We start from the raw sequence: 115,343 nt of genomic DNA, 5'->3' as shown, positions 1-115,343 counted from the left end.
CTCAATCGCCATGCACGTAAATTATCACTGACAGAAGCAGGAGAACGCTTTTTCCGTGAATGCTCTCCTTTACTGCAAAGACTCACAAACACAGCCGAAGAAATTACCGATGAATGTCGTGGTGCGTCTGGCAAAATCAAGATTTCAACGCCCTACAATCTCACCAAGCGCATGATGATGCCAATGTTGAACGGTTTTATGAGTCAGTATCCAGAAATCAACATTGAACTCACTACAGAGAGTAACGCTGATCAACTTGACCCAACCGAATGGGATGTCATTTTCCGCGTAGGACCACAAAGAGATTCAAGCCTTATCGCGCGTAAAATTGGTTCAGTGAAAGATATTTTGGTGGCTAGCCCTGAGTACGTAAACGCTCACCCAATGCCAACTCATGCTGAAGATCTGCACGACCATTTCCTGCTCAAAGGCCACCCGCTGTTAAAGTGGACATTAATCAACAGCAAAGGCGAAACCGTGGTTAACGTTGATCGTGGTCGCTTCCAAGCCAATGCACTGAATGTGGTACGTAGCGCGTGTTCAGAAGGGCTAGGCATCACCCTCATGCCAGATGTGATGATAAAAGAGTACATCGCCGATGGCAGCCTAGTACGTATTCTGCCTGACTGGAGCGCAAACCCGCGCGATATTTACATGCTCTACAATCACAAAGATCACTTACCCGAAAAAGTGCGTTTGTTTATCGACTACGTGATTGCCTATAACATCCACTAACAATTTAGCGTGTAACCATAGAGGTTATTTCGAGCACAAAAAAACCAGAGCAGAAACGCTCTGGTTTTTATTTGTCTTATCTTAACCCTGAACTCCGGTGTCGATTACGCACCTTCGTTATGCAATTCTAGGTTAGCCAGATCTTGTTGAATCTCACGCTGAACCTTTGCATCATCGTTACGCATCGAATCAAGGAAATCGAGGTATTGCTGATCAATATCACCCGTCACGTATTCGCCGTTAAACACCGAAGTATCAAACTTAGTAATATCAAGGTTACCTAAGCCCACCGCATCCACTAAATCTTCCAGTTTTTGGAAAATCAGAGCATCGGCACCAATCAGCTTACAGATCGTCTCGTTATCTCGTCCATGCGCAATAAGCTCAGTCGCGCTTGGCATATCAATGCCGTAAACGTTCGGGAAACGCACCTCTGGTGCAGCAGAGACAATAAATACTTTCTTCGCACCCGAGTCTCTCGCCATTTCGATGATTTGCTCAGAAGTGGTGCCACGTACAATCGAATCGTCTACTAACAGCACATTCTTATCTTTGAATTCAGAGCGAATGGCATTGAGCTTGCGACGTACCGATTTTTTACGCAATTGTTGGCCCGGCATGATAAAAGTACGGCCGACATAGCGGTTTTTAACAAACCCTTGGCGATATGGCTTATCAATCGCTTGAGCAATTTGCAGTGCGATATCACAAGAGGTCTCTGGAATGGGAATGACAACGTCAATATCAAGATCGGCGTACTCTTCTTTAATACGCTCTCCCAGCTTTTTACCCATTTCGACGCGTGCACTGTAAACCGAGATCTTATCGATAAACGAATCAGGACGTGCAAAGTAAACGAACTCAAAAATGCACGGGTTGAGTTTTGGATTGTCAGCGCACTGCTTGGTAAAGAGTTCACCGTCAAAAGTCGCGTAAATCGCTTCACCTGGTGCGACGTCACGCACAAAATCAAAGCCAACTGCATCCAGCGCTACTGATTCTGACGCCACCATGTATTCCGTTTGTCCGTTCTCTTCACGCTTACCTAAGCAAAGTGGACGAATACCATGTGGGTCACGAAAGGCAATCATACCGTGACCGATGATCATCGCTGTAACGGCGTAAGCACCACGAATGGTACGATGGACATTGGCGATGGCTCGGAAAACATCATCGGCAGTGACGTTGCCTTTTACTGTATCAATTTCGTGAGCAAGTACGTTGAGAAGAACTTCGGAGTCTGAGGTGGTATTCACATGGCGGCGATCTTTTTCGAACAATTTCTGACGAACTTCATGCGCGTTAGTCAAGTTGCCGTTGTGCGCTAAGCTAATGCCAAATGGCGAGTTAACGTAAAAAGGCTGCGCTTCGGAAGCGCTGGAACTACCCGCCGTTGGATAGCGTACATGACCAATGCCGACGTTTCCTTGAAGACGTTGCATGTGTTTTGCTTCAAACACATCTTTTACCAGACCGTTTGCTTTACGCAGACGAAAACGATTGCTTTCTATTGTACAAATACCAGCGGCATCTTGGCCACGATGCTGTAACACTGTTAACGCGTCATAAATTGACTGGTTTACAGGGGTTGTGCCCACGATTCCAACAATACCACACATGTCCTAATCCTCGATTTGCGACAGTAGCTGGCACTGCTAGAGAGTGCCAGACAAAAAACTCGATGTTGCTTGTAAATGCTCGAAGAATGGGGCAATGATTCGACTGAACTCAGGGACCAGTTGCGAACTCTTCCACCACTCCGAACTTGGGAATGCCGTAAAAGCATCCATAAAAAACAGCACCGCAGAGACAATTAGCACCCCACGTAGACCGCCAAACACCACACCCAAAATTCGGTCTGTGCCTGAAAGCCCTGTTTTTTGTACTAGTTGAGCAATGACATAATTGACCACTGCACCAACTACCAAGGTCGCGACAAACAATGCCGCGATTGCGGCTCCGTTTCGAAACATGTCGTCTTCGATATTGGTGAAATACACCGCGAGTTTGGTGTAATAGTTACTGGAGATAAAAAACGCTCCAAACCAAATCACCAATGACAATGCTTCTTTCGCAAAACCGCGAACTAAACTGATCAGAGCTGAAAATCCGATCACACCTAAAATGACAAAATCTAACCAATTCATGTTTTCTTCATCTTAAGTTGGCGCGCATTTTAACAGAAAAAATGCTGACGCAAACGTTTTCTTATGGGTTTAGTGGTTTAAATTTGAGCAATTGACCTTTGGAACCAGTAATTTTTTCCAATTCCACGACTTGTCTTTCAAGTTTACTTTTTGACACATCAGGACCAATTACAACTCGAGTAAATCCATTTTCTTTGATGGTATGCGCTTGATAACCGCGTTTCTGCAAATCCTTCGCCATGTTCTGCGCATTCTCTTCATTACGCAGTGCCATTAACTGAATGATCCATGCTGAATCTTCGTAGTTATTCTTCTCTGGCACGTCATTAATCTTCACCTCGACCTTGTCAGTTTTGGTTGAAGCAGAGCGTTGGCTTGAAGTCGATGACTGCCCCACCGTCGCGACCACAGGAGACTCTGGTAGCTTGATGTCGTCTTCTACGGGCTCAAGAATTTCGAAACTCTCCACTTCATTGCTCAATTCCGGTTTGATCGGAATGGTGGCAAACTCTTCTTTATAGTGAAGCTTCTGGCCATCGAGGACATCAGGAAGCACTATCACGCCGATAGCGACCAAGATAATGGTCCCCACCAGACGGCTTTGGAACTTACTTGCCATTTAATTACCTTTGTTTTGTTGCCAATGCTCCAACACTTCACCCACGGTGTGGAAAGAGCCAACCACTAACACTATCTCATCAGATTGTGCTTGTGACAGTGCTTGGTCAAAAGCGTGTGCTGGATCGGTATAACTTTGTGTGCCTTGCGGCAAATATTGAATCAATTCTTCGGCTGTCGCGGCTCTTGGTCCTGTCAGCGAGGCTGGGTACCAATGGCGAGTAACGGGCGCTAAAACTTCTAGCGTCGATTTGATGTCTTTATCCTTCAACATGCCAATCACCGCATGGATGGTTTTACCATGGTAGCGAGACTGAAGCTGAGTCACTAAATACTCCGCGGAATGAGGATTATGCGCCACATCCAAAAGAACTAATGGCGCTGTCTGCAACACCTGCATTCGACCTGCTAACTTCGCATTTTTTAGTCCGTTGACGATGTTGATATCGCTCAGTTCAAGATCAGAGGCACCTAGCGCCATTAACGCGGTTGCGGCATTTGGCAAAGGCAAGCCTGGGAGAGGCAAATCTTCCAATGCGAAAGCACCATGCTGCCAGCGCCAACCTTCACCCGAAAGCTGATAGTCAAACTGAATACCGACTTGGTAAAACTCTGCACCGATATCGTCTGCATGTGCAGCAACCGTTGACGGAGGCGTTGGCTGGCCACAAATAGCTGGCTTACCACTACGATAAATGCCCGCTTTCTCAAAGCCGATAACGTTAATGTCATCTCCAAGCCAATCTACGTGATCCAGTGCCAAGCTAGTGATCACTGAGACATCGTGATCCACCACGTTGGTGGCGTCCAATCGCCCACCTAGGCCAACTTCCAATAGAACCACATCGACCTTTTCCGTTTGGAACAAGCGTAATGCCGCCAGCGTCCCATACTCAAACAAGCTTAAGCTGATATCACCGCGTTGTTGCTCAATGAAATCAAACGCTTCACAGTGCTTTTCATCCGCAAGATCTTGACCGTTAATGCGGACTCGCTCGTTATATCGAATTAAGTGTGGCGAGCTGTACACGCCAACGGAATATCCAGCATCGAGTAAGATCGCTTCCATTAACGCACAGGTTGAACCCTTGCCGTTCGTGCCAGCAACAGTGATCACAGTGGGTGCAGGTTTGGTGAGGTTTGCTTTGAGAGCAACAGCTTGAACTCGGTCTAGGCCAAGATCAATGGCAGAAGTGTGTATATTGGCTAAATAATCAAGCCACACCGCCATAGGGGATGTGGCTTGTGGAATAGAGTTTTGTTTCATCTAACGATAACCATCAAAGACTTGGTTGTTTGTTAGAGGCTACTTTACCCTTTTTCGTTCGCTTCTGGTACAGAATATGCCGCTTCATTTGGTGAATCGTTCACAGAAACAACGAGAGGCGACTTGTGATTGGTCAGCTTGGCGATCAAACCACCAACGCGCTGACGCATTTCACGGCGATCAACGATCATATCAATGGCACCGTGCTCAAGTAGGAACTCACTGCGCTGGAAGCCTTCAGGCAGATCTTCACGCACGGTTTGCTCGATAACGCGACGACCAGCAAAACCGATCAGCGCTTTCGGCTCACCGATATTAATGTCACCAAGCATCGCCAAACTCGCTGAAACCCCACCCATGGTTGGGTCGGTCATCACAGAGATAAACGGCAGACCTTTCGCAGATAGACGCTCTAACGCCGCACTGGTTTTCGCCATTTGCATGAGAGACATCAAAGCCTCTTGCATGCGCGCACCACCACTTGCAGAGAAACAAACGAGTGCACAATTGTTTTCCATTGCCGCTTCAACAGCACGTACGAAACGCGCGCCGACAACAGAACCCATTGAACCACCCATAAATGAGAACTCAAACGCACAAGCGACAATAGGCATGCCTAGCAATTCACCTTTCATCGCAACAAGGGCGTCTTTCTCACCGCTGCTCTTCTGCGCTGCTGCGATACGCTCTTTATAACGCTTAGAGTCTTTAAACTTCAGTTTATCTTGCGGTTCAAGTTCACCACCTAGCTCTACGCGATTGCCTTCGTCCAAAAATGTTTCTAGACGACGACGCGCTTTCATACGCATGTGGTGATTACACTTAGGACACACTTCAAGGTTACGCTCAAGCTCCGCGTGATACAGAACTTGCTCACATGAAGTACATTTCGTCCACACACCCTCAGGGATAGACGCTTTACGTGAGCTTACGATGTTGCTTTTTTCTAAAATCTTTTCAAGCCAACTCATGGAAGACCTTTTCTCTCTACGCTTCCGCTCCATAGCGAAAGACAAAAATTCGAATTTACGCGTGTGGATTAAACCACATATAACGACAACTGTAGATAAAAAACTGGTTGTACCTATTTTTTCAGTCAAAGTCGCACGCTAAGTTACTCATTTTTTTGAATCTGAATCTCTCGATTAGTTCAAATTATCGGGCAAAAACAACGGGCCGATCGACTCGCGAGGTAAATCGAACTCTTCAGGGTAGTCCACATCAACGAGATACAAACCTTCGGCTTTGGCCGTCGGACCGGCGAGCTTACGATCTTTCGCTTCGAGCAACCATTTGATCCACTCTGGATCTTGCTCCCCACGACCAACCATAATTAAACTGCCGGTAATGTTGCGCACCATGTGGTGCACAAAGGCATTGGCTTTGATGTCGATCACCACATAGTGGCCGTGACGTGTCACATTCAAATGCATCATGTTACGAAACGGGCTTAATGATTGGCATTGAACTGCGCGGAACGAAGTAAAGTCGTTCTCCCCCAACAAATATTGCCCCGCCTCATGCATTTTTTTCTCATCAAGGTCGCCATGATAATGGCTTACCCCTGAGCCCAGAATACCAGGACGCAATGCATGGTTAAAAATGATATAGCGATAGCGGCGTGCGGTTGCTGAAAAACGCGCATGGAACTCATCTGGTACTTCTTTCGCCCAACGTACTGCGATATCTTTGGGTAAGTTCGCATTGGCCCCCATGGTCCAAGCAACCATTTTACGCTCAACATTGGTATCGAAGTGAACCACTTGCCCAGTACCGTGAACCCCTGCATCGGTGCGACCTGCACATTGTACTTCTACTGGATGGTTCGCCACTTTCGATAACGCCTTCTCCAGCTTTTCTTGAACACTGTCGACTTCACGTTGACGCTGCCAACCGAAATAGTCAGTGCCATTGTATTCGATGCCTAATGCAATTCTCATGATAACCTTCGATTTGAATTTGGGGCGGGAAGTATAAACGGTTGTGGCTTGAATTTCTAATCCTCAAACCTCGAGCGATAAAACAAGGGGCAGCGAAAGCTGCCCCTGTGACTTAAGAATAAAATTAACGGCCGTTAATCATATCAATGAGATTTTTCGCTTCACGACGAACCACATCATCACCATAAACAATCGCTTCTTCGAGCAGTTTGATTGCCCCTTCCGCATCGTTCATTTCGATGTAAATCTTCGCCAAATCAAGCTTACCCGCCGCTTCTGCGTTTTCATCCACATCCACGTTGCTAATATCCCCAATCACATCAGGAAATTCATCGAGACCGACATCCAGTTTGAGATCTTCCTCTTCGAACTCCACTTCATCACCATCCACTTGAGCCATGAGCTCGTCAATCGTCATGTATTGGTTTTTCTTCGGATCAAAGTCGTCTTGTTCGGCCCAGTTTTCCTCATCAATATTGGGTTGTCTGAGGGCTTCTTCTGAGCTCCAGATTTCACGCTCGTCAGCTGGTACATCACTCGTTACTTCCGCTGATGGGGTATCCGGTAGTTTAAAGCCATTCCAGTCATCGCCGCCGACTTCCAACATCGCTTCAATGTCCATACCAGCACTGGCAGCCATTTCATCATCGGGCGATTCTGGGAAGAAGTTATCATCCAAAGCCTCTTCCGAAAGCAGATCCGCCATCGCTGCTTCATCAAATTCAGAATGAAGTACCTCTTCTTCTGCGATATTGAAGCCCGCTTCCTGAGCAAAAACATCAAATAGGGCATCTTGTTCTTCATAAGAAGAAGGATTGATATGCGGTTTGTTAACCGTATTTAACTCGCCACTCTCTTCTATCGATGGTAATTCTAAAGAGTCAAAATGATAATCTTGCTCTTCTGGCTCGGAGGTAATTGGCGCTTCGTCGAGCTCCTCTGCAACCGAAACAATGGCATCTTCTTCGCCAAATTCTGGCAGTTCGATATCATCAATTTCAAAGTCATCTGATTCTGCTTCAGGCTCAGCGTCAGGTTCGATATTTGGCTCACTGGCAACCGCTTCTGCTGCCTCATCTTCGCCAAACTCAGGCAGCTCTAGTTCGTCAACGTCGAACGCATCGTCCGTTGTTTCGACTTGAGCTTGCTCTTTTGCACTTTCTACGTTGTCAGTTGCCGCTTCGCTTGGCTCAAGCTCTTCACCTAACGCGGACTCTTCGCTTGTCACTTCAGATTCAACGGCTGGCTCTTCAGCTGCAAACGCTTCCTCTTCCACAACCGGAGCATCGTAAGAAGGCTCGTCTACCATCGCGGCCAGTGCTTCGTCTTCACCAAACTCTGGCAGTTCTAGCTCGTCAACGTCGAACGCATCGTCCGTTGTTTCGACTTGAGCTTGCTCTTTTGCACTTTCTACGTTGTCAGTTGCCGCTTTGCTTGGCTCAAGCACGTCATCTAGCGTGGACTCGTCACTTGTGGTTTCGGATTCAACGGCTGGCTCTTCAGCTGCAAACGCGTCCTCTTCCACCACCGGAGCATCGTAAGAAGGCTCATCTGCCATCGCGGCCAGTGCTTCGTCTTCACCAAACTCTGGCAGTTCTAGCTCGTCAACGTCGAACGCATCGTCCGTTGTTTCGACTTGAGCTTGCTCTTCTGCACTTTCTACGTTGTCAGTTGCCGCTTTGCTTGGCTCAAGCATGTCATCTAACGCGGACTCGTCACTTGTGATTTCGGATTCAACGGCTGGCTCTTCCACAACCGGAGCATCGTAAGAAGGCTCATCTGCCATCGCGGCCAGTGCTTCGTCTTCGCCAAACTCTGGCAGTTCTAGCTCGTCAAAGTCGAACGCATCGTCCGTTGTTTCGGCTTGAACTTGCTCTTCTGCACTTTTTGCATTGTCAGTTGCCGCTTCGCTTGGCTCAAGCACGTCATCTAGCGTGGACTCGTCACTTGTGGTTTCGGATTCAACGGCTGGCTCTTCAGCTGCAAACGCGTCCTCTTCCACCACCGGAGCATCGTAAGAAGGCTCGTCTGCCATCGCGGCCAGTGCTTCGTCTTCGCCAAACTCTGGCAGTTCTAGTTCGTCAAAGTCAACCTCATCAGCAAGGTCGATTTCACCCTCTGCAACAGGCTCATCTAATTCAAAGTCTGCGAGTGATGGTTCATCTGCCATTGCAGACAGTGCGTCTTCTTCACCGAATTCCGGTAGTTCATTCTCATCAAACTCAATGTCGTCGAGATCGGTCACCGCGCTTTCAGCTTGCTCTAGTAACTCTGTTTCGTCGATTGGTGGCGTCGCCAAATCCGACTCAGACAATTCGACCTCAGAAAGCATCGGCTCCTCTTCAAGAGATGCTAACGCTTCTTCTTCGCCAAACTCAGGGAAATCAAGTTCGTCAAGATCAATGTCTTCAAGCTCACTCTCAAGAGAAGGTTCTGCAAAACCAGGCTCATCGGCTAGCACAGACAACTCGTCATCTTCGCCAAATTCGGTGAGCGCTAACTCATCCAAGCCGATCGCATCTTCACCGAGAACCGCATTGGCTTCTTGTACTGACTCATCAGCTAAGGCTTCCAAAGCATCGTCTTCATCGAACTCCAACAGTTCTAAGTCATTAAGACTGTCGTCCTGTTCCGCCGTCGATTCAGCCTCTGTCAATCCTGCTAGCGATTCTTCTTGTTGTGTTTGTGGCAGTTCGCTGTCGGTTGCTAGACCATCAAAAAGAGTCTCTGCCTCTGCCCAATCTTCTTCAATAGGAGTGCCAAACTCATTTGGCACTGCATTTGGTGTCGGTGTTTCAAGAACGGGCTCTTCTAAAGGCATCTCCGCAGAAGGAGCCTCGAGTGCTTGAGCATCCTCAATATCCTGTGCCAACAGCGCTTCTGCGTCAGTTGAAACAGGCTCTGCGATGTCATCAACAAGATCCACAAGCTCATCGTCTTGAGCTGGTGTGTCATCGAGCTCTGAAAGCATGGCATCATCAGGATGCTCATCTAACGCTTCTTCAGTGACCTCTGTAGCCAAAGGAGTCGATGCTAAGTGCTCATCTGAATCGACCTCATGCTGCTCTAAATCAATGTGTGGTGATTCAACTTCATCAATCGCACTTTGTAGCCAGTCTTCTTCCTGCGGCTCTTGTGATTCCTCAACATCAAGCTCAGGTGTCGTTGTCGCTATCTCATGGTCGGAAAGCAGTTCTTGCTCTGAAGTTTCCGTCTGCGTTGTAGACTGATACTCATCAATTGAATCAAGTGGGCTTTCTACCTCATCAATGGCGGCTTGCAACCAATCATCATCTTGGTCATCTTGATCATCGATGTCATCGGCATCACCACTTTCCCCCTCTTCCAATGGCAGATCGGCAAGCGGGTCTGAAGAAGGTAAGACAGGTTCAGACGGAGCCGCTTCTTCAAGCAGTGCTTCTGATGAATCATCAAGCGACTCTTGCAAGGGCTGAGGATCAGTATCCAGTTCTGCTTCAGCGTTGCTGCCTTCTTCAATATCCTCTGGGAATGCATCTAGCAGTGGATCAAGCGTCGGCGCAACGTTAGCCAAATCTTCAACAAAATGGCTACTATTGAATTCTGTTGGTTCAAATTCATCGCCGGCCATTGAACTATCGATGGCCTCTACAAGTTCTTCGACCTCTGCAGCCTGTTCATCTTGCTTAGGCGACGCTTCCTCGAGAGGGAGAACGTCATCCAATAGATCATCAATGGCAGAGTTGTCTACCAAGTCACCTTCTGCATTCCCCTCTTCAATCGCAGGTTCAGAAACGGACAGTTCAACAAAATCTTCTGATGAATCCAATGCCGCATCCAGTTCTGCTGCAAAATCGAACGGCTCTGCGGCATCGTCCTTTTGAGCTTTGTCGCTCTCATCTAAGCCAATCAGTTCGTCAAAGAGATCGCTTTCCTCTGCCGTTACCAGCTCTTCTTCTGGCCATTCCAGCGACTCATCACTCTCTGGCGCGCTTTCAAGTAACTCATCGAGCAAATCGGTGCTGTTTTCATCCAGCTCAGGCACAACCTCATCTTGACCAAAGGCCGCGAGCTCCTCTAACTCACTGAGTGGATCAAATTCATCAAGTGATTCTTCTTCGTCCGCTTCGAGTAACTCATCAAGCAGCTCGGTGTCAGTTAACGATACCTCAATCTCATCGTCACTTAGACCCGCCAGAGCTTCGAGCTCATCAAGAGGATCGAGGCTCACTTCATCATCTGAAGCCTGTTCCAGCATCTCATCTAACAATGAGGTGGATAAGTCGTCTTGCGTGTCGTCAGCGCCAGACTCCAATAGCGACTCTAATTCGTCTAGGCTGCTTTGCGTGTCCAGTTCTGATTCATCAATGACTGGCTCATCAAACTGAGCCAGCAGCTGATCAATATCTTCATCTGACGCCATCGTTCCAGACATTGCATCAGACATCTGTTTGTTTTCAGTTGGTGCAGCCGCGCTATCTTCATCTAAACCTAAATCAAATTCGTCGGCTTCATCATCGTCACCCAAGTTGGAGAACAGATCATCAAGCATTGACTGGTCAAGGGCTGAATCACCTAGGTCTTCCGTCGGTTCATCGGACGCCAGCAACTCCGCTAAGTCATCTTCTGACATGCCGACGTTTTCACCAGAAAGGTCAAAGTCACTCTCTTCGTCGTCAGTGATTTCCAGCTCTGGACTGACTTCATCCAGCGCACGCTCCATCTCTTCAAGACCAAGCGCTTTGTCAGAACCTTTAACACTGATGCCGTTGTTTGATGAGTCAAAGTCGTCGAAGTCAGTATCCAAATCGCCGTCATCACCGATGCTAGCAAATGGGTCTTCACCATCTTCGCCTTCAAGATTGAAATCGAGATCACTGTCGTCAAGATCACCAAAGACGTCGTTTTCGTCTTCTCCCATAGAGTCATCAAACAGCAACTCGCTATTGTCATCGCTGTCGCTGAAGAGGTCATCATCGAGGGTGAGATCATCGGTCAGATCGTCCAGATCCGAATCTGACATTGGCGGTGGTGTTAATGGCGCTTCAGTTTGTGTTTCACTTGCGCTTGGTTCCGCTTCTTTGCGGCGCCCTAGCAACATCACAATCAAAAGGCCGATCAATGCCCCAGGAATCAGGGCAGCGGCAGCCACCATCCAGCCATTTGATAAGAATTGATCAAACGCCGACGGTTGCATGCGTTGCTGTTCTTCAAGCTTCGCCTTTTCTTCCGCGAGTAACTTCTCGACTTCAGAACGAATACGGTTTTCATCACCCAGCTCGGTTTTCAATCCATCCACTTCGGACTGAACTTCCGCCAACATCAAACGCAAATTGTGGTTCTTTTCTTCCAGAGCGGTTAGTTCGCTTTCGGACATCTCGAGCTGTTTCTCAAGCGTTTTCACTTGAGGAACCTCTGGTGTTTTCACTGGCGTGGTGTCGATTTGGGGCTCCACCTTCACCGTTTCGCTCACTGCCTGGGCTGGTGTCGCTGGCGTCACTTTGACTGGGCGAGTAACTGGCGTTGGCGCAATAGGACGAGGAGTCGCATTGAGCTTATCCTGATGTGCTTTCATCACCGTGACCGCTTGCTCGGTTGAGGCGCTGCGCACTTGTGCGAGCGACGGTACACGTAAGGTACTACCTGGCACTAAGCTGTGAATATTTTGGTTTTCAAACGCCTGCGGGTTTAATCGGTAAATGGCTAAGAGAGTTTGTTGTACCGAGACGTTATTTGCGGGGCGTAATTTACTGGCGATTGACCACAAGGTTTCGTTTGCACTTGTTGGGCCATAGAAACGAGAGGGTTCGTCGGAAACAGGCAGTGGCGAGTTGGCACGCTCAACTTGTTCTGAAAAACTTGGCGATGATTGCACTTCACCAGTAGGACCGACTAATCGAATGCCGTCCGCTTGTGAAACTGATGTCGGTAGCGCAGTCATTAGCAGTAAAGGGGCTAACAGGCGCTTAAAAATTTGACGCATAGAAGGCTCAGCTCTGTGCTTAGTTATAATTTAAATCATGATCTGTTAAATATATCGGATAACCACGGCAAAACTATAGGAATTAAGCCAAAAAATGTGGGTCTGACATGATATTCGTACTAATCTCACACAATTGCTCTTCAATCGAACAAAAAAGCCTCGCACATGGCGAGGCTTTGAGTTTAAACGCTTTGACTAATTCTCTTGCGATTAGTAGTAGTCGCGAATCAACACTTCTGCGATTTGAACAGCATTGGTTGCGGCACCTTTACGCACGTTATCCGCCACGACCCACAAGTTCACGCCACTATGATGGCTGATGTCGTTACGGATGCGACCTACCATCACATGGTTTTTGCCACCCGCATCGCGAACTTGGGTTGGGAAGTCTTCGCCATGGAACACTTCAACGCCCTCGGTTTCTTCCAGCAGGCGAACCACTTCTTCTGCATCAATCGGTGAACCCGTTTCGATATGAACCGCTTCAGCGTGACCATAGAAAACCGGTACACGCACGCACGTAGGGTTAACGGTAATCGACGCATCATTAAAGATTTTCTGCGTTTCCCACACCATTTTCATCTCTTCTTTGGTGTAGCCGTTATCCATAAATTTGTCGATTTGTGGAATACAGTTAAATGCAATTTGCTGAGCAAACTGTTTGTTTTCCGCCGGAATGCCGTTTAAGAGTTTCGCGGTTTGTCCCGCTAGCTCATCAATACCTGCTTTGCCCGCACCAGACACCGACTGATAAGTACAAACGTTAATGCGCTCAATACCCACGGCATCGTAAATTGGTTTTAACGCCACCAGCATCTGGATGGTTGAACAGTTAGGATTGGCAATGATGTTGCGGTTACGGAATTCAGCAATGGCTTCTGGGTTAACTTCTGGAACCACCAATGGAATATCGTACTCATAACGGAAATGTGATGTGTTGTCGATCACGACCACGCCTGTCTCTGCTGCGATAGGCGCCCATTTCGCAGAAAGATCACCGCCAGCAGAGAACAGACCGATGTGCGCTTGCGACCAGTCAAACTCTTCGACATTTTGCACGTAAATTGTTTTACCGTTGAAACGGTAAGTCTTACCTTCACTGCGCTCACTGGCTAGCAAGTACAACTCACCGACAGGAAATTTGCGCTCTTGAAGCACTTCAAGAATGGTTTCACCGACCGCTCCGGTCGCCCCTAAAATGGCAACATTGTATTGTTGGCTCATTGACTTACCTCAACTTGAAAACCTAGTTTTGCTAGTGGTTTTAGACGACATTGCGCGCTTCCCACTAGCGTGACGGCACTGTATTCACGACGATCCCAATACTCTTTGCGCATTAGGTCAAATGCACCTGGCGCACCGATTTCACGTCGGAATTGTGCGTCATCTCTACGCACATCGTAGACCAATTGCGTCAGGGTATGGAGCGTTGCTTCATCCCACTTGCGATCCAGTACCACTTTTGGCACGGGCGCAGTTGGCAAGAGGTCGCTGGCATGCGCACGAAGTTCATTACCGATAAACTCACAATAACTATTGAAGATCATTGTGGTTCCGCGAGCTTTCCCCTCAAGACCGTAACCAGCTACGTGAGGGGTGGCGAATGCTAACAGAGGCAGTAGCTCCATATCAACCTCTGGCTCAAATTCAAACACATCAAGTGCCGCCGTAAAGCCGTCAGCTTGTTGCAGACGTCGCTTAAGCGCTTGATTATCGACCACAGGACCACGAGCAGCGTTAATCAAAATTTGATCCGCACGCAATGAGTTTAGAATGTCTTCGTTGATCAGGTGATGTGTCGGATATTGACCGTCGCGTGTGATTGGCGTGTGTAAGGTGATAACATCCGCTTCTTGCAACAAACGATCAAGCGAGGTGAACTCTCGCTCGTCCCCTTCTTCTTGCTTAAAAGGGTCATTGATCAGCACTTTAATACCGATGCCTTCCAAACATTGCTGTAAGTAACTGCCAACTTGCCCAGCACCAATAATGCCAACGGTTTGTTCAAAAACCGAAAAACCTTGCTGCTGCGCCAGTACCATCATGACACTAAAAACATACTCAGCGACACCCACTTTGTTGCAACCTGGAGCCGCAGTAAAGTAAATGCCCTTTTCTTTCAATAGCGCTTGGTCAACGTGATCCATACCCGCTGTCGCGGTACCGACAAACTTCAGTTTGTTGGCTTTGCTGATCAATTCAGCGTTCACTTTCGTCACTGAGCGAATCATCAGTGCATCAATATCCACCAAGTCGTCAGCCTTCAAACTGCGGCCTGGCTTCAAAATCACTTCACCAAGCTGGCTAAATAGCGTCTCGGCGTAAGGCATGTTTTCATCAACAAGAATTTTCATTGCGGCAAATCCCAGATCCATATTGGAAAGTTGCAGTGATTGTGCCCTTTTTCATAAAAATCTCAACACATTCACCGACAAACAAAAAGAAAAAACCCGGCACAAGACCGGGTAAAATTCCAGAACAAAAGGATCCCGTCCCGCTCTCCATGGGACAGAGTCTGCGTCTGTTCGATCAGTGGTACTGATCAAGCTCTGGAAACTGGTGACCGTGCTGCAATGCAACACGGCTGAGCTTTGCCATTAACCTTGGTATTTTTTAATCACCAAAGTTGCATTGGTACCACCGAAACCAAAGCTGTTCGACATCACTGTATTCAATTCTGCTTCACGCATTTCAGTCACAATATCAAGGCCTTCAGCCGCAGCGTCTAGGTTTTCGATATTGATGCTTGGCGCAATAAAGTTGTGGTGTAGCATCAGCGTTGAGTAAATTGCTTCGTGAACACCAGCTGCACCCAATGCGTGACCTGTCATCGCTTTGGTTGCTGAAATGGCTGGGCTGTTACCCGCGAAGACTTCTTGAATCGCACCCAATTCTTTCACATCGCCTACTGGCGTTGAAGTACCATGCGTGTTGATGTAGTCGATTTTCTCTACGTCTTGCATCGCCATCTTCATACAACGCACAGCGCCTTCACCTGATGGTGCCACCATGTCGTAGCCATCGGATGTCGCACCATAGCCGACGATCTCACCGTAGATTTTCGCGCCACGCGCTAAAGCGTGCTCAAGCTCTTCGATCACCAGCATGCCGCCGCCGCCAGAGATAACAAAACCATCACGGTCTGCATCGTAAGTACGAGACGCTTTTTCTGGCGTCTCATTGTATTTGGTTGATAGTGCGCCCATCGCATCGAACATCATGGTTAATGTCCAATCGAGCTCTTCACCACCACCGGCAAACACGATATCTTGTTTGCCAAGTTGAATAAGTTCCGCTGCGTGACCAATACAGTGTGCTGAAGTCGCACACGCTGAACTCATGGTGTAATTCACACCGCGAATTTTAAATGGTGTTGCCAAACACGCAGAAACGGTTGATGACATGGTACGAGGCACCATGTAAGGACCGATACGCTTCACGCCTTTTTCACGCAGCGTGTCGACTGCCGCCGCTTGGTTTAGTGATGACGCACCACCAGAACCCGCAACGATACCTGTACGGTCGTTTGAAACTTGATCTTCTGTCAGGCCCGCATCCGCGATTGCCTGTTCCATCGATAGGTATGCATACGCAGCCGCATCGCCCATAAAGCGCATTTGTTTGCGATCGATATGATCGGCAGGAGTAATTTTCAGATCGCCCCACACCTGAGAACGCAGGCCTTTCTCTTTGAATTGCTCAGACGAAGTGATACCTGATTTACCTGCTTTTAGAGAAGCAAGCACTTCTTCGACGTTGTTACCGATACTTGAAACAATACCCATACCGGTGATTACGACTCGTTTCATGTGACATTCCTATAATTCAAAATCCGCTAGATAATAACTAAGAAGCATAACAAAAGTGGTCAGCTTTCCCAGAAATTCGTACAATCGCTCTATTCTAACCGCGCTACATCACAGATTTACATCCTACTATGACATCCATTACCCATGCAGAACTCGGCTGGAATGAAGTCGGCACACCGGTTTCTGACCAATTTGATGACGTTTACTTCTCCAATGTGAACGGCCTAGAAGAAACGCGCTATGTGTTTCTTAAACAAAATCTTATTCCTGAAAGATGGCAAGAATTTGACCGCCGTCGTTTTGTGATTGGCGAAACGGGTTTTGGCACAGGATTGAATTTCCTCGCGGTTTGGCAAGCGTTCAATGACTTTCGCAGTGCAAACCCTGACGCAGCACTCAAAGAGTTACATTTTGTCAGCTTTGAAAAGTTTCCCCTTAGCAAACAAGATTTGATCAAAGCGCATCAAGCTTGGCCTGAGTTGGCGGAGCTCGCGGAAAAACTTCATCGTCATTATCCACCTGCCGTTCCAGAATGTCATCGCATTGTGCTGGACAATGGCGCCGTCACGCTTGATCTGTGGCTTGGCGACATTAAAGACTGCCTACCCTCGGTGCCTTACGGTGAAGAAGGCATTATCGACACTTGGTTCCTCGATGGGTTTGCCCCAAGTAAAAATCCCGAGATGTGGAATCAGGATCTTTTCAATGGCATGGCAAAACTGGCGAGAGCTGAGTGTCGTGTGGCGACGTTTACCTCTGCGGGTTTTGTAAGACGAGGTTTGATTGACGCTGGCTTTGCCATGAAAAAAGTCAAAGGCTTTGGCACCAAGCGAGAAATGATCGCAGGCTGCATGGAAACAAGACAACAACAAAGTCGCCACGCGCCTTACTTCAATCGCACCTCTGCATCTCATCTCGACTCTATTGCCATCATTGGCGGAGGGATTGCTAGCGCAGCCCTCGCAAAAGCCTTGGTTCAACGTGGGCAAAAAGTGACCCTCTATTGTAAACACGCCCAAGCTGCAGAAGGCGCATCGGGTAACCGACAAGGCGCAGTTTACCCTTTGCTCAATGGCAATCATGATGGCGTTTCGCGCGTATTTGCCCCCGCGTTTTTGTTTGCTCGCCAGTTTGTAGAGCAAGCTGCACAAGCGCTCACCTTCGATCATGACTGGTGTGGCGTGACCCAGTTGATGTGGGATGAAAAATCAACCAACAAGTTGGACAAGATGCTCGCTGGGAACTTTGCACCCGAGTTGATTCAAAAGCTCTCCGTAGAAGAAACCGCAGCAAAAATTGGTTTGCCGATCGACCTGGCATCGGTTCATTATCCACTTGGCGGCTGGCTATGCCCTGCAGAGCTAACCCAAGCCCTCTTTGCACAATTGGGCACCCTCGACAACTTCACAGCCAAGTTCGAGCAGAGTGTTGAACAACTCATCTGGGACGAAAGGTCACAGCAATGGCAAGTCCATATTCAGGGCCAACACGATACTTATAGCGCTGTGGTTATTGCAAATGGTCATGAGTTTCAAACCTTCAGCCAAACCGCTGACATTCCGCTTGGCCAAGTCAAAGGTCAAGTCAGCCATGCCCCGGCTACTGAGACGCTTTCTAAGCTAAAAAGTGTGCTGTGTTACGACGGCTACATGACTCCCGTCAACCCAAACAATCAACATCTTTGCATTGGCGCAAGTTACGATCGCCGCCATTTGGATACTGAGTTTGATGCCAATGCGCAACGAGAGAATGCCGAGAAACTGACGCAATGTGTACCAAACCAAGCGTGGGCAAAAGAAGTGGATACCTCTGGCAATTTATCTCGCCAAGGGGTCCGCTGTGTGAGCCGAGATCATCTGCCGTTTGTTGGCAATGTCGGCGACTTCTCGGCTATTAAGCGTCAATACGCCGATTTGCCGCACACTCAAGCAGAAGAGATTGAGGTAATTTCTCAGTTTCCGAACTTATTCTGCCTCCTTGGCCTTGGCTCTCGGGGCTTAAGCTCTGCACCACTGATGGCGGAACTGCTCGCCTCGCAAATCTGTAACGATCCACTGCCTTTGCCAGTTGACGTGCTTGAAGAGTTACACCCAAGCCGCATGTGGGTAAGGAAACTGCGCAAAGGCAAAGCCATTACCGAGCTGTAAGTAGAAGATGCGCACAAACAAAAACGCCTCGTTGTATTGACGAGGCGTTTTTATTGAAACAGAGGTTAAGCTTGCGCTTGGAGCTCTTGCCACAAGTCGCTGACGATGATGCGATCTGCTGGCGCAAGTTCTGAGCGAGCATTCTCTAAACTCTGCTCAATGCGCGATTTTAGTTCCGTCACATCGTTTACGCCATCGTCTTCGCAAGACGCAGCAGAGAGCGAAATATGGCCACGCAAATAACCACCTGCAAACAGTTCATCTTCTGATGCCGTTTCAATACGTGCATCAATCAGTTCCAACAGTTTTTCTTCAAATTCAATAATCATGGATAATCTCGTGGTTACTTAACGATGAAATCGCCTACTTCTAAGTGCTTTACTTGATAAAAATTCCGCAATGCATCGGAAAGCATCTGCACACGAGGGGGGAACCCCGTCTCAAATATCGACATAACTTCCTGATGCACTTTCTGCATAAAGCCCAAACGGTCAGGCTCGAAATCGCCGTGTAGGTTGTCACAACTTACATTAAAAGGAAAGCCTGCGCTGAGTGCCAAAATCCATTCGTACGCTTGTGGGCGAATTTCAACTTTTTCAAACTCAGCTTGCACCTCAGCCGTTCTTCCATCGGGTTCATACCAATAACCAAAGTCTTCAAGGAGTCGGCGCTCTGGCCCAGCCACGCACCAATGGGCTATTTCGTGTAATGCAGAGGCATAAAAACCACGAGCAAAAATAATTCGATGATAAGGAACTGTGGTATCCGCAGGTAAATAAATTGGCTCATCGCCACCCAACTCCAATTGGGTATTGAATGAATCAGAAAAGGTCTGATTAAAAATGGTGATGAGGTCTTGATAATGGTGACTCATGGTTCGATCTGTACTTCTTTTGACTTGCGCTGCGCATTGTCGCTCTTTTTTAGAATGAGGTAAACGATTGTTCCAAAACACAGCGCAATTTGAATTAGCTCACCTTATTTGAAAGCGCGCTTTCCCCTACTATTTCTCATTCGTCAACCCAATCATTTGTGACTAAACTCACGCCTTATTTGTTATTCCACCCTTTGTATATATGACGCAAAGGAAGTGTTACTAGAGCGTTTCAACATGTTGTTAAGTGTTTTGTATGTCATTGGCATCACGGCAGAAGCCATGACAGGTGCGCTAAGCGCCGGACGCAGAAAAATGGATTGGTTTGGTGTAATGTTGGTGGCCAGTGCAACAGCCATTGGCGGCGGTACGGTACGAGACATCCTACTAGGGCACTACCCGCTTGGTTGGGTAAAGAATCCTGAGTTTCTTGCTATCACTTGTGTGGCGGGCATCTTAACAACGGGGCTTGCTAAATGGGTGATCAAACTCAAAGGCTTGTTTATTCGCCTTGATGCCCTCGGCCTCATCGTATTTAGCATTATTGGTACTAAAATTGCGTTGCAGATGGGCTTGCATCCGGGCATTTGTATGGTTTCCGCTCTAGTGACTGGTGTTTTTGGTGGTTTACTGCGCGACCTCATCTGTCGTCAAACACCATTGGTATTGCATGAAGAACTTTACGCATCCATTGCGCTTTTGGCATCGGGTCTTTACCTGACATTGTTGGCATTTGAAATCCCAGACGTCACGGCCACTATCGTCACACTCGTGGTGGGTTATGTACTGCGCATGGCGGCAGTCCGATTTAAATGGCGCTTACCGTCATTCCATTTGGACTCTGAAGAAGCCGTGCATTAAGAGACAAAATCTCCTATCAATCCATATCAAAAGGGTGACCAAGATGGCCACCCTTTTTGTTTATATTTCAATAGCTTTAAACTAGATAACTAGATTTTTGGCGTTTGCGTGCTGACGCCATGATTTTGTCCACGATGACGCAGTAAGTGGTCCATTACCACAATCGCCAACATGGCTTCAGCGATGGGCACTGCGCGAATACCAACACAAGGATCATGACGACCTTTAGTAATGAGCTGTGTCGATTCTCCATCCACATTGATGGTGTCTCCCGGCACTGTGATGCTTGAGGTTGGTTTTAACGCAATATTGGCAACGATGTCTTGTCCGGTTGAGATACCACCTAAGATACCACCAGCATGGTTGCTGCCAAAACCCTGAGGAGAAAGCGTGTCGCGGTGCTGACTGCCTTTTTGGCTCACGACATCAAAGCCATCACCAATCTCCACACCTTTCACCGCATTAATGCTCATCAAAGCATGAGCAATATCCGCATCAAGACGGTCAAACACGGGCTCACCTAAACCAACAGGAACATTCGTCGCCACCACTTGAATCTTGGCACCGATCGAGTCGCCTTCTTTTTTCAAGTCTCGGATCAGTTGATCAAAAGCCTCAACTTTGTCGACGTCAGGGCAGAAGAATGGGTTGTTCTCAATTTCGTTCCAGTCCACTTTATCAATCGCGACATCACCCATTTGCGAAAGATAAGCGCGGATCTCAACACCAAATGCTTGCTTGAGGTATTTCTTCGCAATCGCTCCAGCAGCCACTCGCATGGCGGTTTCGCGCGCCGAAGAACGACCACCACCGCGGTAATCACGAATCCCATATTTTTGGTGATAAGTGTAATCAGCATGACCCGGACGAAATTTATCTTTGATGTCTGAGTAATCTTTCGAGCGCTGGTCGGTATTTTCAATCAACAAACCAATCGATGTGCCTGTTGTTTTCCCTTCAAACACCCCTGAAAGAATTTTCACTTCATCCGGCTCGCGGCGTTGGGTGGTGTAACGTGATGTACCTGGGCGTCGGCGATCCAGATCGGTCTGCAGATCTGCTTCACTAATTTCAAGCCCTGGAGGACATCCATCCACAATACATCCCAGTGCGATACCGTGACTTTCTCCGAACGTGGTTACTCGGAAATGTTGTCCGATACTGTTTCCTGCCATTACTACCTCAAATATTGTTAGCGCTGTAAACCAGGCTATACATTTCAATTCTTCGTGATTTCATAGTGGCGCTATTGTGTTTTGATGTAAACCCCTAAAACGATCAATTTTGTCTTTTTCGGTCATCTCGAAAAAAAACGCCCGCTTAAATCATTAAAGCGGGCGTTTTCTCAAAAAGTGTCAGCAAAGGGGTTAATGCTTAGTCTTTGTATAGACGGAAATCCTCAGCACACGCCAACAACTGCTCGCGCGTGAGCAAGAAGACGCCGTGGCCGCCATTTTCAAACTCAAGCCAAGTGAATGGAATATGTGGATATTGCTCCATCATGTGTACCATTGAGTTGCCCACCTCACAGACCAAAATACCTTTCTCTGTTAGGTAATCCGGTGCATTCGCCAAAATACGACGCACGAGTTTAAGACCATCAGTTCCAGCAGCAAGGCCCAAGGCAGGCTCATGAGTGAACTCCGTTGGTAGGCTATTCATGTCTTCTTCATCCACGTATGGTGGATTGGTCACGATGATGTTGTATTGCTCTTTTGGCAAATCACGGAATAAATCGGAACGAATAGGGAAAACTTGTTGCTCCATGCCGTGGTCTTGAATGTTTTGCTCGGCTACTGCAAGTGCATCCACCGAGATATCAATGGCATCCACTTCAGCTTCAGGGAAAGCATGAGCACAGGCAATTGCAATACAGCCACTGCCCGTACACAGATCCATAATGCGTACTGGCTCTTCGATTAACCATGGTTCAAATTGCGCTTGGATAAGTTCACCAATTGGTGAACGTGGCACAAGTACGCGCTCGTCAACGAAGAACTCTAAGCCACAGAACCAAGCTTTGTTGGTCAGGTAAGCGGTTGGCGTACGTTCATTGATACGCTTAACCACACGCTCAACAACGCGCAAACGCTCGCTACTGGTCAAACGTGAGTTCAATACATGCGGAGGCACATCAATCGGTAAATAGAGCGTAGGAAGGATTAGCTGAACCGCTTCATCCCAAGCATTATCAGTGCCGTGACCGTAAAACAAATTGGCGGCATTAAAGCGGCTCACTGTCCAACGAATCATATCTTGAAGAGAATGAAGCTCAGAAACTGCCTCTTCTACAAAAATCTTATCCAAAATTGCCTCCGAAAAGCGCTACAATACTGCCAATGATGTAAATATTTAGTGTTAAACCCATGAGTAACAAAGACAACGACCTTGACGACGATTTCTCATTATTCCGGGAAGCAGTACAGGGCATAAAAAAGTTGCCTCAGGATACCATAGTCCAGCAACCAAACAGAAATACTAAACAAAAAGAAATCAAGCGTATTAGCCGTGAAGCCAGTGACTCTGAATTCTATTTCTCAGACGAGTTTGTGCCTCTTTTAAGCGAAGAAGGGCCGACCCGTTACGCACGTGACGACGTGTCCACCTATGAAGTCAAACGCCTGCGACGCGGGGTGTATGTCCCCGATGTGTTTCTTGATATGCACGGGATGACACAACAAGAAGCGAAGCGTGAACTTGGCGCAATGATCGCGTACTGTGTGAAAAATGAAGTGCATTGTGCTTGCGTGCAACACGGTATCGGGAAGCACATTCTCAAGCAAAAAACGCCACTGTGGCTCGCGCAGCATCCTGATGTGCTGGCCTTCCACCAAGCACCACTTGAATTTGGCGGAGATGGCGCCCTGCTTGTTCTGCTCTCAATCCCTGAGAAATAAAACCGCTCACACGTCTGCAGGTGACTCTCTCCTGCAGCGTCCTTCTTTTCGTTATTGCGCTCTAACCACTATTAGGCTCTAGCTACGGTCTTAAACTAAAACGGATTTCGCCACGATGCTGGCTCGGTTCAAACTCCACACACACCATGCCGGATGTCGGGAACATCGGCGCAGACATGTCTTTGACAAACTCCGCTGTCAAATACCCTACCAAAGGAAGGTGTGAAACCAGCAGAATCTGCTCTGGTTGCTCAACTTCAATCAGCGCGCACAAGTAATCATAAACTTGCTCAGACTGCCCATAAGGGGTGATGTCTTCACAGGTTTCCACTGCGTCGGCTTGAAAATAACCACTGATTTCTTGCCAAGTTTGTTGCGCTCGTAGGTAAGGGCTAACAAGAACCTTATCAAAATGTGTGATGCCATGTTCGGCACACGCTTTCGCTACGGTCTCCGATTCTAGACGACCACGAGTGGTTAAGGCTCGTTGCGCATCACTGTCGGCGAAATGTTCCGCTTCACCGTGACGCATAATTAGTACTTTCATGTAATATCCTTGGACTCAATTCGGATCATTATCATTTGACGCGTTTAGGCGCTTGCATTCTTCTTTGCATTTTTCGATCCGCTTTGCGCTGCCATCACAGCACAATGACGAGTATTTATTTGATGATCTTATTCGACTCAGCCGCGACAATTATATCAATTCACTTGCTAAAGACTTCGACTTTCTTAACAATCTGTTAAAGAGAGGTACGCAAAGCGTTATCAATCTCAATATTCGCCATGGAAATACCACAGAGAATTTGCACCCGCTCTTTTCAGGTTCATAATAACAATATTGACATTTTCGGAGACGCAACGTGCACTTAAGTCCAAATGACACTCATCACTATCGTTACTTGACGCTCGATAACCAGTTGAGAGTTTTGCTGATCAGCTCCGAAGACGCCACCAAATCAGCTGCGGCTCTTGCGGTCAATGTCGGGCATTTTGATGATCCTATCGAACGAGAAGGCCTTGCCCATTATCTTGAACACATGCTGTTTTTGGGGACGGAAAAATACCCTAAAGTAGGCGATTTTCAAAGTTATATTAACCAGCATGGCGGCAGCAATAATGCTTGGACGGGGACTGAACATACTTGTTTCTTTTTTGACGTCAGCGCCAATGTTTTTGAAAAAGCGCTAGACCGATTTAGTCAGTTTTTTGTCGCGCCTTTGTTTAACGAAGAGGCTCTGGATAAAGAACGCCAAGCGGTCGAATCTGAATATCGTCTGAAATTGAACGACGACTCAAGACGCTTCTATCAAGTTAATAAGGAAGTGGTTAATCCGAATCATCCTTTTGCAAAATTTTCCGTCGGTAACTTGGAAACGCTCAACGACAGAGATGGCATTTCCATTCGCCAAGAGATCGTAGACTTCTATCGCACTCATTATTCATCCGATTTAATGACCTTGACTATCTATGGGCCACAAAGTCTTGATCAACTGCAAACATGGGCAGAAGAAAAATTCGGATCCATTACCAACAACCATTTAGCGGGTAAATCGATAGCCGTACCCATCAGTGATGAAAACAGCACAGGCATTTTGGTGAACATTGAGCCGCTCAAAGAGATACGTAAGCTCATTATGACATTTCCTCTGCCAGGCATGGATCATCACTACTCAACCAAACCGCTTTCCTACTTTGCCCATCTGCTTGGTTATGAGGGAGAAGGCAGTTTGATGCTCAAGCTGAAAAACAAAAACTGGGTGACCTCTCTCTCTGCTGGCGGTGGCGCTGCTGGCAGTAATTACCGTGATTTCACCGTCAGTTGTACTTTGACGAAAGACGGGCTCGCCCATACCGATGAGATTATTCAAGCCGTTTTCCAGTATATTCGTTTGATCAAAGCAGAAGGGCTTGAAGAGTGGCGATACAAAGAAAAACAAGCGGTACTTGAGTCTGCGTTTCGCTTCCAAGAGCCCTCTCGACCGTTCGACATGGTCAGTCATTTGGTGATTAACATGCAGCATTACGCTGCGGAAGACACCATCTATGGCGATTATAAAATGGCGAAGTACGATGAGGCGCTGCTGCGCTCTTTGTTTGACTATTTTACTGTTGAAAATCTGCGCGTAACGTTGATAGCAAAAGGCTTTGAGGCAGACAAAGAAGCGGCATGGTACTTCACCCCATACCGTGTTACGCCTTTTAGTGGAGAGCAAAAACAAAACTACGCGCAAATTAACCCAGGTTGGGGGTTTGAGCTTCCAGCGCGAAACCCATTTATCTGTTACGAACTGGATCCCAATCCGCTCGAAGCGGATGAAACCCTGCCACAGTTGATTGAAGATCTTGAAGGGTTCCGCCTCTGGCACTTACAGGACACCGAATTTAAAGTACCTAAAGGGGTGCTTTACGTGGCGATAGACAGCCCACACGCGGTTTCTTCGGCGAAGAATATTGTCAAAACCCGACTGTGTGTTGAGATGTTCCTCGACTCGTTGGCCAAAGAAACTTATCAAGCCGAAATTGCCGGAATGGGGTACAACATGTACGCTCATCAAGGCGGCGTCACCCTAACGCTCTCGGGTTTCTCACAAAAACTGCCACAGTTGCTTGAGATGATCCTCAAGCGCTTTGCAACGCGAGATTTCAGCCCGATTCGATTTGACAACATCAAAAAACAGTTGCTCCGCAGTTGGCGAAATTCGGCGCAAGATCGTCCTATTTCTCAACTATTTAATGCAATGACAGGCATTTTACAGCCAAACAACCCTCCCTTTTCCAAGCTCATTGAAGCCTTACAGGAGATTGAAGTGGAAGAGTTGGCCGAGTTCGTCGATGAAATATTGGCAGAGCTTCACGTGGAAATGTTTGTCTATGGTGATTGGCAACGACAACAAGCTCATGATATGGCAACAACTCTCAAAAATGCGCTGCGTGTTAAAGAACAACGCTACGAAGAAGCCTTGCGTCCACTGATTATGCTTGGTGCAAATGGCAGCTTCCAACGAGAAGTGGAATGTGGCCAACAGGACTCTGCGGTGGTGATTTATCATCAATGTGAAGACACCTCACCGCACAGCATCGCACTTTACTCTCTTGCCAACCACTTGATGTCTGCAACCTTTTTCCACGAAATTCGCACTAAACAGCAACTTGGTTACATGGTGGGAACCGGCAACATGCCATTAAACAAACACCCCGGAATCGTGCTGTATGTGCAATCGCCAAACTCAGCACCAGCGGAATTAGTGCGCTCGATTGATGAATTTTTGAATGCGTTTTACATGGTGTTGCTAGAGCTCAATGAATATCAATGGCACAGCAGTAAGCGCGGACTCTGGAATCAAATCTCCGCACCAGACACCACCTTACGCAGCAGAGCGCAACGTTTGTGGGTTGCCATCGGCAATAAAGACATTGAGTTCAATCAGCGCGAGAAAGTGCTCGAGGAGCTGAAAAACTTAACTCGTGCCGACATGATCCGCTTTGTGGTAAATGAACTCAAACCAAGAACAGCGAATCGTTTAGTGATGCATACACAAGGTATCGCCCACGCCGATGCACCGAAAATTCACCTTGGTCAGGAAATTGGCTCGATTGAAGAGTTTCAGCTAAGGCCAAAAGATGTCGGCCTCGGTTAGCATTCAATCTGGTTTAGATATTGAGCAAAGAAACAAGCAGGCAAGCAAAGAAGCAAACAAAACAGGCTACCCGAGAGTAGCCTGTTTTACTTTTTTGCACTAAGCCATTGGCTGGTTTAGAAACTAGTTGTCATAGAAACGACGTCCTTCTCCCGCACGCGTGAGTAAGCCATCACACGGCGCAAAGCGATCGCCATATTTCTCTGCGAATTGGTTCATTTTCTCTACCAACTCCTTCAAACCAAATTGGTCCATATAACGGAACGGGCCACCGAGGAAAGGAGGGAAACCGATACCAAAAATAGCCCCAATGTCACCATCACGAGGAGAACGAATAATGCCATCATCCAAGCAGCGTACCGCTTCGTTGAGCATTGGTAGCACACAACGAAGCGCAATGTCATTGTCGCTCAGCTTCGACTCTGGGGTGAGTTTCAGCAGTTTGTATACGGACTTATCCACCTCTTTCTTCTTGCCTTTATAGGTGTAGAAGCCTTTTCCACTCTTGCGACCTTTGCGGCCATCATTGAGAAGCACATCAAACACATCTGGCCCTTTAAAGCGAGCACCCAACTCAGCAACAAGGATAGGCATGATCTTCGCACCAATATCCACACCCACTTCATCCAGCAAAGTAATTGGGCCTACCGGGAAGCCAAAATCCAACAACGCGGTGTCGATCTTATCGATCGGCTCATTTGCTAGCAAAATGTGCGCAGATTCGTTCATGTACGGCGCAAGAATTCGGTTCACATAGAAACCCGCTTGGTCTTTCACCACAATCGGCGTTTTGCCTTGTTTCTTCGCCAAAGCGACCACTGTGGCAATGGTTTCTTCCGACGTTGATTCATGCGGAATGACTTCCACCAATGGCATTTTCTCTACCGGACTAAAGTAGTGCAAACCCACAATGTTCTCAGGCCTCTGTGCCTTCTCGGCAATTTTATGGATTGGCAAAGAAGAGGTATTGGTCGCGAAGATAGTCTCCGACTTCGCATTTGCTTCAATATCCGCCACCATTTGTTGCTTGAGCGACAGATCTTCAAAGACCGCCTCAATCACCACATCGGTGCGATTAAAGCTGGTGAAATCGGTTCCTCCGCTCAATTGCAGCATTTTGCTCTGCAGTTGTGCTTTGGAGAGAATGCGGCGTTTGCGCTGCTTATCAAACAACTTGTAGTTGTATTTCAAGGCGTTCAGAACGCCGTCATCGCTGACGTCTTTAATGCGTACTCGCACTTTGGCTTTCGCCACACTGACGTGACTGATACCCGCGCCCATCAAGCCACCACCAAGCACGCCGACCATTCCGACTTTACTTGGTTTTGCTTCACTGCCCGTTTCTTTTTTCATTTCCGTAGTGGCAAAGAAAATCGAACGTAAAGCCTTCGACTCGTTGCTCATGACCAACTCACCAAAGCGCTTCGCTTCCAGCTCCAAGCCCTGCTTCATCCCTTTTTCAAGGCCATGCTGGATGACTTGCAAGATGGCGACAGTCGCTGGGTAGTTACCACGTGTTTTTTCGTGCGTTTTTTTCGCCGCTTGTTCAAACACAAACTTACGCCCTAGCCCACTCCCAGAGAGCAATTTCTCTTTTGTCGTCACCTTTTGTTTTGCGCGCTTCTTGCCTTTTTCAACAAACTGCTTTGCCACATCCAACAAAATAGTTTGTGGCACACAAGCGTCAACAACGCCCAATTTTTTGGCTTTATTGGCTCGAAGCTGTTTACCCGTCAGGATAAGATCCAATGAAGGAAGAAGACCAATCAAACGAGGGAGACGCTGAGTACCACCAGAACCCGGTAATAGACCAAGCTGGACTTCTGGCAAACCAAGACGAGTGGCGTCGTCGTCACTACACACACGAAAATCACACGCTAACGCCAATTCCAAACCGCCACCCAGACACGGGCCGTGGATTGCAGCCACCACTGGATAAGGCAAATCAGAAAGTTGTTGAAATAACTCTTGTCCTTGGCGTGCAAGGGCTTCTGCTTCAGGAGCCGTTTTGCACGCTTCTAGCATTCGCACATCCGCGCCTGCAACAAAGTTGTCAGGTTTCAACGAATGAACGATCAACCCTTTTAGGCCACTGCTGTCTTTCAGTTGAGCAAAAATCGCCTTCATTTCATCGGCAAAAGCCGCTTGAAGGGTATTCATTTTTTCGTTTGGAACATCAATGCCAAGCCATGCAATGTTCTGCTCATCAATCTTTAGATTAAACGCTTTTTGCTCACTCATTATTCAACCTCCAGAATCATCGCAGCACCCAAACCACCAGCCGCACAAGCCGTGTTCAGCGCTAAACCACCGCCACGACGTTTCAACTCACGCAACGTTTGCGTCATCATGCGTGCGCCCGTTGCCGCAAAAGGGTGACCATAAGCAATGGAACCGCCGAGCACATTAAACTTGTCCATATCAATCTCACCCATCGCTTTTGAGCGGCCAAGATTCTCTTGAGCAAATTTATCTGAAGCAAACATTTTCACGTTCGCCAGCGCCTGCGCTGCAAACGCTTCATGCATGTCAATCAGAGTGAGATCAGAAAGCGCTAGACCTGTATTTTGTAGAACTTTCGACGTGGCGTAAGAGGGTCCCATCAACATATCGCTCTCAACGCCGATCGCTGAGAAAGCATAACCTCGGATGTAACCAAGGATCTCCATACCCAATTCTTTGGCACGGCCTTCACGCATCAATAACACCGCTGCAGCACCATCGGTTAACGGTGTACTGTTTGCCGCGGTCACACTGCCATATTGACGGTCAAACGCTGGACGAAGTTTGGCATAGCCTTCTAAGGTAGAGTCATGACGAATATTATTGTCTTCCGCTATCCACTTCTTATACGGCTCTGGGAATGCCGTCATCACCTCACCGGCGATCTTACCGTCACGCCACGCTTGCGACGCTAACGTGTGAGAACGATGCGCCAGCGCATCTTGCTCCGCACGCGTGATGCCATGCGTTTTTGCCATTTGCTCTGCGGTTTGGCCCATAGAGAGCCCTGTAGAATACTCCGCAACAGCAGGGGGTATCGGCATGAGATCTTTCAGTCCCAAACCAGAAAGTACTTTCAGTTTTTGGCCCAACGTCTTGGTTTTGCTTAACGCCAACAAACTCGCAGCAAGCTTTTTCGAGACACCGATAGGCAAGACAGAAGAAGAATCCGCACCACCGGCAATACCAATATCAATCGCTCCAGCCATAATGCTTTCTGCCACGTTCACCGCCGATTGGAAACTGGTGGCACACGCTCTGGTGACACTGTAGGCATCCGTATGAATGTTCATGCCCGTCCCCAACACGATTTCACGGGCAATGTTTGGCGCTTCCGGCATTTGAACTACTTGACCAAACACCACTTGTTCAATCAGCTTCGGATCAATATCAGTACGCGCTAACAAATCGCTAACAACCATTTTTCCTAGGTCGACAGCTGGCACCTGACTAAATTCTGTACTTTGACGAGCGAAGGGAGTTCTTAACCCCGCGACGATAGCAACACGCTCGCCCTGACGTGTTTTCACTTCCTGCTTGCCCATTGTTTCTCCTTAATAACAAGAGGTCTGACCTGATGCATTGTAATCAGTTTGTTAAATTTATCAAACATGCGTTTAAATAAACGTGAGGTTAGTAGATCTATTATTCTAATCTCTCTGCATGCTTATTTTTATTTCAATAACTTACAGACAATTATCAACCAGAATGTCAACGGCAGGTAGTTGAGAGGCAAAAAAAAACCACACAGTACTGTGTGGTTGGAATTGGTATAAAACAATTAACTTACGCCAATTGAAAATAATCAGTTTCCTGATTAGGAGAAAGTAAAGTCAGCCTTCAAAAGGAAGTGTCATCTTGCTCAACACGCTAACCCAAAGGGTTAACTAGATGACAGGGTTTACTATAGCCAGTTTGTCGCTACAGATTTTGAATTAGATCAATTTTATGGTGATTTAGCGCTAACTGGTGCGTATACAAAGCGTTATTCCTGACTTTCCCTGATCTTTATCATCTAAATTGCACTTTATTTCTATTCTTCTTAGCTTACGAACTGGGTTACGAACGAGTGCTCGCAACACTTTTCGCCAGGTTTCGTCCCATTTAGGTGTAAAATTATCGATATGCTAAATAGAACTCTTCTCCAACAATAAGGTCCAATGGGACTCCGACGTTAAAGCGGAATCAAAATCTTGTTTGTTATACAACAGATAATTGTAATATTTCTTTTATCAATATTTACGTTAGACTAGGTGTCGGGCTCGCTTGATTGATAAAACAGATAGGAATCATACGATTAAAAATGCATTCCTATTCCCACACAGAGCAGGTATGGAGGCTTCTGTGGCAATATTTGAATTATTCCGAAAGAAAACGTCTGACGCTCCGGTCAATACGGAAATGGACAGACAAAGAAAATACGAAGCACTTGTACGAGCCTATCATCGAGATTTGTACCGTTACGCTTACTGGCTTTGCAAAGATCAATCCATTGCCGAAGATCTTGTGCAAGAGACCTGCCTTAGAGCGTGGAAATCTTTAGATAGCCTACAAGATGAAAAAGCCGCAAAATCTTGGCTCATTACGATTTTGAGACGAGAGAATGCACGTCGTTTTGAAAGAAAACAGTTCGATCTCGTGGATATTGATGACTATGGCAACGATGCTAAAGTCACTGATGATGAACACCACCAGCAAGAATGGTTGCAAGCGCAAATTATGAAGTTAGACGTGGAATATCGTGAGCCACTGTTTCTCCAAGTTGTGGGGGGATTTAGCGGTGAAGAGATTGGAGATATCCTTGATCTCAATAAAAATACGGTAATGACGCGTCTGTTTCGCGCAAGAAATCAGTTGAAAGAACTGTTAGACTCAGACCAAACTCAAAGGGGGCAAAAAAATGGATGATTTAGAATTTCGTCGCCGTATTTTGTCGGACCCGAAAAGCCGTGACGAAGAAGTTTTGCAAGCGCTCAACAGCAGCGATTCCAATGCAAAATTTGCTGAAGATGTGCTGGATTTGGATGCACAAATCAAACAAGCAATGAAAGTGGATGTGCCTGAAGAGCTTGTTGACAAAATCTTGTTTAAACAAACTTCTTACGCGAGTGATGATAAAATTGTCAGGCCGAATTTCGTCCGTAAAGCAATGGCGCTAGCCGCTTCATTTGCCTTCACGGCAGGCTTATTGGTCGGTCAAATTAACTGGGGTAACCTCATTGTGACACCTGCGCAAGCGAGCTTGGCAGATACAGCGATGAAACACGTGGTCGCAGAAAGTGGCTTTGTGCGACACATCGATGAGCAAGTGACCTCCGTACAGATCAACGCTAAGTTATCGCCACTGGATTACTACTTTGATGCAAACTTCCCATACCACGTTTATTACCTGAATCACTGTGGTTTTGGTCATGCCAATGCATTGCATATGATTTTCCAGGGAGATAAAGGCAAGATCACGCTGTTTATCGCGCCAATTAAGAGCCCAGCAGAAGCGGATTTCGCCAAAGACGGGATGAATGGCATTATCATTCCTATTGGCGATACCAGCTTGATCTTGGTAGGAGAAAATGGCGAAGACACCAAAAAATTTGCTGAAAAACTCGCACCTATGATTAAACCTCTTGTTTAGTCAGTATTTCGCCGACAAAAGCCGCAAGTTACTGCTAACTTGCGGCTTTTTGCATTATTAATCCACACGAAACCATTCACCAAACCCATATCGCTAGAGTTAAAACTCTATTTTGTGCGTTTTAGACGCCATTTCCTGCCAGATAACCGCCAGTTTTGCAATTTTCACCCATTTTAGGTCAATGGTCGGATTTGTATCTGCTACTCTTACGACTAGGATCAGCCACCACTGAGCAATTGCTCAAAAACAACGCCCATTTAGAGGCGGCAACAAAAAGGAATAATCAAATGACTCAGAACATGCGTCTGTTTAAAAAGTCTCTCCTAGCAGTGACTGTTGCATTGGCTTCAGGCCAAACAATGGCAGCAGGTTTCCAAATTAACGCGCAATCTGCAACAGGTATCGGCCGCGCATTCGCCGGCGATGCAGTCATTGCAGATAACGCCGCCGTAATGGCACGTAACCCAGCCGCTATGGCGCTTTTTGATGAAAAAGCCCTATCGCTTGGTTTTGAAAGCATTACTTCAATGATTGAAGTGAAGGATGCAAAATATAGTGTAATTACCCAACCTGGCAACTCATTTGATTCCAACTATGATGATGCTGGCGATACCTCTATCGCACCAAATATTCATTTTATTATGCCAGTAAACGATAAGTTTGCTTGGGGTGTTAACGCTTATTCAAACTTTGGTACTAAAACAGAGTTTGATGACAGTTTTGTTGCTCGCGAGTATGGCGGCCTGACGGATGTGAAAAGCGCCAACTTTGGTTTATCAGGCTCATATCGCCTTAACGAGCAATGGAGCTTCGGTGCTGGTTTAGACATCATCTACGGCCAAGGCACAATGAAACGCGAAATGTCAGGATCTACTACACCACTTTTAGACGTAGATAAAGCGGATGGTTGGGCTGTTGGTTTCAACGTAGGGACAGTATACGAGCTAGATGAAAACAACCGTTTTGGTTTCTCTTACCGCTATAGCCCAGAAATGGAAGCGGAAGATGACAAAGGCCAAAAGATCACTCTACCACTACCAGATATGGCGGAGTTTTCGGGTTACCACAAAATTACCGACACCAAGTTTGCGGTTCACTACTCCATCCAATACATTGGCTGGGGTGCATTTGATAAAATTGAATTCCGCAATTTAAAAGACTCGACACTTACCGGAAGCTACGACAAAGCTTATGAATGGCAAGATGGTTGGCACTACGCTATTGGTGGTACTTACTACCTAAACAACGACTGGACGCTACGTGCTGGTTACATGTATGACACCAGTGCACAAGATTCACTAACATCGGTTTCAGTGCCTGACTCAGATCGTCAATGGCTATCCACTGGCTTTACTTATCACATTGATACTAAGTCTAACATTGACTTTGGTTTTACCTACCTAATGGGTAAAGATGTTGAAGTAAACGAATCAACTCCACATCCGACGTTACCTGTAAATGTGTCTTCGATTTCAGCGACTACGCACGCAGACGCCATCTTGTTCGGCTTACAATATAGCCGTACTTTCTAATAGAAAATTAGAAAAAACCTCTGTGCTAAAGGGCTGGTCTACCAGCCCTTTTTCTTTATTTTCCCTTCTATATCTCACTATTTCAGAGCACAACTGTTTGCTGGATTGGCCATTTCATTACACGCGTGTACGCTCAAATTTCAAAACAAGCCGATAACAAATAGCATATTCAATCATCCAGTCTCGTTTTTATAGGTAATTAGTCTGAATACACTGTTTTATTGGCATTTGGTTTTTAAAGCTTTTGCTCTAGATCTACAATTCGTCCCCACATATTCACTAATATCAGCGAACAACATAATGAAAACCAACAAGACTCTCCTATCAACAGCAGTGGCTTTTGGCCTACTTTCTAGTGCAAACCTTGCAAATGCAGCAGGCTTCCAGCTAGCAGAATACTCGGCAACAGGCCTTGGCCGCGCATACGCTGGTGAAGCAGCGATGGCAGACAACGCAAGCGCACAATGGCGCAACCCGGCGATGCTGACCTACCTAGAGGGTACACAAGTCTCTGTTGGTGCGATTTATGTAAACCCAAATATTGATGTGGAAGGCGAAATGCATGTTGGTAACGGGATTAGTTTACCTGCGAGTGCAAAAGACTTTGCCCATGATGCAATTATTCCTAACCTTTACATCGCACATCGTTACAATGACCAACTTGCGATTGGCTTTGCACTAGGCACCAACTACGGTATGGAAACGGATTTGGGCAAAGAATTTGCGGGTTCAAACTTTGGTAATGAAGCCAGTGTGATCAGTAAGGAAGCAAACTTAAATATTGGTTACCAGCTTAACGAGCAGATTGCTGTAGGTGGTGGCGTACGCTACATCGTTGCCGAAGGAAGCTTCGGAGCATCGATTCCTCCACAAGGTGGAAACCTAGGTGGAACAACTCTCAAATATATGGAAGGAGACGATACTGCTTGGGGTTGGCAAATAGGTTCATCATGGCAGATTGACGACAATCATCGCCTCGGATTTACCTACAAATCCGCAGTCGACTTGAAACTAGAAGGATATGCTAAAGGCTTGGGCTTCAACAAGACCGCACCAAACTCTCATAAAAATGGCTCCATGGCTCTAACTCTTCCAGCAACAGCTGAGTTAGCTAGCTTTCATAAATTGAGTGATAAATTTTCAGTTCACGCTAGCGTCAACTGGACCGATTGGAGTAGTTTTGAAGAACTTGTAGCCGATTTTCCAAATGAACAATCAGATTTGATTAAAAAAGAAAACTGGAAAGACAACTATCGCTTTGCCATCGGCTCAACTTACCAAATGAACCCCAAATGGACTTTGCGCACTGGTGTTGCGTACGACACATCTGCAGTGAGTGAAGAAAACCGTACAGCAACAATTCCCGAAACCGATCGCTTGTGGCTAAGTATCGGAACTAGCTATGAGTTGGGCCAGCAACTTACAATCGATACAGGCTTTACTTATATTTTTGCAAAAGATGCAAAAATGTATGAGTCAAGAGATCCTAACGCCGATCCATTTAACGACCCTGCTGATTTCGGTGGTGAATTCTCAGGCGAAGTAACCGGTAACGTGTGGCTAATTGGTGTTCAAGCGAACTACCGCTTCTAATCTCGTTCATACGCAGATCCAAAAGGGCTTAGTGTTGACTAAGCCCTTTTTCATTTTCGCTATCTGCGGATTTTTTAGTCGCTCATTGGGTTTGAGAGGACTAAGAACACCATCTTTAGTCGACGACTAATACTCGTCTAAATACTCATCAAGCAGCGCTTCTTCCTCTACATCCACTTCCTCTTTTTTGATCTCCGCTTTGAATGCTTGTCGCTGGAGATACACTTCACGAGTTAACGCGTAAGGATCCGGAGAGGCCTCTAACTGCCCTTCTTGATTCACGAGTAAGGCGCGTTTTTCCATTCCTTCTAGCGCCCATTTACCCAGCCCAGCCCAAAAATTGAGGTACACCAGAGGAACATACATACCATCAACGGTATCTGTCACTTCCCTTACGGTGTAAGGACCATAGCCAGGGATCATCAAATAGGGACCATTACCAACGCCATAGTGGCCGACGGCGTCGCTAAACGCTTTTTCATCATGCTTGGTGATGCCAGCTGCAGAAGCAATGTCGATCAAACCGAGCAAGCCAAAAGTCGAGTTAATCCAGAAACGGTTAAAGTGGTCCACGGCTCGCTGCCCATTTCCCATAATGATGTTATTCACCATGCTGGAAGGCTCATCGAGGTTAGAGAGGAAATTGGCGACGCCGACTCTTACTGGCCCAGGCGTGTACTCAACGTAAGCTAAAGAGACAGGACGCACGATATAAGGGTCAAGATAATCGTAGTTGATGGTCCACATTGAGCGGTTAAACGACTCAAACGGATCGCCTTCATAGTGGTGTTGTGCTGATGCCTCATCGTTCTGCTCTTGTTGCTCGTCTGGCACACTTGAACATCCAGCCAAGCCAAACAAGAGTAGTAATAGTGTCGCGAGAGACTTCCCCTTGTAATGCATTTTTATTTCCATTTCGTTGGCAACTATTTTGCCGATAGATAAAAATCAAGGCCAGTATTCACTGACCTTGATGATTCTACTTGATAGCCAACAAGATTAATATTGATTATTAATACTGACTGTCACTGGTGTTCCTAACGCAACGGGTTTGCTTTCGCCATACCAGTCACCGTCACGAGTTGCCACGTTACCATCACTATCGATACGGGCACGAACCATCAGCTCACTTAAGCTAGAAAGCTTTTGCCCTTGCATCATGCTATTGCCATCATCCAATACCACGGTACGAGGGAATGTCCCCAGTGGGTAACGAGCTGCAGCAACGGGCATCGGTGAGCCATCCGCGTTATGTATAGAGACGATCAGCACTGAGTTCGGATCCGCCTGCACTTGCGGGCTAAGCTCGATGGTAACGGCAACGCTCTTACCTGTGGCGACATTCTCGCCCATACGCTGCTTGGCACTTTCAATACTGCGCGCCAACATTTCGTATCGGCTGTCTTCTGGACCAATCATTTGTTGCATGATGCTCCAGTACTTAATGGCTGCAGCAAAGTCTTGACGTTCAAATGCATCAAATGCCAGCAAAGAGAATACGCGTAAGTCAACATAGTCTTCGCGAACCAACTGGCTCAAAATCGAACGTGCCGTATTTTGGTCCATTTCGTCTTGTGACAGCATCAGTGCCTGTGCGTAACCCAGTTTGATGTCAGCATCTTCTGGTTGCAGATCAAACGCTTTTTGCATCGCATCAATCGCAGTGTTGACGTCACGATTCGCTAAAGCAATGCGACCTAGTAACAACCACCCTGTCGCATCATCAGGCTGATAATGCAAGCGAGTACGCAATGCTAAAGTCAGGTCTTCCATTTCATCGTCGCTTAAAGGCTCTGCGCTGGAAGACATCAATTTTTTCGAAAGCTCAGGCAAGTTCGCATTCACTTCTTGCCATTTCACCACATCTTGATAGGCACCAAACTTGATGTATAGACCATAGCTTAGCGCGACAGTCAAAATCACCGATGGGATCAAGACCGCCATGGGCGAAATTTTGCTTTCTGCTTGTTTCTTTTCTCCCGGTACATCATCGAGCAGCGATTGTTTCAGGTCAGCAATCAAATCTTGCTGATCTTCAACCAATCCTTCTGATGTTTCTTCCTCAAGTTCAGAGAGGCGATCTTTATAGAAAGCTTTATTCAGCTCGTCGCGTAATATGTCGTCATTATTGGCTTTTTGCTTTAACAACGGCATTGCAATCAATGCACACGCCACCAAAGTAAGCGCGACAGTGGATAACCAAAAAAGAGTCATTATTGTTTGTCTCCGTTGTTCTCTTCGTCTAATAACGCTTTAAGACGAGCTTCTTTTTCAGCATCCCATGCCTCATCCTCGGCTTGGTTGGCTGTTTTGCGCTTACGGCTTCTCAAAACAATCAAAGTAAAACCAATGACAATCACTCCAATGGGCCCTAGCCACAAAATGGATGTTGCTGGTGTCAGTGGTGGGTTGTAAGTCACGAAGTTTCCGTAGCGCGCAATCATGTAATCAACGATTTCTTGCTTAGACTTGCCTTCTTTGGTCATCTCATACACTTTCTGGCGCAAATCTTGAGCCAACTCGGCATTGGAGTCAGAAATGGTGTTGTTCTGACACTTCGGACAGCGCAAGGTATGCCCTAACTCTTTGAACTGTTGTTCTTGCTGAAGATTATCAAACTCATACACCTCAATCGCTGCGTGTGCCGCAAGCGAGAAGGTAATAGCAGCCAAAAAGGCCAAAAGAAGCTTTTTCATTGTTTCGCCTCCTCGACCAATTTGTTGTAGAGCGGCTCCAGCGTTTCAGCCCAGTTACGCGGGTTGACATCCCCAACATGACGGTAACGAATCACGCCATTCGCATCGATAATGAAGGTCTCCGGTGCACCGTAAACACCAAGATCGAGACCAAGCATGCCATTGCCATCAAACAAACTAATGAGGTATGGATTGCCTAAGTCATTCAACCAACCCACCGCTTTGGTGCGATCATCTTTGTAGTTCATACCGATGATCTTGACGCCTTTGCCAGCAAGTTCGTTTAGGTATTGGTGCTCGGCGTAACACGTCGGGCACCAAGTCGCCCAAACATTCAGCAGCAGCGGTTCACCTTTGAAAACCGACTGATCGTAGAGTTTGCCTGGCTCAGCCAGATCTTCTAGCTTAAAAGTTGGGACTGGCTTGCCCACCAAAACCGATTCCAACTTGGTTGGATCATCACCTTGTTGGTTTTTAACCAACTGAGTGGCAAAAACCACAGCCAGTGCCATAAAGGCAAACAACGGTATAAACAGAATTTTCTTGTTCATCTTATGCCTCTTGCTCATTTAGCTTGGTTTTCGTCTCGGCTTTGTTGCTTTTACGGAAACGGTAACGCCTGTCTGACATGGCCAACAAGCCACCAAACGACATAATCAGAGAACCTGCCCAGATCCAACGTACAAACGGTTTGTAGTAAATACGAACAGCCCAAGAACGGTTGTCTTCCAAGCGCTCACCCATAGCAATATAGAGATCTCGCGTGATGCCACGGTCAATTGCTGCCTCGGTCATCATTGATTTTGCAGTGCGATAAAAACGCTTTTCTGCATGCAATGTATTGACGTACTGACCGTTATGACTGATTTCAAAGTCTGCGATATAGCCGTCGTAGTTCGGACCATCTTTGTCACGAAGACCTGAGAAATAGAAATCGTAACCCTGAATTTGGAAATGCTCGCCAGGCGCCAAACGCACGTCGCGTTCAATACTGTAGTTTTGCACCATCGCAATACCAATCACCGTCACTGCGAGGCCAACATGGCCGAGCATCATTGCCCAGTGACTGCGTTGTAGCTTACGTACGCCAGTCAAGAATGGATGACGATGCGTTGCACGTTCATAAAGCTCGAAGCCGTGCATTGCGATGATCCAGATGGCCATCACCCAGCCGATGTATGCCATCACATCGAAGAAATCCGCCAACAGATAAACGCACAGGTAGCCCAATGCAAACGCCAGCACACCAGAAATGGCCATTGGTTTAATCAGGTGTGAAAGTTGGTCACGCTTCCAACGAATCAGAGGACCAATACCCAATAAGAACGCAAAAGGCATCATCAGCCATGCAAATAGCATGTCGAAGAAAGGTGCGCCGATAGAAACCGAGCCTAAACCAATTTGCTTGTGCACTAATGGTAAAAGCGTACCCACCAACACAACCACTAAGGCGGCAATCAATAGTACGTTGTTTGCCAGTAGCGCATTTTCTCGAGAAACCAAGTCAAAATTACCACGCACGCGCACCGCTGCACCTTTAACAGCAAACAGCAGCAACGAACCACCAATCACAAAGACGAGGAAACCAAGAATAAACATGCCGCGAGAAGGATCGGACGCAAACGCGTGTACCGAAACCAAGATGCCTGAACGGACTAAGAAAGTACCCAACAAGCTTAATGAGAACGCAGAGATCGCCAGTAGCACTGTCCACGCTTTAAACGTGCCGCGTTTTTCGGTAACCGCAAGTGAATGCATTAGCGCGGTACCCGCAAGCCAAGGCATGAAAGAGGCGTTTTCTACTGGATCCCAGAACCACCAGCCACCCCAGCCAAGCTCGTAGTATGCCCACCAAGAGCCAAGTGCAATACCTAATGTTAGGAAAACCCATGCAGCGGTTGTCCACGGGCGAGACCAACGAGCCCACGCAGTATCAAGACGACCAGTCATCAGCGAGGCAATCGCAAAAGAGAATGCCACAGAGAAGCCAACGTAACCCATGTAGAGCATAGGTGGGTGAACAATCAAACCCGGGTCTTGCAACAGTGGGTTTAGATCACGACCATCGACTGGGAAGAATGGCAACGTACGCAAGAATGGATTTGAAGTAACGATAATAAACAGAAGGAAGCCAACTGAAATCATCCCCATCACAGCAAGTACTCGCGCCACAGATTCTTGTGGCATACCGCGGCTGAACGTGGCCACGGCGACCGTCCATGCGGCTTGGATAAGTACCCATAGCAACAATGAACCTTCATGCGCACCCCACACCGCGGTAAGGCGATAATACCAAGGTAACTGACTATTTGAGTTACTTGCGACGTATTGTAACGTGAAGTCATTGGCATAGAAGCCGTAGCTCAGCACGATGAAAGAGATAAACAGCATGATGAACATTGCCCAAGAGAGCGGACGTGCACTGTTCATTAGCATGGTGTTGTTGTTTGAGGCTCCCCACAGGGGCAGCAAGCTCAATAATACCGCCATCGCCAGTGAGACGATGAGGGCAAAGTGACCGATTTCAGCAATCATTGGCCGCTTCCTTGTTTTTGTTCTTCAGAGTATTGAAGCGGTGCATGCGTTTTTTTCATCGCTTCTGCGATTTCTGGTGGCATGTACTCTTCATCATGTTTTGCTAAAACTTCAAACGCTTCAACCGTTGTGGCGTCTTTTAATACACCTTGAGCAACGATGCCTTGCCCTTCACGGAACAAATCGGGCAGGATGCCTTCGTACTCGATGGTCACTTTAGGACCCACATCCGCAAGATCAAAGCGTACTTTGAGAGATTCTGGATCGCGTCTCACAGACCCCATCACCACCATTCCACCAATACGTAGGCGCTGACCAACTTCTGGCTTAGTGCCATCATCTTTGCCATTCACCAATTCGGTTGGGGTATAGAAAAGATCCATGTTTTGGTTCAAGGCGTAGATCATCAAACCGATAGTGGCACTGACACCGATTAAAATCGCTAAAATAATCCCCAGTCTCTTTTGACGTCTTGGATTCATAGGGTGTTCTCCATATTCTTCGCGGCATCGATACGTGCCTGACGATCTATCTTCGCTTTTACTTCTTTAAGAAGTGCATCGCTACGACGTAAGCTACTGATCAATAGAATCAGCATGGACAAAAAGGTAATACCAAAAGCGCCCCATACGTAAGAAGCGTACCCACCCATAGCAAAAAATTCGCTCAGAGATTCAAAATGCATGATCTAAAACCCTCACTGAGTCTTGCCAAGCGCCAGCTGGCGCACCCAAGGACGATGACTTTCTTTACTGATAATTTCGTTACGGAAACGCACCATCGTCACCGCAGCAAAGAAAAACGCAAAGCCCAAAATATTCGTTAGCAGCGGCCATAACATGGTTGAAGCAATGGAAGGCTTAGCAAATTTGGTAATGGTGGCGCCTTGGTGCAAGGTGTTCCACCACTCTACGGAGAAGTGAATAATTGGCAGGTTAATCACACCAACAATAGCCAAGATGCCCGCCGCTTTTGCCGCTGTTTTCTGGTCATCAAATGCGTGATAAAGCGCAATCACACCCAAGTAGAGAAATAGAAGAATTAATTCGGAGGTCAAGCGAGCATCCCATACCCACCAAGTGCCCCACATCGGCTTGCCCCATACGGCCCCCGTTACCAACGCAATAAAGGTGTAAACAGCACCGATTGGCGCCATCGCCAACGCCGCCATTTCAGAAAGACGGACTTGCCAAACTAGGCCGATAAATGCGGCTATGGCCATCGACATGTACACACCCATCGACCAAATCGCCGAAGGTACATGAATGTAGATGATTCTAAAACTGTCACCTTGTTGATAGTCGGAGGGTGCGAATGCAAGTCCCCACACTGTACCTACCGTCAAAAAGATCAGGGCTAAAACGGAAAACCAAGGTAACAACTTACCACTAAGCTGGTAGGCTGTTTCTGGCTTTGCATAAGGATGGAGCCATTTCCACATGTTTAGTTCTCACTCTTACTTCACTCAGGCACAAACTTAGCGTGTTACACTAGCAGTGCTTTAATAATAATTCTTTGATCCGATCTTGTATCAACATCAGTTAATCATTCTCGGTATAGTTAGTTAACGCTAACTCTCAGGGCAGCGCTAATAGCAAATGGTGTCAGTGTCATACCGCCAACCAACATCGCTCCCAATATGGCTAACTGGCCGTTATACGTCATACCTAACGCTGCTGCATCAATCGCTGACGTCGCAAAAATCAAAATTGGGATATACAAAGGCAAGATTAACAGGCTGAGTAATACACCGCCTTTTTGTAATCCAACCGTTAACGCCACACCAATTGCACCGATAAAACTCAGCGTTGGTGTTCCAACAAGAAGCGTCAGAACCACCGAAAGCCACGTATTAAAATCCAATGAGAGCAAAATCGCCAACAACGGACTGATCAGTATCAATGGCAGTCCCGTTAATAACCAATGAGCTATGACCTTTGAAATCACCACAAGTTGCAACGGGATCGGCATCAACATCATTTGTTCAAGCGCACCATCTTGAAAATCATCGCGAAACAGACGTTCTAAAGATAATAGAGCAGATAGTAATGCCGCTACCCAAACAATGCCTGCTGCAATACGTGCTAACAAATTTGGCTCAGGACCAATACTGAGGGGAAACAACGTAATGACAATGATAAAGAACCACAGTGGGTTCAAAATGTCAGCTTGGCGGCGAAAGGCAATAAGCAGCTCACGGCGAATAATGGTTGTCATTGCAGCAATCATCTCAATCACCCAATTTAATTTTTCTGAGTTTCGGGCTATCTGCAAACATATCTTGGTGTGTCGTCAAGATTACGATGCCCCCATTATCGACATGGTTGGAAAACAGTGACTCAAGCACTTTGACACCCTGTTTGTCGATAGCAGTTAGCGGTTCATCAAGAATCCAAAGAATCTGATGACTTAACCAAAGGCGAGCCAACGCCACGCGTCTCTGCTGCCCAGCAGACAGTTGTGCAACGGGCACATCTTCTCGACCTGCCAATCCAACTTGAGTCAGGGCATGAAAAATCCGTTCTGAAGAGGAATCTGAATTATGAATCGATTGATAAAAGCGTAAATTTTCAAACGCAGTGAGCTCTCTTTTTACTCCGGTTTGATGGCCTAAAAAAAGCAAGTCTTGATGGAACTGGTCGCGGCTTTTTTCGATCGCCTCTCCTTTCCATTTGATGGAGCCTTCATCTCTATCGCCAAGCCCAGTCACGATTCGAAGTAGCGTTGTTTTACCCGTACCGTTTCGACCTTCAATCTGCACCAACTCACCGGGTTTGATTTCAAACTGAAGATTTTCAAAAAGGACGCGTTCATCGCGAATAGCAGTTAAATTGGATACTTCTAGCATAAGGCTTCATAGCGACACAAATTAGAGGGGTATATTAGCACACCTAATAAGTGACAAGACAGGATAACAAAGCCTCTATGTTTGTCAGTTGGTGAGAATTTGTTAACCTGTTATCACATTTATTTAAATTTACCTCTATAGAGTGATAAGTCTCTCAATATTATTGAGTTCCTTGAACTTTCCACCTCTATTCCTTCAGATGCATGAATCATTGAGAAATGGCCATTTTTGGCCAAATACAAAAAAAAGAAGCCGAAGCTTCTTTTTATCTCTCTAACTCTTGAAATCACACTATCGACGACGCGTCGGTGCTTTTTTTGCCGCCGTTTCGTCTAAGTCCGACAATTGGCTGCTTAGCGGTGGAATTTTCTCTTTACCTGCAATTTTCTTTTGCAGAGAAAGCATCAACTCGGCTTCTGCTTTTGGCAGTTCGCACTCTTTGATCAGCTCGTTTACGTCTGCGCCAAGTTGAACCATTTTGCTGGCGCGAGTATACAAACGCCCATCGGTATCCGCTTGTTCAAGCTCAACCACGCGCTCTGTTAAGTGTTGAATGATCTCTTGCTGTTCACTGACCCGTTGGCCTAAACCGATAACAACCGATCTCACTTCCAATAGCTGCTTGTTCGCTTTTTGTAACTCTTTCTCGCTGCTACGTAGCTTCTGCCCTTGGCTATCCAAACGGGTTTGCAACGTCGCTTTTATCCGTAGCTGAAGTACAACCAACAACAGTAAGACGAAAAGTCCAGCACCAACAAGCAACGCTGGACTATTAGAAAACATCTCAACCATTATAGATGAGCCATGTCATCCCATTCTTCATCCGTCAACAACTTGTTCAGGTCTACCAAGATCAGCAACTTACCATCGCGGTTGCTCACACCTTGGATAAACTTAGCACTCTCATCCGTACCAACAGATGGGGTTGAATCGATTTCTGAAGAACGTAGGTAAACCACTTCAGCAACACTGTCGACAAGAATACCAATCACTTGATGCTCAGATTCAATCACGATGATACGGGTGTTGTCTGTCACTTCACCTTCCATCAAACCAAAACGAGAACGTGTATCGATAACCGTTACGACGTTGCCACGTAGGTTGATGATACCTAAAACGTAATCTGGCGCGCCCGGAACTGGTGCAATTTCTGTATAACGAAGCACTTCACGAACTTGCATTACGTTAATGCCGTAAGTTTCTTCTTCCAGCTGGAACGTCACCCACTGAAGTACTTCATCATTTGTGTGATCTTTTTTAACTTCTACTTCGTTAGAATGAGACATGGCTAATCCTCGTTAATGTCGTTCCCGACTTCTCAAAATTCTGAATTTAATGATTTTACATCCAGTCCGGCATTTAGCATGGAAATTAATGCGTCTACATGAATTAAAGCACACATTTTCTCTTTCACCATGCCAGCAAGCCAAGGACGCTTACCCGATTGCTCGCGCCAACGCACTTTTTCTGGATAAAGAAGCTCAGTGCCCAGCAACTTATTGCTGGCTAAACCCCACATGCTATTACCTAGCATGACAATATATTGATAGTTCGACTTGTATTCTTCATCAGCCAGTTTGTCTGGCATGACCCAACGTGCCGTATCAACCACATCCAGTTGCTGATCCCGATTGGTTTGCAAACCAAGGTACCAACCCGGTCTGCCGATTAAGTGGTTCAACTGTGTCAGTTGATGGATGCCACCTAACTCATCCAACGGAACAGCAAAAGTGACGCTGTTGACATCAAAATAGAGCACTTGGAAAGCGATATCTCGTTGAGTCGAGGTCCAATCTTTCTTTTCACTAGCAGACGTTTGCGTTTCTAACTCAACCTGAACGTCTTCAGCGATTTGCTCTACTTTAGCTTCAATGGTTTCAATTTCAGGTTCGAGCTCGACGGGCGCAATTTCTGGCTCCTCGACATCGACTTGCCAATCCTGAATCTCTTCAACCACTTCGGTTTCTACTGTCCAATCTTGGATTTCCTCTTCCAAGATGGCGACCGGTTCTTCTTCGATGACAGCGACGTCTTCGACAACCTGACTGGTTTCTTGCTGAAGCTCAGCGATGGACGCGGTGTTTTGCGCCAAAATATCGTCGATGCCCAATTCGTCAACGACATTGGTTGACTCAAGTTGACTGAGTAGGCGTTCAACATCTTCCAGATTCGGTGCTTCAAATTCTTTTAGCTCTGTTTCGGCATAGCTATAAGACTCTGGCTCTGAATACTTGATTTGCAGTTCTGGTTCGTAAGGTACCCCAGACCAATCGGCAGCGTGCTCATCCTCTTCAACAATAAGCTCCAGCTCTTGCTCTTCGTCTAAAAGTGCGCTGAAGTAATCATCTAACGCTTTTTCACTGGATAACACCGCTTCTTTGCTACTCATCAATCGCTAACCTCTCTAAGTAAATCAGCAATTGTTTGTAGGCAAATACCCCGCGGCTTCCTTCTGCAAAGTGCGAAGCAGGTAAACGTTTTAAACTCGCGTCTCTGAACTTGGTGTCAATTGGCACCGCCGATGTCCAAACTTGATTTGGGTAATCTTTCTTAAGCTGCGTTAACGTTTGTAACGACGCCTTAGTGCGTTTGTCGTACATCGTTGGCACAATGGTAACCTTAAAGGGATCTCGACGCGATTTTTGCATAATCGCGAGCGTACGAATCATTCGCTCTAAGCCTTTCATGGCTAAGAATTCCGTTTGAACTGGAATTAAGATTCGGTCACTGGCCGCCAGAGCATTGACCATCATGACACCAAGAATTGGCGGACAATCAATCAGCACATAGTCATAATCTTTGGACAACGCGATTAACGCACGCTTTAAGATTAAGCCCATTCCACTACGGTTGCCCATCACTCGGTCTAAGGTCGCCAAAGACATATGCGCGGGTATGATATCGATCCCTTCTACATCTGTTTTCAACAACAACGGTTTAACCGCTTCACGCGTAAACTCTTTAAGTTGAAAAAGATCAAATAGACTGCTGGTGACCGCATCGGGGTCGAAGCCTAAATAGGTCGTTAGTGATGCATGCGGATCGGTGTCAACCAAAAGAACACGATGGCCTTTTTTGCTCAGTAGCCCAGCTAGAGTGACGGTGGTGGTGGTTTTACCAACACCACCTTTTTGGTTTGCAACACTCCAAACTATCATATCTGTCCTTATGCTAGTCCCACTTCAACTAGCATACGTTCGGCGATACGTTCCAAAGGCAGGTCTTCAGTTGACAATCCTGCTTTGGCCACAGCCTGTGGCATGCCATAAACAACACAGCTATCTTCATCCTGAGCCCAGATAGTCGCCCCTGCCGATTTCAGCATGCGCGCACCTTCACGGCCATCCGCACCCATCCCGGTCAAAACCATAGAGAGAACTTTGTCGGCGTAAATTTTCGCTGCAGATCCAAAAGTGACGTCCACGCAAGGCTTGTAGTTCATGCGTTCACCACCATCGATAATGCGCAATCTTGCTGCACCAGGGCGGCCATCTATCATCATCTGCTTGCCACCTGGCGCCAAATAAGCGACGCCCGCTTGTAGCACGTCGCCATCTTCCGCTTCTTTCACTTGAATCTTACACAGTGAGTTTAGGCGGCTAGCAAAAGCGGCTGTAAATGTCGCCGGCATGTGCTGGATAAGTACAATGGGATGAGGGTAATTTGCTGGTAGCTTGGTCAGAATTTTCTGCAATGCGACAGGCCCGCCGGTTGAGGTACCAATCGCGGTGAGCTGATATTTTTTTCCTGAAGCTCTGAATTTAGCCGCCACAGGCGCACGAGAAACAGGGGCTTGTGCAGGCGCCTCACGGCGTAACCCTGTCGTTGGGCGATTTAACGTACTTTGTGGTCTTTCTTGAACTGACGCAGAAGAGGCCACGGGACGACGCATAAATGCACGCTTTGAAGCAATCTGAATGACGCGCTGTTGCAGTAGCGAAACGGCTTCATCTCGGTTACGAGCAATATCTTCAAATTTCTTCGGTAAGAAATCCAAAGCACCGGCATCCAGTGCATCTAGCGTTGCTTTTGCACCATCATGAGTAAGCGAAGAAAACATCAAAATAGGCGTCGGTACCGACGCCATGATTTCACGAACAGCTGAAATGCCGTCCATGACAGGCATTTCAATGTCCATAGTGATGACGTCCGGCTTGAGGCGTTTGGCTTTTTCAACCGCCTCTTTACCATTTACCGCCACATCAATCACTTCTAGGCGCGATTCTGCATTGATGATCTCACTCACCCGACGTCGGAAAAAACTGGAGTCATCAACTACTAATACTTTTATCGCCATTTGAATCCTTATTGTAATACTAAGCCCTGATTACAGACGCGATGCCGCTGCGTACTGTTTTAGCAAATCAGGAACATCCAGAATCAGAGCAATATGCCCATCACTGGTGATCGTTGCACCCGCCATACCCGGTGTACCTTGCAGTAAGTTGTCTAATGGCTTGATAACCACTTCTTCTTGACCAATCAAGGTATCCACAACAAAACCGACGCGTTGACTACCGATTTGTACGATAACGACGTGACCATGTCCTTTACGCAGTTGCGCTTTACCAGACTTCGGTGCGAGCCAGTTTTGTAGATAGAACAGCGGAATCGCTTTTTCACGTACGATGATGGTTAACTGACCATCAACAACGTTGGTACGGCTAAGATCTAAATGGAAGATTTCATTCACAGAAGCCAATGGCAACGCAAACGGATGGCCAGCCACACCAACCATAAGTGTTGGTAGAATCGCCAAGGTCAACGGAACTTTGATGGTGATCTTGGTTCCTTTGCCCAATTCTGAATCGATATCAATCGAACCATTTAGGGTATTGATCGCGGTTTTCACCACGTCCATACCTACACCACGTCCAGAAATGTCTGAAATTTTCTCTTTACTGGAGAATCCTGGTGCAAAGATCAAGTTGAAACATTCTTTGTCGGACAAACGGCCAGCAGCATCTTCATCCATCATGCCGCGTTTCACTGCGATGCCACGAAGTTTATCTGGGTCCATACCGCCGCCATCATCGATGATCGCTAGCTCAATATGGTCGCCCTCTTGAGATGCAGAGAGGATGACTTTACCCGTGCGAGACTTACCTGCTTTCGCACGGTCATCGGGCATCTCAATACCATGGTCAACCGAGTTACGCACCAAGTGGATCAAAGGATCCGCAAGCGCCTCAACAAGGTTTTTATCGAGATCCGTTTCTTCACCGCGCATTTCCAGCACGATGTCTTTTTGTAGGTTACGCGCCAAGTCACGAACAACGCGAGGGAAACGGCCAAAAACTTTCTTAATTGGCTGCATGCGCGTTTTCATTACTGCGCCTTGCAGGTCCGCAGTCACCACATCTAGGTTAGCTACCGCTTTCGCCATCTCTTCATCGTTACTGTTCAGACCGAGACTCAAAAGACGATTTCGAACCAGTACAAGCTCACCAACCATGTTCATAATGGTATCCAGCGTCGACGTATCAACACGCACCGTCGCTTCTGCCTGTGGTTTCTTCGCTGCTTGTTGCGTCGCTGGGGCTTTCGCTTCTTGTACCGCCGGTGCTTTTACTTCTGCGCGAGCTGGTGCAGGCGCCGCCGCTGGCTTCGACGCAACTGGTGCTGCTGGTTTCGCTGGCTCTGGCGCAGGAGCCACATTTGCTGATGCAGGCTTGGTTGCGAAATCCAACTCCTCAAGGGTCGGACCTTTGCCTGAACCATGCAGCTCGTCCAATAGCTTTTCGAACTCTTCGTCGGTCATCAAGTCGCTATCACCAGCACTTGGTGCTTTTGCCGCTGGTTTAGCTGGCTCTGGCGGTGGCGCTGCTTGGAAGTCAGACGCCGATGGGCTTTTGCCCGCACCGTGTAATTCGTCTAACAGTTTTTCAAATTCGTCGTCCGTGATGTCACCGCTATCTACCGATGCGCTCACTGGTGGTGGCGTCGGTGCTGCTGGCGCAGCTGCTTGTGCACTCGGTGCAGCCCCTTTACCATGCAGCTCATCAAGCAGTTTTTCAAACTCATCTTGAGTGATTTCATCCACTGAAGAAATCGCGGAGCTGGCTGGCGCAGGCGCTTCGGCTACAGGTTCTGGAATAATTTCAGGTTCAGGCTCTGCTACAACGACTTCTTCTGCGACTGGGGCAGCCACTTCATCTTCCGATTCAGGGCGGCACAAACGATGCAGCTCGTCGAGCAATTCAGGATCCGCAGCTTCGAGAGGCTCTCGATCTTGAACCGCTTTAAACTGATGGTTTACCGTGTCTAAGGAACGCAGCATTGTATCCATTAGGCTTGGAGAAACGGAACGTTGGCCATTGCGCAATACGTCGAACACGTTTTCCGCACCATGACAAGTTTCAACCAACTCGGTGAGCGACAAAAATCCAGCGCCACCTTTAACGGTATGGAATCCACGGAAAATAGCATTGAGAAGATCCCTGTCTTCTGGGTTATTTTCCAATTCTACTAACTGCTCAGAAAGCAGTTCCAGAATTTCCCCGGCTTCTATTAGAAAGTCCTGAAGGATATCTTCGTCTAAATCGTAGCTCATACGTTACCTTTAAAATCCAAGACTGGATAACAAATCATCGACTTCATCCTGCGATGCAACTGCGTCTTCACGCAACTCGGGGTGCAAAATCGGACCCTCTGGCTCGCTGCCACTTTTTTCTTTTTCGGCAAGATTCTGTGTTTCTTGAGTTTTGTCCTTCGGCGGTTTATTTCCAGCAAACACCGTTAGGATATCAACCAATCGCCCTTCCACTTCGTTTACGAGAGTGATGACACGACGGATAATCTGCCCAGTTAAGTCTTGGAAATCTTGTGCCATCAAAATTTCTGTTAACTGGCCGCGTAATTCTGTGCTATCGCCTTCGACTTGAACTAAAAGATCTTCGATACGATGGCAAAGGGCCTTGAATTCACTCAATTCGATGCGACCGTGCATCAGTTCATTCCACTGAGGACGGACTTGTAGCAAGCATTCGTGAAGATTATCGGCTATTGGGAGACAGAGCTCGACAGCATCCATGGTCTTGTTTGCTGCGAGTTCGGTTTTTTCGATGACATATTGAAGGCGATCCCTTGCATCTGGGATTTCATCGTTTGTAATTTCTGTCATCCGTTGATCTAAGCTGAAATTCTTCAGAGAAGTGTGTAGATCTCGAGTAAGCGAACCAATCTCTTGCAGCATTGGATTGCCTTTTTCCTCATAGATCGACGCAACCAGCTCATCGGCGGCTGCCTGCTCTCCCTGTTCCAGTAATTCAACTAGAGACTTTGCTTGCTCTAATGAGATCATTCTGAATAGACCCTTTTCGTTTATGCTTCGGAAGCATGCTGCGTTTATGAGCTGCCAATATAATGGTTGGCATTGAATAAATGCTTATAGCAGCTCTGACGAAGTAATCTTCAAACGAGGTTTATAAACGTTCAAAAATTTTATCTAGTTTTTCTTTCAGGGTTGCTGCGGTGAATGGCTTAACAATGTAACCATTAACGCCTGCTTGAGCCGCTTCGATGATTTGCTCACGCTTCGCTTCTGCGGTGATCATCAGCACTGGTAGATGCTTCAGCTCAGCGTCTGCGCGAATGTTTTTCAGCAGATCGATACCCTGCATGCCAGGCATATTCCAATCCGTAACGACGAAATCGAAATCACCTTTTTTCAGCATAGGTAACGCTGTCAGACCATCATCAGCTTCTTGAGTGTTATTGAAACCCAAATCACGAAGCAGGTTCTTTACAATACGGCGCATTGTTGAGAAATCGTCAACAATAAGGATCTTCATGTTTTTATTCAAAATTGCCTCCACTGAATGTCAAAATCAGTGTTTTAATCATTTTGTGTCCAAGCACTAAGCTTAGTGCGCAAACGTTGCATTGACTGGCTCAATATCTGACTGACGCGAGACTCGCTAACACTCAGAATTTCCCCAATTTCTTTTAAGTTTAGCTCTTCATCATAATAGAGCGAAAGTACCAAAGCTTCACGTTCTGGTAATTGTTTTATTGATTCAACCAGCGCTTTTCTGAAATATTCATCAGCAACGCCCTTAAACGGAGTATTGTTGTCTGAATCTTCCACCGATGTGATCACATCATCCGACACACCAAGATCTTCAATACCAATCAAACGAGAACAATTGATATCTGTCAAAGCACTGTGATACTGCTCTAAAGACAATCCCATGTGCTTTGCTACTTCGGCATCAGTAGGATCTCGGTTTAGCAATCCCTCAAGTTCGGCTATCGCTTGGCTGATCTCTCGATTGCTTTTGTGTACCGAGCGAGGCACCCAATCACCACGCCTGATATCATCAAGCATAGCACCACGGATACGAATGCCAGCATAAGTTTCAAAACTTGCGCCTTTTGAGGCGTCATAATTTTGTTGAGCTTCTATCAGGCCAATCATACCCGCTTGGATCAGATCCTCGACCTGAACACTAGGAGGCAATCGCCCTAACAAATGGTGAGCAATGCGTTTGACCAGCACAGAATACCTTTCTATGAACAGTTTTTGACTGTTCACATTTGCATGCTGATCATAAGTGAGCGCTTTATTCACCAAAAGGTTCCTCTATAAATGCATTTCGTGTCAGCAATCGTTCGACGAAGAATTCCAAATGACCACTTGGGCTCTTTGGAATTGGCCAGGTCAGCGCTTTATTTGCTAACGAGCTGATGGCCAAGGCGGCTGGAGAACGCGGGAAAGCGTCCACAACAATTTTTTGTTTTTTAACCGCTTGTCGAACTTTATCATCTAACGGAATACATGCTACGAGTTCGAGGCTCACATTCAAGAATCGCTCTGTGACCAACGTCAATTTTGCAAACAATTCTCGACCTTCTCGGTAGCTTCTGACCATATTTGCAACAATCTTGAAGCGTTGAACCTGATGCTCTTTACTCAATAGCTTAATTAAAGCATATGCATCGGTAATTGAGGTAGGTTCATCACACACTACGACAATCACATCCTGAGCTGCACGTGAAAAACTGATTACCATATCAGAAATGCCGGCTGCTGTATCTATCAGCAACACATCCATATCGTCTTCTAGGCTACCAAAAGCACGAATCAGACCCACATGTTGTGCATGTGAAAGCTCTGTCATACTCTGTGTTCCAGAAGTGGCTGGTATTATTTTAATACCATATGGTCCTTCAACAATAGCATCTTTTAGCTCACATTCACCTGCTAATACATGTCCTAAGTTACGTTTTGAACGAATTCCGAGCATAACGTCGACATTAGCCAGACCTAGGTCAGCATCCAGTACCATTACTTTCTTCCCTTGGCGAGCCATCGCAATGGCCAAACCTAGGGTCACATTTGATTTACCCACGCCACCTTTACCGCCAGTAACTGCAATCACTTTGGTCAATGATGGTTGTGTTAAGCGACGGAGGCCGCTAGCTTGATCGTGTATCATATTCTCAGTCATAGTAGTCCGCCGCCTAGAATCCTTCGTTGTCACTGTTCCAGTAGTGAGGTTCATTCTCTGTCGACTTCTCAAGCAGTTCATTCGCTTTCGCGATCAAATATTTTGGTTGTGCTATCACGATGTCTTCGGGAACTCGTTGCCCATTGGCGATATACGCCACAGGTAGCGCGTTTTGAATCACAACACTGACAAATTCGCCCAAACTGAGTGACTCATCCAGTTTGGTCAGGATGCAACCTGAAAGTGGAATTCTTCGAAAATGATCAATGGTCTCTTGCAGCACTCGTCTTTGAGCTGTAGCGGGAAGTACCAGATAGCTGTGTATTACTTCCCCACTCTCTTGCATGAGTGTATCGAGCTGCTCTGATAAACGTACATCGCGCTGCCCCATACCTGCGGTATCAACTAAAATCAGTTTTCTGTTTCTAAGCTGATAGATTACATCGGCTAACTCACTAGAATCTTTAGCAACTTTTACAGGACATCCCATAATTCTGCCGTAGATCGAAAGCTGTTCGTGAGCGCCAATACGATAGGTGTCTGTGGTGACAAGCGCGACATTGTTCGCGCCATACTCCATAGCCGCTCTCGCTGCTAATTTTGCGATGGTGGTGGTTTTGCCAACACCGGTTGGCCCTAACAACGCCACAACCCCACCACGCTTTAGAATATCTTGCTTGGTGACATTAATTTGGTCTGAGACCAAAGCGAGCAAAGCCTTCCACGCGCGGGCAGGCTTGGTATCTTCTGGAATGTAACACGCCATCTGATCCGCCAATTCAGGCGACACACCCATACGCTCGAGACGTTTGATAAGCATGGCACGCAGCGGTTCTCTTCTTTCCACTTCCTGCCACAATAAACCCGATACCTGATGCTCAAGCAAACGACGAATCGATGTCATCTCTTCGCGCATGTTCTCTAGCTCGTTAGAACCTTCTTCCTGCTCAGTTTGAGGCTTACGGCGGTCGTAACGCGTTGGGTCAAGACGAGGCTCTGGGCGTGGAATGCGACGGTCTTCCGCAATCAGCTTCGCCAAAGGCGAGTTTTCGCGAATACGGACATTGCCATTTTGCTCTTCACGATGCTTATTTTGTCTTTCCAGCAATGAGTTCAGAGAGTCGGCCGATTCGTCTCGGTAGCTGCTCTCTTCGCTTGTATTGCTGTACTGCTTAAGCATATTGGCAAAGCGTTTGGTCATGGATCCGCCATCGGTCTTCTCGCTCTGCAAACTGACGCGATCGTCTTGAAGATCGCGAGTCGCTTTACGTGCGGGAGGCGCAGTGTATTGCCCTGCTGTCGACGGGGTTGCTGTCGCTTGTCGGCGACTTAAATTAGGCATGCTGCCAAAAGTGGAGGATTGATTGTCACCATCAATCGCAGCGACAATTTCAACGCCACCGGCCACTTTTTTATTCGACATGATGACAGCATCAACGCCAAGTTCTTCTTTTACTTGGAGTAATGCAGTTCGCATGTCTTTGGCAAAAAATCGTTTTATTTTCAAACCATTCGTCCATTAAACAGGGCTTAACCATCAGTTATTAATTAATAGATCAGTTACCCACAGCCTGTACAATTCGAATTTGTTTTTCGTCAGGAATTTCCTGATACGAAAGCACTCTGAGGTTAGGAATCGTGTTCTTAACAAATTTCGCCAGAGTGGACCGCAGCACGCCAGAGGTGAGCAAGACTGCTGGTTCGCCTTTGAGCTCTTGCTCCTGAGTCGCCATCATCAACGATGATTGCAATCTTTCAGCCAAACCTGGTTCGATGCCCGCAGACTCGCCACCTGACGCTTGCATGGTCTGATGCAATATTTGTTCCAGCTCTGGAATCAGGGTAATAACTGGCAGCTCTGGTTCTATTCCATTGATTTCCTGAACGATTAGTCGCTTCAATGAAATGCGTACCGCCGCCGTCAGGATGTCGGGTTCTTGACTCTTTGAGGAATATTCAGCCAAGGTTTGTACAATAGTACGAATGTCCCGAATTGGAATCGCTTCATTCAGTAGGTTTTGCAACACTTTCACCACAGAGCCCAACGCCAATTGGTCAGGAACAAAATTCTCGACCAACTTCGGTGCACTTCGGCCCAGCATTTCCAGCAAGTTCTGTACTTCTTCGTGGCCTAAGAGCTGAGAGGCATTGTTGGTTAGAAGCTGGCTCATGTGGGTAGCCAGTACGGTCGAAGAGTCCACCACGGTGTAGCCCAATGCTTGAGCATGTTCTCTTTGGTCTGGTCGAATCCAAACCGCTTCCAGCCCAAATGCTGGGTCGATAGTCGGTTCACCATCGATCATGCCATACACTTGACCTGGGTTAATGGCCAGTTCTTGATCGGGGCGAATTTCGGCTTCACCCACAGCCACACCCATCAAGGTGATTCGATAACTGTTCGGAGTGAGTTCTAAGTTGTCACGAATGTGCACTGGCGGGATCAGAAAGCCAAAATCTTGCGAAAGCTTCTTACGAACCCCTTTCACGCGTTCAAGCAGTTCGCCACCTTGGTCTCTATCTACCAATGGGATCAAGCGATAACCCACTTCCAAGCCAATGATGTCGACCGGCTGTACGTCATCCCATGAGAGTTCACGTACAGAGGGGGCATTGCTGCTGTCTGCCACCACAGGCACTTTCGGTTCTTTGGCCTTTTGCTTCTGCTTCTTATCAATGAAGTAAGCGCCCGCTCCGGCGATCGCCGCTAACGTCAGGAAAGCGAAATGAGGCATACCGGGTACAATCCCCATAATGCCAAGAATCGCCGCGGTGATCGTCAGTGCTTTTGGATTATCAAACATTTGGAAGAGCATCTGCTCACCCATGTCTTCATCGGTATTCTGACGAGTCACCATCATCGCCGCTGCGATAGAAAGTAACAGGGATGGGATCTGCGCCACCAGACCATCACCAATGGTTAGCAATGTATAGATTTTGATGGCGTCGGAGAAACCAAGGTCATACTGCGCCATACCAATGCTCAAGCCACCAATGATGTTGATGAACAAGATCAAAATACCAGCGATGGCGTCACCTTTAACGAACTTCGATGCACCATCCATCGAGCCGTAGAAATCGGCTTCTTTGGTCACTTCAAAACGGCGTAAACGCGCTTGTTCTTGGTCTATCAAGCCTGCGTTCAAATCAGCATCGATCGCCATCTGTTTACCAGGCAAAGCGTCCAAGGTGAAGCGAGCACTTACCTCAGAAATACGACCCGCACCCTTGGTGACAACCATAAAGTTAATGATCATTAAGATCAGGAACACCACAAGACCAACGGCGTAGTTACCGCCGATTACCACGTTACCGAACGCTTCGATAACGTTACCCGCTGCGTCTCCCCCTTCGTGACCCTTCAGGAGAACCACACGCGTTGAGGCAACGTTCAAGGCCAATCTAAGCAAGGTCGCAATCAGTAGAACGGTAGGAAAGGCAGCGAAGTCGAGTGGTCTTCGGGTATAAACCGTCACCAATAGCACCACCATGGCTAAGGCGATGTTAAAGGTAAAAAACATATCCAGTAGAAACGGAGGAATTGGCAATACCACCATGGCCAAGGTGGCCAACACCATAATCGGTGCGCCAATGGCTGGTACTGAACGTTGGGGGATTTTAGGCAACTTATCTGCAAACGGCAGAGTAAATTTCTTAGCCATTACTTCGTCTCAATGGATAGCTTTAAGTTATTGATATGGAAGACAACAACTGTCGTCATCTGTATTTATCATCCGAACTAGGTGCTAGCTAGCAATCTCTATACCAGCTCATGCGCCAAAATAATGACAAGACACTTAGGACCAAAAGAATCGCCGACTATCAATGTCTTAGATCGGGTGGAATCGGTAGATCATAGTCTTTCAATTTCGGTCGATGGCCACCCCGCTTCCGGTACTGCTTCAACTGGAACACGTAAGCCAGTATTTGCGCAACCGCGGTAAATAGACCATCAGGGATTTGCTGTTCAAGCTCGGTGGAATAATAGAGCGCACGCGCCAATGGCGGCGCTGGTACAATAGAAATGTCGTGCTCGCGTGCCACTTCACGTATTTTCATCGCCATGTGGTCCGTCCCTTTCGCCACTACCACTGGCGCTCTGTCGCTGTTCTGCTTATAACGCAGTGCAACAGAAAAGTGCTCCGGGTTGGTCACTATCACATCCGCGGTCGGAACATCCGCCATCATACGTCGCTGAGCGGCTTCACGTTGCAACATACGGATACGGCCTTTCACCTCAGGTTTACCTTCGGTGTCTTTGTATTCGTCTTTCACTTCTTGCTTGGTCATTTTCAGTTGGTCAGCGTGTTGCCAAATCTGAAAAGGAATGTCGATCGCCACCACAATCAACAACGAGCAACTGATCAGCAAAACGAAGTTCAACAATATGTCCAAAGCGTGGAAAATATTCTGCGGATACACATCCAAACTGAGTTGGATTAAGTCTTCCTGTGAAGCTTGAATTAGGTAGATCGCTACGCCTGTGACCAATGCGACTTTCAAAATTGATTTGATGAGCTCAACCCAACTTTGCAAGCCAAACATACGTTTGATGCCACTCAGTGGGTTCATTTTCGATAATTTTGGCGTCGCCGCTTCCACTGAAAAACTGATGCCACCAACGCCGGCAGAACCAATCGCAGCAGCGACAAAAAGCGCAAACAAAATGAGCAGCAGAGGAAGGAGCAAAGCGCTTAATGCGCCGCTGGCAATATCAAACAGCTTACTGGGGTCAAAAATTTCTTCACGAGAAAGGCTAAACAAACGCCCCATCGCTTTGAACAACGCCCTTGCGAGGCTTTCGCCGAACCACATCAGGGAAACGGCACCAATCACCAATACAGACACAGAAGCCAGCTCTTTTGAGCGGGCAACTTGGCCTTTTTCCCGTGCTTGTTGTAACCGTCGGGGCGTGGCTTCTTCGGTACGTTCTTGACCGTCTGACTCTGCCAAACCAGCCTCCTAGCAATTCAAACGAATAAATCGGCAAACCTGCTGTTCGCCTTGCAACCAGTACAGCTCATAGTGACTGTATAAGCCAGCCAAGATGTACCAACAAATCAGTAACCCCACCAACAAGGCGAAAGCAAAACCGAGGGAGAAAATGTTCAGCTGCGGTGCAGCTCGGGTCATCACCCCGAAGGAGAGGTTGATGGTCAGCAGCGCAATGATGCCCGAGAGTGACATACTCAGCGCCGTTTTGAACATGATGCCCAGCCACAACGCCAGTTCACGAAAATCAACCGCATTCAATGAACCACTGCCTATGGGCAAGGTTTTGAAGCTAAACAGCACCAATTGCAGCATTTTCAGGTGACCATCGGTGGCGAGGAAAAACATGGTCGACAGGAACATAAACAACTGACCAAGCAACGGCGTGTTCTGACCATTGGCAGGGTCCACCATGGATGCGAAACCCAAACTCGATTGCATACCCAAAATCTGACCCAGCAGGACAAAGGTCTGGATGATAAACTGCGTCACCATCCCCATTGCCACACCGATAACAATTTGCTCAAAGGTCGTCAAAAAGCCTTGGAACGAGAGCAGTTGGAGCTCTTCTGGCACCGCCGGAATCGCTGGCATTAAGGCCAAGGTGATGGCAAGGCTAAGGTAGAGACGAATTCGAGGAGAAACAAAACGCGCACCCGTCACCGTCATCACCATCAACATAGAGGAGATACGGGTGAAAGGCCAAAAATAGTTGGCTATCCAGTCCAGAATAATGGTGGTTGGATATTCCATCGCTCCTCCCGCCTAGTACAGAACTTGCGGAAAACGTTCCACTAGCGCGAAAAAGTACTCCATCAACATCTGTGTCATCCAATGGCCAAAGAGCATTAGCGCTAATAAAGTCACAATCAGACGTGGCAAAAAGCTCAGGGTTTGCTCGTTGATCGAGGTCGCCGCCTGAAAAATTGCCACAATCAAACCCACCAACAAACTGGGAATAATGATGGCACACACCATGATGAGAACCATCCACAGTGCTTCACGAAACAGCTCAACAAAAACTTCAGGTGTCATTGCGTCTCCTTACCGCTATAAGGCAAAACTGCCTGCGAGAGTGGAAAGGATCAGGTTCCAGCCATCAACTAACACGAACAACATTAGCTTAAATGGCAGCGAGACGATCATCGGTGACAACATCATCATACCCATCGCCATCAGTACCGAAGCCACGACAAGGTCAATGATAAGGAACGGCAAAAACAGCATGAATCCGATTTGGAATGCGGTTTTTAGCTCAGAGGTGATAAACGCGGGAATCAGCACCGCCATAGAAACGTCTTCTGGATTGGTGGCCTGCTCTCCTGACATATTGACGAATGTCTCGAGATCTTTCACGCGTGTTTGCTTGAGCATAAACGCTTTCATTGGCCCTTGTGCGGCATCAAACGCTTCACGGGCGGTGAGCTGCTCATTAAGGTACGGTTGAACCGCTTGTTCATTCACTTCGTTAATCACGGGCGACATGATAAAAAAGGTTAAGAAGAGTGCAATGCCAATAATGACCTGGTTTGACGGCGTTTGTTGCAGACCCATTGCCTGCCGCAAAATCGACATCACCACCACAATCCGGGTGAATGATGTCATCAGAATCACCATCGCTGGCAAGAAGCCAAGCATGGTCATTAACGCTAAAATCTGCAACGTGACCGAGTAGTCTTCGCTACCGTCAGGGTTGGTGGTCATGGTGAAAGCAGGGATACCGCCTCCGCTACCCACACTCATAAATTCACTCTTACTGGTGTCACTCTGCATTTGTGAAACCGTCACGCTACCGCCCGGTGCAAGATTGGCTGGCAACGCGGTCTCTTCCGCTTGTGCCCAAGCCGAAAAGGAAAATAGGGATGCCATCAGTAAGCTGAGTGATAGCCAAAACGTGGTCAGAAGTTGCTTATTGTTCATTCTTTTTCAGTAGCTGGCTAAATTGTTGTGCAAATGCCGTTTTAGCCAACTCCTCCTGTTTTAACGGATGCTCTAATTTTGCAAGCAGTTGGATAGACTGACTGGTGATGCCCACTAAAAATTGTTCTTCCCCCGCCTGAACAACGGCGATGCGCTCTCGTGTCCCCACCGCAATTTGACTCACCACCTTTAAGCCGTGTTTCTGGCCGAATGCTGGCGTTTGGATGCGCTTCATCAGCCAAGCTAAAAAGAGAATAAAAGCGATAACGAGGAGAAGAGAAGCAAACGTGGTGGCAAGGTCAAGCTCCGGCGCTTGGGGCGCGGCCCAAACACGAGGAGCACTCGTCATGGCGACCAGTGCTCCTGTAAGACCAAATAAGCGATGGCGATAACGGCTTGGTCTCATAAGCATTAACGCAGTTTTTTGATACGTTCAGTTTGGCTGATCACATCGGTGAGACGGATACCAAACTTATCGTTGACCACAACAACCTCTCCGTGGGCGATCAACGTACCGTTGACCAATACGTCGAGCGACTCACCAGCCAGACGATCCAGTTCGACTACCGAACCTTGGTTAAGCTGAAGTAAGTTACGAATGCTGATTTGTGAGCGGCCCACTTCCATCGAAATCGTCACTGGAATATCCATAATGGTATCCAGTTTGCGGCGCTCATCGGCGGTGATCGGCGCAGAGGTATCTTTCAACTCTTCTAATGGCGCCGCCAATACTTCGTCAACATCAATTTCAGGCGCTGCGGGATCTTCACCCAAAGCTGCTGCCCATTCTGCCGCTAGCCTTTCATCTTCACTTGATGCCATTTTACTATCCTGTTTTTACTTACTATTTAACTCAATACTAGACGAACATTTTGCTCTCAGTCGCGAGCATTAATCATCATCGTCGTCACTTTCTAGTTCAGACATGATGTCTTTCCCTAAGAAAGTTAAATCGGTTTTCACCACATGAGGGCGTTCAATTTCTTCGGAAATTTGCACCGCCAGTTTCTCGTTAGACTGCCCCATTTTCACGCGGTAAGTGGGTAATTCTTCTACAAACATCACGGCGTGCTTAGGCATTTCAATCGGAATCACATCCCCAGGTCGAAGTTCCATCAAATCGCGCAGCGAGATATCTTTCTCCAGCAAATTGACACGGAAATTCACAGGGCAATCCATGATTTCTTCACGCAGAGCAGAGCTCCAACGTACGTCCGTTTCCATTTTGTCCGATTGCACACCCGCATCAAGCAACTCCCGGATCGGCTCGACCATGGAATACGGCATGACCACATGGAAGTCACCGCCGCCGCCGTCCACTTCGATATGGAACGAACTCACGACAATCACTTCCGTTGGGCTAACAATGTTCGCCATACTCGGGTTCACTTCCGAGTCGAGATACTCAAATTCAACCCCCATCACAGGCGACCAAGCTTCTTTGTAATCTTCAAATACGATTTTCAGTAGAAGCTGTATGATACGTCGCTCTGTTGGGGTAAATTCGCGACCTTCAATTTTGGCGTGGAAGCGACCATCGCCACCAAAAAAGTTCTCTACCAGAATAAACACCAAACGCGCTTCCATGGTGATCAACGCGGTGCCTTTTAATGGCCTGAAGCGAACCATGTTCAAACTGGTGGGCACGTATAGCGTATTTTGGTATTCACCAAACTTCATCATTTGCACGCCGTTGATCGAGACTTCGGCGGTTTTTCTCAACATGTTGAACAAACTGATGCGCATATGACGAGCAAAACGTTCATTGATCAGTTCCAAGGTCGGCATGCGACCACGAACAATCCTGTCTTGTGAGGAGAAATCGAAATTGACGGCGCTGCCTAGATCATCCTCTATCGGCTCGTCTATCTCATCGACATCATCCACCCCATGAAGGAGCGCATCAATCTCGTCTTGGCTTAATAGATCGGTCACGCTATACCTACTGAATCACAAAGTCGGTAAACAATACTTTTTCAATCACAGGCTGACCTACCGATTTCGTCAGCGCTGCTTTAATGTCATCTGTGGCTTTGTCACGAAGCTCCGTTCGGCCCGTAGGTGAACGCAACTGTTCAACCGTTGCCGAAGCAAACGTTGATAGCAATGAACTTTCAATCAATGGCGAATGGTAACGGGCAAGGTTTTCATTTTCTGTACCACGAACCATCAACTGCACTTTGATTTGTACCATGCGATTGCGATTATCGCCCGTCACATTAAAAACAAAAGGTTGTGCGATATTAACGTACGCAATGGGGTCTTCAACAGGCTTTGTATCAACTTGTGCAGCGGCTTCTTCTTCCGCGGGATCGGAACCCATCAAGAAAAACGCTGCGCCGCCACCGCCGACCAATAAAACAACAACAGCAATGATAATGATGAGGAGTTTACTTTTCCCTTTTGGTGCTTCTTCACCGTTTTGCAATTCTTCTGCCATGAGCTGCTCTACCTATCAAACTTAACAATTTGTATTTTATGCGTAAAAACTGATTCCATCACGCTTTGATGTGACATTTAAGTCAAGTTTAACGTCAGCCTCAAGGTTTTCCTCATTTGAAGAGGCAAATCTGCTGTTTTGTTGTCCATTCCCTTGCCCATCAGCACTGTATTGTCTCTGCTGCTGACCTGATGCTTGCTGTTGAACCGACGAGTCGGCCAATTGCATCCCTTGTTGGGCGAGCATTTCCCGCAGTCTTGGCAGTGTTTGTTCAATGATGTCACGCGCCTGTGGGTTGGTGACAGTGAAATGCACATTAGCGATGTCGTTGTTCATCGTCATGCGGATTTGCATGCGGCCAAGCTCCGGTGGGTCCAGACGAATATCAAGTTGTTTGAGGTTCTTTGACATCATCATTTGCACTTTCTCTGCCACCTGCTCATTCGCTAACTCTCGCGTTAATGGCATTGGCGGTTGTTGCGCTGCGACATTCTCTGCTCTCGTTTGTCCTGTCACTGTCTGCGCACTATAGAGAGAGGTCGTGGGTTGAGCGCCCTGAGTCTCAGTACTTGTTTGCTTCGATGAGCCTTTTACGCTGGCAAGGCCAGCCGCCGCTAATGCCGCCTGCATCGATTGCACTTGAGATTTAGCCACATCCGGAGACGCGGCAGGATTAAACGCGGTTGGTATCGTATTCGCCGTCATGCCTTCAGGCAGAGCCATAGCCGCTTTGTCTGCGCTCAATGGGGCGGTTGTGGCTGTATTTGGCTGAGCAAGTGCTGTATGCACTGCTTGCGCTAACGCCGCGCTGCCTGCCGTTTTGGCAGCGGCGTTATCTTGATGCTTTGGCTGAGCAGATTGAGGTGATGTCCAATCGATGGCGGCATGTCGTTCACTCACGCCTTCCGAAGGGGTGAGTTGTGCCTGAGTGGTGGCCACGATAACAGGTAATCTTGTCGTCCATTCTGATGGGGGGAAATCCGCTACCATTTGACCTGATTTCAAACCCTCGAGAATTTTTTGCTCAGGCGCGCTTAAAGGTTGTGCCGCTGCTAATTTTTGCTCGATGACCACTAATAACTCAAGTGACAACACTTGTGGTGTTTCATTTGACGACGCTGCGCTATTTTTCACCGATTTGACGCCCATGGCGCTGCTGGCAATCAACGCTTGGGGATCCATATCAGCACTTGGCTGAGCATCCTTGCCAAGTGCCGCACTATTAGCCAGGTGACCCGCTTGAGTTTGAGGCATCACCTCACGCCAATCTTGTGGCAACTCAGTTTCAGCGACTTGAGCATTGATGATTTGAGCTTGATGGGCAGCATCAATAGGTTGCGCTTGACTCACGGCTTGCTGATCAAGATGCGCGGAATAGTGGGACAAGCTTTGCCCTTGTTGGGCCGCAATCAACGCTTGATCGTCATCGAGTGCACCACGTTGTGGCTGCACAGAAGTCGCCGCTGCCGCCAAGGTTGCGCTCTCATCCAATTCTGACGATGTGTTTTGTGGCAAGCCTTTGCCACTCGTCTCTTTCAGCGCCGCATTCGACTGTTCTAATTGGCCTAGAATTTTGGAGCCTTCCTGCATCACCGCTTGCTTGACATTGTCATCTTGTGTCGCCGTTTCTTTTGCTGCGCCAGCCGCGCTTTTCAATACGTCACTGTCTGTAGTTACGCGACTAAGCGATTGATTCGATTTGGCATCTTCGCTACCAAGTACTGCTGAAGAGTCTTGGTCTGATTTCGATTCGGCCACGCGCTGGGATGAAGAGACGTCGGCTTCTGATTCAAGCTCTAGCACCTCATCAACCGAGCTATCTGATGGGCTAACCTTTGCCTCACTTGTCTCATCTGCGTCACCAAGAGCATTGCTCCCTTTGACACCTTCCGATGGAGTGCCTTGTGATGCTTTTGCTGTGACGTTGCCGTCCACTTCTGTTTTTCCAGAGGAGAAGACTTCAGAAAGGGTCTGCAAAAAACCTTTGGCGTCCGTCGATTCGGCAGTGGCGGTTGCAGCCAAGCTTTCGCCACTTTGACTGGTGGTCTTTGCTGTCGTGGAAACGGGTTGCAGATTCACATTCATAATTCGAGTCTCTTAGCCGCGCTAAAATGGGTTAAAATCCAACGCTTTCCAGCCTTGGTATTGAGCTAAAAAAATAGCCTGCAAAAAGCAAGCCACTTATCTCATTTAGCGCCGTGAATAGAGCAAGGTGGAGAACTCATCCATCTGTTTCTGCTCTCGCTTTGCTTCTGCTTTGAGTTTCTCTTGCTGTTTTTTCTCAATCATCCACTCGTAGGATTTTCGTTGCTTGCGCACTTCTAGCCAGTAATGCTCACAGTTTTCAACTTGTTGTTTAAATTGTGTTTCTGCTTGCTTTTGCTTAGAGAGCGTTTCATCCAGTTTACCGAGGAATCGATGCAAATGAACAAACTGGCTGGCCGTTAAACCATTTTGCCCTCGCTCGACGAGCTGCTGGCAATAATCCAGGCGATACTTTTCAATTTGAGCCAATTGAGCGTAGTAACCTTCCAGCTCCGATTTCGCCTTATTCAGCGCCATCACCGCTTGGTTTTCTTTCTCTTTGGTCTGCTCAAGCAGAAAGTCCATTGCGTTTTCCATCGATTACTGCACTCCAAGCGCGTTCTTCAACATGTTGACACACATGGCGTAAGGCACGGTTTCTTTCATCCGTTGTTGCAAGTATTCGTCCAACTTCGGCTTCAATGTGAAAGCACTGTCGATAGCCGGATCGGTACCCGGTTTATAAGCGCCAATCGACACCAAATCTTGGTTTTTACGACAAATAGACAACACTTGGCGCACCGCTTTCGACATCAGCACATGCTCTTCTGTGGTGATCTGTGGCATGACTCGGCTCACGGACTTCTCAACATCAATCGCCGGATAATGACCCGCATCGGCCATTTCACGCGAAAGGACAATATGACCATCCAAGATGGCGCGCGACGCGTCAGCGATCGGGTCTTGAAGGTCATCGCCTTCCGTTAAAACGGTAAAGAATGCGGTGATCGAGCCTTGTTGCGGACCACCATTACCCGCGCGCTCCACCAGCGCAGGCAATTTGGCAAACACCGAAGGTGGATAACCTTTGGTGGCAGGCGGTTCACCGACCGACAGTGCAATTTCACGCTGCGCTTGGGCAAAGCGTGTCAATGAATCCATCAGGAGCAACACATCCAACCCTTGATCACGGAAATATTCCGCAATGGTCAGTGCTGTTTGACAACCTTTCAAGCGCATAAGCGGCGATGCATCCGCGGGCGCGGCGACAACGACGGAACGCTTGCGTCCATCTTCACCGAGAATTTCTTCGATGAACTCTTTGACTTCTCGTCCACGTTCACCAATCAATCCCACCACGACCACTTGGGCGGTGGTACCACGGGTCATCATACCTAGCGTGACCGACTTACCCACACCAGAGCCCGCAAACAGGCCGATACGTTGGCCTTTTCCCACCGTAAGTAAACCGTTAATGGCTTTCAATCCGACATCAAGCGGTTCGGTAATGGGTTTGCGCGCAAGGGGGTTAATGGGTTCCGCATTAAAAGAAGCACGATGTTCAGTGTAAATTGGGCCTAAGCCATCTAAGGGGTTGCCCACACCGTCAATCACACGACCAAGCAGTTCCATGCCCACGGGCAAACCACTCTCGCTGGTTAACGGCGTCACTTTAGCGCCGGGCAGAATGCCGCCGATTTGCTCGCTCGGCATCAGAAATAGATTGTCACCCGAAAAACCGACAACTTCAGCTTCCATCTGGCCCGTCATGGTTTCAACCAAACACAAGCTGCCGATGGGTGCTCGACAACCTGTCGCTTCCAGCGTTAAACCGACAACACGCACTAGTTTACCTGAGGCGACTGGACGGCTGCCCAAGCCTTGCACTCTGTAGCTTTTGAGTCTCTCTGCTAGCGCAATCATCATTCACCTCCGTGGTGACGATTCTTACCACAGAAATTCTGTATCACTTGCTTGATGCGCTCTTCCATCCGGTAGCTCACGCTGGATTCGCCCGCTTCGATTTGTACATCGCCACGGTTCAGTGCTGGTTCACTGAGTAAGGTCCAATTGCGGAAGTTGAGATCATCCTCGCCATAAGCAGAGCGAATAATGTCGACATCTTCGGGATTGAGGCGCAGCGTAATGGGATGCCCGGCAATCGGTAGACTTTCAACAGAGGCTTTCACGGTGTCTAAGATCACTTGTGGGTTGGTTTGCACCTCGACATGCACCACTTCTTTGACCAAGCACAACACCATATCCACCAGTTGTTTTTCCACTTGGTTGTTCATCAGCTCTAATGGCTGAGCAAACTGGTTAGCGAGATTAATAAAGGTATCAACCTGCTGCTTGATGTGTTCTTGTCCCGCTTCAACGCCTTCATTTTTGCCCTGCTCTAGGCCCTCTTCATGACCGGCTTGAAAACCTTCCTCTTTGCCTTTATCAAAACCTTGTTTAAAGCCCGCTTCTTGACCTTGGAACAAACCTTCTTGATAAGCGCCTTGCTTGATCAGTTCGATTTGCTCTTCGGTCAACTCAAGGACAGCGTCTTCTTCCGGCTGTTCGAAATCGGGCATCCAGCCAGGATCGTAGTTAAACGCCGTTTCTTTAGCTTGCTTGTTCACCTCAGAGCCGTAATCTGGCAATCCCCAACGCTGAGGTTGTGGAACGGCATCGTCTTCACCAGGGCGGATAAAACCACGTTTTCTCTCGTTAGCCATGGATCGGTTACCTCTGAATGGTCACATGTAAAACTCAGTGATTGAGTTTTCATTGTTCTTAAGGAAACAAAGCCCCAACTCGGGGCTTGTCTGTTATTACAAGAATTCGTCTGCGCCACCGGACAGCATGATTTCTCCGCTGTCGGCTAAACGACGAGCAATGGCCAGAATTTCTTTCTGCGCCGCTTCCACATCGGCAACACGCACTGGTGGCATTGCTTCGATGTCGTCTTTCATCATCTCAGCGGCACGTTTCGACATGTTCTTGAAGATCTTCTCACGAAGACCGTCATCGGCACCTTTAAGGGCTTTCTGTAGCACGTCTTGTGGGACGTCACGCAGCAATTTCTGGATACCTTGATCGTCCACTTCGATAAGGTTCTCGAATACGAACATGAGATCTTGGATTTGTGTCGCCAGATCTTCGTCTTGGTCGCGAATCTGCTCCATCAACAAACCTTCGACGTTGTTGTCGAGGTAGTTCATGATCTCTGCAGCGGCCTTCAGGCCGCCAATTTTCGCTGCTTGTGCGCCCGCTTGGCCGGCAAACTGTTTCTCCATGATTTCGTTCAACTCAGCCAGTGCTGAAGGTTGAACTTCCTCAAGGTTGGCAATACGCATCATTAAGTCAAGGCGTACTCGCTCTGGGAATTGCGCGATGATCTCGGCTGATTGATCGGCTTCCAAGTAAGACAATACGATCGTCTGAATTTGTGGGTGTTCGTTAACAATGATGCTCGCCACTTGTCGTGGGTCCATCCATTTCAGCGAATCGAGACCTTTCGAGCCCGTGCCCAATAGGATTTGATCCACCAAGTTGTTGGCTTTGTCTGCACCCAGTGCCGCGATCAAGGTATTACGCATGAAGTCTTCACTGCCCATACCGATGTTGGTGTACTTCTGAATGTCTTCCAAGAAAGCACGGTGCACGGCCGAGACTTTGTCTTGGCTGAGATCTTTGGCGCGCGCCATCGCACTACCCACGCGCTGAACCTGTTTTGGCTCTAAGTGGCGGATAATACCGGCGGCGTCTTGTTCGTTTAAACTCAGCAGCAAAATTGCTGCTTTTTCTTCACCTGATATCGAACTGATATCAACTTCTGGTGTATCCATCGAGCCGTCTTCGTTCCCGTTTACAATTTCGTTAGCCATTTACCATCCAATTCTTGACCACTTGTGCTGCCAGTTCAGGTTCATTTGCCACGAGGGCACGAACCGCTTTCAGCACGTCTTCGTCCTTGTGTAGGTTAGGGAGATCGATACTAGAGCCAAACTCAAACAGCTCACCTGCATCAATATCGCTACCGATTAGGCTGGTTTCACCATCGGCACCAATCGGTAAGCCATCTGGTCCATACATTTCGTCATCGTCGTCACCCGCAGGGTTGAGCAGTTTCTTCATCGCAGGGCGGATCAGAACTAAGATCACCACAATAATGACTAAGGCACTGGCAAACCAACGAATCCAATCGTTGAAGTTAGGATGTTCCCAAATAGGCACATCCGCCAATTGCTCCTGCTCTGGCTCGGCAAATGGCATACTTAATACGTTGAGCAAGTCACCACGATTTTCACTAAAGCCGACGGTACCGACAAGCACTTGGCGAATCGCGTTAATTTCCGCCTCGCTGCGAGGTGTATATGTCACATCACCTGTCTCAGGATTGATGATGGCGCGATCTTTAATGGCGACCGCGACGGTTTGACGGTTAATCACACCCATTTGCTTACGCTCATGACTGATGGTGGTGTCCAGTTCAAAGTTACGTGTCGATTCTTTACGTACCGATCCTTGACCGAGCACCGAGCCATCTTTCATTTGTGCAACATCTTGAGGAATCGACGCATCGGCAGGAGGCTGGTTACTCAGGGCACCGGGCACCCCTGCCACCATGTTGCCATTGTTGTAATCTTCAAGCGCGTATTCGCTTCGTGTCGCGGGCGTATTCGGATCAAACTGCTTACGCGTTTGCTCGACCGCACTGAAGTCCATTTCGATATCCACTTGGGCGGTATAGTTACCGAAGCCTAAGATAGGGATCAAAACGGAGTCGATTTTTTCACGCAGCGCTTGTTCTTGATTACGCTCCAACTCTTGCTCTTTGCGGCGAGCGGCTGAAACGGGATCTTGAGAACCAGAATTGAGCAAGCGACCATGTTGATCCGTGACGGTCACACGCGAGGTCTTCATCCCTGGCACGGCACTGGCTACCATGTCAACAATCGAATCGACTTCTTGCTGCTTGAGATTGGAACCGGTATTTAGGGTCAAGAATACAGAGGCGGAGGCTTCTTGGTTGTGGCGCACAAACACACTCTGTTTTGGCAACGCGAGAAGCACTTTGGCTTTGCGCACTTGCTTCATCTCTTCGATCGCTTTACCCAGTTGGCGCTCTCGACTCAGTTTCAAACGCTCTTGTTCAAGACGCTGTGAAACCCCAAACCCCATATCTTGCAGCAAGATATCGTCACCCGCTTGGGTGCTCTGATTCAAACCAGAACGCACCATATCCAATTTGATTGAATTGAATTCACTCGTTTCAACCAAAATGGTGTTGCCATCCAATTTGTAATTGATTTTTTGCTGGTCTAAATGATCCAGTACAGGTATCAGTTCTTCGGTTTCAAACACGCCCAATGGTCGCATTTCTGGCTCTTTAACCCAGAAAAACAACATGACAATCAAAGCGACACAGATTGAAATAGAGAGGACTAACACGACCTGACGTAATAAATCTAAATCACCCACGGCCATATCAAACTTAGAAGAGCTACGCTCGTCTAAATCTGGATTCTGACTGTCCATATCCATATCAGAATGCATGGTTAACGCTTTACTGGAACCATCATCAGTCAGTGCTAGATCGGTTGATTTATTTTCTTCAGCCACAGTTTACTACCCACATTAGACTGGCATGTTCATAAGGTCTTTGTATGCCTCGACCAGTTTATTTCTAACCTGTACCGTGGCTTCAAATGCGACGCTGGATTTGTTTCTCGCAATCATGACATCAGAAAGAGAAACATCCGCGTCACCGCGATCAAAGCGGGTTTGCAAATCACTTGAGCTCTTTTGCAGTGAGTTAACGTTATTGATGGCCTGATTTAGCAAGGTGCTAAAATCGGCACTGACTTTCGCGCCCGTCGCCGGTGCGGTCGTGTTGCTTGCTTCAAGCATCATGGCGCGCATTTCGCCGTTAAATCCATCAATTCTCATCGTTACCTCTAAGCCAAAAGTTTGACTAACTATTTTGCTGTAATATTGACACAGCAATTAGCATGCCATATTGCCCGTTATGGCTGGCCAGTTTACCTGAGTCAGGCAATCTGACCAAGATTTCAAATCCTATCCCGGGATCTCGATACCAGCATCGCGCATTTTGGCTAGCTTATAGCGTAAAGTTCTGGGGCTAATCCCCAGTTTATCCGCCATTTCTTTGCGGCGACCCTGACATTCAATCAGCGTTTCCAAGATAATGGCATACTCTTGATCGCGCAGCTCACTGCCTAAGCTGTCACCCACAGACAGGCCGCGAATCATGCCTTCGGGCTCCGCTTGAGCGACTGGCTTAATGTCTGGCGCAATGTGTTCTTGCTGCTGCACCACATGTTGCAAGCTGTCGGCATCTTGCCAATCCACCCCTTCAAGCAAGATATGCTCGTGGGAGATGTCGCCATTTTCACTGAGGATCAGCGCACGCTGCACTACGTTATCCAGCTCACGCACATTACCCGGCCATGGGTATTGCAACAGCTTCTCCAGCGCACTTGGTGAGAAACGCGGCACTGGGATGCCTTGCTTGGTACAATGGCGCTCTGCCAAATGCTTCGCCAGCGGTGTGATGTCTCCTTGACGGTCACACAACGCAGGCCAAGTGATTGGGAAAACGTTCAAACGATAGTACAAATCTTCACGGAAGTTGCCCGCCGAGACATACTGTTTGAGATCGCGGTTACTGGTGGCCAGCACGCGAACATCAAGCTTAATGCTCTTGCGACTGCCTAAACGTTCCACTTCACGCTCTTGCAAAACACGCAGCAGTTTGGCTTGTAGATTCAAATCCATTTCGCTGATTTCATCGAGCAAAATGGTACCGCCTTGGGCTTGTTCAAATTTCCCCGGACAAGCTTGAACCGCCCCGGTAAACGCCCCTTTCTCGTAGCCAAATAGGGTTGCTTCCAACATATTGTCTGGAATGGCAGCACAGTTAATAGCAATAAAAGGCCCATCTTTGCGCGGAGAAGCATTATGAATGTAGCGCGATAGCACTTCTTTGCCCGAGCCACTAGGCCCAAGAACCATCACGTTGGCATCGGTACGAGCGACTTTGTCCGCCAATGCCAATAAGCGTAAGCTTTTCTCGTCCGCCACAACGGCATCGCCATTGTCTTCAGATTTTACAGGCGCGTAGCGGCTGACCATATTGAGCAAGACTTCTGGCGCAAAAGGCTTAGCCATGTAGTCAATCGCTCCTTCCTTCATCGCAGACACGGCGTCTTCGATGTTGGCGTACGCCGTCATCAGCAACACGGGTAAATTTGGCCAGTTTTGTTTGATGCTGCGCAGCAGTGCCAAGCCACCCATGCCTGCCATTTGTACATCAGAAACGACAATATCGACCGGATTGGCTTTCAGCTTAACCAAAGCATCTTCTGCGCAATCCGCTTCTAGCCATTCATAACCTGCTAATGCCAATGTGTCGACTAGCGCTTCGCGCAGACCTTCATCGTCTTCTACGATTAACACTTTGCTTTGAGCCATCTTGATTCTCCAGTGTTGTTACGCGCTCATTCTGCATCTGCAGATTGAGTTCTTTCCAAAGGGATACACATGGTGAAGCAAGCACCATCCCCTTCTTCCGATAATAATTCTAGTCGACCCTCATGAGCACGACAGACCATTTGTACCACGGCCAAACCTAAACCCGTTCCTTGAGAACGAGTGGTAAAAAAAGGTTCCATGATTTTGTTTTGCAGCTCTTTCGGCACACCAGGGCCACTGTCTTGTACTGAAATACGCAACTCACCATTGACTGGGCGGAAAAACACATCGATCTGAGCTTCTTTCCCCGCAATTTGAATGGCGTTCATCACTAAGTTGCTCAATGCAGAAGCGATGGCGTTGGCATTACCTAAAATAACCGTTTGTTCCTCTTCCACCTCTTGACCGTAATCAATATGATTGCTTTTCAATGCTGTCTCAACCATGGGCTGAAACTCATTAACCAGTTGAGCAATGGTGAAAGGTTTAATGACTTTGTTGTCGCCACCTTTGGCAAACAACAACATGTCGTTGACCTGCTTTTCCAAATCCTGCAGGCGATCCATCAGCTTTGATTGAAAGCGCTCTCGCGTTGTATTAGGCAGGTTAGGAGCAGAAAGGTTTGAGGCGTAAAGCATCGCACTAGAGAGCGGGGTTCGAACTTGATGCGCCAAAGACGCGACCATGCGTCCTAACGAAGATAACCGCTGTAAATCACTCACACGAGATTGCAACAAGCGCGTCTCGGTCAGGTCCGTGATCAAAATAAGTTGGCCTGTCGCAGAAGCCGAAATGGCTAAGCGTACTTTTCGACCATTGCGCAGGGACACTTCATGGCCATCATCTTCGCGCGGATCGAACGCAGCTTGGATCACCGAAAACCAGCGCTCGTTCACCAAGGGCACTTCTAGAATTCGATGCGCTTCTGGATTGGCTTCTCGCACCACCCCTTGAGTATCAAGCAAAATCACTCCCGCTGGCATCACATCAAGCACTTGCTTATAACGTTCTACCTGACTTTCTACCGAGTCTAAGTGGGATTGATTGGTTAAATTATCCATGCGCTGTCGAAATCTCGCCTCAAATACTAGAATAGCCTAACACGCAAAATGCATGCCAGGCTATTTTTGTTTTTTATCAATACGTTAGGTGATTGACAATAAGTTGACGCTGAAATCGCTTTCTAACGTTGCATATTGTACTTGCGCATTTTCTCAACCAATGTGGTACGGCGCATTCCCAACATATCAGCAGCACGAGCCACGACACCGCCTTGCGCTTCTAACGCTTGGTTGATCATGTTCACTTCCAAATCCGCAAGAAGTTCTTTCAAGTTAACCCCTTCAGGCGGCAAGGATTGAGGAGCATCGAAGTGGTCATCAAAGTTATTTCTCGTAGCCAGATCGAAGCTTTCTGAGAAAATGTCTTCCAACACGTCGCGCTCTTGATCTTCAATCGAATTGAACGATGACGTCTCTGGCTGAAATTCTGGAATGTCACTGTAACGATATTTGGTTGGCAAGTGATTCACATCTACCAAGCTATTTGGATAGAGGATCACCATACGCTCAACCAAGTTCGCCAATTCACGCACGTTACCTGGCCAATCATGCTCCATTAAGGAGTTGATCGCACGAGGGGTAAAACAAATTGGTAATCCCCCTTCGGCTTGCAGACGTGTCATGAGCTCCTGCAGTAACAAAGGAATGTCTTCTTTACGCTCTTTAAGCGCCGGCATCTCAATGGGGAACACGTTGAGACGGTAGAAAAGATCTTCGCGGAACTTTTCATCGTCGATCATGGTTTCTAAATTGCGGTGTGTTGCCGCAATAATGCGCACATTGGCTTTAATGGTGGTGTTGCCACCTACGCGTTCAAAACAACGCTCTTGCAGCACACGCAGCAACTTAACCTGCATTGCCATTGGCATATCGCCAATTTCATCCAAGAAAAGTGTGCCACCTTCGGCTAACTCAAAACGCCCTTTGCGCGTGGTTAACGCACCAGTAAAGGCCCCTTTTTCGTGACCAAACAATTCACTTTCAAGTAAATCTGGTGGAATCGCACCACAGTTGATTGGCACAAAAGGACCATTGCGACGTGAGGAATGATAGTGGATATTACGCGCGACCACTTCTTTACCCGTTCCCGATTCACCCAAGATCAAAACATTCGCTTCGGTCGCTGCCACTTGTTCGATTAGATGACGAACTTCTTGAATACCTAAGCTTTGACCGACAAGACTGCGGAAGAGGGTGTTCTTACGTGCCGAGGCAACAACATTTACGCCTTTACGACCCAAAAACTCTTTACAGTGTCTTAGCGCTTCGCTGAGCTGAGGATAGTTGAGTGGGAATTCCAACTCACCAATCAGGTTCGGCAGGTGTTCTACAGGATGAGAAAAATCCCCCAACACGAGTAAAGGGATATGGTGGGCGGAGTTCAGTTTTGCCATCACAGTCGTGATGGACTTATTGTCGACGAAACCAACGATAACCCCTGACCAGATCTTTGACCAATCTGCATTTTCTATCTGATCAGAACGTAGGGCTTCGCAACTCTCTCCAACGAATTCCAGTATATTGCGTAAGTTAAGACGATTCGCTTCATCGTCTTCTATTACAAGCAGCTTTGCCAAACCTTGCATAAGTACCGATTATTGCCTTTGTTTTATGATGTGTTGCGGCCAAACCTTGATATGCGAAATCAAAATGATCAATTTGTTTAAAGATCACTCAATTAACGATAGACAAAACAGGAAAATCAGCAACAAAAAAAGCCATCAGGGCTACTAATGGCTTCTATTTTATTTGAATAAAAAAATAAGGCAACCAAGCAATTAGGAGGTGTGAGCTCGGTAGAAAGAATGGATATCGAATTACATTCCAATATCCGCAGCCGTGAGATTGTGGTACTCGTTTGGAATTTGGTCCCAAGCCGATTTGATCTCACGGATGATGTCGATCACATCGTCGATCATTTGTGGGTCATTTTTGTGATTCGCCCCTGAGATCTGCGTGATCATAAATTCGTAAAGCTGATCGAGGTTACGTGCAATATCACCACCATCATCCATTGAGAGACAGCTACGCAGTGCAATGATGATGTCCAATGCTTTGCCAAGACGCTCACCTTTCACTGGAATGTTACCCGCTTGCATCGCTGCTTTGCCTTGAATCAGACGCTCGATCGCCCCTGCCATTAGCATTTGAATGACTTTATGCGGCGACGCAGCACTGAGTTGGCTATCCACTGACACTTTTTTATAAGCCTGTAATGAACCGCGCATAGTATTCCTCTTTTACGTAAACTTCTTATATTGTTGGAGCGAACGCTGACCATGCCTCAATTTTTGTAGTTGAAGGCCAACTAAACTAGTCTGAGATTGCATTCGTTCAAATAATGCTTTTGTCCGAGTGAGCATCAATTGCCACTCTTCCTCATGCTTTAACTGTGGTTTATCCACCAGCATTTGCAGAAGGTTTTGCAATAACTGTTCCCTGTTATCGACCAAACGCACCAATTCTTCAGCATTTATTTCGTTTTTTTCTAATTCCTGAGAAATTAGCTGATCGAGATCACGCAATTCAGAAAGTTGAGTCATGCGTTATTATCCCAGAGCGTTCATCAATGCGCCTAATTGCCCCTGCATTTTACTGGTCGCGTCTTGCATTGCAGTAAATTTCGAGTGAGTGCGCTGTTCTAAACTGCCCATGCGGCGATCCAATGCCGCTTGCTCATCAACCAATCGGTAAGTTTGCTCCGATAAACTTTTCTCACGAGTACGAATAGAACCGGTCACGCCGGTGATACCGTGAATGGCATCTTCGACACGTTTAGCGAACCCTGTGTTTCCGCCAAAGAACTCTTCCAAACGATTGAAATTGTTATTCAACTGACGATCAAGCATGTCGTAGTTGATTTCCAACGTACCTTGACGAGTGGTGGTGATTCCAAATTCTGTTAGCGACTTGAGGTTTTCTGGCGCTTTCTCTATTCGAGTCGAGAAAACGCTCTTTAAACGAGAGTCGGCATTTCTTACCGTGCTGTCCCCGGCTAGCGGCCCTTTTTGACCGGTCGTAGGATCGACACCCGACAACGCTTTCGACGTCTGATAAAACTGATTATAGGCCGCGACAAACGTCTCGATGTCATCACGGACACTCTGTCTATCATACTCCACCCCGATTTCTGCTGGGGCTTTGTTTTTAGGTGTCACCCCTTTGAGAGCGAGATCGACCCCTTCAATGGCGTCTTCAATAATGTTGTTGTTACTCGATAGCTGAGCAACACCATCCAACACCACCATCGCATCTTGCCCTTGCTGAACTTCCGTCATGCCGCTGTAGGTATCAAACGATTCCTGAGCTTGTTTCAGTTGCTCATTCGCTTGATCAATGCGCTCTAAGCGCTCACGCTCCTGCGGTTCCAACTTCGCGCGCTGAATTTGCTTCGCTTGCTCTTCGGTCAACTCACCTTTAGCTACTTTTTCATCCAACGCGGCTTTTTCTTGTGCCAGTTCTTCTTCTATCTTGGCTTTTTCTTGCGCGAGTTCTTGCTCAATTCGCGCTTGCTCCGCTTCAAATTTGGCTTGCGCTTCTTTGACGGTTTCATAGGAATCAGTCAAGGTACCGGACGCTGTATTCGTCCATCCTGGTACGTCTGGTGCTTTTTCAATGGCCGCTTCATCAAGTTCAAGCTCAGGGCGGTGATAAGAATCCAGCAAAGTACCTGACGCAGTTTCCGTCCATCCACCAATGCTGTCTTGCGGCATTAAACCAGCAGCTTGGCTCGCTTCGTCTAATGCTTGCTGAGCGGCTTGCGCGGCGGCCGTACCAAAACTGTTGACCGATTCTTCTTCTGCAACAGGAGAGCCATCTTCCGCCAAAGAGGTATCGCTGGCTAATTGAGGCTCGTCACCCTCACTTTGAGGTGCCGCTTCAATAGGATTGCCCTGTTCGTCGACCTGCGGTTCTGCCTCTTCAGACATCGTGTCACCGTCAGCGACGGCCGTTTCTTCCGGTTTGCTTTCGCTGATCACTTCTTCGGCAGCAAGGCGTGCTTGCTCCAGTGCTTTAACGCGGTCTTCGAGGGTTTTGTATTCGAGTTTTTTGAGCGGATTACCTCGTTCGGCATCCACATGAATTCGGATTTGATTTTCTTTGCCTGAAACCGTCGAGGCGACGATAAGGCGGGGACCTTCGACATCATTGATGATAGAGGCACGTACTCCGAGGTTTTTGCTTGCCCCGTTTATGCCTCTCACGACGTCAACCAGTTTTGAATCTGCGCTGACGTTGACATCGAACGATTTGTCGCCAAGCGAAATCTGCAGCTTGCCCGGGCCAAACTTGTCATCTTCGGCTAATACATCCGAAGCAACCTTATGGCTCTGTGCAAGCTGCAACACATCGATGGCATACTTACCTGCAATGGCATCGGTAGTTGCAGTGGCTGAGACGACACTATCGTCAGTCGTATCGACTTTTCGCACCGCGAAAGCCTTCTCCTGACGAAAGTTCGCCATCAGATTTTTCATCGTATCCAGAGATTCTCTGAGCCGACCATAGGCGCTGATGCTGCTATCAATCCTGGCCCGCTCATTGTCTATGCGTTGCTGCTTTGGTACGCGCTCCGCATCGACAACTTTGCTGACCATGGAGTTGATATCCATGCCACCAGACATCCCCAAAGGGCCTAAACTCATCAAATCACCTCAATAACGACTTACACTTTGTCTACCAGCAAACCAGAGCTGGTAGCTTGCGCGGCTAAGCGTCTAAATACGTCCAGCATATCTTCATCTGGGATTTGACGTATGATGTCGCCTGTTTTGGCTTCATAAATCGTCACTACGTCTCTCCCAGACTCTTCATCTACTCTAAAAGATAACCCTTTATTGATGGAAGAGATAAATTCATTCATCTTTTCCACCATTCTCAGTTTCTCTTCTCGGTTGAGCTCTTGACGAGCTTGCGCCATTTTTACTGCCGCTTCAACCGTTAGATTCACGTCGTTCTTTTTCACCGTTTCCGATGAAGGGTTGCCTTTTTCGACCGATACACTAGGCACGCCACCGCTTTTTTCATAAGCAACTTTTGTGCCACTTTGCAAGCCGTAAGGCTGGATGTTCGATGTGTAGGATGGTATTTCCATAACAATCTCCCTTCCACCTCTATGAGCTATGAGTAGTAAACTACCGTACAGCTAAGCTCACGCCGCTGTATTAGCCCAACAAGCTAAGAGCTGCAGATGGTGACTGCTTCGCCTGCGCTAGGATAGAAGTACTCGCCTGCTGCAGAATTTGCGTCTTAGTCATCTGAGTCGTTTCTTTCGCGTAGTCGGTATCCTTGATACGGCTGCTCGAAGCGTTTACGTTCTCATTGATGTTGCTTAGGTTGCTGATTGCATGGTTGAAACGGTTTTGGAATGCACCTAGAGAGGCACGCTCACTGTCTACCGATTTCAATGCGCCATCAATGATCGCTACTGCTTCTTGAGAGCCAGCAACCGTCGTGACATCAATGTTGCTCACATTGGTTTTGGTGCCATCACCAATGTTCAACTCAGACGCTAGACCACCACCGAATTCCACTTCACCTTCTACACGTTGGTTAGAAGCGAATAGCTGCAGTTTGCCGCCTTCACCGACCGACGCTTTCACATCATCGTTTTGACCGTTGATGTAAGTCGCCAGTTCTTCAAGATCGTCACCCGCTTTGGCGTTGACTGTGATCTCTTTTTCTTCACCTTGCTTATTCACATAAGACATCGTGAAGTCAGTGTTGTCGCTTACACGCCAATCTGCGCCTACGCCTTCTTCAGATTTGTAGCTCAAGCCGCCCATCGCGTCTGTATCTGAACGAAGGTTACCCATAGAAAGCATCACAGCTTCACCAGAGTCAGCACCGATTTGGAAAGACTGAGAACCGTACGTACCGTTAAGGAGTTTGTTACCACCAAAAGAGGTTGTCTCTGCGATACGGTTAAGTTCTTGGTTCAACGCTGACACTTCTTCTTGAATCGCTACGCGCTCAGAACGCGAGTTCGAACCGTTAGACGATTGCAAGGCAAGGTCACGCATACGTTGTAGGATGTTGGTGGTCTCTGTCATTGCACCTTCAGCAGTCTGTGCAATAGAGATACCATCGTTGGCATTTTTAACCGCCATGTCGAGACCACGGCTTTGCGAGTTCAAACGGTTAGAAATTTGTAGACCTGCAGCATCATCTTTCGCGCTATTGATTTTATAGCCCGAAGACAAACGCTCCATTGATTTTTGTTGACCTTCAGCGGCCTGGTTTAGGTAACGCTGTGCGGTCATTGCTGACACGTTAGTGTTTACATTGATAGCCATAAATGATCTCCTTAGGCTTTTTGCTGATGCACCATCGTGTCTCTCACCTCACTTTGGTACATCTCATTTCTCTCAGTCCTTTAACGGCCACCAAAAGAATACCTTTAGGAGAATTTTTCGTTTTTTTTAATATTTCTTTGGTTGGGTTAAAAAGTGTGACTTCTCCCTAAATAATAGCGCATAAAAAAAGCCTGACCGAAGTCAGGCTTTACTCGCTCATCTCTCACCACGAGCCAATGAGGTTTCTGTCTAGTTAAGGCGATTAGCCTAGTAGACTTAGCGCTGAGTTTGGCGCTTGTTTCGCTTGCGCAAGAATGGAACTTGATGCTTGCGATAGAATTTGTGTCTTGGTCAACTGAGTCGTTTCTTTCGCGAAGTCGGTATCTTTGATTCGGCTCTTCGACGCGTTCACGTTCTCGTTGATGTTGTCCAAGTTGCTGATTGCATGGTTGAAACGGTTCTGGAATGCACCCAGCTCTGCACGGTGGCTGTCTACGTATTTCAGTGCCGCATCCACAATCGCTACCGACTCTTGCGCACCTTGTACGGTTGTCACGTCAATCGTGTCTACCGTGACGTTTTTGCCTTCGCCCAGGCCAAGTTCACCAGCTAGGCTACCTGAGAAACTAATTTCACCTTGAACTTTGTTGTTACCAGCAAAGATCTGTAGCTTGCCGCCTTCACCCACTGACGCTTTTACAAGGTCAGTTTGACCGTTGATGTACGTCGCTAGCTCTTCGATGTCATCACCCGCTTTCGCGTTGATTTCGATCTCTTGCTCGTTACCAAAGCTGTCTGTCAGTGCAATCGTCAAGTCGTTGTCGCCTGCGGCCACATTCCAGTTCTTGTCTTTGCCTTCTTCAGCTTGGTAGCTCACGCCGCCCATCATCACGTTGTCAGAGCGCATGTCTTTGAGTGACAGCATGACCGCTTCACCGTTATCCGCACCAATTTGCATTGCTTTCGTGCCGTAAGTGCCGTTGAGCAGTTTGTTACCACCAAAAGACGTGGTTTCTGCGATACGGTTTAGCTCGTCGTTCAATGCTGTCACTTCTTCTTGAATCGCCACGCGCTCTGATTTTGAGTTTGAGCCGTTCGCGGATTGTAGAGATAGGTCACGCATACGTTGCAGGATATTGGTGGTCTCGTTCATCGCACCTTCTGCGGTTTGTGCGATTGAGATACCGTCGTTGGCGTTACGTACCGCAACGTCTAGACCGCGACTTTGTACGTTCAAGCGGTTAGAGATTTGCAGACCGGCTGCGTCATCTTTTGCACTGTTGATTTTGAAACCTGAAGACAGACGCTCCATCGAAGTTTGTTGTGCGCTGTTTGCGTTATTCAGGTAACGCTGTGCTGTCATTGCTGCTACGTTTGTATTTACATTCACTGCCATGATGAATTCTCCAATTGATTTTCCGATATTACGGTTTCCGACGTCTCGGAAAACCAAGTAGTTCTCTCAAAGTTATTTCTATTAACGGCTCGGTTTGGAAATCCTTTAGGAAAAAAATGCGATTTTTTTGAAAAAAGTTTGTTTGAAGGGGTTTTCGTGATTAAAGCGGTAAAAAGTATAAAAACATCAAAAATAGGACTAAAGATTTGAATGGTACTGTCGATAAGAGCTGTTCACTTTTTTCCAGCCCACTTCTACTCACTTGCTCTCTTTTGTATCGCAAGCTCTGTGCCAGTCACTCCGGCGCTTATCCCAGCAAGGTCAACGCAAGATTCGGCCCTTTTTTCGCCTGCGCCAAGATAGAAGTACTGACTTGCTGTAGGATCTGTTGTTTGACCATGCGCGTGGTTTCCTTCGCATAATCTGTATCTTGAATTCGGCTGTTTGATGTCGCCAAGTTTTCGTGGATGTTGTCGAGGTTATTAATCGCATGGCTGAAGCGGTTTTGATATGCCCCTAGCTCAGCACGATGACTATCGACGTATTTCATCGCGGTATCAAGGACAGCCACTGCTTGTTGAGCGCCACCGACAGAAGTAATGTCGATATTATCCACCGCATCGTAACCTTTTAGCTGCAAACCGAGTTCACTGGCTAAGTCTCCTGAAAACGATAACGTTCCTGAGGTTTCTTCGCCGGCCATAAACAACTGTAGCTGACCTTCTTCATTCACCGATGCCGTGACTTTGTCAGTCTGACCATTAATGTAGGTCGCAAGCTCTTCGATATCATCGCCGGCTTTCGCATTAATTTGGATCGTTTCCGTTTCACCAAAACGATTTGTGAATGACATGCTAAGCGCATTCGCCCCCTCTTTTACTTGCCAATCAGAACGGGCACGTCCGTTTGCAATGTAACTGAAGCCACCCATATCAATACCATCACTGCGCATCGACTTCAGTTGCACTTGTACCGCTTCACCTGACGCTGCCCCTATCTGAAAGGCAGCCGAGCCAAAGGAACCATTGAGCAATTTACGCCCACCGAACGAGGTGGTTTCTGCGATACGGTTCAACTCGTCATTTAACGCGGTCATTTCTTCTTGTAAGGCAATTCTTTCAGCATGGCTATTGGAACCATTGGCGGATTGCAATGAAAGATCACGCATCCTTTGGAGAATATTAGTGGTTTCATTCATTGCCCCTTCCGCAGTCTGCATAATGGAGATGCCATCATTGGCATTTCGCACCGCGATATCTAAACCACGCATTTGCGACTGAAGACGATTCGAAATTTGCAGCCCTGCCGCATCGTCTTTTGCACTATTAATACGCTTCCCTGAAGACAAACGCTCCAAGGATTGATTCAGCATGTCGGTTGCACTGGTCAAATGACGCTGTGCGACAAGTGCTGCCACATTGGTATTAACGGTGATCGCCACAAATATTGGTCCTGAAATTAAGGCTTTGGATACTTATCGACCAAAACAGTCAAAGGTTTAGCGCTATTTTTAACTAGGGCAAATAAAAAAGCCCTTCACATATTAGGAAGGGCTTTCAAAAATAGCGGACAGATTATTTTACGGCTAATGCACTCAGCATCTCTTTCGATGGCGCGAAGAAATACGCACCAGTAACTGCTTTGGTGAAACGCAACAATTGGTCTGTTTTACCATCAGTGACACCATACATGCTCTCAAGCATCGCTTTGAAATTGTGCAATGTGTGGCAGTAGGCGATAAACAGCAAGCCATGCGAACCAGTCACACTGCCATACGGTAAGCTGTGACGAACAATCTTAAGCCCTTTGCCTTCTTCTTTAATGTCCACTCGGCCAACATGCGAGGCAGCAGGGACATCGTCCAGCTCAATAGAATCCGGTTTGGTACGGCCAATCACTTTCTCCTGAGCAGACACATTCAATCGATTCCAAGCAGGTAGGTTGTGCTCAAATCGCTGAACCATAACATAGCTGCCACCAGCAAATTCACCGTCTGGGATCAACGCCACTTCCGCGCGTTTTTCTGCTTTCGGATTTTCAGTGCCATCAACAAACATGGTCATATCGCGCGAATCAAGATAACGATACCCGTAGGTTTCATCGACGACAGTAATATCTTCTGCAACCTCTGACAGCAGTTTACGCAGCAAGTAGAAATGCAGGTCATGACGTTTGGAATGACAATGCAGTAACACATCCACATCCGTTGAAGGCGCAACAATCTCCCCTTCACCCAATACAGGGAAATCGATCAGCTCCGCTGGCATCGCCATATCCAATTGCTGCCAAAACGACTTGCTAAACGCAATAGAAAGCGTCAACTCTGCATCAGGCTGAGATTGATTGAGCTCTTCAACCAATGCTGACAGTGATTGTAATTGAGCCAATACCTTTGCTGGATTGTGATTGATTTTAAGCAAAGTGTATAACGCGAATGGGCCCGCTTCTGGCAGAATCGCCGTTTGAGCAAGTGACATAATAAACTCCTCTTTTTTGCCCCCAGTGTAGGGCGAAACTGACGGATAATTATTGATGATCGTCAGTTAAGGTTGTCGTCTGTGGGTAAATTAGGGACATGAAAACAATCTTTTACCCACTGACTATTGAATACGTAAATACCAAACCAAAGTAGTATTAATAGGGTTAACCCATTGGTCCAGCTAAACTCGCCATGTTCCAGATAAACATGGTAGGTCGTCTGCACAATTTGCCCTAACACCAAACATAAGGTGAAACCCCGTCCATAGTTGGTAAGTTTATCAATCCATTGGCGGCCGGGCTTTCTCAATCCCATAATCCACATCAGCAAAACACTTGGAATGCCAATCAGAAGACCTAAATAGAGGGTATGGTTATCAGGGTAAACAATTTGCAAGATCTTGCCACCACTTTCACGGCTTGCCCCTGCACCAGCAAAGACGACCCAAGCTCGGGCTAAAAAAAACCAACCAAACCAAAGCAACAAAGGCGCTTTGAGATACCCTTGGTTGTCATAGTGATCTATCGAATATCGCAAAATCTAAATCTTAATCAATGGGACTCGCGACACTTTAACGCAAATGATTCAATTAGTAACCCGCAAAGGTTAGACTATTACCATCTCTTTTACAGCAGACTTATGATGATGAAACACAACACAATCACACCGTCACCAGAATCTCAGCAAGAAGCACTCAAAATCGCTAGAGCAACACAAAAGCCTGGGCAAACCAAAGAACAAACCAAACTGATCGCACAAGGCATTGAGAAAGGCATCGCGCTTTATAAAAAGCAGCAAAAAGAGAAGCATCGTCAAGCGGACAAAATGCGTAAGAAGCAATTACGCGATAAAAGCAAAGAGCAACAGAGCTCGATTGAAGACGAAATATTCGACACTCAAGCAACGATCCCAACACCAAGCCAATTTGTACATATACTTCCTTGGGGGCTGCTAATTGTTAGCTGGTTGGGATTTATTGTTTACGCCATGATGAGGAACTAATATGAAAAACATCGGCTTACTGTTACTTGCTAGCCTGTTTTTAGCGGGGTGTACCACCCCAACCCATCAGCCACTTTCCGGCTCACAAGCAATCGAAATCCGCATTGATGACCAGTTTAATCCTAAACATTGTCAGTATCTTGGCACGGTGACAGGAAATGAAGGTCATTGGTATAGCTATCTCTTCTTCAGCAATGACACCATGATGCAGGGAGCGGTCAATGATTTGAAAAACAATGCCAAAGAATTAGATGCAGACACCATCTTCGTCATTGCACCGCAGGCGTTTGTCACCTCTTTTAGCTTGCTTGGCACCGCCTACCGCTGCCAATAAAAAAGCCAGCGAATGCTGGCTTAGGCACGAAATCCAAGGCTGCTGGCGATATCTCTCTCACGTTCCATAACCCATTGGCTATCAAATGGTCCCCAGTCTGACAGTTGGTAATAACCATCATTGTGACGTCGGCCATCTTGAACAAACATAAGTTCGATTCCAATCCCCGGCAGCGCCTTCAGTACATCTTGAATAGTACGACGAGGCCACCCCGTTTTTTCGATTAACTTAGGCACATTTGGCCTTTCTAGGTTCTCCACCAATAAGGCCAAATACAGCCGCCTTGCGAAAACAGGACTCAATTCCATTGACACCTCCTAAACTTGTGCTAACTCATTATTTCTTTTTTTCTCAGTCTTTTGTTGAGGTTGATCAATAACTCTCCAATCCCCTTAGCGAAAGTGTGAGTTTTTTTGAACTTCAAAATATTCCTGACGATATTTTGTGTGTTCTGTCGCTTCTTGGTAGGATGCAAAACACAACAAAAAAAGAATTAGCCCAAAAGGAAAACACATGACCATTACCATGTATGGCATCCCTAACTGCGACACGATAAAAAAAGCGAAAAAGTGGTTAGAAGAAGCGGGTATTGACGTTCAATTTCATGATTATCGTAAGCAAGGTATTAACGCGGAACTTGTGAGTGAGTTTTGTCAGCAATTGACTTGGGAGCAAGTGCTTAATAAGCGCGGCACAACCTTCCGTCAGTTGACTGACGAGCAAAAAGAATCGCTCAATGAGACAACCGCCGTTGATTTGTTAGTCGCACACCCTGCGATGATCAAACGCCCAATTTTGCGAGTCAATAACCAGCTACACGTTGGTTTTAAAGCAGAACAGTATTCAAAAATTTTCAATTAATGAAGGATTATCAAGGATGACAGACAGCCCTGTACTGGCTTTAACTAAAGATCTCATCAGTCGCCAGTCGGTAACCCCCGAAGACGCCGGTTGCCAAGATGTCATGATAGCGCGCCTAGAAGCACTTGGTTTTACCATTGAGCGCATGGTGTTTGAAGATACCACCAACTTTTGGGCCCGCCGTGGCACGCAAGCGCCACTCTTCGCCTTTGCAGGCCATACTGACGTGGTGCCCGCTGGAAAATTAGAGCATTGGCACACACCGCCTTTTGAGCCGACCGAAAAAGAGGGCTATTTGTATGGCCGTGGGGCTGCGGATATGAAAGGCTCATTGGCAGCCATGGTCGTTGCGACAGAACGTTTTATCGCAGAACATCCCGATCATCAGGGCTCCATCGGTTTCCTGATCACCTCAGATGAGGAAGGCCCGTTTATCAATGGCACGGTTCGCGTTGTGGAAACGTTGATGGCGCGCGATGAAAACATCGACATGTGTATTGTCGGCGAGCCCTCAAGCACCGAAGTCGTCGGTGATGTGGTTAAAAATGGTCGTCGTGGTTCGATCACGGGTGACTTGACCGTAAAAGGAACTCAAGGCCATGTGGCTTACCCTCATCTGGCGGACAACCCTGTACACAAATCGCTTTTGGCAATCCACGCCCTAGCGACCACTGAGTGGGACAAGGGGAATGAATACTTCCCACCAACCAGCTTCCAGATCCCGAACGTACAAGCTGGCACTGGTGCCTCCAACGTCATCCCAGGAGAGTTCCACGTCCAGTTCAACTTGCGCTTTAGTACCGAGCTTTGCAACGAGCGAATTGTTGAACGAGTGACTCAAACACTCAACCAACATGACCTCAGTTACGATCTCAAATGGACGTACAACGGCGACCCATTCTTGACGGATACTGGTGCCTTACTCGATGCCGTGGTGGATGCCGTCGATAGCGTCAACCAAACCAAACCAGCATTGCTTACTACCGGTGGCACATCTGACGGACGCTTTATCGCACGAATGGGTGGACAAGTGGTTGAGCTGGGACCAGTGAACGCCACCATCCATAAAGTGAACGAGTGCGTGAAGATCGATGACTTAGAAAAGCTTACCGATATGTACCAGAAAACATTGGAAAACTTATTGGCATGAACACCATTGAGCAGCTGACTGGCAGCGAAACGTCTCATTTAGAACACGTTTTAGTGGGGGAAAAGTGGTTTTGGCTCCACCCTGAGGTGAAAAATGATCTTTTCGCTCTGCTAGAAGCGGCTCAAACCGCTGGTTTTAAAATGGAAATTGCCAGCGGTTTTCGTGATTTTCAGCGTCAAAAGGCCATTTGGAATGGTAAGTTTTCCGCTGCAACACCGATCCTCGATCACCATTCGCAGCCCATGGATAAAAGCTTGCTCAGTGACAGCGAAAAAATGTGGGCCATCCTCCGCTGGTCCGCTTTACCTGGCGCCAGCCGCCATCACTGGGGGTGCGATTTTGATGTCTTTGCGCGCAATCTATTGCCCGAAAACGAATCGCTCAAACTGGAACCTTGGGAATACCTCTCTGGACACCAGCAAGCGTTCCATATCTGGCTAAAAGAGAACTTGTCCCGCTTTGGTTTTTTCTTTCCCTATGAGGAAGACTTAGGAGGCGTGGCTGCAGAGCCTTGGCATATCAGCCATCTAGCAATATCTCAGCAGTGCCTAACCCTGCTAACACCAGAGAAACTCCGTCAACAATTGGAACTTCATCCCATTGACGGGCAGGAACAAGTGCTCTCTAATCTTACTCTGATCTACAATCAATTTATCGCCAACATTTGTACACCGGAGGCTGTATGCAAGAAATCTTAACCAATCCTTGGGTCATCAGCTTTGTGGTACTCAGTGTCATCGTTGGTAACATCGCGGCACTAAAATACACCGCCAAAATGAAAATAGGCCAAGTGGATAAACTGAAAGACAAAAGCGATCTTGATAAGCTCAACGAGCTTGATCAAAAAAAGCAGCAATCGGCCCACAACGATGATGAGCTTTCAAGATAATCTGATTGAGATCTTGGCTAACGCCAACAACAAGTGCGCACACAAATAGCAAATGGCAAATAGCAAAAAGGGGCATCAAGCCCCTTTTACTTTTTCTCTTTTACTCTTTCTTAACCACCGCGGCTAAGACAGGTGCCATCGATTTCAAAAACGCTTCCTCAACCGGTTTACCCGAAGAGTCGGTCACGTTAATGGATGTACGGTTACCCAAATCACCAAACAAGAATGTGTAAGTGCCTGACTTAAGCTCCATCGGCTTCACACCGATTTCATTCCAGAATTCATCATCTGGCGAGGCGTATTTCGCTTTGATGGTGCCTTGAGATTGGTTGCGCTCGTCAATCGTGAAACCCATTTTCGGAAGAATCATTGGAAGACGCTGCCAAAGCACATTGTACGGAGTACGTGCAATGATGACAGGGAAGCCACTTCTATCGGTACCCATAGTGATAGGGATTTGCTTCACCAGTTCCTGAGCTCGACGCTGCGCTTCATCGCGTTTGACTTGGTCATACTGAGACGTCACCAAATTGGTCATAAACACGTTGTAGCGCTCTTTATTGGTGACCGTTACTGGCTTAAGCTCAGTGCCTTCTCGCCAATCAACCAAATTGATCTTAAAACCATGACGATTGTTTGCTTCGAAGCGGTCAATTGCATATCGGCTACCGATTTCCATCTCTTCATCTTCAGAGCGCCACGTAACCCAACCCGTCTCGATGTGAGTATCGGATTGCATGTCGATCGGAATTTGACGCTCAGCCAGCATATCTTTCACCGTTTGCCACACTTCATCCGCTTCTTCTTGCTTGATCAGCCAAAGCGTGACTTCTCCCTGATTGCGCTCATAACGTGCACCCGGGATCAATTCCAAAATTTGCTGAGGTGGACGGATATCCACTTGCTTACCAATGCCACCCGCAAACTCACCCTGAGGGATATTGTAATTTGGATAAAATTGAGGGGTTGCCCCTTCAGGTAATTGCCACTGCTCAAGTGGTGGTGTTTCTAGGTAAGCAAAGTCATCCTTTGCCTGACGGCGTTGTGTGGCGCTACCAGAACAGGCAGACAAAACAAAAACAGCCAGCGAGCTAAGCACTAACTGACGAGAAAACTTCATTGAAACTCCTAAAGCGCCGGATGTTCTCCGGCGTGACTACATTCTCTTAGTAAATCCCTGCGTCGGTCATTGCTTGTGCAACGATCGGATGACATTTTTCCGATAACTCAGTCAACGGTAAACGTAAATGCCCGCATTCAATCAAACCAAGTTGCGTCGCTGCCCATTTCACTGGAATTGGGCTAGATTCGATAAACAAGTTTTTATGCAGTGGCATCAGACGTTGATTGATCACTTCCGCTTCTTCAAAACGACCTTCAAGGGCCAAACGGAACATATCCGCCATATCTTTTGCAGCAATATTATTGGTAACCGAAATCACGCCTTGACCGCCAAGTTTGACGAAATCTAGGCCTGTCGCATCATCACCACTTAGTAAGATAAAATCTTCGCCACAAAGTTCACGATGAATTGCAACTCGATTTAAATCACCTGTCGCATCTTTTAGTGCAACGATGTTTTCGAGCTCAGCCAAACGAGCAACGGTCTCTGGCAAAAGGTCAACCGCAGTACGCCCAGGCACATTGTACAGAATTTGGGGAACGTTACTCACTTCAGCAATCGCTTTGTAATGCTGGAATAGGCCTTCTTGCGTTGGCTTATTGTAGTATGGAGTAACACTCAGGCATGCATCGATACCTGAATCATTCAGCAGACGGCTGAAGGTCACCGACTCATGGGTAGCATTTGCTCCCGTGCCAGCGATCACTGGGATTCGACCATTAACAAATTCAACCGTTTTGTTGACTACTTTTACGTGCTCTTCAACGGTCAACGTTGAAGACTCTCCTGTGGTACCCACAGCCACGATACCGTTCGTACCAGCAGCGATATGATATTCAACTAATTTTTGCAGACCATCAAAGTCTACTTCTCCATCGGCTTTGAACGGCGTAAGTAACGCAACGATACTTCCTGATAACATGTCTTTCTCCCTCATTTAATCCTTCCTGCATGGTACTGTAAGGCGATTCAAAAAAACAAGAGCGCAAACTCGCTTCCTGAATACTAGTGGATGAATATTTGAGTTGATTGGTGATTTATGTAGCCAAACCGCCCCTCAATCGAAGGTTCAGAGCCTTCAACCCGGCTTCTTAGGGGATATTTGACAATAAGCGATTCGCTCGGAAAAGCGAGTTTTGCTCAACTATAATGAGACTAGGGGGAAGGCTTGTCAGCGTCTGGTGAATTCCAAGCCCCTCAACACAGTGTTCCCTAACATAAAAAACGGAAGCGACTCGACATTTTCCATAAACTTCTGTGTTACCATCCGGAAAAAACAAAATGCACAATAAGAGCGAATCTATGACTCAACATCTGGTAATTACCGCAATGGGCACGGATCGGCCAGGCATCTGTAACCAGGTCGTCCAACTGGTGACGCGTGCGGGTTGTAACATTATTGACAGTCGAATAGCCATTTTTGGCAATGAGTTTACCCTCATCATGCTGCTGTCTGGCAACGCGAATGGCGTCACTCGAGTCGAGACCACTTTACCACTGCTCGGCCAAGAACATGACCTCATCACCATAATGAAGCGAACGTCGGCTCATCACCCAACGACGAATTGCTACACCATTGAGGTGTTTGTTGAATCGGATGACCGCGTCGGCCTCACTGAAAAATTCACACAGTTCTTTGCAGAAAAGCAAATCGGCCTGAGCGCACTCAGTGCCCAAACCATCGATAAAGCCACGGTACAAATGGAGCAAAACCAGTTCCACATCGCGATTACGGCACACGTACAAAACGAATCCAATTTAATGCAGATTCAGGAAGATTTTAATGATCTTTGCCGTTCGCTGAACGTACAAGGCACGCTGAACTTTATAAAAAACACCCTTTAAAAGGAAGAATGACATGAATATGCTGCAAGCAGGCTCTCCTGCTCCAGAATTTTCTTTGCCTGATCAAAATGGAAATCTTGTCTCGCTCAAAGACCTCAAAGGAAAAAAAGTTCTCTTTTACTTCTACCCAAAAGCAATGACTCCCGGTTGTACCGTTCAGGCTCAAGGCCTACGTGATATCCATAGCGAGCTCGCAAAACATAATGTGGTTGTGTTGGGCGTCAGTATCGATCCAGTCAAACGTCTGGGTAAGTTTATTGAACGAGATTCTCTCAACTTCACTTTGCTGTCCGATGAAGATCACGCCGTTGCTGAGCAATTTGGTGTTTGGGGCGAGAAAAAGTTCATGGGCAAAGTGTACGATGGCTTACACCGTATTAGTTTCCTCATCAACGAGGAAGGTGTCATTGAACACGTCTTTGATAAGTTCAAAACCAAAGACCACCATGAAGTGGTTCTTAATTATCTTGAACAGAGTAAATAAGACGAGTTAAGCACCTTTGCTTACCATCAGACCAATAATAAGCCCAGCGTGTTCGCTGGGCTTTCTTTTCTTGTCTTTTCTTTTTTGAGCAGTGTTAGTAATAACTGAATGGGGTGAGATAACACAATCTTAGGATGGTTGAGCTTCGTGCTCATCTTGACTTGGCAGTGCTTTCCAAACCGCTTTCACTAAGGTCGCCAACGGGATAGCAAAGAACACGCCCCAAAATCCCCATAGACCACCAAACACCAAAACCGCGACAATGATGGCCACTGGATGCAGGTTCACCGCTTCTGAAAATAGAACCGGAACAAGCACGTTACCATCGAGGGCTTGAATGATGCCATACGCAATAAGCAACGTATAAAATTCGGGTGAGATCCCCCACTGGAACAACGCGACAATCGCGACGGGAACCGTTACCGCCGCTGCACCAATGTATGGAATGAGCACGGAAAGGCCAACCGCCACTGCGAGCAACGCCGAATACCTAAGGTCCAAAATGGCGAAAGTAACATAACTCACCCCACCAACAATCAAGATCTCCAGCACTTTGCCGCGGATGTAGTTGGAGATTTGCTCGTTCATCTCATGCCACACTTTATTGGCTAAGTTGCGATTCTTTGGCAGCAAGCCGCTGGCCATGCGCATCATTTCTTCTTTGTCTTTGAGTAAGAAGAACACCAGCAAAGGCACTAGAATGAGGTATACCGCTAAGGTTGCAATGCTGATCAAAGAAGCCAATGAACCTTTAACGACACTCTCTCCCATTCCCAACACTTTGTTTTTCGCGTTGGTGACAATCGCTTCTACGATTTGTAAGTTGGCCAACTCAGGATAACGTTCAGGCAGCGATGCAATAAACTGCTGCAGCCCGTTGTACATGTTAGGAATGTCATTGATTAAGTTACCCACCTGGGTCCAAATGGTTGGAATCAATCCAAACAGCGCAATCAACATCAATCCAATAAACAGAAGAATCACGGCGATCACGCCAACGGTTCTCGGTACACCAAAGCGACGAAGTTGTGCAACTGGCCATTCCAACAAATAGGCCAAAACAATGGCAACTAACAACGGAGCCAGCAAGTGGCCAAAGAAATAGATCGTCACAAAACCAAATAGCAGGATAGCCACTAAGCTGACGGCATGGGGGTCTGAAAAACGGCGCTTATACCAGCGGTTGATCATTTCAAACATCTTGTGACATTTCCTTATTAAAAGTGATAGTCAGGAGGTAATCTTCCTGTTCCATGGTTGTCTCGACGAAAAACGGACGCGATTGAAGATACTTGACGATATCGCGCATCGAACTGTGGTCGGATAGTTGAATAACTAATTGACTTCCTTCCGATAACTCTGCACTGTGGCGCTTAGCCAAAAGTAATGACATTGGGCAGCGTTGTTGCCTAAGATCGAGTCGCTTACGTTCCATCTTCTCGCCTAAAACTGATGATAGGGGTGATATTGTAAAGTGTTTTTTTACAGGTGCCAGCATTTATCAAAGTTTGATTTGCAGTTTAAGTAAGGGACTGGCATTTTCTTTTGTAACACTTTACGAAACCAATTAGCCAGCAATGGGTCTTAATATTGCAGCTATATGGAGAGTTAATCATTACTATGTTAAACCGCGCGCGTACCATTATTAGTTTATCTGTCGCTTTGACTTTAGCTTTGCCAACACCTGTTTGGGCCAATTCAATTGATTTGCCAGACATTGGGACAGCGGCAGGTGCCACGCTGTCGATCGATCAAGAATTAATCTATGGTGATGCCTACATGCGCATGCTGCGCAGCAGCAAACCCATCGTCAATGACCCTGTCATTAACGAATATATCGATTCTCTCGGCCACCGCTTGGTTGCCAATGCCAACGATGTAAAAACGCCCTTTCATTTCTTCATGATCCGTGACCGAAACATCAACGCATTTGCCTTTTTTGGTGGTTACGTCGCCTTACACTCAGGCCTGTTTCTTCATGCTCGAACAGAAAGTGAGTTGGCGTCCGTTGTAGCGCACGAAATTGCCCACGTTACTCAACGACATTTGGCTCGCAGCATGGAAGAGCAAGCAAGACGCTCTCCTGCAACCCTTGCGGCATTAGCAGGCTCACTGTTACTGGCCATCGCCGCGCCAGAAGCGGGTATTGCTGCAATCACAGCGACAACCGCAGGAAATATGCAAAGCCAGATCAACTACACGAGAAGCAATGAAAAAGAAGCCGATCGCTTCGGTATCAATACGCTTGCAAAGGCTGGCTTTGATGTGCAAGCCATGCCCACTTTTTTCTCTCGTTTGGCTGATGAATACCGTTACGCAAGCACGCCGCCACCGATGCTGCTGACGCACCCGCTGCCTGAGGATCGAATTACCGACAGCCGTGCTCGTGCACAGTCGTATCCTCCGCATCGCGTGAATCCATCACTCGACTATCACCTCACTCGAGCTCGAATTGTCGCTCGCTACGCAGGTATTGACTCCGATGCGGCTATGGACTGGTTTGCTCGTACGGAGAAAAAAGCAACGCCAGACCTCAAGCCGGCCTTTGAATATGGCAGAGCGCTGGTGCATTTAGACAAAAAAGAATTAGATCAAGCTGAAACGATTTTGGCCCGATTAATTAAAAATGAGGGTAATAATCCTTTCTATCTTGATGCGCTATCTGATCTCTATATCGAGCAGAAACAGCCAGAGAAAGCGATCGCAATGTTAAAAAGTGCGTTAGAACGCATTCCCAACAACAAGGTTCTAACGATAAACTACGCCAATGCTTTGCTCGAAGCAGATAAAACCGAAGAAGCGATCCGTGTATTGCAACGTTATACGCATGATAATCCAGAAGACACCAATGGATGGCATCTGCTTTCGCGCGCCAATATCGCCATTGGTAACAGTGGTGAAGACCTCGCGTCACGTGCGGAAATTCTGGCGCTGCAAGCCAACTGGAACAAAGCGATCCAATACTATACGCAAGCCAGCCAACTGGCCGAGTTAGGGAGTTTGCAGCAGGCAAGATACGACGCGCGCATTGACCAACTCATGGTCCAACGAGATCGCTTCCTCGCATTACAATAAATACATGGAGAATCCTATGTCAGTCGTGATTTATCACAATCCACGCTGCTCAAAGAGCCGTCAAACCCTCGAACTATTGGAACAAAATGGCGTGACGCCTGAAGTGGTGAAGTACCTTGAAACGCCACTGAATGTAGAACAACTTAAGGCCCTTTACGCTCAATTGGGCTTCTCTTCTGTCCGTGACATGATGCGGACAAAAGAAGACCTGTATAAATCGCTCTCTTTAGGTGATGACAAGGTCTCTGACGAACAACTGTTTAATGCGATGGCAGAAAACCCATCACTTTTTGAACGCCCTGTCGTGGTCGCTAATGGCCAAGCTCGTATTGGTCGCCCACCTGAGCAAGTATTAGAGATTTTGTAATTGTCAGTGACTACTCAGCTGTTGGTGCTGTACTACAGCCGTCACGGAAAAACCAAACTACTTGCTCGCCAAATTGCCCGGGGAATTGAATCCATTCCCCATTGCGAAGCAGCCCTGCGCACCGTTACAGAATTGAACGCCAGCTCACAACAAGCATCAGAGCCTATTGTTACTCTGGATGAGTTGCGTAACTGTGACGGGCTTGCTTTGGGAAGCCCCGTTTGGTTTGGTGCGATGGCAACGCCACTAAAGCACTTTTGGGATCAAACCTCACCGCTGTGGTTGAATGGATCTTTGATTGATAAACCAGCCTGTGTTTTTACTTCATCAAGTAGTATGCACGGGGGTCAAGAAACGACGCTACAGAATATGATGGTCCCACTACTGCATCACGGCATGTTGATTTTGGGTATTCCTTATTCGGAGCCTGATCTGCACCAAACACAATCCGGTGGCACCCCATATGGCGCAAGTAGTGTTGGGCATGAAAGTTCACTCACCACAGAAGAAATTCGCTTGGCGCAACAATTAGGAAAGCGCTTGGCACTGGTTGCCAAAAAGCAAAAGGAGTCGTAGATGTCTGATGTCGACATGAGTCCAAAAACACAGCAGTACCGCTATTTGGCCTTGTTTGGCAATTTATCGCTGTTACTGTGGGTTGTACTTTGGCAATTGGCGTTATCGCCACACCCTCATTTAAGTTCCACTACCCTAGCGATCGCATGGTGTATTCCCCTGCTTTTACCATTACCAGGTATTTTGGCGGGTAAGCCGTACACCCATGCTTGGGCAAACTTTGTATTAATGCTCTATTTTTTACACGCTTTAACGATTTTGTACGTCGATGGCGGCGAGCGTTGGCTGGCTTTGGTGGAGTTGTTGCTCACCACGTTAGGCTTTGCTGGCAATATTCTCTTTGCTAGGGCGCGCGGTCAAGAACTCGGTATGAAGTTGAAAAAGCTATCGCAAGTCGAAAAAGAAGAGAAAGCGAAGTTTGGAAATCAGCCGTAACATCATGGCTTTTGACCCCACTGTCGCAATAAGCATAAAAAACAGCCAACGATCGACGTTGGCTGTTTTTTTTATCTAACGACTAGCAGTATTAGAAACTGATATCACGAGAAGCAACCTAACTTAACCACTCAAACACCATTTGATATTTTGGCTTAGCTGGCGGTTGTTCGACCACCACTGGCGAATTAGTGTTCGCCTCATTCAGTGTTGGCATGATGGGCTCAATGGCGGGTTCACCCACCTCATCACTTTTTGTCAGTGCGTCATTTTTTGTTGGCTGAACTTGCGTCTCAATTGGCTGTGCTGGCACGGCGTTTTCTTCATCTTCTACCAGCAACGGATCATCAAATTTGGTGATTTTGGACAGCTTTGTGGCTTCTTGTTCAAACGCTTCTTGCGAAGCCAGCAAGTGCACACGCAACATCAACTCATTACCTTTGATTTCTAATACATCAAGATTGGCCACTGAGTTCAACGACGTGAGTGTCTTTTCTAACGTAAAGAAATCAATTGCGTTGTTGATGTTTAAAAACTTCACCACGACCGATTCTGAAGACTCACCAAGAACAACGACGGCGCTACGTTTAGCATAAAAATCGGCAACAGCGTTAATCAGTTGTGTCGCTGCATCACCGCCATTGGCACTTCCGGTGACAGGCGCAACATTCGAACGCACGATAGCGCCAGGAGATTGATCGTACAAGTTCCAACGCAGTGAATTACCTTGAGCACGAATCACCAACACGCCATCCACAGGGTAGCGACCGCTGGCTAAACTGATCGGTTTGGCAAAGCCTCCCCACAAGTCCGACACTTCAATACCGGTAATATCGTCAAAGTCACCTACAGGCAACGTCAATGGCAAACCACGATCACGAGCGGCTTGCTTCAATTGGTCAGAAACGCTGCTCGCCGAGTGCTCCCACACGATCTTGCGATCATAGTTTTGCTCTTCCACCAACCAAACCAACAGATTATTGCGGTTTGTTGACCAAAAAGGCAGTTGGGCTTGCGTTAATAGCGAGCGAATTTGCGCATCATTAAAAAGCAACTTCAGGGTCATGACATCCCCTTCTTTGCCATAGCTCAATTGCGAAATATAACGGGCGCTGGATTGAAGTGCCTTTGTCACAACGGGATTATCAACCGAGTCTTGGTAACCGGATGCTCGAACAATAACCTGCTTCATTGCCTGCTGACGAGCTAACTCTTCACCTTTGTCTTTTGTGCTGTCAATCGCGACTTCTGTGCGGTAGATATCCACCTGAGTTAATGCATAAGCGGGCAGCGATAAACACCCGATCATCAATAGAGCTAAATAACGCATATAAGTCCTAAGTTACTTCTTGAGATGTCAGATGATAAGCAACTCTCCCATCATGAGCAAGAAAACAGCAGATTTTTACTGCACTTCTCAGTCAAGTGAATAAAAAGCTCTCAATTCGTTTGATTTACGGACAAACAGCAGCAATCTAGCAAAAAATTGATCAAAAATACTTAGCAAACGTTTGCAAAGTGATAGAATCCCGCGAATTTATCTGCATAGTTATTAATAGGGAGCCTTTATGAAAAATGCTTTACAGGGTGCACAAATGTTATTTGTCGCATTCGGTGCCTTGGTACTTGTACCTTTGCTGACCGGATTGGACCCTAACGTCGCTTTATTTGGTGCAGGTGTCGGCACCTTATTATTCCAATTGATCACCAAACGAAGCGTTCCCATTTTTCTAGCCTCCTCTTTCGCTTTTATTGCTCCAATCATGTTTGGTATTCAAACATGGGGTATTGGCGCAACCATGGGTGGCTTAATGGCAGCAGGTTTGGTTTACGTTGCACTTGGCGCGATGATCAAAGTACGTGGTGTGGGCTTCATTCACAAAATTTTACCACCTGTCGTCGTTGGCCCAGTGATCATGGTTATCGGCCTTGGTCTTGCGCCAACGGCGGTCAACATGGCGGTAGGTAAAACTGGTGATGGTGCGGTTCAACTCATCAATGGTGATGCTGCAATCATCATCTCCGCAGTTTCACTCTTCACGACGATTGCGCTGAGCGTATTTGCAAAAGGCTTCCTAAAGCTGGTTCCTATCGTCGGTGGTATCTTGGCAGGTTACTCGGTTTCACTATTCTACGGAGTGGTAGACTTTACACCGGTGGCTCAAGCCGCTTGGCTGGCCATGCCAAACTTCACCACACCTGAGTTCAACATCAATGCGATTCTATTCATGATCCCTGTTGCAATCGCTCCTGCGGTAGAGCACGTAGGTGACATGTTGGCAATCTCTAACGTCACAGGTAAAAACTACCTGAAAAAACCAGGACTACACCGCACGATTGCTGGTGACGGGGTTGCCACCATTGCTGCATCGATGGTTGGTGCACCACCAAACACAACCTATAGTGAAGTTACTGGCGCAGTGATGCTCACCAAAGCTTACAACCCAGTCATCATGACATGGGCTGCTATCACCGCTATTGTTCTTGCACTCGTCGGTAAATTAGGCGCTACCCTACAAACCATTCCCGTTCCTGTGATGGGCGGTATTATGATTCTTCTCTTTGGTTCGATTGCCACTGTAGGTCTTAATACATTAATCAAGAATCACGTAGATCTGCATAAATCTCGCAACCTTGTGATTGTCGCGGTGACACTGGTGTTTGGTATTGGTGGTATGGCTTTTGGTATTGGCGAGTTCAGCCTACAGGGCGTAAGTCTATGTGGTATCGTGGCGATTATTCTTAACCTTATCCTTCCGCATGACATGGGTGAAAACCACGTAGTGGATAACGCTCAGATGGAAGAAGAAGCACAAAACTAATTGGCAAATGAAGCTTGGTTCGGTGAACCACACCTTGTTTGCCGAACGTAAAGAAATCCGAATAAAAAAATGCCTGGTCAGTGACCAGGCATTTTTTATTAATATGCATTAGACAAATCGGAAGGATTACTTGGTACCGAAAATCTTATCACCAGCATCACCAAGACCAGGGACAATGTAGCCCTTGTCATTCAGTTTCTCATCGATAGCTGCGCAGTACAGTTCAACATCTGGGTGTGCTTTCTCTAGCGCTTCAATACCTTCTGGCGCAGCAACCAACACCAACACTTTGATTTGCTGACAGCCTTTCTCTTTGAGAAGGTCGATCGTCGCGATCATAGAACCGCCTGTTGCAAGCATTGGGTCAACCACCAATGCAATGCGTTCTTCCATGTTAGAAGCCAGCTTGTTGAAGTATGGGATTGGCTCTAATGTTTCTTCATCGCGGTAAATACCAACTACGCTGATACGTGCACTTGGCATGTGTTCAAGTACGCCATCCATCATGCCTAGACCAGCACGTAGGATTGGCACAACCGTTACTTTTTTGCCCTTGATTTGATCCACTTCAACTGGGCCATTCCAACCTTCAATGGTCACTTTTTCCGTTTCAAAATCTGAAGTTGCTTCGTAAGTTAAAAGACTACCAACTTCAGTGGCTAGCTCACGAAAACGCTTAGTGCTGATATCACCTTCTCTCATCAAACCAATTTTGTGTTTTACAAGAGGGTGTTTTACTTCAACAACTTTCATGTCCATCTCCGGCAATATAGATAAAATTTACATAAACTTGCCGATTATAAACGATTTCGTACAGAATTTCTCGTTACATTGCACAACAAAAAAACTTGCGCAAACGTTTGCTCTTTATATTCCAGCCCTGATAGAATAGCGCCGTTTTCATATCCAACTTCAAACCGAGGACTTCCCCGTGAGTGGTAACAACTCTTCTCTTAGCTATAAAGATGCTGGTGTAGATATTGATGCAGGCAACGCCCTGGTTGAGCGTATTAAAGGTTCTGTAAAACGTACACGTCGCCCTGAAGTAATGGGTGGCATTGGTGGTTTTGGTGCTTTATGCGAACTGCCAACAAAGTACAAGCAACCTGTTCTAGTTTCTGGCACTGATGGCGTTGGCACCAAGCTGCGCTTAGCTCTGGATATGAACAAGCACGACACCATTGGTATTGATCTCGTTGCTATGTGTGTAAACGATTTGATCGTACAAGGTGCTGAACCTCTGTTTTTCCTAGATTACTACGCAACGGGCAAGCTGGATGTCGATGTGGCTGCGGATGTTATTTCGGGCATCGCGGAAGGCTGTATTCAAGCAGGTTGTGCTTTGATCGGCGGTGAGACCGCAGAAATGCCGGGCATGTACGAAGGCGAAGACTACGACGTCGCAGGCTTCTGTGTCGGTGTAGTAGAGAAAGAAGACATTATCGACGGTACTAAAGTTGCGGTAGGCGATGCATTGATCGCTGTCGGTTCAAGTGGTCCACACTCAAACGGTTACTCATTAGTGCGTAAAATCCTCGAAGTGTCTGGCGCAGACAAAAATGAGGAGCTTGCAGGCCGCACTATTGGTGAGCACCTACTTGAGCCAACCAAAATTTACATCAAGTCTGCACTCAAAATGATTGAGCAACATGACATTCACGCGATTTCGCACATCACTGGCGGCGGTTTCTGGGAAAACATCCCACGCGTATTGCCAGAAGGTACCAAAGCGGTGATCGATGGAAAGAGCTGGGAATGGCCGGTCATTTTCCAATGGCTGCAAGAAAAAGGAAATGTGGCTACGCGCGAAATGTACCGCACATTCAACTGTGGTGTCGGCTTGATTGTGGCACTGCCTCAAGATCAAGCTGAAGCTGCGGTTGCGCTGCTTCAACAAGAGGGTGAAAAAGCGTGGGTGATTGGTGCGATTGCTCAGGCCGAAGCTGGCGAAGAGCAAGTTGAAATCAACTAAGCTGCAAAACCTAAAATAACTTCAGAATGAGGACGCTATGTCCTCATTCTGCTATTTGGCACACTGAAAACCCTGCAAAAAGCAGGTATTTTCTTGCAAGACAGTGATCTTAAGAACCAGCAGTAAATGGACAGTGGTTATGAAAAAAATCGTGGTACTGATTTCCGGCAGCGGCAGCAACCTGCAAGCCATTCTTGAAGCATGCGAGTGTGATACAAGCCGAGCCAAAGTGTGTGCGGTTTTCTCAAACAAAGCCGACGCTTACGGTCTTGAACGAGCCAAACAGTTTTCGGTACCCGCTCATTACATCGATCCCAAGGCGTTTACCGATAGAGAAAGTTTTGATCGTGAATTGATGAAAGCGATAGACGAATACCAACCCGACATCGTAGTACTGGCTGGTTACATGCGCATTCTGAGTGGTGAATTTGTACGTCACTATTTAGGAAAAATGGTCAATATACATCCTTCCCTCTTGCCTAAATACCCCGGCCTTCATACCCACCAGCGCGCCATCGATGCAGGGGACAGTGAACACGGCACCAGTGTGCATTTTGTCACGGAAGAATTAGATGGGGGCCCAGTGATCTTACAGGCGAAAGTACCTATTTTCGCAGAAGATGACGCACAAAGCCTAGCGGAGCGCGTGTTAACGCAAGAGCACAGCATCTATCCCTTAGTGGTGAAATGGATGGCAGAAGAGCGGCTTGTCATGCAACAAGGTGTTGCCTATCTCGATGGCCAACCACTTGGCAGCGCCGGTTACGCTGCAGAGTAAGGCGATTCATTGTCGCCACTCGACATCGAAAGAAAAAATGGGTTGCTTATCGCAACCCATTTTCAATACAAACTCGCAATACCGTTTTATTCAAGTGGTTCCGTTGGCGCTTGGCAGCTTGGTTTTGCTGCTGCAAACGGGACATCAAGTAATAAATTGGCGTTACTGCTGACTCGCTCGCCAAAGTGAAACAGACCATACTCCCCTGGCTTCATTCTCTGCCAAGTTTCATTACCGGTTAGAGGCTGGGTCGCAATCACAGAGACAACGTCGTTAGGGGTGGTCTCTTCTTGAAAGTTAATCTCAACATCTTCATCCAGCAACGCTGCATTACCAAAAGGTGCTCGACGCGTGATCCAGTAAAGATGGTTGGTACAATACGTCATCACATATTCGCCATCACTGAGCAGCATGTTGAACACCCCTTTTTCTCGCAGGGTTTCACAGCAAGAGGCAAGGTAAGCAAACACCTGTTCCATATCCTGAGGAATATCAGGATAACGCTGTTCCAATTGATTCATCAGCCAGCAAAACGCTTTTTCACTGTCCGTTTGCCCAACTGGACGATGTCGCCCGGTATCCAACGATTGATAGTCAGTGAGTTGGCCATTGTGTGCAAATGTCCAATATCGCCCCCAAAGCTCACGAGTGAATGGGTGGGTATTTTCTAAAGAAACACCACCTCGATTCGCTTGGCGAATATGGCTGATCACCGAACAACTTTTAATCGGATAACTTTGCACCAACTCCGCAATCTTCGATTCACAACTTGGATTTGGGTCTTTGAAGGTTCTAAATCCCTTTCCTTCATAGAAAGTGATTCCCCAACCATCTCTATGTGGTCCGGTTTTACCGCCTCGTTGCATCAAGCCAGTAAAACTAAAACAGATGTCTGTTGGCACATTGGCGCTCATACCGAGCAATTCACACATCGAACAAAACTCCCTGAACAAATCGATACGGGTTGCCCCGATCAGATTACTCCATCTCTTTCTCAATCAATTGGATGATGATATGGATAATTTTAATATGCACTTCTTGAATACGGTCTGCGTAACCAAAGTGTGGTACTCGGATTTCAACATCCGCAAGACCCGCCATTTTACCGCCATCTTTACCCGTCAGAGCGATGGTTTTCATGCCCTTGGCTTTCGCCGCTTCAATCGCTTTCAGAATGTTGCCTGAATTGCCTGACGTTGATAGACCAAACAGCACATCGCCTTTACGACCGACCGCTTCAACGTAGCGAGAAAATACATAGTCATAACCAAAGTCGTTACTGACACAAGAAAGATGACTTGGATCTGAAATCGCAATACCCGCGTAACCAGGGCGATTTTCACGGTAACGGCCCGTTAGTTCTTCGGCAAAATGCATCGCATCACAGTGTGAACCACCGTTACCACAAGACAGTACTTTGCCATCTTGCTTAAAAGATTCGGCAATCATTTTCGCTGCAGCTTCAATTTGCGCAATGTTGTGATCGTCGCTTAGGAATTTATTTAGTACGTCAGCAGCTTCAGTTAACTCATTTCTAATCAGATCTTGGTACATACGATGTTCTCTTTATCTTGGTTTATCACGTTATACGTCGATGTTTGCTGAGCGACAGCCTAGCTAACATAGCAATACGCTGAGTTTACCCATAAACAGGAAATAGTGTCGACACCGAAGCCTCAGTTTTCGCGGATTTGTAAAGCGATTCGCCCAAAGCTGCTTAGGAAATCACCATGGAAATCTCAATTTTAGAATTTTCACTCTACTCAGATCACTTTTTGCCCAGAATTGTGTTTTACATTTCTTTAATATTTTGATTACACTTAAACCAACTGGTTTGACCTCTTACCAAAACACAGACGTATAACACAACGAATTGTCTGAAAAGGAACCTACATATGGACATCTTGCTCTCCCTACTCGCGATGACCTTGATATTGGGCGTGACGCTCTATCATCGAATGTCATTAGTCAAATCCGTCACCTTGTTGACCGCCACGATGCTGCTGTTAACTTTCTCCGGTTACGTCGGCTCAATCGGCTGGCTGAGCTACTTCTTAGCGCTGGCGGTATTCGCTATGCCCTCTGTACGCCAATCGCTCATCAGTGCAAAAGCGCTCGGCTTGTTTAAGCAAGTGCTTCCAGCCATGTCTCAGACGGAAAAAGAAGCGTTGGATGCAGGTACCGTTTGGTGGGAAGCGGAGCTTTTCAAAGGCAAGCCAGAATGGAAAAAGCTACACGCCATTCCAGCACCAAAACTCTCTGCTGAAGAGCAAGCCTTCCTCGATGGTCCGGTAAATGAAGTGTGTGCCATGGTAAGCGATTACCAAGTGACGCATGAGCTGGCCGATCTGCCTCCTGAAGTTTGGCAATATCTCAAAGATCACAAATTCTTCGCCATGATCATTAAGAAGAAATACGGTGGCCTTGAGTTTTCTGCTTATGCGCAATCTTTGGTGCTGCAAAAACTGACTGGTGTCTCTGGTGTTCTTTCTTCGACCGTTGGCGTACCAAACTCTTTGGGTCCTGGTGAGCTTTTGCAACATTACGGTACAGAAGAGCAGAAAAATTACTATCTTCCTCGCCTTGCAGAAGGTAAAGAGATCCCCTGTTTTGCCCTAACCAGCCCTGAAGCGGGTTCGGATGCGGGTTCCATTCCAGATGACGGTGTGGTGTGTAAAGGCGAATGGGAAGGCAAAGAAGTCTTGGGCATGCGCCTAACATGGAACAAGCGCTACATTACCCTTGCCCCTGTTGCAACGGTTTTGGGTCTTGCTTTCAAACTTCGCGATCCTGAAGGCTTACTCGGCGAGCAAGAAGATCTTGGTATTACTTGTGCGCTTATCCCAACAGACATTAAAGGGGTTGAAATCGGCAACCGTCATTTCCCTCTCAATGTACCATTCCAGAACGGCCCAACGCGTGGCCAAAATATTTTCGTACCGATCGACTTCATTATCGGTGGCCAAAAAATGGCAGGCCAAGGCTGGCGCATGCTGGTTGAATGTCTCTCTGTTGGTCGCGGTATTACCCTGCCTTCAAACTCAACCGGTGGTATCAAATCCGCTGCATTGGCAACCGGTGCTTACTCGCGCATTCGTCGCCAATTTAAACAGCCTATCGGCCATCTTGAAGGTGTAGAAGAAGCGTTAGCACGCTTAGGTGGTAACGCGTATGTGATGGACGCAGCGAGCAACCTTACCGTTGCCGGTATCGACCTTGGTGAGAAACCATCGGTCATCTCCGCGATTGTGAAATACCATTGTACTCACCGTGGTCAACGCAGCATCATCGATGCAATGGATATCGTTGGTGGTAAAGGCATTTGCCTTGGTCCCTCTAACTTCCTTGCTCGTGGCTACCAAGGTTCACCCATCGCCGTCACAGTGGAAGGGGCAAACATCCTCACTCGCTCTATGATCATCTATGGTCAAGGCGCCATTCGTTGCCATCCCTATGTACTAAAAGAGATGGACGCCGCCTACTCGGACAAATCGGATGCGGTAGAACAGTTCGATGCAGCCTTGGCTGGCCACGTCAGCTTTACCATGAGCAACCTTGTGCGCAGCATTTGGTTTGGTTTGACCGATGGTTTTGGCTCGAACGCCCCAACGCACGACGCTACCAAACGTTACTACCAGAAGCTCAATCGCTATAGCGCTAACATGGCATTATTGTCAGACATTTCAATGGCCGTGCTAGGTGGCTCATTGAAGCGTCGTGAGCGTCTATCAGCCCGCTTAGGCGATATTCTCAGCCAGCTTTACTTGAGCTCAGCGACCTTAAAACGCTTTGAACAAGATGGTCGCCCTGTAGAAGACCTGCCTTTGGTTCACTGGGGCTTGCAAGACAGCTTGAAGCAAACAGAAGTGGCCATTGATGAGTTTCTGGCTAACTTCCCGAACCCGATTATCGGTAAAGCCTTGCGCGTCTTGATCATGCCATTTGGTCGTGTGCGCAAAGCACCAAGCGACAAAATCGATAGCCAAGTGGCTCGCATACTACAAACCCCAAGCGCGACACGTAGCCGCATTGGTCGCAATCAGTATTTGCAACCAACAGAGCACAACGCAGCAGGCAAGATTGAGCTAGCACTGTCTGTGATTTTGCAAGCAGAACCTGTGTTTGACAAAGTGTGTAAAGCGCAAGGTAAGCGCCGACCATTCTTACGTTTGGATGCCATTGCAGAGGAAGGGCTAGCACAAGGCATTATTTCTCAAGATGAAGCCGATTTGCTCAAAGAAGCGGAGCAACATCGTCTGTACACCATCAATGTTGATGACTTTGAGCCAGAGCATCTGGCGGCAAAAAAGTCTCATACCGATGTGATGGATAACGTTGCTTAGTCACCACAAAAGTATCACAAGTACAACGGGAGCCGAGCTCCCGTTTTTTTATGTATAAAGAATCTCACCATCTTTCAATAAACCTCTTATTCAGCGGCAAAAACACCAAAGTTGCGTTACGTGTTTTAATTAGAAATAAAAACTTAATTATCAGTTACATATATCGTTGCTATCGTTCGCATTCCAATCAAAAACCAATCATATTGCATTGCTACTTCACTGCTTTGGTCTTGATAATCTCGCCATTCAAATCATTGCGTAGGTAGAGCGCATTGAGCAAAAAACCAGCGGCACGTACAACTAACGAATGAACCACCATTTCCTAAATGGTAGTCTTGTACACCAAAAAACCAAAGCCACTGACAGATATCACAGCAAGGAATCTGATATGAGTAATTTTTCTGATTATTATGTGGTGTACCAGCGTGTGGGTGAGCACGCCATGGTGTTAGTCGGGCATAAAAATGATACTCCACGAGCGTTAACGGCTAATCAATTCCAGGAAAACACCAATCGCTGGTTTTACTTTGAAAACGGCTTTAGGGATGAAGACACAAGTCAAGGAATACACCATCAGTTATGTAACTTACATATGTCCGGCAGAAAAATGATGGTAAAACGCGAGCTGTATCTGGCACTGCGTCATATCGAAATCGCCGGAGCGCAATGGCTGAGAGCCGTTATCATCAATGACGATGACACTTACCACGATGACTATCACTACTTAAACTTCTACGAAAATCCGGTTGATGAGGATTACGCATACTACGATTTTGTTGATTTCGATAAGAGCGAATACAAAGCAAAGAAATATGCTGATTACCTGCCCCCACTCTACACCTTCAAAAAAGTCGTTTTATCACCAGAAAAGCTCGCTGCCGTGCCCTTGGAAAAACGCTTAATTTGGAACGACATACACACCACGAACTGCCTTGCTGTGCATAAATCCGTTAAAGAAATCATGGAAAAATACCAACCTCTTGATTGCCGCTTTACCCGAATTGAAGAGTATCAAGAAAATATGGGTACTCGCGCAGAATACGACGCCGATGGGAATCTAATATGAGTCATTTTTCTGATTATTATGTGGTCTACCAGCGTGTGGGTGAGCACGCCATGGTGTTAGTCGGGCATAAAAATGATACTCCACGAGCGTTAACGGCTAATCAATTCCAGGAAGACACCAACCGCTGGTTTTACTTTTTAAATGGCTTTAGGGATGAAGACACAAGTCAAGGGATACACCATCAGCTTTGTAACTTACATATGTCCGGCAGAAACATGATGGTAAAACGCGAGCTATATCTGGCACTGCGCCATATCGATATCACCGGAGCGCAATGGCTGAGAGCCGTTATCATCAATGACGATGACACTTACCACGATGACTATCACTACTTAAACTTCTACGAAAACCCGGTTGATGAGGATTACGTCTATTACGATTTCGTTGACTTTGAGCAGAGCGAGTACGAAAAAGATGTCTTTGCCGACTACCTGCCTCCGCTCTACACCTTCGAGAAAATCGTCTTATCACAAGAAAAACTCGCTGCCGTGCCCTTGGAAAAGCGCTTGATTTGGGATGACTTGCAGTTTACGGATTGCTTAGTCGTACATAAATCCGTTAAAGAAATCATGGAAAAATACCAACCTCTTGATTGTCGCTTTACCCGAATTGAAGAGTATCAAGAAGATATGGGCACTCGCGCTGAATACGACGCCGATGGGAATCTGATATGTTAAAAAGCCATTGCTCAATAATATGCCCATCGAAAAGACACACTGAATAGCAATGGCTTCAGTCAACCTTGGTCTTACAAAAATCAAATAACACTATTTGAAGTTGAGATCATTTACCTCATTGTTGAGCTCTTGCAGATCGTCCGCGTAATCTTTGGGGGGCGGTGTCCAACCCCGCTCGGAGCGAGAAAGATTGGTATGGCGATCCTTTTGCATTTCCAACATCATTTTTTCTTCAAGCTGCATAAACAACTTTCTGTAGTTGTTATCAAAACGCTCACCTTCTGAATCGTCTAACCAAGCGCTGTACAAAGAATCTGACTTACGATTTTCAACGCGCTTGTATCTCATCTTTTGTTGCTCAACAAAAAACGGATGAACCCCCAATAATTTCATGGTTTGCCCGCCCACTTCTAATGCCGAATGATAAGTTTCTGACTCAATCACATCCGCCCCGGCTTGGCGCAGACGATAACCGTGTCCACGGTCAAATGCTCTGGCGATGACTTTCACACTGGGGTAAGCGTGCTTAACCTGCTTCACTAACTCTACACTGGCATCGCGATTATCAATCGCGACCACAATCGCGGCCGCTTCTTCAATTCCCGCGGTGTGCAGAATATCGGGGCGAGTCACATCACCAAAGTAAGCTTGAGTGCCAATCTGTCGCATCACATCTACCTGATTTGCTTGGTAATCAAGTGCAACGGTTTTAATTCCGTTAGACAACAATAAGCGATTGACTATCTGTCCAAAGCGCCCAATACCAGCGATGATCACTGTGCCTTTTTCATCAATGTCATCATCGGCTCTTTCATTAAACTTAGTGGCGAACTTCGGCAAAATAACTCGATCAAAGAGGATAAATAGACCCGGAGTGAGAAACATGGAGATCGCCACCACCAGCGAGAGTTGCTGGGAGAGAGGCGTCGATATCACGTGATTTTGTACTGAGAAACTCAGCAGCACAAAACCAAATTCACCCGCCTGCGCCAAGCTCAATGCAAACAGCCAACGATCACTGCCTTTTATGCGGAAAATAAACGACAGCGCCAGTAACACTATGGCTTTCAGGAGCATCACCGCCAACGTTAAACCGATGATGGTGCCAAACTTATTGAAGAGAATGGTAAAATCGATGCCCGCTCCGACCGTAATGAAAAACAGGCCCAAAAGCAGCCCTTTGAAAGGCTCAATATTCGATTCGAGCTCATGACGAAACTCACTGTTTGCCAGCATCACGCCCGCCAAAAATGTGCCTAACGCAGGAGACAGTCCAACTAAACTCATCAACGCCGCAATACCAATCACCAGCATCAAGGCCGCTGCGGTAAAAATTTCTCTTAAGCCGGAATCGGCCACGTAACGAAAGATCGGACGACTGAGGTAATGCCCACCGACGATCACCACGCCAATGGAAAGTGTAATGACGATACCATAGGCCCAGCCAGGTAAGCCGGCAACCAGGCTCAACTGTTCATGATGCTCCGAGGCCGATTGGATGGATTGCTGAGCTTGCTCGACCAATTCAGGCAGGGCGAGCAGTGGGATGAAAGCCAGCATCGGAATGACCGCGATGTCTTGGAACAACAACACAGAAAACGCGTTTTTACCCCCTTCCGTCTTGCTTAATCGCTTCTCGTTAAAGGTTTGCAACACGATCGCCGTTGATGATAAGGCGAAAATCAATCCAATCGCTAAGGCCGTGGTCCACACTTGGCCGAAACAGACAGCAATCGCCACAATAATCCCAGCGGTACCCGCAACTTGTAAGCCGCCTAGCCCCAATAAGCGGTTACGCATTGCCCAGAGCATTTTAGGCTCAAGCTCTAAACCGACCAAAAACAACATCATCACCACACCAAATTCGGCGAAATGCTGAATGGTGGTGGTTTCTTCCCCGACCAAACCAACGATGGGGCCAATCACCACGCCAGCGATAAGGTACCCAAGCACAGAACCTAGGCCAAAGCGTTTTGCTAATGGCACGGCAATCACTGCGGCAATCAGGTAGATGAAGGCTTGTAAAAATATTTGAGTCATCAGGCTTCCTTGATGATTTGAGGTAGGGCATGAGTGATTTTGTTCAAATGATTGGCGGCGTGGATATTGACTCGATCTTCCACTAAGGCTTGCAGCAAAGTCACGTAGCGCTCGACATGCTGGTCAATACGATTTTCCTCTAACGCGGTACGTGCACCAAATATCGCAAACGGTGGTAGGTAGTGCATACTGGTTAGCGCGGCCATTTGTTCAATCGGTGCCAACAATTGACGAATGGTAAAGTGGTTATAACCCTCTGCTTTGTATGCTTCTTCTTTGCCTCCTGCAGAAACCACACAGAGCATCAGCTTGTCTTTCAAAGCGGTTCCATCTGTCCCGTAAGCAAAGCCGTATTCCAGCACCAAGTCTTGCCACTCTTTCAACAATGCAGGGGTGGAATACCAGTAAAGAGGAAACTGAAACACGATGACATCATGTTCCAGCAGTCGAGCTTGTTCTTTGTCGATGTTGATGTCGAACTGAGGGTACTCGGCATACAGATCGACACACGTGACACCGTCAACGGCTTGCGCTGCGGCAAACAGTGGCGCATTGACCTCTGAGCGATGTTGCGACGGGTGAGCATAAATCACCAAAACTTTGTTCTTCGACATGGGTTATTTGTCCATTTTTCGTCACCAACTCAAAAACTCTCTGAGTTGGCGGGTATTCCGAAGTTATCCACTTATTTCTTCGGCACTTCTAATTGCATCTCTGGAATGGCTTGGCGTTTTGCTCGCAACTTGCCCCAGACGAACCACACCACCAGCCCGAGTAAGATGACTACCACGTTACCAATACCAATCATCATGATGGCTTGTTTACGATCGGCCTCTCTTTGCGCCAAAAGTCGTTGTTCTTCTTCAATGCGGCGTTGTTCTGCAAGCGCGGCTTCTTTGGCTTTGCGCGCGGCTTCAATATCCACCTCTTTCACAACACTGAACGTTTGTTGTGAGATGGGGAACATCAATGGGCGTTGTGTCGCGGCGTCAGTGGCGAACACTTCACCCTTCCAACCATAAATACCGATCATCTGGCTACTATCGAGCAGCATCGACACTTTTAAGCTCTCTTTGTCCGCCTGCCCTTGCACATAATTGACGAAATCATCCGGAGCACTTTGCTCAATGTGAACCGCCAAAGACCCAGGCTGCACCATACCTTGCTCGCCTGAAACCACAATACTGTGTGGCTTGCCTTCATCACGTGACTGAATGAAGGTGGTAGAAACAGGGCTAGGATAGACCAGCACTTCCTGTTCTTTGGCTCGTAGGAACACGCCATTTCCTGAGGTGATACGCGCCCGATACTTGCCCGGGTCCACTTCGATAGGCAACTGCACAGTAAACACACCATCGCCAGCTCGTTCATCTAAGCCCGTGCCATCATCGCTAAAATCACCAATAACAATGGGAACTGGACGCGCTTCTTTTACTAAATCTTGCTCGTTTTCAACAAACTTCGTGAAAGTCACTTTTAGATTGACGCGGTCAAGGAAATCTCTCAGGACTAACGGCTTATCATCCGATGCGAGCCTTGCGGTGAATTTCATCACTTCGCCATGATACAAACGACTGGGGAAGACATCCGTTGAAAGCGTCAGGTGAGAAATCAGCCGAATGTTGTTTTTTGGGCTCACTTTTCCCACGGCTTGCCAAGGGCCCGGCATCGGGTTGTCGATAGAGATGATGTCCATCGCTGGCTCTTGATACCAGCGGACGTTGGGGTAGCTTTTGAAGGCGTAGTATTTTCGACCATCTGGTCGCACTAGCACTACGGGCTGAGAGGGATTTTCGCGATAAATCAAGAAAGTGATTTGATCGATGGTTGGATCCACTCGAAAGCGGTTATCCAGCAAGGACATGGTCGACTCTGTCGCAGCATGGCTTACACAACTAACCAATAACAATAATACGACTGACAATGTCCTCAACATAGATTCTCCTATTGACGCCAGAGGCAAGTTCCGCTTTTTTCTACAATATCCAATCTAGATTGGTGCGCTTCTAATTCATCGGCCGTTGCACGCAAAACCTTAAGAGATTTTCGCCCCGCCACTCGGCGAATGTCTTCACCACCGCCTTCTTGCGAGTTGGCGTTGAACTCCAAACTGGTTTGCCCACCGGTCATCAGCAGGTAAACATCAGCCAGAATCTCCGCATCGAGCAATGCCCCGTGGAGCGTTCGGTGTGAGTTATCAATGCCGTAGCGTTCACACAAAACGTCTAGGTTGTTACGCTTGCCAGGGAAGATCTTCTTCGCCATCGCCAGCGTATCGGTCACCTTGCAGTAGTCATCGGTTTTACCGATAGCAGCGTCCAGTTTACCGAACTCATAATCCATAAAGCCCACGTCGAAGGGCGCGTTATGAGCCACCAGCTCTGCCCCTTTAATGAACTCTAGGAACTCTTGGTGAACTTGACGATACTCCGGTTTATCAACTAGAAACTGATCGGTAATACCGTGAACATCGATCGCATCGGGTTGAATTTCACGGTCTGGCTTAAGGTAAACATGGAAATGTCGCCCGGTCAGCTTGCGGTTGATGATCTCCACCGCCCCGATTTCGATGATTCTGTGCCCCATATAGTGTGGGCCACCTTCACGGTTCATACCCGTGGTTTCCGTATCGAGCACAACGATACGATCGTATTCAGAATTGTTACTGGTATTCATAATGATATGTGTGTCAGACTATGCAGAACGTATGCTTTAAACATGGCTTTCGCTAATAGTACCAAAACATGACAAAACAAGTTGAAATTTTCACTGACGGTTCTTGCCTCGGTAATCCTGGACCCGGTGGTTACGGTGTCGTCTTGCGTTACAAACAAGTCGAAAAAACCTTAGCACAAGGCTATAGACTCACCACCAACAACCGAATGGAAATGATGGCTACCATCGTTGCTCTTCAGGCCTTGAAAGAACCTTGCAATGTGATTCTCACAACCGATAGCCAATATGTTCGACAAGGTATTACTCAGTGGATCCACAATTGGAAAAAGCGCGGTTGGAAAACCGCCGATAAAAAACCGGTCAAAAACGCCGACCTTTGGCAAGCGCTTGATAAAGAAACCACTCGCCATACGATTGACTGGCGCTGGGTCAAAGGACACGCTGGCCATCGTGAAAACGAAATGTGTGACGAGTTGGCACGTACCGCGGCCGAAAACCCAACCCTAGACGACACTGGTTATCAGCCTGCCGAGTAAACTACTCTCTTCCTCTGCAAGCGCAGCTTTTGCGCTTGCTCAGTAAATCACGCTGTCGGTTCATTACGCCGAGCGGAGATAAACGACGCTTTAACTGCCAATGCGGTTTGATGGGCTTAAGGGGATATGTGCGTTTTCTTGCGACAATAAAATAGAGACTGCCCGCAGGAGATGCCCAATCGCCAAGGCTGTTTTCAAGCCAAGTCCACATGGTTCGGTATTTCTTCATCGGAAACAGTGCATAACGATCGCAATGCACCACTTGATAATTCAACACTCCCAGCCAATCTTTGATCCGATTGGTGGTGAACATTCGTCCACTCCAAGGCAAGTTGTTTCTTCGCCAGGGCATTAAACTGGCCAGCCCAGTCAAGCTCACTGGATTAAACCCTGTAATCACCAGATAGCCATCGTCCATCATCACTCGATCCACTTCGCGCAGTAATCGGTGGGGATCACTGGCGTAATCCAACTGATGCGCCAAGATCACCGCATCAAAGCTTTTTTCGAGAAAGGGCAATTCGTAACCATCTGCGATGACATTGTGCAAAGGGTTCTGGATATCTAAGTTAACTTGGTGTTGAATGTTACATATTGCACTGGTTAACTCGCAGCTCAGCCCACCCAGTTTCAGCAAATGGTAACCAAACAGTTTCGGGCACCATTCGTCTAAACGGGTTTGAATCGATTCACGAACCCATTGTCCGTTGTTCATTTCTTCCCATGTGTAGGGATGCTGGATAACTTTACTGCTTAGTGCTGGCTTCATTAACCACCTAACTAGTTCGAACGAGCGGAGAATCCATCGTGTTAGAGATCAAAAGCATACCTGCATTCAACGACAATTACATCTGGTTGATTCAAAATAGCGATCAGCGTTGTGCTGTGGTTGACCCAGGCGACGCCAAGCCTGTCCTTCACTACATCGAGCAACATCAATTAACTTTAGAAGCGATTCTTATCACCCACCACCACAATGATCACATTGGCGGCGTGGCCGATTTGGTGCGTGCGTTTCCTAACGTTAACGTTGTAGGGCCGAAAGCAGAACCGATTCCAACGCTCACCCACCCCGTGGAAGATGGCGACCGACTTGAGTTATTCGATGAAACCTTCTTAGTGTTAGGTTTAGGTGGCCATACCTTGGGTCATATTGGTTATGTTGGCGACGGCAAACTGTTTTGTGGCGATGTGCTCTTCTCTGCTGGCTGTGGTCGTATTTTTGAAGGTACCGCGCAACAAATGTTTGACTCACTCAACAAGCTTCTCGCCCTTCCTGAGGAAACGGAAGTGTTCTGCGCTCATGAATATACCGCCAGCAACGTTGCTTTCGCCTTAGCCGTGGAACCGGATAACGAGTTACTTCACCAATACCGTGATACCGTCAATCGACTGCGTGCGCAAAATCTGCCAACCATTCCAACCACATTAAGACAAGAAAAATGGATCAATCCATTTCTTCGATATCTGCAACCCAGTGTTATTCACTCGGTTTCTAGCAGAACGAAAAATAGCGATCCACTCTCGGTTTTTACAGCATTACGTGAGTGGAAGAACGAATTTTAACTTTTTGATGCTTGTCTCCTGACCAAGGAGGCAAGTATTATCAGCAGCCCAAAGTTAAACAGGCTGGAACCATGCGTTTTAAGTTTAGTTGGGTGTTTGCACTACTATTGCTTTCTGGCTGTCAGAGCCTACAAACAGAGAGCAATACCAGTGCCGCGCCTGAGACCAATGCCTCGCAAGCAAAATCGTCGCAGCAAACTGCGAAAAAAGTAAAACCAAGTGACAAAACGCTTGAGAACGTTGCCCCAGAGCAACCTGTCGTCACACCTCAAACTCAGGAAGACGTTTGGCAACGCATCGCCATGCAACTGTCTCTGGAAGTCCCCGATCATGAAAAGGTCGATTATTACCGCACTTGGTACCTCAAACACCCTAATCACCTTAAAACCGTCTCACAACGTGCGACCCCATTTCTCTATCTGATCACTGAGAAAATTGAAGCACGTGATTTGCCTCTTGAGCTGGCATTGTTACCTGTCGTAGAAAGCTCATTCGACCCATTTGCCTACTCTCATGGCAGTGCCGCAGGCTTATGGCAGTTTGTTCCGGGCACTGGGAAAATGTATGGTCTAGAACAAAATTTTTGGTATGACGGTCGCCGAGACGTGGCAGCCGCCACCGACGCTGCGCTCGATTATCTTACCTACCTCAACAAACGTTTTGATGGTGACTGGAATCACGCGATCGCGGCGTACAACAGCGGTGGTGGCCGTGTATCGAGCGCGATCCGTAAGAACAACAAACTGGGTAAACCTATCGATTTTTTCTCACTAGATTTACCCAAAGAAACCAGTGGCTATGTGCCAAAACTGCTCGCCCTTGCCGATATTGTCGCCAATCAAGAGAAATACGGCATTGAGATCCCTGCGATTCCAAACAAACCCGTGTTGGCACTGATTGATCCTAAGGAGCAATTGGATCTCGCCATTGCTGCACAATACGCCGGGCTGAATGTCAAAGAGCTGCAAAGCTATAATCCGGCCTACAACCAGTGGTCTACGGCACCGGATGGTCCTTACCAACTGCTAATTCCTGTTGATAAAGCAGAGCAGTTCATCGCGAAAGTAGAAGAAAATCGCGGCAAAGGCATGAAGATGGTGCGCTACAAAGTGCGCTCTGGCGACACCCTCAGCGTCTTAGCGGAAAAACATAACACCACCAGTGAAGTGATCCGTAGCGCCAATAGCTTGAGCGGCAACAACATTCGTGTCGGCCAGTACCTACTGATCCCTACATCGCAAAAAGACGCCAGCGCTTACACCTTGTCGGCAGCAAACCGCTTGGCTAAGACCCAAGCCACTGCTCGCGGTAAATATAAGCTGACGCACACCGTTAAATCCGGCGAAAGCTTATGGAGCATTGCTAAAGCCAATAAAGTGGATCACCAAGCATTAGCGAAGTGGAATGGCATGGGACCACGTGACACATTGCGCGTTGGGCAAGATC

General features: G+C 47.2%; 110 protein-coding genes (2 of these 110 only partly in view). 30 read left to right on the top strand and 80 right to left on the bottom strand.

Annotated features, from left to right (window positions below):
• A protein-coding gene (locus AOT11_RS11535; RefSeq protein ID WP_011079895.1) for a LysR family transcriptional regulator crosses the window boundary here: on the top strand, positions 1 to 735 show its 3' portion. It extends 141 nt beyond the left edge of the window; the window shows 735 of its 876 coding nt (coding positions 142-876); its start codon lies off the left edge, out of view; it ends in the stop codon at positions 733 to 735.
• A 104-nt stretch (positions 736 to 839) separates the two neighbouring features.
• On the opposite strand, the gene purF is transcribed toward AOT11_RS11535, so the two are convergent.
• From purF to fabB, 10 genes are all read right to left on the bottom strand, one after another.
• A complete protein-coding gene (gene purF, locus AOT11_RS11530; protein WP_011079894.1) occupies positions 840 to 2,354 on the bottom strand; it encodes an amidophosphoribosyltransferase in 1,515 nt (504 codons plus the stop codon).
• A gap of 36 nt (positions 2,355 to 2,390) precedes the next feature.
• The gene (locus AOT11_RS11525) at positions 2,391 to 2,882 is read right to left on the bottom strand and encodes a CvpA family protein (RefSeq protein WP_011079893.1); all 492 of its coding nucleotides are present in this window, start codon (positions 2,880 to 2,882) and stop codon (positions 2,391 to 2,393) included.
• 61 nt (positions 2,883 to 2,943) lie between these two features.
• Positions 2,944 to 3,501 carry an SPOR domain-containing protein gene (locus tag AOT11_RS11520; RefSeq protein WP_017420560.1) on the bottom strand — a complete coding sequence of 186 codons (558 nt, stop codon included), beginning with the start codon at positions 3,499 to 3,501 and terminating at the stop codon, positions 2,944 to 2,946.
• Complete coding sequence (folC, locus tag AOT11_RS11515) at positions 3,502 to 4,767, bottom strand: bifunctional tetrahydrofolate synthase/dihydrofolate synthase (RefSeq protein ID WP_017420561.1); 1,266 nt, start codon at positions 4,765 to 4,767, stop codon at positions 3,502 to 3,504. It abuts the gene before it with no gap.
• Between the two features lie 44 nt (positions 4,768 to 4,811).
• Positions 4,812 to 5,738 carry an acetyl-CoA carboxylase, carboxyltransferase subunit beta gene (accD, locus tag AOT11_RS11510; protein ID WP_011079890.1) on the bottom strand — a complete coding sequence of 309 codons (927 nt, stop codon included), beginning with the start codon at positions 5,736 to 5,738 and terminating at the stop codon, positions 4,812 to 4,814.
• A 174-nt stretch (positions 5,739 to 5,912) separates the two neighbouring features.
• The gene (gene truA, locus AOT11_RS11505; RefSeq protein WP_017420562.1) at positions 5,913 to 6,707 is read right to left on the bottom strand and encodes a tRNA pseudouridine(38-40) synthase TruA; all 795 of its coding nucleotides are present in this window, start codon (positions 6,705 to 6,707) and stop codon (positions 5,913 to 5,915) included.
• A 124-nt stretch (positions 6,708 to 6,831) separates the two neighbouring features.
• On the bottom strand, positions 6,832 to 12,669 hold the full coding sequence (locus AOT11_RS11500) for a FimV/HubP family polar landmark protein (protein WP_089529798.1): 5,838 nt from the start codon (positions 12,667 to 12,669) through the stop codon (positions 6,832 to 6,834).
• A 210-nt stretch (positions 12,670 to 12,879) separates the two neighbouring features.
• Complete coding sequence (locus AOT11_RS11495; RefSeq protein WP_017420564.1) at positions 12,880 to 13,893, bottom strand: aspartate-semialdehyde dehydrogenase; 1,014 nt, start codon at positions 13,891 to 13,893, stop codon at positions 12,880 to 12,882.
• A complete protein-coding gene (locus tag AOT11_RS11490) occupies positions 13,890 to 15,023 on the bottom strand; it encodes a 4-phosphoerythronate dehydrogenase (protein WP_026050309.1) in 1,134 nt (377 codons plus the stop codon). Before AOT11_RS11490 ends, AOT11_RS11495 begins: the two co-directional genes overlap by 4 nt.
• Positions 15,024 to 15,266: 243 nt before the next feature.
• Complete coding sequence (fabB, locus tag AOT11_RS11485) at positions 15,267 to 16,478, bottom strand: beta-ketoacyl-ACP synthase I (RefSeq protein ID WP_011079885.1); 1,212 nt, start codon at positions 16,476 to 16,478, stop codon at positions 15,267 to 15,269.
• Between the two features lie 128 nt (positions 16,479 to 16,606).
• On the opposite strand from fabB, the gene mnmC reads away from it, so the two are divergent.
• Positions 16,607 to 18,625 (top strand): bifunctional tRNA (5-methylaminomethyl-2-thiouridine)(34)-methyltransferase MnmC2/FAD-dependent 5-carboxymethylaminomethyl-2-thiouridine(34) oxidoreductase MnmC1, encoded by a 2,019-nt coding sequence (gene mnmC, locus AOT11_RS11480; RefSeq protein WP_017420566.1) that lies wholly within the window; start codon positions 16,607 to 16,609, stop codon positions 18,623 to 18,625.
• A 65-nt stretch (positions 18,626 to 18,690) separates the two neighbouring features.
• Here the strand turns inward: mnmC and AOT11_RS11475 are convergent, their stop codons facing one another.
• Both AOT11_RS11475 and AOT11_RS11470 read right to left on the bottom strand, forming a co-directional pair.
• Positions 18,691 to 18,954, bottom strand: a complete 264-nt coding sequence (locus AOT11_RS11475) for a YfcL family protein (RefSeq protein ID WP_011150887.1) — start codon at positions 18,952 to 18,954, stop codon at positions 18,691 to 18,693.
• 14 nt (positions 18,955 to 18,968) lie between these two features.
• The gene (locus AOT11_RS11470; protein WP_026050308.1) at positions 18,969 to 19,499 is read right to left on the bottom strand and encodes an elongation factor P hydroxylase; all 531 of its coding nucleotides are present in this window, start codon (positions 19,497 to 19,499) and stop codon (positions 18,969 to 18,971) included.
• Positions 19,500 to 19,736: 237 nt separating this feature from the next.
• Here AOT11_RS11470 and AOT11_RS11465 point away from each other — a divergent pair, with 237 nt between their 5' ends.
• Positions 19,737 to 20,360, top strand: a complete 624-nt coding sequence (locus AOT11_RS11465; protein ID WP_013571317.1) for a trimeric intracellular cation channel family protein — start codon at positions 19,737 to 19,739, stop codon at positions 20,358 to 20,360.
• An 89-nt stretch (positions 20,361 to 20,449) separates the two neighbouring features.
• Here the strand turns inward: AOT11_RS11465 and aroC are convergent, their stop codons facing one another.
• Positions 20,450 to 21,535 (bottom strand): chorismate synthase, encoded by a 1,086-nt coding sequence (aroC, locus tag AOT11_RS11460; protein WP_011079880.1) that lies wholly within the window; start codon positions 21,533 to 21,535, stop codon positions 20,450 to 20,452.
• Positions 21,536 to 21,734: 199 nt separating this feature from the next.
• Positions 21,735 to 22,667: a 50S ribosomal protein L3 N(5)-glutamine methyltransferase gene (prmB, locus tag AOT11_RS11455; RefSeq protein WP_017420568.1), complete on the bottom strand. Its 933-nt coding sequence runs from the start codon at positions 22,665 to 22,667 to the stop codon at positions 21,735 to 21,737.
• A 59-nt stretch (positions 22,668 to 22,726) separates the two neighbouring features.
• Here prmB and smrB point away from each other — a divergent pair, with 59 nt between their 5' ends.
• The gene (gene smrB, locus AOT11_RS11450; RefSeq protein ID WP_011150890.1) at positions 22,727 to 23,257 is read left to right on the top strand and encodes an endonuclease SmrB; all 531 of its coding nucleotides are present in this window, start codon (positions 22,727 to 22,729) and stop codon (positions 23,255 to 23,257) included.
• Between the two features lie 82 nt (positions 23,258 to 23,339).
• Here the strand turns inward: smrB and sixA are convergent, their stop codons facing one another.
• Positions 23,340 to 23,804 carry a phosphohistidine phosphatase SixA gene (gene sixA, locus AOT11_RS11445; RefSeq protein WP_017420569.1) on the bottom strand — a complete coding sequence of 155 codons (465 nt, stop codon included), beginning with the start codon at positions 23,802 to 23,804 and terminating at the stop codon, positions 23,340 to 23,342.
• 316 nt (positions 23,805 to 24,120) lie between these two features.
• On the opposite strand from sixA, the gene AOT11_RS11435 reads away from it, so the two are divergent.
• The gene (locus AOT11_RS11435; RefSeq protein ID WP_017420570.1) at positions 24,121 to 26,898 is read left to right on the top strand and encodes an insulinase family protein; all 2,778 of its coding nucleotides are present in this window, start codon (positions 24,121 to 24,123) and stop codon (positions 26,896 to 26,898) included.
• A 123-nt stretch (positions 26,899 to 27,021) separates the two neighbouring features.
• Here the strand turns inward: AOT11_RS11435 and fadJ are convergent, their stop codons facing one another.
• Complete coding sequence (gene fadJ, locus AOT11_RS11430; RefSeq protein ID WP_017420571.1) at positions 27,022 to 29,139, bottom strand: fatty acid oxidation complex subunit alpha FadJ; 2,118 nt, start codon at positions 29,137 to 29,139, stop codon at positions 27,022 to 27,024.
• The gene (gene fadI, locus AOT11_RS11425; protein ID WP_017420572.1) at positions 29,139 to 30,446 is read right to left on the bottom strand and encodes an acetyl-CoA C-acyltransferase FadI; all 1,308 of its coding nucleotides are present in this window, start codon (positions 30,444 to 30,446) and stop codon (positions 29,139 to 29,141) included. The genes fadJ and fadI overlap by 1 nt, the downstream gene beginning before the upstream one ends.
• A gap of 787 nt (positions 30,447 to 31,233) precedes the next feature.
• Here fadI and AOT11_RS11420 point away from each other — a divergent pair.
• From AOT11_RS11420 to AOT11_RS11405, 4 genes are all read left to right on the top strand, one after another.
• Positions 31,234 to 31,809: a sigma-70 family RNA polymerase sigma factor gene (locus AOT11_RS11420; protein ID WP_017420573.1), complete on the top strand. Its 576-nt coding sequence runs from the start codon at positions 31,234 to 31,236 to the stop codon at positions 31,807 to 31,809.
• A complete protein-coding gene (locus AOT11_RS11415) occupies positions 31,802 to 32,533 on the top strand; it encodes a DUF3379 domain-containing protein (protein WP_017420574.1) in 732 nt (243 codons plus the stop codon). The genes AOT11_RS11420 and AOT11_RS11415 overlap by 8 nt, the downstream gene beginning before the upstream one ends.
• Before the next feature lie 287 nt (positions 32,534 to 32,820).
• Positions 32,821 to 34,065, top strand: a complete 1,245-nt coding sequence (locus tag AOT11_RS11410) for an outer membrane protein transport protein (RefSeq protein ID WP_017420575.1) — start codon at positions 32,821 to 32,823, stop codon at positions 34,063 to 34,065.
• Positions 34,066 to 34,365: 300 nt separating this feature from the next.
• Complete coding sequence (locus AOT11_RS11405) at positions 34,366 to 35,658, top strand: outer membrane protein transport protein (protein ID WP_026050307.1); 1,293 nt, start codon at positions 34,366 to 34,368, stop codon at positions 35,656 to 35,658.
• A gap of 126 nt (positions 35,659 to 35,784) precedes the next feature.
• On the opposite strand, the gene AOT11_RS11400 is transcribed toward AOT11_RS11405, so the two are convergent.
• The 49 genes from AOT11_RS11400 to AOT11_RS11160 all read right to left on the bottom strand — a co-directional run bounded on the left by AOT11_RS11400 (position 35,785) and on the right by AOT11_RS11160 (position 83,817).
• Positions 35,785 to 36,573 (bottom strand): MlaA family lipoprotein, encoded by a 789-nt coding sequence (locus AOT11_RS11400; RefSeq protein WP_017420577.1) that lies wholly within the window; start codon positions 36,571 to 36,573, stop codon positions 35,785 to 35,787.
• Positions 36,574 to 36,657: 84 nt separating this feature from the next.
• Positions 36,658 to 37,872 (bottom strand): c-type cytochrome biogenesis protein CcmI, encoded by a 1,215-nt coding sequence (gene ccmI, locus AOT11_RS11395; RefSeq protein ID WP_017420578.1) that lies wholly within the window; start codon positions 37,870 to 37,872, stop codon positions 36,658 to 36,660.
• Entirely contained in the window at positions 37,872 to 38,354 is a 483-nt protein-coding gene (locus AOT11_RS11390) for a cytochrome c-type biogenesis protein (RefSeq protein ID WP_011150901.1), read from the bottom strand. The genes ccmI and AOT11_RS11390 overlap by 1 nt, the downstream gene beginning before the upstream one ends.
• Entirely contained in the window at positions 38,351 to 38,905 is a 555-nt protein-coding gene (locus AOT11_RS11385) for a DsbE family thiol:disulfide interchange protein (RefSeq protein ID WP_011079866.1), read from the bottom strand. Before AOT11_RS11385 ends, AOT11_RS11390 begins: the two co-directional genes overlap by 4 nt.
• Before the next feature lies 1 nt (position 38,906).
• Positions 38,907 to 40,889 carry a heme lyase CcmF/NrfE family subunit gene (locus tag AOT11_RS11380; protein WP_017420580.1) on the bottom strand — a complete coding sequence of 661 codons (1,983 nt, stop codon included), beginning with the start codon at positions 40,887 to 40,889 and terminating at the stop codon, positions 38,907 to 38,909.
• On the bottom strand, positions 40,886 to 41,371 hold the full coding sequence (gene ccmE, locus AOT11_RS11375; RefSeq protein WP_011079864.1) for a cytochrome c maturation protein CcmE: 486 nt from the start codon (positions 41,369 to 41,371) through the stop codon (positions 40,886 to 40,888). Before ccmE ends, AOT11_RS11380 begins: the two co-directional genes overlap by 4 nt.
• Positions 41,368 to 41,574 carry a heme exporter protein CcmD gene (gene ccmD, locus AOT11_RS11370; protein ID WP_017420581.1) on the bottom strand — a complete coding sequence of 69 codons (207 nt, stop codon included), beginning with the start codon at positions 41,572 to 41,574 and terminating at the stop codon, positions 41,368 to 41,370. The genes ccmE and ccmD overlap by 4 nt, the downstream gene beginning before the upstream one ends.
• Before the next feature lie 12 nt (positions 41,575 to 41,586).
• Positions 41,587 to 42,330, bottom strand: a complete 744-nt coding sequence (locus AOT11_RS11365) for a heme ABC transporter permease (RefSeq protein ID WP_011079862.1) — start codon at positions 42,328 to 42,330, stop codon at positions 41,587 to 41,589.
• A gap of 119 nt (positions 42,331 to 42,449) precedes the next feature.
• Complete coding sequence (gene ccmB / locus AOT11_RS11360) at positions 42,450 to 43,118, bottom strand: heme exporter protein CcmB (RefSeq protein ID WP_013571307.1); 669 nt, start codon at positions 43,116 to 43,118, stop codon at positions 42,450 to 42,452.
• A 1-nt stretch (position 43,119) separates the two neighbouring features.
• Positions 43,120 to 43,737, bottom strand: a complete 618-nt coding sequence (ccmA, locus tag AOT11_RS11355; RefSeq protein WP_011150903.1) for a cytochrome c biogenesis heme-transporting ATPase CcmA — start codon at positions 43,735 to 43,737, stop codon at positions 43,120 to 43,122.
• Between the two features lie 291 nt (positions 43,738 to 44,028).
• Positions 44,029 to 44,529, bottom strand: coding sequence for a DUF2802 domain-containing protein (locus AOT11_RS11350; protein WP_017420582.1), 501 nt, complete (start codon positions 44,527 to 44,529; stop codon positions 44,029 to 44,031).
• Positions 44,529 to 45,023, bottom strand: coding sequence for a chemotaxis protein CheW (locus AOT11_RS11345; protein WP_017420583.1), 495 nt, complete (start codon positions 45,021 to 45,023; stop codon positions 44,529 to 44,531). Before AOT11_RS11345 ends, AOT11_RS11350 begins: the two co-directional genes overlap by 1 nt.
• Positions 45,024 to 45,055: 32 nt before the next feature.
• Entirely contained in the window at positions 45,056 to 46,126 is a 1,071-nt protein-coding gene (locus tag AOT11_RS11340; protein WP_170861616.1) for a chemotaxis protein CheW, read from the bottom strand.
• Entirely contained in the window at positions 46,119 to 46,895 is a 777-nt protein-coding gene (locus AOT11_RS11335) for a ParA family protein (protein WP_011079856.1), read from the bottom strand. Before AOT11_RS11335 ends, AOT11_RS11340 begins: the two co-directional genes overlap by 8 nt.
• Before the next feature lie 8 nt (positions 46,896 to 46,903).
• On the bottom strand, positions 46,904 to 48,034 hold the full coding sequence (locus tag AOT11_RS11330) for a protein-glutamate methylesterase/protein-glutamine glutaminase (protein ID WP_017420585.1): 1,131 nt from the start codon (positions 48,032 to 48,034) through the stop codon (positions 46,904 to 46,906).
• 30 nt (positions 48,035 to 48,064) lie between these two features.
• Positions 48,065 to 50,290: a chemotaxis protein CheA gene (locus AOT11_RS11325; protein ID WP_017420586.1), complete on the bottom strand. Its 2,226-nt coding sequence runs from the start codon at positions 50,288 to 50,290 to the stop codon at positions 48,065 to 48,067.
• Between the two features lie 9 nt (positions 50,291 to 50,299).
• Complete coding sequence (locus AOT11_RS11320) at positions 50,300 to 51,040, bottom strand: protein phosphatase CheZ (protein WP_011079853.1); 741 nt, start codon at positions 51,038 to 51,040, stop codon at positions 50,300 to 50,302.
• Positions 51,041 to 51,161: 121 nt separating this feature from the next.
• Positions 51,162 to 51,530: a chemotaxis response regulator CheY gene (cheY, locus tag AOT11_RS11315; RefSeq protein WP_017052487.1), complete on the bottom strand. Its 369-nt coding sequence runs from the start codon at positions 51,528 to 51,530 to the stop codon at positions 51,162 to 51,164.
• Positions 51,531 to 51,574: 44 nt separating this feature from the next.
• On the bottom strand, positions 51,575 to 52,309 hold the full coding sequence (locus tag AOT11_RS11310) for an RNA polymerase sigma factor FliA (RefSeq protein ID WP_026050306.1): 735 nt from the start codon (positions 52,307 to 52,309) through the stop codon (positions 51,575 to 51,577).
• Entirely contained in the window at positions 52,302 to 53,189 is an 888-nt protein-coding gene (locus AOT11_RS11305; protein ID WP_011079850.1) for a MinD/ParA family protein, read from the bottom strand. The genes AOT11_RS11310 and AOT11_RS11305 overlap by 8 nt, the downstream gene beginning before the upstream one ends.
• Before the next feature lie 13 nt (positions 53,190 to 53,202).
• Complete coding sequence (gene flhF / locus AOT11_RS11300) at positions 53,203 to 54,696, bottom strand: flagellar biosynthesis protein FlhF (protein ID WP_017420588.1); 1,494 nt, start codon at positions 54,694 to 54,696, stop codon at positions 53,203 to 53,205.
• 49 nt (positions 54,697 to 54,745) lie between these two features.
• A complete protein-coding gene (gene flhA, locus AOT11_RS11295; protein WP_017420589.1) occupies positions 54,746 to 56,848 on the bottom strand; it encodes a flagellar biosynthesis protein FlhA in 2,103 nt (700 codons plus the stop codon).
• 160 nt (positions 56,849 to 57,008) lie between these two features.
• Positions 57,009 to 58,139, bottom strand: coding sequence for a flagellar biosynthesis protein FlhB (gene flhB / locus AOT11_RS11290; RefSeq protein WP_017420590.1), 1,131 nt, complete (start codon positions 58,137 to 58,139; stop codon positions 57,009 to 57,011).
• Positions 58,140 to 58,148: 9 nt separating this feature from the next.
• Entirely contained in the window at positions 58,149 to 58,931 is a 783-nt protein-coding gene (gene fliR, locus AOT11_RS11285; protein WP_011079846.1) for a flagellar biosynthetic protein FliR, read from the bottom strand.
• A gap of 12 nt (positions 58,932 to 58,943) precedes the next feature.
• Positions 58,944 to 59,213 carry a flagellar biosynthesis protein FliQ gene (fliQ, locus tag AOT11_RS11280; RefSeq protein WP_011079845.1) on the bottom strand — a complete coding sequence of 90 codons (270 nt, stop codon included), beginning with the start codon at positions 59,211 to 59,213 and terminating at the stop codon, positions 58,944 to 58,946.
• A 15-nt stretch (positions 59,214 to 59,228) separates the two neighbouring features.
• Entirely contained in the window at positions 59,229 to 60,098 is an 870-nt protein-coding gene (gene fliP / locus AOT11_RS11275; protein ID WP_011079844.1) for a flagellar type III secretion system pore protein FliP, read from the bottom strand.
• Complete coding sequence (fliO, locus tag AOT11_RS11270; protein WP_017420591.1) at positions 60,088 to 60,510, bottom strand: flagellar biosynthetic protein FliO; 423 nt, start codon at positions 60,508 to 60,510, stop codon at positions 60,088 to 60,090. The genes fliP and fliO overlap by 11 nt, the downstream gene beginning before the upstream one ends.
• Positions 60,510 to 60,920, bottom strand: a complete 411-nt coding sequence (gene fliN, locus AOT11_RS11265; protein WP_011079842.1) for a flagellar motor switch protein FliN — start codon at positions 60,918 to 60,920, stop codon at positions 60,510 to 60,512. The genes fliO and fliN overlap by 1 nt, the downstream gene beginning before the upstream one ends.
• A 69-nt stretch (positions 60,921 to 60,989) precedes the next feature.
• The gene (gene fliM / locus AOT11_RS11260) at positions 60,990 to 62,033 is read right to left on the bottom strand and encodes a flagellar motor switch protein FliM (protein WP_011079841.1); all 1,044 of its coding nucleotides are present in this window, start codon (positions 62,031 to 62,033) and stop codon (positions 60,990 to 60,992) included.
• A gap of 7 nt (positions 62,034 to 62,040) precedes the next feature.
• The gene (gene fliL, locus AOT11_RS11255) at positions 62,041 to 62,538 is read right to left on the bottom strand and encodes a flagellar basal body-associated protein FliL (protein ID WP_017420592.1); all 498 of its coding nucleotides are present in this window, start codon (positions 62,536 to 62,538) and stop codon (positions 62,041 to 62,043) included.
• A gap of 36 nt (positions 62,539 to 62,574) precedes the next feature.
• Positions 62,575 to 64,623, bottom strand: a complete 2,049-nt coding sequence (locus AOT11_RS11250; RefSeq protein WP_017420593.1) for a flagellar hook-length control protein FliK — start codon at positions 64,621 to 64,623, stop codon at positions 62,575 to 62,577.
• Positions 64,624 to 64,728: 105 nt separating this feature from the next.
• The gene (fliJ, locus tag AOT11_RS11245) at positions 64,729 to 65,160 is read right to left on the bottom strand and encodes a flagellar export protein FliJ (RefSeq protein WP_013571300.1); all 432 of its coding nucleotides are present in this window, start codon (positions 65,158 to 65,160) and stop codon (positions 64,729 to 64,731) included.
• A gap of 3 nt (positions 65,161 to 65,163) precedes the next feature.
• On the bottom strand, positions 65,164 to 66,486 hold the full coding sequence (gene fliI / locus AOT11_RS11240) for a flagellar protein export ATPase FliI (protein WP_026050304.1): 1,323 nt from the start codon (positions 66,484 to 66,486) through the stop codon (positions 65,164 to 65,166).
• On the bottom strand, positions 66,486 to 67,286 hold the full coding sequence (gene fliH / locus AOT11_RS11235; protein WP_017420595.1) for a flagellar assembly protein FliH: 801 nt from the start codon (positions 67,284 to 67,286) through the stop codon (positions 66,486 to 66,488). The genes fliI and fliH overlap by 1 nt, the downstream gene beginning before the upstream one ends.
• A 96-nt stretch (positions 67,287 to 67,382) precedes the next feature.
• Positions 67,383 to 68,438: a flagellar motor switch protein FliG gene (gene fliG, locus AOT11_RS11230; RefSeq protein ID WP_011079835.1), complete on the bottom strand. Its 1,056-nt coding sequence runs from the start codon at positions 68,436 to 68,438 to the stop codon at positions 67,383 to 67,385.
• Positions 68,431 to 70,110, bottom strand: a complete 1,680-nt coding sequence (gene fliF, locus AOT11_RS11225; RefSeq protein WP_306795435.1) for a flagellar basal-body MS-ring/collar protein FliF — start codon at positions 70,108 to 70,110, stop codon at positions 68,431 to 68,433. The genes fliG and fliF overlap by 8 nt, the downstream gene beginning before the upstream one ends.
• An 81-nt stretch (positions 70,111 to 70,191) precedes the next feature.
• Positions 70,192 to 70,503, bottom strand: a complete 312-nt coding sequence (gene fliE / locus AOT11_RS11220) for a flagellar hook-basal body complex protein FliE (protein WP_011079833.1) — start codon at positions 70,501 to 70,503, stop codon at positions 70,192 to 70,194.
• 129 nt (positions 70,504 to 70,632) lie between these two features.
• Entirely contained in the window at positions 70,633 to 72,048 is a 1,416-nt protein-coding gene (locus AOT11_RS11215; RefSeq protein WP_017420597.1) for a sigma-54-dependent transcriptional regulator, read from the bottom strand.
• A gap of 26 nt (positions 72,049 to 72,074) precedes the next feature.
• The gene (locus AOT11_RS11210) at positions 72,075 to 73,109 is read right to left on the bottom strand and encodes a sensor histidine kinase (RefSeq protein ID WP_017420598.1); all 1,035 of its coding nucleotides are present in this window, start codon (positions 73,107 to 73,109) and stop codon (positions 72,075 to 72,077) included.
• A gap of 122 nt (positions 73,110 to 73,231) precedes the next feature.
• A complete protein-coding gene (locus AOT11_RS11205) occupies positions 73,232 to 74,695 on the bottom strand; it encodes a sigma-54 dependent transcriptional regulator (RefSeq protein ID WP_017420599.1) in 1,464 nt (487 codons plus the stop codon).
• Positions 74,696 to 74,926: 231 nt separating this feature from the next.
• On the bottom strand, positions 74,927 to 75,337 hold the full coding sequence (fliS, locus tag AOT11_RS11200; RefSeq protein ID WP_011079829.1) for a flagellar export chaperone FliS: 411 nt from the start codon (positions 75,335 to 75,337) through the stop codon (positions 74,927 to 74,929).
• Positions 75,338 to 75,349: 12 nt separating this feature from the next.
• Positions 75,350 to 75,652, bottom strand: a complete 303-nt coding sequence (locus tag AOT11_RS11195) for a flagellar protein FliT (protein ID WP_017420600.1) — start codon at positions 75,650 to 75,652, stop codon at positions 75,350 to 75,352.
• Positions 75,653 to 75,658: 6 nt separating this feature from the next.
• A complete protein-coding gene (fliD, locus tag AOT11_RS11190; protein WP_026050303.1) occupies positions 75,659 to 77,755 on the bottom strand; it encodes a flagellar filament capping protein FliD in 2,097 nt (698 codons plus the stop codon).
• 20 nt (positions 77,756 to 77,775) lie between these two features.
• Complete coding sequence (gene flaG, locus AOT11_RS11185) at positions 77,776 to 78,204, bottom strand: flagellar protein FlaG (RefSeq protein ID WP_011079826.1); 429 nt, start codon at positions 78,202 to 78,204, stop codon at positions 77,776 to 77,778.
• 70 nt (positions 78,205 to 78,274) lie between these two features.
• On the bottom strand, positions 78,275 to 79,405 hold the full coding sequence (locus AOT11_RS11180; RefSeq protein WP_011079825.1) for a flagellin: 1,131 nt from the start codon (positions 79,403 to 79,405) through the stop codon (positions 78,275 to 78,277).
• Between the two features lie 262 nt (positions 79,406 to 79,667).
• The gene (locus tag AOT11_RS11175; protein WP_011150922.1) at positions 79,668 to 80,801 is read right to left on the bottom strand and encodes a flagellin; all 1,134 of its coding nucleotides are present in this window, start codon (positions 80,799 to 80,801) and stop codon (positions 79,668 to 79,670) included.
• Positions 80,802 to 81,108: 307 nt separating this feature from the next.
• A complete protein-coding gene (locus tag AOT11_RS11170; protein WP_013571296.1) occupies positions 81,109 to 82,242 on the bottom strand; it encodes a flagellin in 1,134 nt (377 codons plus the stop codon).
• A 133-nt stretch (positions 82,243 to 82,375) separates the two neighbouring features.
• Positions 82,376 to 83,278, bottom strand: coding sequence for a Dyp-type peroxidase (locus AOT11_RS11165; RefSeq protein ID WP_017419528.1), 903 nt, complete (start codon positions 83,276 to 83,278; stop codon positions 82,376 to 82,378).
• A 62-nt stretch (positions 83,279 to 83,340) separates the two neighbouring features.
• Entirely contained in the window at positions 83,341 to 83,817 is a 477-nt protein-coding gene (locus tag AOT11_RS11160) for a DUF2919 domain-containing protein (RefSeq protein WP_011079821.1), read from the bottom strand.
• Positions 83,818 to 83,925: 108 nt separating this feature from the next.
• On the opposite strand from AOT11_RS11160, the gene AOT11_RS11155 reads away from it, so the two are divergent.
• Both AOT11_RS11155 and AOT11_RS11150 read left to right on the top strand, forming a co-directional pair.
• The gene (locus tag AOT11_RS11155; RefSeq protein ID WP_026050186.1) at positions 83,926 to 84,282 is read left to right on the top strand and encodes a DUF2956 domain-containing protein; all 357 of its coding nucleotides are present in this window, start codon (positions 83,926 to 83,928) and stop codon (positions 84,280 to 84,282) included.
• A 1-nt stretch (position 84,283) separates the two neighbouring features.
• The gene (locus tag AOT11_RS11150; protein ID WP_017419530.1) at positions 84,284 to 84,616 is read left to right on the top strand and encodes a DUF4156 domain-containing protein; all 333 of its coding nucleotides are present in this window, start codon (positions 84,284 to 84,286) and stop codon (positions 84,614 to 84,616) included.
• A gap of 20 nt (positions 84,617 to 84,636) precedes the next feature.
• On the opposite strand, the gene AOT11_RS11145 is transcribed toward AOT11_RS11150, so the two are convergent.
• Entirely contained in the window at positions 84,637 to 84,924 is a 288-nt protein-coding gene (locus AOT11_RS11145) for a winged helix-turn-helix domain-containing protein (RefSeq protein WP_026050187.1), read from the bottom strand.
• Positions 84,925 to 85,129: 205 nt separating this feature from the next.
• Here AOT11_RS11145 and AOT11_RS11140 point away from each other — a divergent pair, with 205 nt between their 5' ends.
• From AOT11_RS11140 to AOT11_RS11125, 4 genes are read left to right on the top strand one after another with little or no spacing between them, the layout of a single operon-like run.
• Positions 85,130 to 85,477, top strand: coding sequence for an ArsC family reductase (locus AOT11_RS11140; RefSeq protein ID WP_017419533.1), 348 nt, complete (start codon positions 85,130 to 85,132; stop codon positions 85,475 to 85,477).
• 16 nt (positions 85,478 to 85,493) lie between these two features.
• Complete coding sequence (gene dapE, locus AOT11_RS11135; protein WP_026050188.1) at positions 85,494 to 86,627, top strand: succinyl-diaminopimelate desuccinylase; 1,134 nt, start codon at positions 85,494 to 85,496, stop codon at positions 86,625 to 86,627.
• Positions 86,624 to 87,325 (top strand): M15 family metallopeptidase, encoded by a 702-nt coding sequence (locus tag AOT11_RS11130; protein WP_017419535.1) that lies wholly within the window; start codon positions 86,624 to 86,626, stop codon positions 87,323 to 87,325. Before dapE ends, AOT11_RS11130 begins: the two co-directional genes overlap by 4 nt.
• Positions 87,310 to 87,516, top strand: coding sequence for a DUF2897 family protein (locus AOT11_RS11125; RefSeq protein WP_011079814.1), 207 nt, complete (start codon positions 87,310 to 87,312; stop codon positions 87,514 to 87,516). The genes AOT11_RS11130 and AOT11_RS11125 overlap by 16 nt, the downstream gene beginning before the upstream one ends.
• 100 nt (positions 87,517 to 87,616) lie before the next feature.
• On the opposite strand, the gene bamC is transcribed toward AOT11_RS11125, so the two are convergent.
• Positions 87,617 to 88,636: an outer membrane protein assembly factor BamC gene (bamC, locus tag AOT11_RS11120; RefSeq protein ID WP_017419536.1), complete on the bottom strand. Its 1,020-nt coding sequence runs from the start codon at positions 88,634 to 88,636 to the stop codon at positions 87,617 to 87,619.
• A 46-nt stretch (positions 88,637 to 88,682) separates the two neighbouring features.
• Positions 88,683 to 89,561 carry a 4-hydroxy-tetrahydrodipicolinate synthase gene (dapA, locus tag AOT11_RS11115; protein WP_013571291.1) on the bottom strand — a complete coding sequence of 293 codons (879 nt, stop codon included), beginning with the start codon at positions 89,559 to 89,561 and terminating at the stop codon, positions 88,683 to 88,685.
• A gap of 380 nt (positions 89,562 to 89,941) precedes the next feature.
• Between dapA and AOT11_RS11110 the strand changes: the two genes are divergently transcribed.
• Together AOT11_RS11110 and bcp are read left to right on the top strand one after the other, a co-directional pair.
• Positions 89,942 to 90,484 (top strand): glycine cleavage system transcriptional repressor, encoded by a 543-nt coding sequence (locus AOT11_RS11110; protein WP_026050189.1) that lies wholly within the window; start codon positions 89,942 to 89,944, stop codon positions 90,482 to 90,484.
• A 13-nt stretch (positions 90,485 to 90,497) separates the two neighbouring features.
• Positions 90,498 to 90,968, top strand: a complete 471-nt coding sequence (gene bcp / locus AOT11_RS11105; RefSeq protein WP_017419538.1) for a thioredoxin-dependent thiol peroxidase — start codon at positions 90,498 to 90,500, stop codon at positions 90,966 to 90,968.
• A gap of 129 nt (positions 90,969 to 91,097) precedes the next feature.
• Here bcp and AOT11_RS11100 read toward each other — a convergent pair whose 3' ends face one another.
• Together AOT11_RS11100 and AOT11_RS11095 are read right to left on the bottom strand one after the other, a co-directional pair.
• Positions 91,098 to 92,168, bottom strand: coding sequence for an AI-2E family transporter (locus AOT11_RS11100; RefSeq protein WP_017419539.1), 1,071 nt, complete (start codon positions 92,166 to 92,168; stop codon positions 91,098 to 91,100).
• Positions 92,161 to 92,403 carry a sulfurtransferase TusA family protein gene (locus AOT11_RS11095; protein ID WP_017419540.1) on the bottom strand — a complete coding sequence of 81 codons (243 nt, stop codon included), beginning with the start codon at positions 92,401 to 92,403 and terminating at the stop codon, positions 92,161 to 92,163. Before AOT11_RS11095 ends, AOT11_RS11100 begins: the two co-directional genes overlap by 8 nt.
• A gap of 185 nt (positions 92,404 to 92,588) precedes the next feature.
• On the opposite strand from AOT11_RS11095, the gene bepA reads away from it, so the two are divergent.
• The 4 genes from bepA to AOT11_RS11075 are packed head-to-tail and all read left to right on the top strand — an operon-like array spanning position 92,589 to position 95,421.
• A complete protein-coding gene (gene bepA / locus AOT11_RS11090; protein WP_026050190.1) occupies positions 92,589 to 94,043 on the top strand; it encodes a beta-barrel assembly-enhancing protease in 1,455 nt (484 codons plus the stop codon).
• Positions 94,044 to 94,059: 16 nt separating this feature from the next.
• Positions 94,060 to 94,410 (top strand): arsenate reductase (glutaredoxin), encoded by a 351-nt coding sequence (arsC, locus tag AOT11_RS11085; protein ID WP_026050191.1) that lies wholly within the window; start codon positions 94,060 to 94,062, stop codon positions 94,408 to 94,410.
• Complete coding sequence (gene wrbA, locus AOT11_RS11080; protein ID WP_017419543.1) at positions 94,411 to 94,986, top strand: NAD(P)H:quinone oxidoreductase; 576 nt, start codon at positions 94,411 to 94,413, stop codon at positions 94,984 to 94,986.
• On the top strand, positions 94,987 to 95,421 hold the full coding sequence (locus AOT11_RS11075; protein WP_011079804.1) for a DUF2069 domain-containing protein: 435 nt from the start codon (positions 94,987 to 94,989) through the stop codon (positions 95,419 to 95,421).
• A gap of 118 nt (positions 95,422 to 95,539) precedes the next feature.
• Here the strand turns inward: AOT11_RS11075 and AOT11_RS11070 are convergent, their stop codons facing one another.
• Positions 95,540 to 96,751, bottom strand: a complete 1,212-nt coding sequence (locus AOT11_RS11070; protein WP_017419544.1) for a DUF2066 domain-containing protein — start codon at positions 96,749 to 96,751, stop codon at positions 95,540 to 95,542.
• 238 nt (positions 96,752 to 96,989) lie between these two features.
• Between AOT11_RS11070 and AOT11_RS11065 the strand changes: the two genes are divergently transcribed.
• Complete coding sequence (locus AOT11_RS11065; RefSeq protein ID WP_017419545.1) at positions 96,990 to 98,243, top strand: uracil-xanthine permease family protein; 1,254 nt, start codon at positions 96,990 to 96,992, stop codon at positions 98,241 to 98,243.
• Between the two features lie 126 nt (positions 98,244 to 98,369).
• Here AOT11_RS11065 and upp read toward each other — a convergent pair whose 3' ends face one another.
• Positions 98,370 to 98,996, bottom strand: coding sequence for a uracil phosphoribosyltransferase (upp, locus tag AOT11_RS11060; RefSeq protein WP_011079801.1), 627 nt, complete (start codon positions 98,994 to 98,996; stop codon positions 98,370 to 98,372).
• A gap of 178 nt (positions 98,997 to 99,174) precedes the next feature.
• Here upp and purM point away from each other — a divergent pair, with 178 nt between their 5' ends.
• Together purM and purN are read left to right on the top strand one after the other, a co-directional pair.
• Positions 99,175 to 100,215, top strand: a complete 1,041-nt coding sequence (gene purM, locus AOT11_RS11055) for a phosphoribosylformylglycinamidine cyclo-ligase (RefSeq protein WP_011079800.1) — start codon at positions 99,175 to 99,177, stop codon at positions 100,213 to 100,215.
• 139 nt (positions 100,216 to 100,354) lie between these two features.
• Positions 100,355 to 100,993, top strand: coding sequence for a phosphoribosylglycinamide formyltransferase (gene purN, locus AOT11_RS11050; RefSeq protein ID WP_013571283.1), 639 nt, complete (start codon positions 100,355 to 100,357; stop codon positions 100,991 to 100,993).
• A gap of 86 nt (positions 100,994 to 101,079) precedes the next feature.
• Here purN and AOT11_RS11045 read toward each other — a convergent pair whose 3' ends face one another.
• Together AOT11_RS11045 and lpcA are read right to left on the bottom strand one after the other, a co-directional pair.
• Positions 101,080 to 101,925, bottom strand: a complete 846-nt coding sequence (locus AOT11_RS11045; RefSeq protein ID WP_011079798.1) for a class II glutamine amidotransferase — start codon at positions 101,923 to 101,925, stop codon at positions 101,080 to 101,082.
• Positions 101,926 to 101,971: 46 nt separating this feature from the next.
• Positions 101,972 to 102,547 carry a D-sedoheptulose 7-phosphate isomerase gene (gene lpcA, locus AOT11_RS11040; RefSeq protein WP_011079797.1) on the bottom strand — a complete coding sequence of 192 codons (576 nt, stop codon included), beginning with the start codon at positions 102,545 to 102,547 and terminating at the stop codon, positions 101,972 to 101,974.
• A gap of 341 nt (positions 102,548 to 102,888) precedes the next feature.
• Here lpcA and fadE point away from each other — a divergent pair, with 341 nt between their 5' ends.
• From fadE to AOT11_RS11025, 3 genes are all read left to right on the top strand, one after another.
• The gene (gene fadE / locus AOT11_RS11035; RefSeq protein ID WP_017419547.1) at positions 102,889 to 105,336 is read left to right on the top strand and encodes an acyl-CoA dehydrogenase FadE; all 2,448 of its coding nucleotides are present in this window, start codon (positions 102,889 to 102,891) and stop codon (positions 105,334 to 105,336) included.
• A 388-nt stretch (positions 105,337 to 105,724) separates the two neighbouring features.
• A complete protein-coding gene (locus AOT11_RS11030) occupies positions 105,725 to 106,402 on the top strand; it encodes a hypothetical protein (protein WP_017419549.1) in 678 nt (225 codons plus the stop codon).
• Entirely contained in the window at positions 106,399 to 107,079 is a 681-nt protein-coding gene (locus tag AOT11_RS11025) for a hypothetical protein (RefSeq protein ID WP_017419550.1), read from the top strand. The genes AOT11_RS11030 and AOT11_RS11025 overlap by 4 nt, the downstream gene beginning before the upstream one ends.
• Positions 107,080 to 107,169: 90 nt before the next feature.
• On the opposite strand, the gene AOT11_RS11020 is transcribed toward AOT11_RS11025, so the two are convergent.
• The 4 genes from AOT11_RS11020 to dnaQ form a co-directional block, all read right to left on the bottom strand.
• Positions 107,170 to 109,119, bottom strand: coding sequence for a monovalent cation:proton antiporter-2 (CPA2) family protein (locus tag AOT11_RS11020; RefSeq protein WP_017419551.1), 1,950 nt, complete (start codon positions 109,117 to 109,119; stop codon positions 107,170 to 107,172).
• Positions 109,119 to 109,733: an NAD(P)H-dependent oxidoreductase gene (locus AOT11_RS11015; protein ID WP_013571277.1), complete on the bottom strand. Its 615-nt coding sequence runs from the start codon at positions 109,731 to 109,733 to the stop codon at positions 109,119 to 109,121. Before AOT11_RS11015 ends, AOT11_RS11020 begins: the two co-directional genes overlap by 1 nt.
• A gap of 71 nt (positions 109,734 to 109,804) precedes the next feature.
• Positions 109,805 to 111,055 carry a TIGR03503 family protein gene (locus tag AOT11_RS11010; RefSeq protein ID WP_026050192.1) on the bottom strand — a complete coding sequence of 417 codons (1,251 nt, stop codon included), beginning with the start codon at positions 111,053 to 111,055 and terminating at the stop codon, positions 109,805 to 109,807.
• 8 nt (positions 111,056 to 111,063) lie between these two features.
• Positions 111,064 to 111,795, bottom strand: a complete 732-nt coding sequence (dnaQ, locus tag AOT11_RS11005; protein ID WP_011079788.1) for a DNA polymerase III subunit epsilon — start codon at positions 111,793 to 111,795, stop codon at positions 111,064 to 111,066.
• A 68-nt stretch (positions 111,796 to 111,863) separates the two neighbouring features.
• Here dnaQ and rnhA point away from each other — a divergent pair, with 68 nt between their 5' ends.
• The gene (gene rnhA, locus AOT11_RS11000; RefSeq protein ID WP_017419553.1) at positions 111,864 to 112,331 is read left to right on the top strand and encodes a ribonuclease HI; all 468 of its coding nucleotides are present in this window, start codon (positions 111,864 to 111,866) and stop codon (positions 112,329 to 112,331) included.
• Between the two features lies 1 nt (position 112,332).
• Here the strand turns inward: rnhA and AOT11_RS10995 are convergent, their stop codons facing one another.
• A complete protein-coding gene (locus tag AOT11_RS10995) occupies positions 112,333 to 113,100 on the bottom strand; it encodes a class I SAM-dependent methyltransferase (protein ID WP_011150951.1) in 768 nt (255 codons plus the stop codon).
• 38 nt (positions 113,101 to 113,138) lie between these two features.
• Here AOT11_RS10995 and gloB point away from each other — a divergent pair, with 38 nt between their 5' ends.
• The gene (gloB, locus tag AOT11_RS10990; RefSeq protein ID WP_011079785.1) at positions 113,139 to 113,897 is read left to right on the top strand and encodes a hydroxyacylglutathione hydrolase; all 759 of its coding nucleotides are present in this window, start codon (positions 113,139 to 113,141) and stop codon (positions 113,895 to 113,897) included.
• 71 nt (positions 113,898 to 113,968) lie between these two features.
• Positions 113,969 to 115,343: the 5' portion of a lytic transglycosylase gene (locus tag AOT11_RS10985; protein WP_026050193.1), read on the top strand. The gene runs 209 nt beyond the window's last position; only the first 1,375 of its 1,584 coding nucleotides appear in the window; its start codon is at positions 113,969 to 113,971; its stop codon lies beyond the right edge, outside the window.

The organism is Vibrio vulnificus NBRC 15645 = ATCC 27562 (genome assembly GCF_002224265.1).
Lineage (GTDB): Bacteria > Pseudomonadota > Gammaproteobacteria > Enterobacterales > Vibrionaceae > Vibrio > Vibrio vulnificus.
This window is presented reverse-complemented; position numbering and strand designations above follow the sequence as displayed.

Excerpts from the sequence above, each read along its gene's own strand:
- AOT11_RS11100 (WP_017419539.1), bottom strand. The coding sequence starts at position 92,168 with ATGTTTGAAATGATCAACCGCTGGTATAAGCGCCGTTTTTCAGACCCC.
- AOT11_RS11350 (WP_017420582.1), bottom strand. The coding sequence starts at position 44,529 with ATGGTTGAGATGTTTTCTAATAGTCCAGCGTTGCTTGTTGGTGCTGGA.
- AOT11_RS11410 (WP_017420575.1), top strand. The coding sequence starts at position 32,821 with ATGACTCAGAACATGCGTCTGTTTAAAAAGTCTCTCCTAGCAGTGACT.
- accD (WP_011079890.1), bottom strand. The coding sequence starts at position 5,738 with ATGAGTTGGCTTGAAAAGATTTTAGAAAAAAGCAACATCGTAAGCTCA.
- fliL (WP_017420592.1), bottom strand. The coding sequence starts at position 62,538 with ATGGCAGAAGAATTGCAAAACGGTGAAGAAGCACCAAAAGGGAAAAGT.
- upp (WP_011079801.1), bottom strand. The coding sequence starts at position 98,996 with ATGAAAGTTGTTGAAGTAAAACACCCTCTTGTAAAACACAAAATTGGT.
- AOT11_RS11415 (WP_017420574.1), top strand. The coding sequence starts at position 31,802 with ATGGATGATTTAGAATTTCGTCGCCGTATTTTGTCGGACCCGAAAAGC.
- AOT11_RS11125 (WP_011079814.1), top strand. The coding sequence starts at position 87,310 with ATGCAAGAAATCTTAACCAATCCTTGGGTCATCAGCTTTGTGGTACTC.
- AOT11_RS11325 (WP_017420586.1), bottom strand. The coding sequence starts at position 50,290 with ATGAGCTACGATTTAGACGAAGATATCCTTCAGGACTTTCTAATAGAA.
- fadI (WP_017420572.1), bottom strand. The coding sequence starts at position 30,446 with ATGGGCAAGCAGGAAGTGAAAACACGTCAGGGCGAGCGTGTTGCTATC.
- AOT11_RS11155 (WP_026050186.1), top strand. The coding sequence starts at position 83,926 with ATGAAACACAACACAATCACACCGTCACCAGAATCTCAGCAAGAAGCA.
- rnhA (WP_017419553.1), top strand. The coding sequence starts at position 111,864 with ATGACAAAACAAGTTGAAATTTTCACTGACGGTTCTTGCCTCGGTAAT.
- fliI (WP_026050304.1), bottom strand. The coding sequence starts at position 66,486 with ATGATTGCGCTAGCAGAGAGACTCAAAAGCTACAGAGTGCAAGGCTTG.
- fliR (WP_011079846.1), bottom strand. The coding sequence starts at position 58,931 with ATGGAATATCCAACCACCATTATTCTGGACTGGATAGCCAACTATTTT.
- AOT11_RS11475 (WP_011150887.1), bottom strand. The coding sequence starts at position 18,954 with ATGATTATTGAATTTGAAGAAAAACTGTTGGAACTGATTGATGCACGT.
- AOT11_RS11015 (WP_013571277.1), bottom strand. The coding sequence starts at position 109,733 with ATGTCGAAGAACAAAGTTTTGGTGATTTATGCTCACCCGTCGCAACAT.
- fliE (WP_011079833.1), bottom strand. The coding sequence starts at position 70,503 with ATGAGAATTGATGGATTTAACGGCGAAATGCGCGCCATGATGCTTGAA.
- fliD (WP_026050303.1), bottom strand. The coding sequence starts at position 77,755 with ATGAGTTTAGGCCCTTTGGGGATGTCTGGTGGCATGGATATCAACTCC.
- fadE (WP_017419547.1), top strand. The coding sequence starts at position 102,889 with ATGGACATCTTGCTCTCCCTACTCGCGATGACCTTGATATTGGGCGTG.
- fliN (WP_011079842.1), bottom strand. The coding sequence starts at position 60,920 with ATGGCATCAAGTGAAGATGAAAGGCTAGCGGCAGAATGGGCAGCAGCT.
- AOT11_RS11385 (WP_011079866.1), bottom strand. The coding sequence starts at position 38,905 with ATGAACAAGAAAATTCTGTTTATACCGTTGTTTGCCTTTATGGCACTG.
- purF (WP_011079894.1), bottom strand. The coding sequence starts at position 2,354 with ATGTGTGGTATTGTTGGAATCGTGGGCACAACCCCTGTAAACCAGTCA.
- fliS (WP_011079829.1), bottom strand. The coding sequence starts at position 75,337 with ATGCGCGGTTCATTACAGGCTTATAAAAAAGTGTCAGTGGATAGCCAA.
- fabB (WP_011079885.1), bottom strand. The coding sequence starts at position 16,478 with ATGAAACGAGTCGTAATCACCGGTATGGGTATTGTTTCAAGTATCGGT.
- bcp (WP_017419538.1), top strand. The coding sequence starts at position 90,498 with ATGAATATGCTGCAAGCAGGCTCTCCTGCTCCAGAATTTTCTTTGCCT.
- folC (WP_017420561.1), bottom strand. The coding sequence starts at position 4,767 with ATGAAACAAAACTCTATTCCACAAGCCACATCCCCTATGGCGGTGTGG.
- AOT11_RS11210 (WP_017420598.1), bottom strand. The coding sequence starts at position 73,109 with ATGGATAATTTAACCAATCAATCCCACTTAGACTCGGTAGAAAGTCAG.
- AOT11_RS10995 (WP_011150951.1), bottom strand. The coding sequence starts at position 113,100 with ATGAAGCCAGCACTAAGCAGTAAAGTTATCCAGCATCCCTACACATGG.
- bamC (WP_017419536.1), bottom strand. The coding sequence starts at position 88,636 with ATGAAGTTTTCTCGTCAGTTAGTGCTTAGCTCGCTGGCTGTTTTTGTT.
- AOT11_RS11520 (WP_017420560.1), bottom strand. The coding sequence starts at position 3,501 with ATGGCAAGTAAGTTCCAAAGCCGTCTGGTGGGGACCATTATCTTGGTC.
- AOT11_RS11075 (WP_011079804.1), top strand. The coding sequence starts at position 94,987 with ATGTCTGATGTCGACATGAGTCCAAAAACACAGCAGTACCGCTATTTG.
- AOT11_RS11070 (WP_017419544.1), bottom strand. The coding sequence starts at position 96,751 with ATGCGTTATTTAGCTCTATTGATGATCGGGTGTTTATCGCTGCCCGCT.
- AOT11_RS11205 (WP_017420599.1), bottom strand. The coding sequence starts at position 74,695 with ATGCAAGGTTTGGCAAAGCTGCTTGTAATAGAAGACGATGAAGCGAAT.
- AOT11_RS11405 (WP_026050307.1), top strand. The coding sequence starts at position 34,366 with ATGAAAACCAACAAGACTCTCCTATCAACAGCAGTGGCTTTTGGCCTA.
- fadJ (WP_017420571.1), bottom strand. The coding sequence starts at position 29,139 with ATGAGTGAGCAAAAAGCGTTTAATCTAAAGATTGATGAGCAGAACATT.
- arsC (WP_026050191.1), top strand. The coding sequence starts at position 94,060 with ATGTCAGTCGTGATTTATCACAATCCACGCTGCTCAAAGAGCCGTCAA.
- AOT11_RS11470 (WP_026050308.1), bottom strand. The coding sequence starts at position 19,499 with ATGAGTCACCATTATCAAGACCTCATCACCATTTTTAATCAGACCTTT.
- fliO (WP_017420591.1), bottom strand. The coding sequence starts at position 60,510 with ATGCTTATGAGACCAAGCCGTTATCGCCATCGCTTATTTGGTCTTACA.
- AOT11_RS11305 (WP_011079850.1), bottom strand. The coding sequence starts at position 53,189 with ATGACTGAGAATATGATACACGATCAAGCTAGCGGCCTCCGTCGCTTA.
- AOT11_RS11495 (WP_017420564.1), bottom strand. The coding sequence starts at position 13,893 with ATGAGCCAACAATACAATGTTGCCATTTTAGGGGCGACCGGAGCGGTC.
- AOT11_RS11330 (WP_017420585.1), bottom strand. The coding sequence starts at position 48,034 with ATGGCGATAAAAGTATTAGTAGTTGATGACTCCAGTTTTTTCCGACGT.
- cheY (WP_017052487.1), bottom strand. The coding sequence starts at position 51,530 with ATGAAGATCCTTATTGTTGACGATTTCTCAACAATGCGCCGTATTGTA.
- flhA (WP_017420589.1), bottom strand. The coding sequence starts at position 56,848 with ATGGCTAAGAAATTTACTCTGCCGTTTGCAGATAAGTTGCCTAAAATC.
- ccmA (WP_011150903.1), bottom strand. The coding sequence starts at position 43,737 with ATGCTAGAAGTATCCAATTTAACTGCTATTCGCGATGAACGCGTCCTT.
- AOT11_RS11195 (WP_017420600.1), bottom strand. The coding sequence starts at position 75,652 with ATGACTCAACTTTCTGAATTGCGTGATCTCGATCAGCTAATTTCTCAG.
- AOT11_RS11400 (WP_017420577.1), bottom strand. The coding sequence starts at position 36,573 with ATGGAAATAAAAATGCATTACAAGGGGAAGTCTCTCGCGACACTATTA.
- dapA (WP_013571291.1), bottom strand. The coding sequence starts at position 89,561 with ATGTTATCAGGAAGTATCGTTGCGTTACTTACGCCGTTCAAAGCCGAT.
- AOT11_RS11365 (WP_011079862.1), bottom strand. The coding sequence starts at position 42,330 with ATGTGGAAATGGCTCCATCCTTATGCAAAGCCAGAAACAGCCTACCAG.
- fliQ (WP_011079845.1), bottom strand. The coding sequence starts at position 59,213 with ATGACACCTGAAGTTTTTGTTGAGCTGTTTCGTGAAGCACTGTGGATG.
- AOT11_RS11465 (WP_013571317.1), top strand. The coding sequence starts at position 19,737 with ATGTTGTTAAGTGTTTTGTATGTCATTGGCATCACGGCAGAAGCCATG.
- AOT11_RS11215 (WP_017420597.1), bottom strand. The coding sequence starts at position 72,048 with ATGGCTCAAAGCAAAGTGTTAATCGTAGAAGACGATGAAGGTCTGCGC.
- AOT11_RS11500 (WP_089529798.1), bottom strand. The coding sequence starts at position 12,669 with ATGCGTCAAATTTTTAAGCGCCTGTTAGCCCCTTTACTGCTAATGACT.
- AOT11_RS11380 (WP_017420580.1), bottom strand. The coding sequence starts at position 40,889 with ATGATTGCTGAAATCGGTCACTTTGCCCTCATCGTCTCACTGGCGATG.
- fliH (WP_017420595.1), bottom strand. The coding sequence starts at position 67,286 with ATGGCTAACGAGAGAAAACGTGGTTTTATCCGCCCTGGTGAAGACGAT.
- dapE (WP_026050188.1), top strand. The coding sequence starts at position 85,494 with ATGACAGACAGCCCTGTACTGGCTTTAACTAAAGATCTCATCAGTCGC.
- AOT11_RS11420 (WP_017420573.1), top strand. The coding sequence starts at position 31,234 with ATGGAGGCTTCTGTGGCAATATTTGAATTATTCCGAAAGAAAACGTCT.
- fliJ (WP_013571300.1), bottom strand. The coding sequence starts at position 65,160 with ATGGAAAACGCAATGGACTTTCTGCTTGAGCAGACCAAAGAGAAAGAA.
- lpcA (WP_011079797.1), bottom strand. The coding sequence starts at position 102,547 with ATGTACCAAGATCTGATTAGAAATGAGTTAACTGAAGCTGCTGACGTA.
- ccmB (WP_013571307.1), bottom strand. The coding sequence starts at position 43,118 with ATGATTGCTGCAATGACAACCATTATTCGCCGTGAGCTGCTTATTGCC.
- AOT11_RS11335 (WP_011079856.1), bottom strand. The coding sequence starts at position 46,895 with ATGATAGTTTGGAGTGTTGCAAACCAAAAAGGTGGTGTTGGTAAAACC.
- fliG (WP_011079835.1), bottom strand. The coding sequence starts at position 68,438 with ATGGCTAACGAAATTGTAAACGGGAACGAAGACGGCTCGATGGATACA.
- flaG (WP_011079826.1), bottom strand. The coding sequence starts at position 78,204 with ATGGAAATACCATCCTACACATCGAACATCCAGCCTTACGGCTTGCAA.
- AOT11_RS11020 (WP_017419551.1), bottom strand. The coding sequence starts at position 109,119 with ATGACTCAAATATTTTTACAAGCCTTCATCTACCTGATTGCCGCAGTG.
- AOT11_RS11030 (WP_017419549.1), top strand. The coding sequence starts at position 105,725 with ATGAGTAATTTTTCTGATTATTATGTGGTGTACCAGCGTGTGGGTGAG.
- AOT11_RS11525 (WP_011079893.1), bottom strand. The coding sequence starts at position 2,882 with ATGAATTGGTTAGATTTTGTCATTTTAGGTGTGATCGGATTTTCAGCT.
- AOT11_RS11095 (WP_017419540.1), bottom strand. The coding sequence starts at position 92,403 with ATGGAACGTAAGCGACTCGATCTTAGGCAACAACGCTGCCCAATGTCA.
- AOT11_RS11345 (WP_017420583.1), bottom strand. The coding sequence starts at position 45,023 with ATGTCTCATTCTAACGAAGTAGAAGTTAAAAAAGATCACACAAATGAT.
- AOT11_RS11250 (WP_017420593.1), bottom strand. The coding sequence starts at position 64,623 with ATGAATGTGAATCTGCAACCCGTTTCCACGACAGCAAAGACCACCAGT.
- AOT11_RS11010 (WP_026050192.1), bottom strand. The coding sequence starts at position 111,055 with ATGTTGAGGACATTGTCAGTCGTATTATTGTTATTGGTTAGTTGTGTA.
- dnaQ (WP_011079788.1), bottom strand. The coding sequence starts at position 111,795 with ATGAATACCAGTAACAATTCTGAATACGATCGTATCGTTGTGCTCGAT.
- AOT11_RS11110 (WP_026050189.1), top strand. The coding sequence starts at position 89,942 with ATGACTCAACATCTGGTAATTACCGCAATGGGCACGGATCGGCCAGGC.
- smrB (WP_011150890.1), top strand. The coding sequence starts at position 22,727 with ATGAGTAACAAAGACAACGACCTTGACGACGATTTCTCATTATTCCGG.
- AOT11_RS11340 (WP_170861616.1), bottom strand. The coding sequence starts at position 46,126 with ATGAGTAGCAAAGAAGCGGTGTTATCCAGTGAAAAAGCGTTAGATGAT.
- AOT11_RS11130 (WP_017419535.1), top strand. The coding sequence starts at position 86,624 with ATGAACACCATTGAGCAGCTGACTGGCAGCGAAACGTCTCATTTAGAA.
- AOT11_RS11150 (WP_017419530.1), top strand. The coding sequence starts at position 84,284 with ATGAAAAACATCGGCTTACTGTTACTTGCTAGCCTGTTTTTAGCGGGG.
- sixA (WP_017420569.1), bottom strand. The coding sequence starts at position 23,804 with ATGAAAGTACTAATTATGCGTCACGGTGAAGCGGAACATTTCGCCGAC.
- AOT11_RS11045 (WP_011079798.1), bottom strand. The coding sequence starts at position 101,925 with ATGTGTGAATTGCTCGGTATGAGCGCCAATGTGCCAACAGACATCTGT.
- fliF (WP_306795435.1), bottom strand. The coding sequence starts at position 70,110 with ATGCATTCTGATATGGATATGGACAGTCAGAATCCAGATTTAGACGAG.
- AOT11_RS11175 (WP_011150922.1), bottom strand. The coding sequence starts at position 80,801 with ATGGCAGTGAATGTAAATACAAACGTAGCAGCAATGACAGCACAGCGT.
- AOT11_RS11320 (WP_011079853.1), bottom strand. The coding sequence starts at position 51,040 with ATGATCTCATTAGAGCAAGCAAAGTCTCTAGTTGAATTACTGGAACAG.
- AOT11_RS11390 (WP_011150901.1), bottom strand. The coding sequence starts at position 38,354 with ATGAAAAAGCTTCTTTTGGCCTTTTTGGCTGCTATTACCTTCTCGCTT.
- aroC (WP_011079880.1), bottom strand. The coding sequence starts at position 21,535 with ATGGCAGGAAACAGTATCGGACAACATTTCCGAGTAACCACGTTCGGA.
- truA (WP_017420562.1), bottom strand. The coding sequence starts at position 6,707 with ATGAGAATTGCATTAGGCATCGAATACAATGGCACTGACTATTTCGGT.
- AOT11_RS11140 (WP_017419533.1), top strand. The coding sequence starts at position 85,130 with ATGACCATTACCATGTATGGCATCCCTAACTGCGACACGATAAAAAAA.
- ccmD (WP_017420581.1), bottom strand. The coding sequence starts at position 41,574 with ATGCATTTTGAATCTCTGAGCGAATTTTTTGCTATGGGTGGGTACGCT.
- bepA (WP_026050190.1), top strand. The coding sequence starts at position 92,589 with ATGTTAAACCGCGCGCGTACCATTATTAGTTTATCTGTCGCTTTGACT.
- mnmC (WP_017420566.1), top strand. The coding sequence starts at position 16,607 with ATGACATCCATTACCCATGCAGAACTCGGCTGGAATGAAGTCGGCACA.
- AOT11_RS11165 (WP_017419528.1), bottom strand. The coding sequence starts at position 83,278 with ATGTCACTTGCTCAAACGGCGATTCTGCCAGAAGCGGGCCCATTCGCG.
- ccmE (WP_011079864.1), bottom strand. The coding sequence starts at position 41,371 with ATGAATCCAAGACGTCAAAAGAGACTGGGGATTATTTTAGCGATTTTA.
- AOT11_RS11145 (WP_026050187.1), bottom strand. The coding sequence starts at position 84,924 with ATGGAATTGAGTCCTGTTTTCGCAAGGCGGCTGTATTTGGCCTTATTG.
- AOT11_RS11025 (WP_017419550.1), top strand. The coding sequence starts at position 106,399 with ATGAGTCATTTTTCTGATTATTATGTGGTCTACCAGCGTGTGGGTGAG.
- fliP (WP_011079844.1), bottom strand. The coding sequence starts at position 60,098 with ATGAACAATAAGCAACTTCTGACCACGTTTTGGCTATCACTCAGCTTA.
- ccmI (WP_017420578.1), bottom strand. The coding sequence starts at position 37,872 with ATGACTCTTTTTTGGTTATCCACTGTCGCGCTTACTTTGGTGGCGTGT.
- AOT11_RS11180 (WP_011079825.1), bottom strand. The coding sequence starts at position 79,405 with ATGGCTATCAATGTAAACACTAACGTGTCAGCAATGACCGCACAGCGT.
- AOT11_RS11065 (WP_017419545.1), top strand. The coding sequence starts at position 96,990 with ATGAAAAATGCTTTACAGGGTGCACAAATGTTATTTGTCGCATTCGGT.
- purN (WP_013571283.1), top strand. The coding sequence starts at position 100,355 with ATGAAAAAAATCGTGGTACTGATTTCCGGCAGCGGCAGCAACCTGCAA.
- AOT11_RS11490 (WP_026050309.1), bottom strand. The coding sequence starts at position 15,023 with ATGAAAATTCTTGTTGATGAAAACATGCCTTACGCCGAGACGCTATTT.